Raw genomic sequence first — 115,343 nt, 5'->3', positions numbered from 1 at the left:
GAATGGGCCGTCTTCAGCGCGTGTCCACGACTCCGCCGGTCACCGCGATCACCTCGCCGACCGTGTAGCTCGAATCCGCGTCGGAGGCCAAGTACACATAGGCCGGTGCGATTTCCTCCGGCTGGGCGGAACAGCCCAGGGGGCTTCGCTGCCGAGCTGCGCGAGACCTTCGCGTGGCATGTGGGCGTCGGCGATGCTGAGGACGGACCAGGTGGGGCCGGGCGCGACGACGTTGGCGCGGACACCCCGGCCCCGCTCATCCACGACGCGCTGCGTTCCCTCGGCATCGGGCTGTTCGTAGGGCGGGTAGACGATGGCGACGTCCGCGCCCTCACGTGCGTAGAGCAGGGCGACGACGCGGCCGGTGCCGAAGTCACCACCGGGGGCACGCGGGTGCCCGGGGCAGTGAGCACAAAACACGGCCCGGTTGGCCCCTTCGGTGTCCCTCAGCACCCGGCGGACGCGGCCGTGGCCGGGACCGTGTGGCGGGCGGGGCGCCAGGTGGCGACGAGTGCGCCGGCGAGCAGCAGCTCGGCGATGTCACCGCCGTAGTACATGATTTCCGCCGCCCCCTGGACCTCGGCGGCGGGAGCGGGGATGTCGATCCCGAACCCGCCGTACATCAGCTGCGACACCCCGGCGTGGAGGGCGATGGCGCAGCCGAGCCACACCAGGCGGGCCCGCACACCGGGCCGTCTGGCGGCCGGGTCGGGACCGGCGATGACGTGGGCGAAGAGGCAGCCGGACAGCAGGAAGTGGGCGTGCAGCAGCCAGTGTCCGGGCGGCCAGGTCGTGGTGGCGCGGTAGAGCGGGGTGAAGTAGAGCGCCACCAGGCTTCCGGAGGCCAGCAGCAGCGCGGTGGCCGGGTGGGTCAGGATCCGGGCGGGGCGGCTGTGCAGGGCCGTGGTCAGCCGTCGGCCGTGGGTGGCGGGCAGGTTCCGCAGGAGCAGGGTGACGGGGGCGCCGAGGACGAGGGCGAGCGGAGCGTACATGCCGATGAGCATGTGCTGGGCCATGTGGCCGCGGAAGTCGGCGTGTGCGAACGGAGCCAGGGGCGGCAGCAGCGCCACGGCCGGCAGGGCAGCCCCGGTCGCGAAGGAGGCCGACCGCCACCGGCTCCAGCCCCGCGCCGGGTTGCGGAGCCTGGCCCGATGGGCCAGCCGAAGATAGCCGCAGACGCACAGGAGCATGACGATGGCGGGCAGCGCGGCCGCCAGGGCGCCGCTGCCCGCACCGTGGCCGGTGTGCGGGTGGCCGCCGCCCATCAGCCGGCCCGTCCGCTCCGCCGGGCGTCCCCGGCTTCGGGGTCGAAGGGGCGCCCGCTCCGCTGGAGCCCGTAGCCGCCGACGGCCAGCAGAGCCCCCAGCACGAGGAAGCCGATGTCCCACCACAGCTGCCGCGGTCCGCCGTGCACATGGTGGATGCCGAGAAGATGGTGGTCCAGCACGCCTTCGACCAGGTTGAACAGCCCCCAGCCCACCAGGATCCACCCCCACAGCACCCGGGAGGCCCACACCCGGCGGCGATGATGGGTGACGCGGGAGTACAGGACCGCGAGCCCCGTCAGGACGGCGAGCCAGCACACGGTGTGGAAGACGCCGTCCCAGACCGTGTTCATCCGCAGACCGGAGACGGAGTGCGGGCTGTAGTACTTCACCCCGATGTGGTCGTGGTCGGTGCCGCTGAGCATGTGGTGCCACTGGAGGAGCTGGTGCAGCAGGATTCCGTCGACGAACCCTCCGAGCCCGACCCCCAGGACGATCCCCGGCAGTTGCAGTCCGCGGGCCGCCTTCCCCTCGGTCAAGGCCCCGTCAGCAGTGGTCGCCATCAGCCGTCTCCGTCCTTCACATGGTGAGCGGATCATCCGTCACTGTGCGTTTCCCGCCGCGGTCGCCGGTGTCACGCCGAGACGGAAGTTCCCCCCTTCGTGTGTCCGTCTTCGCATCGGCCCTCGGCCGGAGCGCGAAGGAAACGCGGGCTCAACTCTCGCGTTGCGCTGACGAATCATCGGGCAAGGAGACGTGATGAAAGCCCTGACATGGCATGGCATGGCAAGGCGGGCGTGCGGGTGGACACCGTTCCCGATCCAGTGATCGAGAAGCCCCTTCCTCGAGGCGGGCGACATCCTGGGCCACGAACCGATGGGCGTCGTGCAGGAGGTCGGTCCCGAAGTCACCGCCGTACGGCCGGGCGACAGGGCCCGCTTGCGCCGATATTCCTCGAGGCCATCGGTCGTCGGCATGATTTCTCCTTCCGACGCGTGGGCCGTGCCCGCCCGGGCCACCGCGTTCCAGGCCGGGCAGGTACCCGGCGGCCGTCACGCTAATCGGGACGCTGCGGGATCCCGGCCAGTCTGGCGGCCTCTCCACTGGGCGTGGGGGTGGGGCTGATCCATTCGCAGAAAAGGATCGTGGCGTCGTCCTCCAGTTCCCCGCCGTGGTGGTCCAGGACGGTGTGGATCACCCTGCGCAGGGTCTCGGGTACCGGCAGGCCCGCCGCGTGGTGGCGGGTGAGCAGATCGGTGAAGCGGTCGACCCCGAATTCCCGTTCACCGGGCCGGCGCGCCTCGGTGATGCCGTCGGTGTACAGGACGATGCGGTCCCCGGGCTCCAGCCGCTCGTGGCACACGGTGGCCTCGGGTCCCAGGCCGATACCCATGGGCGGCGCGGGCGGACAGTCCAGGCAGGCCGAACCGCCTGCCTCCCGGCGGATGACGATCGGCGGTGGGTGTCCGCGGTTGATCCAGGACAGAGCGCCGCTGCGGGTGTCCAGGCAGCAGAGGACGCCGGTGACGTAACGGGCCTGCGGGGACTGGCCGAGCAGCGCGTCGTCCACGGCCCGCCCGATCTCCACCAGCCCGGCCCCCTGCCGGCGTGCGTTGCGGCAGGCGCCCATCGCCAGGGCCACGGCCAGTCCGGCGGTGGTGTCGTGCCCCATGGCGTCGAAGATCGCCAGATGTACCAACGGCCCGTCGGTGGCGTACTCATAGGCATCCCCGCTCGCCTGGTAGGCGGGTTCCAGGACGCCGGAGATCGCCACCCTGCCGTCCACGAACGTGCGCTCCGGCATCAGGTTCCACTGCATCTCGGCGGTGATCCCCATCGCCCTGGTCCGTGTCAGGCGCGCGTAGGTGTCGCTGGTGTCCGCCTTACGGACGATCAGCAGGGCCAGCAGCGCGGCCAGCGCCTCCATGTCCTCCGAGGTTCGCGCGTCGTCGGTGTCGACGGTCACCCGCATCACCCCGACCCGCTCGGTGCCGTCCAGCAGCGGCACCCAGCGCCTGAGGGCGGCGTGCGGCATGTCGTCGGCGGTGATCTGTCCCAGCTGGTACGCCCGCCCTGCCACGGTCCCTTCGATCACCAGCTCATCCGGCGCCTCCGGCGCCGCGGGCGGCGTGGTGAGCCCCGCGCCGGAGAGCCTGCGCAGCACGTGGCCCTGCAGATCGCGCAGATAGATCACCACCTCCGTGAGACCGGCGAGCGCCGCGTATTCGCGGGTCCTGGCGGGCAGCATCTCCAGCGGCATCAAGTGGCTTTCGGCCAGCAGCCCGGCCAGCATCCGCCGCCCCCTGGCGCCCCGGTCACTCAGCGACGAAGACATCGCCGTGGCGCCTCCTCGGTTCCGGTCGTGAGCACAGGACTATCAATACCGCCGCGATGCGCCACCAGGTGTCACGACACGAGAGCGCGTCGCGCTCAGGGGGCCAGTCCTTGCCGCTGGAGCGCCACCAACAGCACCGCCGCCGCGACCACCGATGTCACGGTGACGGTCAGCAGCCGCTTCTTCAGCGAGCGGTAGCGGTGGGTGTATTCGGCCTTGAGTTCCTCGCTGCGGCTGATGACGGTGCGCAGTATCTCCTTGGCGAGCGCCATGTGCCGGTCGGTGTAGAGACGCGCGACTTCCCTGTGCTGCGGAGGAGTGAGCCAGGGCATGCGGCGGGCGAACGCCTCGCCTTCCTCGCGGGCCCTGCGCCGGTGGTGGGCGGCCAGTAGCAGGCCCTCGATCTCGACCAGCCCCGCGGCCACCTCCCGGTCGTGGTCCGTCTCCGGGCTCATGGCCTCTCACCCTGGCCGCCCGGAGGGGCGGCGCCTTCCTCCGGTTCGACGATGTCACGCTGATCCGTGTGCCGGGCCTGATCGAGCACGGCGATCGCGGGGTGGTGCAAGTCGAACGCGGGCGAATCGGACCGGATCCTCGGCAGCGTGGAGAAGTTGTGGCGCGGGGGCGGGCAGGAGGTGGCCCACTCCAGGGACCGGCCGTAGCCCCAGGGGTCGTCCACCGTCACGCGCTGCCCGAAGTTGGCGGTCTTCCAGACGTTGAAGAGGAAGGGCAGCGTCGAGAGCCCGAGCAGGAAGGCGCCGATGGTGGAGACGGTGTTCAGCGCGGCGAAGCCGTCCGCGGCCAGGTAGTCGGCGTAGCGGCGGGGCATGCCTTCCGCCCCCAGCCAGTGCTGGACGAGGAATGTGGTGTGGAAACCGATGAAGAGGGTCCAGAAGTGGATCTTTCCCAGAGGTTCGTCCAGCATGGTGCCGGTCATTTTCGGCCACCAGTAGTAGAAGCCCGCGAAGGTGGCGAAGACAACGGTGCCGAAGACGACGTAATGGAAATGCGCCACCACGAAGTAGCTGTCGGTGACGTGGAAGTCCATGGGCGGGGAGGCGAGGATGATTCCCGTCAAGCCGCCGAAGAGGAAGGTGACCAGGAATCCGACGGACCACAGCATCGGGGTTTCGAAGCTGAGGGAACCTCTCCACATGGTTCCGACCCAGTTGAAGAACTTGACGCCGGTCGGCACGGCGATCAGGAAGGTCATGAGGGAGAAGAACGGCAGCAGTACGGCCCCGGTGGCGAACATGTGATGTGCCCACACCGTGATGGACAGAGCGGTGATGGCGATGGTCGCGCCGACGAGCCCGGCATATCCGAAGATCGGCTTACGGGAGAACACCGGGATGATTTCGGTGACGATGCCGAAGAAGGGCAGAGCGATGATGTAGACCTCGGGGTGCCCGAAGAACCAGAACAGGTGCTGCCACAGAAGGGGTCCCCCGTTCGCCGCCTCGAACACCACCGAGCCGAACCGCCGGTCCGCCTCCAGGACGAGGAGCGCCGCGGCCAGGATGGGGAACGCGAACAGCACGAGCACCGAGGTGAACAGGATGTTCCAGGTGAAGATGGGCAGGCGGAACATGGTCATGCCGGGGGCCCTCATGCACAGGATCGTGGTGATGAAGTTGACCGCGCCGAGGATCGTGCCGAACCCCGCCAGCGCCAGCCCCATGATCCAGAGGTCGGCGCCGACGGTCGGTGTCCGTTCCGCGCTGTTGAGGGGGGCGTAGGCGGTCCAGCCGAAGTCGGCGGTCCCCGCGGGAATGAGCAGCATGCTGCTGACCACCATCAGCCCGCCGAAGAGAAACAGCCAGAAGGACAGCATGTTGAGGCGGGGAAAGGCGACGTCCGGGGACCCGATCTGCAGGGGCATGACCGCGTTGGCGAAACCGGCGAACGTCGGCGTGGCGAACAGCAGCAGCATGACCGTGCCGTGCATGGTGAAAGCCTGATTGTATTGCTCGTTGGAGAGGATCTGAATCCCGGGGCGGGCCAGTTCGGCCCGCATGACAAGGGCGAGCAACCCCCCGAACAGAAAGAAGATGAACGAGGAAATCAGATAGAGATGTCCAATCTTCTTATGATCCGTTGTAGTCATCCAGGTGACCAGCACGGTGCCCACCGTGCGTCTCGAAACGGGCGCCGGGGCCCCGGATTCGATCGCCGTCGCCATGCAATCGCCTTGTCTGTCGGGGGCAGAGCGCGCACGCGCCTGCCTTTTCGGAGAGGTCAGGCACCTGTGTAGTCTCACCAGGGCTCGCCGCACCTCTCATAAGGCAGCGCGTACGGGTGATCCGCGGGTATCCGGTACCGGGGTGCCGCGTCATCACCATGAACGGGATCGAGGTCGAGGCGATCCTCTTCAGCCACCCGTTCGCCCGGCACTGCCCCGATCCGGAGGTCAAGCGGCAGCTGGCGCGGACCCGCTACATCGAGGCGCAGCAGCAGAAGGCGGTCAACTGGCTGCTGCCCGGCGTCTCCTCCGTCCTGGAGACGACGATCGCCTACGAGCAGGCCAGGCGTCCGTCGAGGGTCCATTCGGTGAACGCGACCTCGGCGACCAGTTGGGGACGCGCCCAGTGCGTCCCGGCGCCGGTGGGCGGTGCGGGATCAGGCGCAGCGGATCGCGCCAGGTGAGCAGGGAGCGCAGCAGAACCTTGCGGCGCCGCAGGGGCAGCCCGGTGACATCGGAACCGCCGATGGACTGGACGTCGAAGAGGTACGCACTCGGGCAGGCGCTGCCCGGCGGGGGTGTCGGCGAGTTCGGGGTAGGCGGAGACGGCGGAGCGGCCGGTGCGGCCGTCGCGGCGAGTGCCCCCGGCTTCCCCCTTGACAGCCGGGCCGGTCCGGGCCGGGCCCGGGCCCGGGCGGGGACGGAGCGGTTCGAAGCGCCGGTCCGGCGCATGATTCGATGGACTCCTGCCTTACGGGAGGTCCAGGGCGAGCCATGATCCGACGTGTACTCGCGGCCGTCGTGGGCCTGGCCGCGGTGATGACCGTCCCCTCGGCCGCGCCCACGGTCTCGCGGCCCTTGACGGTGGCCACCGACAAGGGCGTGGTCGAGGGCGCCGCGGCGGACGGGGTCGGCCGGTTCCTCGGCATCCCGTACGCCGCGCCACCGGTCGGCGGCCTGCGCTGGCGCCCGCCCGCGCCCGCGGCCGCATGGCCAGGTGTCCGGTCGGCGGACCGTCCCGGTGCGCGCTGTGAGCAAACGGCGGGCGGCGGCCCGGGCACGAGTGAGGACTGCCTGTACCTCAACGTCTACGCCCCCGAACGGCGCACGGACCATCCGCTGCCGGTGCTGTTCTGGATCCACGGCGGGGGCTTCATGAGCGGTTCGGGCGACCTCTACGACGGTTCGCTGCTCGCGCGGACCAACAACATCGTGGTCGTCACGATCAACTATCGGCTCGGCGTGTTCGGCTTCCTCGACCTGCCCGGGCTGAGCGAGCGGGGTGCGGGCAACTACGGTCTGCTCGACCAGCAGGCGGCGCTGCGCTGGACCCAGCGGAACATCGCCGCGTTCGGCGGGGATCCCGGCCGCGTGACGCTCTCGGGCGAGTCTGCCGGTGGCCAGTCCGTGTGCGCCCTCATGGCCTCGCCCCCGGCCCGCGGCCTGTTCGACCGCGCCATCATCCAGAGCGGCGGGTGCCCGAGTCTCACGGCCGCGCAGGCCAGGGCGCGGGGCACGAGCTACGCCACCGCCGCGGGCTGCCGTGACTCCGCGACCGCCGCGTCCTGTCTGCGGGCCAAGCGACCGGACGAGGTGCTGGCCGCCGGGCACGACTTCGGTGGCATCCTGAACGGTCCCCTGCCCGTGTCCGGCGTCCCGGAACTGCCGGTCGCACCGGGCGTCGCGGTGCGCACCGGAAGGTTCGCCGACGTCCCCGTCCTCATCGGCACCAACCGCGACGAGACACGCAAGTGGGCACTGCCGTTCGCGAACGCGCCCCGGGAGCGGTACGAGCGCGTGATCAGGCGGCAGTTCGGCCCCCACGCCGACGGGGTGCTCGCCCGCTATCCGTACGGCGCCGACGGCGGCCCGTACAGCGCGGCGTACGCCCTCGGCGCGGTGTGGACCGACAGCAGCGTGTTCTACGGGATGGGCGGGTGCCAATACCAGCGCCTCGCGGAGCGTTTCGCGTACCGGCAGCCCAGGACGTACTTCTACGAATTCGGCGACCGCGAGCCAGCGCCCTCGCGCGGCCCCACTCCCCCGGGCTTCGCACCGGGCGCGGCCCACGCCGCCGAGCTCCCCTACCTGTGGCCCGGCATGGCCGCGAAGCCACTGACACCGGAGCAGCGGCGGCTGTCGCGGACGATGCTGCGCTACTGGGGCGCGTTCGTACGCGACGCCGACCCCGCGACGGACGGGCAGGCGGCGTGGCCCCCGTACCGCGGCACCACGCTCATGTCCCTGCTGCCCGGCGGCCGCGGCAAGGCCGTCGATTCCGAGGCGTACGCGGCGCGGCACCGGTGCTCCTTCTGGAACGGGATCAGCTACGACTGGCTGACCACGGATCCGGCTCAGCTCGCGAGCTCACTGCGCGACCGCCGGAAGTGACCTCCTTACCCGGGAAGTAATCGCCGTGGGCGGTCGATGCCGGTCAGAATAACGATCTCCGCGTCACAACACGCGGGTTCCGAACGGAAAGGATCAGCAATGGCGGCATCCGCACCCACGACCACGCGCGATGTGGTCGAGGAATTGCTGCGCCGGATCGGCGAGGGCGACCCCGAGCACATCGCCGAGCTGTATGCCGAGCGAGGCGACTGGAAACTGGACTGGCCGGAGGACGAACACGGCCGCACCGCCACCCCGTGGATCCGCCACCGCACCACCCGCGCCGAGGCCGCCGCCCACTACCGCGAGCTTGCCGAGCACCACGTGCCCGGGGCGGCGGCCACCGAGATCGAGCGCATCCTCATAGACGGCGACGACGCGGTCGTACTCGGCGAGATCCGCCAAACCGCCCGCCCCACCGGCCGCCCCTACCGCGCACGGTTCGCTCTGCACCTCACGGTCGAAGACGGCCTTGTCACCCGGCACCACGTCTACGAGGACAGTTTCGCGGTGGCCCGGGCGTTCGAGGTCTGACGGCCTCGTCCGGCGCCGACGGCGGGCGCCGGGCGAGGGGTTGGCGTCCGCTTCACGGCTTCGCCAGGAGCGCTCGTATCTCGGCTGCCGACGCGGGACCTGCCTTCAGGGAGAGAAAGCCGGCCGGGGCGGAGCCGGGGGCCAGGGGGCCGAACGAGTCGGGGGGCAGCTCCGTGTAGGGGGCGCCGTAGGCGGGTGTGCCCGGGGCGAACAGCCTGCCCTGCGCGAGGGGGCCCGCGTCGACGGTGTCGTACCCGAGGGCGTCGAGCAGTTCGGTCGCGTGCCGCTTCGCCTCGGCGTTGTCGCCGGCGATGGGGAGAGCGGTGCGCTCCTCGGCGCCCGCTGGCCTGGTCAGTACGGCGAGGTGGGTGTGGTGGATGTTGTTGAAGGCCTTCACGACGTGTGCCGACGCGCCGAGGTGCCGCTGAAGCAGCTCGCTGCTGGTGGTCGCGTCGTCGTCCAGGGCCGCGACCCTGCCGTCGCGCTGTGGAGAGTAGTTGCCGGTGTCGATGACCGTCTTGCCCGCGAGGGGTTCGCGCGGTACGGAGTCGTACGCCCTGAACGGCACGGACACCACCACCCAGTCGCCCGCCGCCGCTGCCTCCGCCGCGGTCGCCGCCCGGGCCCGGGGGCCGAGTTCCGCGACCAGATCGGTCAGTGTCCGCGGGCCGCGGGAGTTGCTGAGCACGACGTCGAGTCCGCCGTTCACGGCCAGTCGCGCGAGAGTGCCGCCGATCTTCCCGCTGCCGATGATTCCTAAAGTAGCCACGCCGGGTCCAACCGGCGGGGATCGGTGCCTATTCCGCCCGAAAGCGGTAGTCGCACCGGGGACGGGACCCGCGGGGCGCGGTGGCTGGCGTGGGGTCCGTGGAGCTCCTACACCTGCGTTACTTCGCCGCCGTCGCCCAGGAACTGAACTTCTCCACCGCGGCCCGCAAACTGCACATGGCGGCGTCCCCGCTGAGCCGGCGGATCAAGGACCTCGAGAACGAGCTCGGACACCGGCTCTTCGACCGCGACACCCACCGTATGAGGCTCACCCCGGCCGGGAGCGCGCTGCTGCCGATCGCGCGCGGTGTGCTGGATCAGGTCGATTCCATCAAGTGGCGGCTGGACGAGACGGCCCGGCCACAGCGGACCACCGTGCTGCTCGGCGTGCCCACCGGCATCCACCCGGAGCTGCGGACACGGATCGACGCCCTGGCCGAGCGGGTCGGCGACCGGTTCGAGATCACACGCTGGCCGGGCGCCGCCGACCGCCTGGTCGACGCGGTGGGGGACGGCCGGCTGGCGCTGACGCTGGCCCGGCTCCCGGTCGGCAGCGACCCGGCGCTGGAGCAGGTGCCGGTGATGTCGGAACGGCTCGGGGCGGTCGTGCCCAGGGACAGGTTCCCCGGGCGGGAGTCGGTCGCGCTGGCGGAGCTGGCCGACCTCGCCTACGCGGGCTCCCCCGCGGCGGTGGCCCACGCGTATTTTCGCGGGCTCGACCAGCAGCTGTCCGATCTCGGCCTCAAGAAGCGCATCACACTTCCCGCAGGCCGATGGCGTTCACCGGCGCCGTACGCAGCGCCCAGCGGGTGGGCAGCAGGATCGCCGACGCGCCGATCGCGGCCGTCGCCGCGACGATCCCCAGGTACAGCAGCGGGGGGATGTACGGCACGGGCGATCCGGTCAGTCCGAGGCTGACGGTGACCAGCGGAAGCAGGGGCACCACGCTGCCGATGACCACCGCGGTGATCACCACGATGACCGTTTCCACCCTCATCATGCGCATCACCTGCCGGGCGGGGGCGCCCACGAGCCGGAGCAGGGCGAACTCCCGTACCCGGCTCAGGGTGGCCATCACCAGCGTGTTGGCCACCGAGATGGCCAGGTATCCGAAGACCAGGGCCAGCGGCAGGGCGCTGGTGAGCACGCTGGACGTCGCCTGGTCCTCCTGGGCGGCCGACAGGCCCGCGTCGTCGAGGACATCGGTTCCGGGGTAGCGCTTGCCGAGGTTCTCCAGCGCCGCCTTGACCTTGTCCTTGTCGGCGTCGGGCGCCGCCTTGACGAACACGGTGTCGTCCAGCCGCCGGTTGCTGTGGTCGAGAACGGTCCGCTGCGGAAGGGTGACGTCGCCGAACCCCAGTCCCCGCTTGTAGACCGCCACCACGACCGGTTTGGCCTCGACACCGTCGGGCAGATGCAGCCGCGCCCGCTCCCCCACGCCCACGCCCAGCGTGCTGGCGGCGCCGGTGCTGAGGGCCACGGTCCCGTCGCGCAGCCGGCTCACGCTGCCGTCGGTCACCTCCAGGTCCATGTTCTTCTCCAGCCCCCGGGGCGTGACCCCCTGGCCCTGGTACTCGAAGATTTCCGGCGAGTCCAGCACCGCACGCGAGGCGGCCAGGTCGACCCGGATGACGCCGGTGGCGGCGGCCACCCCGGGCAGCCGGGCCGCGTCCTCGACCGCGGGCATGGGGACACCGCCCGCCTGGCCGTTGAGGGTGAAGTCGGCCACGATGCCCTGCTCCGCCTGGTCCTGCGCGGCCTCGGCGGTGGTGGTGGGGATGACCAGCTGCACCATCGCGAAGCCGATCGCCAGCGTCAGCGGGCCGATCCCGGCGGCCAGCCGACGGGCGTTGGCACGGGTGTTGGCCACCGCCAGCCAGCCGTGCGGGCCGGTGCGCTTGCGGACCGGCCGGGCCAGCAGACGGGTCGACAGGCTCACCACCGGGGGGCTCAGGAGCAGCACCGCGATCACCATCACCAGGCCACCGGAGCCCGCTCCGGCCACGGCGAAGATGCTGCCGAAGAACAGCGGCAGCAGGGAGGCGGCGGCGCCGAGCAGGAACAGCATCACGCCCGAGAACACCCGCCACCGGCCCAGTTTCGGCTTGTCCACGGCCGCTTCGCCCATGGCCTCCACCGGACGGACGGCCACCGCCTTCCGGGCGACACCGAGGGCCGCCGCCTCGGCGGCGATGATTCCGGCGAACACGGCGACCAGCATGGGGAGCGGCCCGTAGGAGAACGTGAAGTCGTCGGGCACCATGCCGATGGTGGTCAGCGCCGCCCGCATCAGCTGGGCGACCAGGATTCCGGGGAAGCAGCCGAGCACCGACGCCACACCGGAGACGAGTAACGCCTCGGCGGCCATCATCTTGTAGATCTGCCGGGGAGTGGCGGCGACGGCGCGCAGCAGGGCCAGCTCGCGGCGGCGCTGGTGCACACTGAGCGCCAGGGTGCTGGACACCACGATCATCGCGATGAGGATGACCGTGGCGCCGAGCGAGCCGGCCATTTCCTGCAGGTCGCTCCGCGCGGTGGCCACATCCGGGTTCTCGATCCGGCTGCGGTCCGAGCCGGTACGGGTGGTGATCTCCTGCCCGTGCAGCTTGTCCTTGATCCGGTCCTCGAGCTCGCCGGTGTCGGTTCCCGGCGCGGCGATGACCCCGACCGCCCGCACCCGGCCGGGGTCGCCGGACAGCCGCGCCGCGTCGGACTCGGTGAAGAACAGGGGGGCGGAGCGCAGCTCCTCGTCCGTGGACTTGAGCGTGGCGAGGCCCACGACCTCGAACGAGGCGGCGGCCTCGGTGGTCGCCAGCCTCACCCGCCGGCCAGGGGTGATCTTTGCCTGTTCGGCGAGGTGGGCGTCGAGCACGACCTCACCGTCGTGCTCCGGCGCCCGTCCGCCGCTCAGCTCGAAGGGGCCCAGGGCCGCGCTGCCCCAGCCGTGTCCCGTGGACGGCCGGCCGTTGTCGGCCTCCACCAGATCGCCGGAGCCGTTCACCACCTGGGCGGGGAAGCTGACGTCGCCGACGGCCTTCCGGACGCCTGGAACCCGGGCGATCCTGGCCACCAGATCGCGGTCCAGCGCGGCCGGTTCGGCCAGCGGCTTCTCCTTGGTCTTGCCGTCATGGACCTTGAAGGACTGTTTGCCGCTGACGACGACGGCGGCGCCCGCGTAACGCTGGGTCGGGACGCCGGATCCGATGCCCGACTGCAGGAGGATGCCGAACGCGGTGACCAGGGCGGACGCACCGACCAGGGCGACGAAGGCGCCGACGAGCCCCGCCTTGCGCTCCCTGAGCGTCATGCGTACGAGTCGGAAGATCACCGGTCACCACTCCCCGAGGCGTGTCATGCGCTCCGCCACGCGCTCGGGGGTCGGGGACTCCATCACCTCGGCGAAGCGGCCGTCGGCGAGGAAGACCACCCGGTGCGCGTGGGAGGCCGCGACGGGGTCGTGGGTGACCATCACCACCGTGTGGCCGGTGGTGTCCACCACGTGGCGCAGGAGCTGGAGAACCTGCCGGCCGGTGCGGGTGTCCAGGGCTCCGGTCGGTTCGTCGGCGAAGATGACCTCCGGACGGGTGATCAGGGCCCTGGCGATGGCCACCCGCTGCTGCTGGCCGCCGGACAGCTGGGAGGGCCGGTGGCCCATGCGGTCCGCCAGCCCGACCTGGTGCACGACCTGCTCGAACCAGGCGGGCTCCGGCGACTGCCCGGCGAGCATCATGGGCAGGGTGATGTTCTCCTCCACCGTCAGCGAGGCCAGCAGGTTGTACGCCTGGAAGATGAACCCGACCCGTTCCCGGCGGAGCATCGTCAGCTCGGCCTCGGTCAGCCTCGCCAGGTCCGTGCCGCCCAGCTGCACCGAACCGGAGGTGGGCCGGTCGAGCCCCGCCGCACAGTGCAGGAAGGTGCTCTTGCCCGCGCCGGAGGGGCCCATGACAGCGGTGAAGCTGCCCCGGTCGAAATCGATGGTCAGGTCGCGCAGGGCCGAGACCTGCCCGGCGCCCCGGCCGTACGTTTTGCTCACGCCCTGCAGTTGGACAGCCCGGCGGCTTGCGGGAACCGGCATGCCGGTCTCCATGGTCGCGTGCCGAGTCCCGCCGCCGGCCGGCCGGCCATCACCCCCACGTTGAGCCACCGCCGCGTCCCCCTTGGAAAAGAGTTCCTGTGCTGTCCGCACTCACGCTAGAGGCGTGGAGCGACGGGGAACACGGCGTGCACTGGTAGATAGAAGGTGCAGCTTGCTGCCCCTTCCGGGGTCGTGCGCAAAGACCCGGCGGTGGGCGGAATTGCGGTGATAAAGTGCGCTCGACCTATGCGAGGGCCGGGCGGGAGATGACTGTGGATTCCCACAGAACGATCTACATGGGCTCCGTCCGCATGATGACCTGGCAGGCCTTCGTCTCCCGGTTCATCGCCTCCGTGCCGTACGTCCTGGTCAGCGGCGGCACCGCGCTGGTCGCCCTGTTCGCCCTCTACGCGCTGGTCTTCGTCCTGGCGCTGAGCCTGCTGGGTCCGGGGCTGCTGCTGTTACCCGCCTTCCTGATGCGATTACGCCGCAGCGCCGACGCCCATCGCCGGCGGGCGGCCACGGTGCTGGGCGCCGAGATCCGGTCGGACTACCGCACGCCCAAGGGCGGGCCGCTGATCCGCGCGCACACCATGCTGACCGACCGGGCCACCTACGCGGATCTCGCCTGGCTGCCGCTGCACGCGCTCTTCGGCCTGTTCAGCGTCGCCCTGACGCTGGGTCTGTGCATGGGCGCCGTGAGCTGGATGACCACCCCGCTGTGGTGGATCCTGGTCCCGAAGGCGGAGTTCCTCTTCTGGGAGATCAACTCCTGGGCGGATTCCCTGGGCGCGGTGATCGTCGGCCTGGCCTACGCCGCGCTGGCCGCGTTCATCGTCCCGGCGCTGGCGCGGTCCCACGCGCGGATGACCCGGTTCATGCTCAAGGCACGGCGCCGGAAGGTGACGCTCGCCCGGCGGATCGAGGAGCTGACCGCGTCACGCGCCGAAGCGCTCGACGCCCACGCGGCGGAGCTGCGCCGCATCGAGCGCGATCTGCACGACGGCGCGCAGGCCGGGCTGGTGAGCATCTCGCTGCGGCTGGGCCTGATCAAACAGGCCGTGGCCCAGCGCCCGGAACAGCTGCCGGAAATGATCGACCGCACCCATGAACTGGCCGAGCAGGCCTTGGCCCAGCTGCGTCAGGCGGTGCGCGCCATCTATCCGCCGATCCTCGTCGACCACGGTCTGGCCGAGGCGGTGCGGTCGCTCGTCGCCGCCTGCCAGGTGCCCACCGAGCTGGACGTCGACATGGCCGCCGTGGGCGGGCGCGCTCCGGTCGCCGTCGAGTCCGCCGCGTATTTCGTGATTTCCGAGGCCCTGACGAACGTCGCCAAACACAGCGGCGCCGACCAGGCCCAGGTCCGGTTGCACACCACGGGGAACAGCATTCTGATCACCGTGTGGGACAACGGCCGGGGCGGTGTGTCGGAGGACGCCGGAAGCGGGATCCGGGGCATCAGGCGCCGCGTCGCGGCGTTCGACGGGACCACCGAGCTGACCAGCCCCGACCAGGGGCCGACCACACTTCGAGTGGAGCTGCCGTGCGGATCGTGATCGCCGAGGACAACACCCTGCTGAGGGAGGGACTTTCGCTTCTGCTGACCAACGCCGGGCATGAGATCTGCGCGATGGTGGCGGACGGCGACAGCCTGCTGCCCACGCTGCTGGAACACCGCCCGGACATCGCCGTCCTGGACGTCCGGCTGCCGCCGACCTTCCAGGACGAGGGACTGCGGGCCGCGATCGCCGCCCGGGCGGAGATCCCCGGTCTGCCGGTGCTGGTGCTGTCCCAGTACGTCGAGCAGGCGTACGCGTCCAAGCTGCTCGCCCAGGGCGCCTCCGGGGTGGGGTATCTCCTGAAGGACCGGGTCGGCCGCATCGAGGAGTTCCTCCAGGCGCTGGACCGGGTCGCGGACGGCGGTGTGGCGATGGACCCCGAGGCGATCTCCCAGCTCATGGTCCGCAGGACGCGCAACGACCCGCTGGCCGCCCTCAGCGCGCGGGAGCGCGAGGTGCTGTCACTGATGGCCGAGGGGCATGGCAACACCGCCATCGGAGAGCTGCTGTTCATCGCCGAGACCTCGGTGAACAAGCACATCGGGAACATCTTCAGCAAGCTCGGCCTGCCCACCACCGACGGCGGCCACCGGCGGGTGCGCGCGGTGCTCACGTACCTCAACGCCAGCAACGCGTGATCCGAGGGGTGTGTCGGCGACCGCCGGTCAGATCGCTGACAGCAGCGCTGCCAGAGCCGTCCGCCGGAGCGCACCGCGTTGGTTCCACCATGTCTCCAGGAGGCGGCACATAGGGCAGGTTGGCCCCGGGTGGCGCGGTTTCCGCGGCAGTGCGGTCGACCCGGAAGATGCAGTTTTCTGCACCTCGGAACTGGAGATCACTCTCCTCCGCGGACCCCGAACCGTGCGTACAGTCCCAGATGTCGGCGCAACCGCGCCCGACACTCACCTCGCACCGCACGGGAATCGGCGATGACACAGACCTCGGGTTGGAAGCCAGGCAAGGAACGGCCCTTGTGGCCGTGGATACTGCTGGTCATCATCGCGGTGGGCGTCTGCATCAACGTGGCCCTCACCGTCTGAGCCTTGCCGCGACACGCCGCGCGGAGGGGGCTTCCCCTCCGCGCGGCCACGGTCCGCTCAGGAGCCGCTCGGCGGCGCGGGGACGTCCTCGTGGTCGACAACTTCCTGGCCACCCACGCCCGCGAGCCGTTCAGCGGCGACCGGTGGCGTTTGCCCCGGCATCCCGTAGGGCACCTGGGGTCGGACGATTCCGTCCGACCCCCGCGGCCCGGGAGGTGCCCCGTGAACCAGCACGAACAGCGTCATCCGGTGGAGCAGCATCCACGGCCGGAGTTCCCCCAGCAGGACCAGGCGCATCCCGGTGAGACCGAACCGATGGAGCCCAGGCCCGACCACGGCGAGGACAGCTACGAGGGCCACGGGCTGCTGAAGAACCGGCGCACGGTGATCACCGGGGGTGACTCGGGGATCGGGCGCGCGGTCGCCCTCGCGTTCGCCAGGGAGGGCGCCGATGTGCTCTTCAGCCATCTACCCGAGGAGGAGAAGGACGCCGAGGAGACGGTGCGTCTCGTGGAGTCCGCCGGGCGCCGAGCGGTGCCGGTCTCCTGTGACATCCGCGAGGAAAGCGCATGTCAAGGGCTGGTGGACCGGGCGGTCGAGACCTTCGGCGGGATCGATGTCCTGGTCAACAACGCCGCGTACCAGATGGCCCGGCCCAAGGGGCTGGAGGAGATCCCCACCGAACAGTTCGACCGGGTGATGCGCACCAATCTCTACGCCATGTTCTGGCTGTGCAAGATGGCCCTTCCGCACATCCCGGAAGGCGGCAGCATCATCAACACCACCTCGGTTCAGGCGTACAAGCCCAGCTCCCACCTGCTGGACTACGCCACCACCAAGGGCGCGATCGTCACCTTCACCCAGGGACTGGCCGGCAACCTCGCCGAGCGCGGTATCCGCGTCAACGCCGTCGCCCCGGGCCCCGTGTGGACCCCGCTGATCCCCGCCACGCTGCCGGACGCCTCGGAGTTCGGCGCCCAGAGCCCCCTGAACCGCCCGGCGCAGCCCGCCGAGATGGCCCCCGCCTATGTGTTCCTGGCATCGCAGCAGGCCGGCTACATCACGGCGGAGATCGTCAATGCCACCGGAGGCACTCCGCTGCCCTAGAGCCCGCCTTCCGCCAAACGGGCGTCCCGGCGTGGTGCGGGATGCCGGGACGATGCGCAGTGTGTAGATCTTGGTATCGGGGCCCCGCGCTCCCCCGCACGCCATGACGAGAGGAAGACTTGTGTCACTCAAAGTGTCCGACTACATCCTCCAGCGCCTGCGTGAGTGGGACGTCGAAAATGTCTTCGCCTACGCGGGCGACGGCATCAACGGCCTGCTCGCCGCCTGGGAGCGGGCCGGCAACAAGCCCCGGTTCGTTCAGGCCCGGCACGAGGAAATGGCCGCCTTCGAGGCCGTCGGCTACGCCAAGTTCTCCGGACGCGTGGGGGTGTGCGCGGCGACGTCGGGCCCCGGCGCCATCCACCTGCTCAACGGCCTGTACGACGCCAAGCTCGACCACGTGCCGGTGGTGGCGATCGTCGGCCAGACCAACCGCAGCGCCATGGGCGGCTCCTACCAGCAGGAAGTCGACCTGCTGAGCCTCTACAAGGACGTGGCCGCCGAATTCTGCGAGATGGTCACCGTCCCCGAGCAGCTCCCCAACGTCCTGGACCGCGCGATGCGCACGGCCCGCGCCAAGCGCACGGTGACCGCCGTCGTCATCCCGGCCGATGTACAGGAGCTCGACTACTCCCCGCCGACCCACGCGTTCAAGATGGTGCCCTCCAGCCTGGGCATGGCCTCCTACGCGCCCATCCCGGCCGCCGCCGACCTGGACCGCGCCGCCGAAGTGCTCAACGCCGGGGAGAAGGTGGCGATCCTCATCGGCCAGGGCGCCCGCGGAGCACGGGCCGAAGTCGAGGAGCTCGCCGATGTGCTCGGCGCCGGGGTGGCCAAGGCCCTCCTGGGCAAGGACGCCCTCCCCGACGACCTGCCGTATGTCACCGGTGCCATCGGGCTGCTGGGCACCCGGCCCTCCTATGAACTGATGCAGGAGTGCGACACCCTGCTCGTCGTCGGCTCCAGCTTCCCCTACACCCAGTTCATGCCGGATCTCGACCAGGCCCGCGCCGTGCAGATCGACATCGACCCCTTCATGGTCGGCCTGCGGTACCCCTTCGAGGTCAACCTCGTCGGGGACTCCCGGGAGACGGTCAAGGCCCTGCTTCCGAAGCTGAAGCGCAAGAAGCACGGCTCGTGGCGCAAGAAGATCGAGAAGAACACCGCCCGCTGGTGGAAGGTCATGGAACGGCGCGCCGCCGTGGACGCCGACCCCATCAACCCCGAATACGTCGTCCACGCGCTGGACGCCCTGCTCCCCCACGATGTGATCCTGGCCGCCGACTCCGGCTCGGCCGCCAACTGGTACGCACGCCACCTGCGCATCCGCGGGAACATGCGCGGCTCGCTGTCCGGCACGCTCGCCACCATGGGCCCCGGCGTCCCGTACGTCATCGGCGCCAAGTTCGCGCACCCCGACCGGCCGACCCTGGCCATCGTGGGCGACGGCGCCATGCAGATGAACGGCATGGCCGAGCTGATCACCGCGGCCAAGTACTGGCCCGAGTGGCAGGACCCCCGGCTGATCATCGCCGTGCTCAACAACCACGACCTCAACCAGGTCACCTGGGAGATGCGCGCGATGTCCGGCGCTCCGCAGTTCCTGCCCTCCCAGGCGCTGCCCGACGTGCCGTACGCGGACTTCGCCCGCTCCATCGGCCTGGAGGGGGTGCGGGTGGAGACTCCGGAAGGGGTGGAATCCGCCTGGCACAAGGCGCTCGGCGCCGACCGCCCCTTCGTCATCGACTTCCGCACCGACCCCGCCGTGCCCCCGATTCCCCCGCACGCCAGCCTCGATCAGATCGAGGCCGCGGCCTCGGCCATCGCCAAGGGCGACAGCGACCGGGCGGACATGGTCCGGCAGGGCGTCAAGGCCAAGATCCAGGAGTTCCTGCCGGGCAAGAGCCACCGTCAGGAACGGAAGGACTGACCGGGGTCCTCGTCGGCGCCGAGACGCACCGCCGCCTCCAGCAGTTGGGCGTGGACGAACGCCTGGGGCAGGTTGCCGCGGAGCTGGCGCCGACGGACGTCGTACTCCTCGGCAAACAGCCCCGGCGGGCCGCAGGCGGCCCGGGTGCGTTCGAACCAGCGGAAGGCGCTGACGCGATCGCGCTGGCGGTGGGCGGCGAGCGCCATCATGAAGCCGCACAGCAGGAAGGCTCCCTCGGCCTCCTCCAGGGGCTGGTCGCCGTGGCGGAAACGGTAGAGATAGCCGTCCCTGGCCAGCCGCTCCTCGATGAACCGGCGGGTGCGCGGCCCGCTGGGGTCGTCCGCGGGGAGGCAACCGCGGGCCAGCGGCAGCAGCAGGGCGGCTTCCGGCCCGTCGTCGTCCTCGGCCCGGGCCCAGTGACCCGCGGGGCCCAGACAGCGGCGGCGGGTCTCGCGCAGGATCGCGTCGGCCAGGCCGTCCCACTCCCGCGCGGCCCGGTCCCGCACGTCTCGCGCCACGGCGCGCAGTCCGGCCACCGCGCAGAGCCGTGAGTGGGTCCACCAGCGCTCCTCCAGCTCCCACAGACCCGCGTCGGGGCGCGGCCAGTCGCGCTCGACGGCGGCCACGGCCACGTCGAGGGCGCGGCGGGCGTCCGCATCGAGCCGGTCGAGGCGGGCCGCGGCGGCGTACAGCTGCAGCATCTCGCCGAAGGCGTCCAGCTGGAACTGCCGGCCGGCGCGGTTGCCCACCCGGTCGGTGCCGCCCGGGTAGCCGGGCAGCGGCAGGGAGCGTTCCCCGGCCACCGTGTCGCCGGTGACGGTGTACGCGGGGCGCAGATCGCCGCCGTCGGCCAGCAGCCGTTCGGTCACGAAGCCCACGGCCGCGTCCAGGAGGGGGTGCGGGCCGTGCGCCGCCACGGCCAGACCGGCGTAGCACTGGTCCCGGATCCATGCGAAGCGGTAGTCGTAGTTGCGGTCGGTGTTGACCCGCTCCGGGAGCGAGGTGGTGGCGGCGGCCACCATGGCGCCGGAGGCGCTGGTCAGCCCGTTGAGGATGGCGTAGGCGTGGCGGGCGTCGCGCGGGGCGGCCAGCGCGGAGCAGTCCGGTACGGCGCGGGCCCAGTGGCGTGCGGTGGTCTCCCACAGCCGCTCCGGATCCGGCTCCTCCGTCATCGCCCGGGTGCCGATTTCCAGGACGAGATCGCGCGTCTCGCCGGAGGCCACCGTGAAGCGTGCCTCCAGCGACCCCTGCCGGCCGGGGGTGGCATCGGCCGCTCCGGCGAGGCGCAGACGCAGTCCACCGCCGTGGGCCGACCAGATTCCGCGCTCCTGCCGCAGGCCGGTCATCGTGTGCGCGCCGAAACCGGGGCGGACATCGAGCCTCAGCCGCAGGCGGGCGTCGCCGCGCACCGCCCGCACGCGGCGCAGCAGGACCAGCCGGTCCGGGGCGGCGGGCACCGCCAGCGCCTCCCGGCATTCGAGCACGGCGTCGCCGGTGACCCAGCGGCCGACGTGGATGAGGGTGCCGTCCTCGTAGGAGCCGCCCCAGACGTTCCAGTGGTCCTCGGGGCCCAGAAGGAACTCCCCCGGGCCGCCGATCAGGGTGGAGAACACCGCGTCGCTGTTCCAGCGGGGTGCGCACAGCCACACCATCTCGCCGCGCGGCCCCACCAGGGCGCCGCGTTCGCCGTCGCCGAGGAAGACGTACGCCCGGAGGGTCCACGGCGACGAGGCGGGGGTGTCATTCATCCGCTTCCCCCGCCTTCCCGTGCGGGGCTTCCTCCCGTGCGGCGGAGGTGCCCGCCCGCCCGCCGGCCCACGCGAGCAGGGCGGCACCCGCGATCAGCAGGACCAGCCCGGTGAGCATGCCGTACAGGGGCGGTCCCGGCCGGGCGATACCGGAGGAGATCAGCAGGGCCGTGGCGGCGGCGGGCGGGTGCTGGGCCTCGATCAGTTCGAGCAGGAGGAGGGTCAGGCCCACGGCGAGGGCCTGGGCGCCGATCTGCGCCCAGGTGTCGTATTTCTGTTCGACCACCGACGGGTGCTGCCACAGCCCGAAGACGGCCAGGCACGCGAGGCCGCAGGCGATGGCCATCAGGTGTCCCAGCGAGGAGTTGCGCAGCCGGGCCGCCTCGCTCTCCGGGTGGACGAGCAGGACGTATGCCGTCGGGCCGAGCGTGGCGGTCAGCGTCACCCAGCCGGCGCCCCGGCCGATCGCGCCCACGACGGCCAGCAGGGCCGCGGAGGTCAGGAAGAGTCGTCTGCCCGCCGCCCACCGCGTCTCGATCCGGGCCGGAACCGTGAGAGTACGGGGCATGCGGGCCATCGGCGCACCTCCTGCTCATCGCCTGCCGCCCCCGGGTACCCGGCCCTGCCGCGACGACCGGTGGAAGCCGCGGCGCCTGCCCGGAGAATCCGGCACGGCCGTGCTGATTGGGCCCGCTCCTGGTGGCTACCCGGCGCTGAACGCCTCGGAAGGAGGTTCGTCATCATGACCACGCATGGTTCCCGCATCGAAGAGCATCCCGACCTGATGGAGCTCAGGGCCCGCTACGAGCGGGCGGCGACGACTCCGCAGGCCCGGGCGGTCGAGGGGCTGACCCTGCTGGCCGGGCTGTACCTGGCCGTCTCCCCGTGGGTGGTGGGCTTCTTCGACACCGGGACGGGGCTGACCGTCAACAACCTCATCACCGGGCTGGCGGTCGCGATCCTGGCGCTCGGCTTCGGCTCGGCCTACGAGCGCACCCACGGGCTGGGCTGGGTCGTGGCGGCGATCGGCGTATGGACGATCATCACGCCCTGGGTGGTCTACGGGCCATCGATCAGCACGGGCACGATGATCAGCAATGTGGTCACCGGTGCGGTGATCTTCCTCCTGGGGCTGGCCACCTCCGCTTTCGGGATGAAGGGCGACGCCCGAGCGCAGCAGCGGTGACCGACAACGCCCCGGGCGGAAGGCCGGAACCCCACGGGCACCGGATCGTCGTCATCACCGGAGCCGGCGCCGGCATCGGCCGCGCGGCGGCGCACGCCTTCGCCGGGCGGGGCGCCGCGGTCGCCCTGCTGGCGCGTGGCGCCCGTGGGCTGGAAGCCGCCGCGCGGGAGGTGTCGGCGGCCGGTGGCCATCCCCTGCCCATCAGCGTCGACGTCTCCGATGCCGCGGCCGTCGACGCGGCGGCCACGCGGGTGGAACGGGAGCTGGGGCCGATCGACGTCTGGGTGAACGCCGCCTTCACCACGGTCTTCGCGCCCGTCCAGGAGATCGAGGCGGAGGAGTTCGAGAGGGTCACGCGCGTGACCTACCTGGGGTTCGTCCACGGCACCCAGGCGGCGCTGCGCCGTATGGTGCCCAGAGACCGTGGCGCCATCGTGCAGGTCGGCTCCGCCCTCGCGCACCGCGGCATCCCCCTGCAGGCCGCCTACTGCGCGGCCAAGCACGCCATCCAGGGCTTCCACGAATCCCTGCGCTGCGAGCTGCTGCACGACCACAGCCGGGTACGGGTCACCATGGTGCACCTGCCCGGCGTGAACACGCCCCAGTTCAGCTGGGTGCTCTCCCGCCTGTCGCGGCACCCCATGCCCATGCCGCCGATCTACCAGCCGGAGGTCGCCGCGCGGGGGATCCTGTACGCCGCCGACCACCCCGAGCGACGCGAGTACTGGGTGGCCGGCTCCACCGTCGCGACACTGATCGCGAACAAGTTCGCCCCGGGGCTGCTGGACCGGTACCTCGCCCGCACCGGCTACGACTCCCAGCAGGCGGATTTCTCCCGCGCCCCGGACCAGCCGACGAACCTGTGGGCCCCGGCCGACGGCACCGACGGCCGCGACTACGGAACCCACGGGGCCTTCGACGACCGGGCGACGTCCCGCAGCCCCCAGCTGTGGGCCTCCCACCACCACGGACTGCTGGCCGCCGCCGGCACGGCCGCCGGGGCCGCCGTGTGCGCCCTGACCGTACGGCGCGCGAGACGCGCCCCGGCGTGGCCGGGACATGGGTGACGAGCCGTTTTCGCGAGGAGGTGAGGGCCGATGACCGCGCCTGGCAACAGCACGAACACGCGGGGCCGGCGGGGTGACGGCGCGACCGGCCTGCGGGTGGTCGTCGTGGGCGCCACCGGCAACGTCGGCTCCGCGGTGGTGCGGGCGCTCGGCGAGGAGGCGGCCGTGTCCTCGATCCTGGGGCTCGCGCGCCGCGTCCCCGACTGGACACCGGAGAAGACGGCGTGGCGAGCCGTGGACCTCGGCGACCCCGATGTGGAGCTGGTACCGCACTTCCGCGACGCGGATGTGGTGGTGCATCTGGCCTGGTTGTTCCAGCCCACCCATGAGCCGGTCACCACGTGGCGCGGCAATGTGCTGGGCAGTGTCCGGGTCTTCGAGGCCGTGGCCGCCGCGGGTGTCCCCGCGCTGGTCCATGCCTCGTCGGTGGGCGCGTACTCGCCGGGGCCGAAGGACCGCGGGGTCGACGAGTCCTGGCCCACCCATGGCTGGCCGGAGGCCGCGTACACCCGGGAGAAGGCGTATCTGGAGCGCTTCCTCGACGGGTTCGAGCAGCGTCACCCGGACCTTCGCGTGGTGCGGATGCGGCCCGGCTTCCTGTTCCAGCGGCAGTCCGCCTCCCAGCAGCGCCGCCTCTTCGGCGGGCCGCTGGTGCCGGGCAGCCTGGTGCGGCCGGGACTCGTGCCCGTCGTCCCGGATGTGCCCGGGCTGCGGTTCCAGGTGCTGCACACCGAGGACGCCGCGACGGCCTACCGGGCCGCGGCCGTCCGGGACGTACGCGGCGCGTTCAACATCGCGGCCGAACCGCCGGTGGACGCCGCGACCCTCGCGGAGATCCTGGGCGCGCGGGTCTTCCGCCTGCCCCGGCCCTTGCTGCGCGGCGCGGTCGCGAGCGCCTGGAAGCTGCATCTGGCACCGGCCTCCCCGGAGCTTTTGGACGCGGTGCTGCGGATCCCCTTGATGGACACCACACGCGCCCGGCGGGAGCTGGGGTGGGAGCCCCGGCACACCGCCACCGACGCCATCGAGGAGTTCCTGCGCGGGCTGCGCCGGGGAGCGGGCGGCCCCACGGCGCCACTGGCCGCCGACTCGGCAGCGGGCCGCGTCCACGAAGCGGCGACCGGGGTGGGCGAACGCCCCTAGGGCGTGTCTCGGCTTCCGGTCCTGTCCGCTTCCGCACGCGGCACCCCAAGGGTCCCCTTATGCCCGCCTCACCCGTATGGTGGATCGACGCCACCGGAAGGAGAGGAGTGGCTTCGTTGTCCGGGGATCTGTCATCCATCATCGCCGCCACGTCCCAATGGCTGGTCCGCGCCTATCCGGCGACCGGAGGAGCCATGAGCACCGTGCTCGCCGAGGCCCAGGCCCGGCAGGCCGTGACCGTGGCCGCCTGGCTCCGGTATCCGACCGTGACGGAAGCGGCACTCGTGGCGATGGCGGGGCCGGGCGGCTCCGCCCGGCTGGAATGGCTCCTGGGCACAGAGCCGCAGGAGGTGAACGCGGCGGACCTCGCCTGGCGCACCTGGGTGGACGAGGTGGTGGCGAGCTGGGCGGCGGCCCTGCTCGCCTCGCCCGCCCTGGCCGAGGCGGCCGTGGCGGCGCTCGCCGCCTGCGAGCACGCCGCCGCCTCACCGGTCGACTTCCGGCGCCTGACGGCCCCCGACGCCCACGACCGGAAGGCGGCGCCGCTGCTGCGCCACCCGGACCTGCTGGCACCGGTCGCCGACCTGCACCACGCGCAACTGCTCGCCCGCCTGCACACCGATCCGGTGGGCACCGGCTGACCTCAGCCGTCCCCGCCCATGGCCTTGCGGATGGTGTCACGGGTGCGGTCGATCACAGCCGCCATCGGCCCGAGCGCGATGTTCTTCGCGGCGGTCTCCACGCCCGGATGCGGATGGGTGGGAGCCGTCACTTCGGCGGCCTGGACCGCCTTGGCCATGGTGGCGAGCTGCCGGGGCTCGGTGTGTCGCCGCAGTTGCGCGAATTCGTACCGCTCCTCGGCGCGGGCGTGCGCCATGACCTCGGTGCGCAACTCCCTCAGCAGGGGCATGAATGCGGCGTCGGCGGTGTCCATCCCGTCGAGGCGGCTGAGCTTCTCCTTGGCCTCCTTCTCCTCCCGCAGCCGGTCATCGACCACCGCTTCCGCGCCGTCGAAGGACCGGCGTGCCACGGGGTGCACCACTTCCTCCTCCGCCGTCTCGTGGACGGCCAGCATCCGGACCAGGCGGCGGAAGGCATCCCGCCGGTCGTCCCCCGAGGCCCGCTCCACCTCGTCGAAGAGGTTGCGGATCTCGCCGTGCTGACGCGTCAGGAGCGCCACCACATCGTCCATACCGTCAGGGGCATGGCGCTGAGCGTCGTCGGTCACGATGTCCTCCTTGAGGCCGGGGTGGGTGGTCAGTCGCGGGAGCGCTGGGACGGCGCGGGGTGCTCGCCCTCGGTTTCCAGCCGGTACTCCCGGCCGAACATCTCGCGGTGCTGCTCCATCACGCGCTTGCTCGGCGGCTGATCGCCGTCGTTGAGCCGCGCCTGCATGGCCTCGAACCGCTCGTGTGCGTCCCGTACGTAACCGGTGCCGAGCGTCGTGAGGTCCATCTGGGTGGCCAGCAGCTCACGGACGTATGCCTTGTTGGGTTCGAAGGTGAGCGCGTTCGGCAGCTCGCGGGCGACGACCTCCTCGGGCTCGCGCCCGTCGTTGCGGCGCATCAGATCACCGGCGATGCGCAGATGCTCCAGCTCCATGTTCAGGTGCAGCTCCCAGACGGCCTTCACCTTGGGGTCCGGCTCCTGCTCCATGAAGGAGTGGTAGAGGTAGCACTCGTTGTACTCATGGACCACCAGCCGCTCCCACCAGCTCTCGCCCGGATCGACCAGGGACTCGTAGTGGGTGACGTGCTCCTCCTCGATCAGCCCGATCTCCTGGTAGAGCTGACGGGCGATCGGCTCCATGTAGGTCGGGCCGACGTTCATGTAGAAATTCATGGTCTGCTGCTCCGCCGCCATGATCGTCAGCGCGTGCAGCCTGGAGAGCGGATCGACCCGCGTCCGGTCATAGGGCTCGCGGACGTTGTCGACCGGGTTGCGGTGATGGTATTCCGTCGGACGGCCCGGCATGACCTCCGTCAGCCCCTGGACGATCTCCTCCGCCTTACGGTGCTCGATCATCTCGTACAGGTTCGCGTACCGGTACAGGTGATCGAAGTCCTCCAGCACCCCGAACTGGTACGCCTGCGTGAGATACGGATCGGGCTCCATGCGGGCCACCCACGCCGTCAGGTCCACCGCCACCTGCTCGTAGGCGATCGTCGTCTCCAGCACCGAGGCGACGCCCGGCAGCAGCCAGTTCACCGCCTTCTGCTGCTGCGCCTCGACATAGCGGGTCCGGGCCAGCTCCCGCTTCACATCGAGGTCCGGGCAGTGGCGCGCCATCTGGTGGCTGAACAGGATCGCCTCGATCTCGATGCCGTTCATGGCGATGACGCGGCACCGGGTGTACGGATCGCAGCGATCCGGGTCGATGGGGGAAACGTCCAGCTCACGCCAGTTGCGGATCTGACGGTCGAGGGGGATGCCCCGCTGCTCCAACGGGTTGAACGTCATACGGACTCCTCAGGCGGGCGACAAGACTGTTCCCTACCGCGCGGGTGTCACCGGTATGTCGCTCATGGGGAACGTGCACCCCATTGCCGATGGGTCGTTCACGTCCGATGTGGGTGTGGTTTCACCAGGCCGCTCTGGTACGCGACGACGACGAGTTGCGCGCGGTCGCGGGCGTGCAGCTTGGTCATGGCGCGGTGGATGTGGCTCCGTACGGTCAGCGGGCTCAGCACGAGCTGGGCGGCGATGTCGGCGTTGGACTTGCCGTGTGCGGCCAGGGCGGTGACTTCGCGTTCGCGGTCGGTGAGGGCCTTCACGGCGTCGGGGAGGGCGAGGAAGCCGTCGGTGTCCGGGGTGGCCAGGAAGCGGGTGATGAGGGCCGCGGTGGCGGCGGGCGACAGCAGGGCTTCGCCCGCCGCGACCGTGCGGATGCCCGACAGGAGGACGTCGGGGCTGACGCCCTTGCCGAGGAAGCCGCTCGCGCCCGCGCGCAGGGCCTTGGCGACGTTCTCGTCGTTCTCGAAGGTGGTGAGGACGAGGATGTGGGTGTCCGCCAGTTCCGGCCGGGCGCAGATGGCGGCGGTGGCCGTCACTCCGTCGGCGTTCGGCATGCGGATGTCCATGATGACCACGTCGGGCCGGTGCGTCGCGGTGAGGTCGACGGCTTCGTGTCCGTCGGCCGCCTCCGCGATCACCGTCATGTCCTCGGCCGAGTCGATGAGGATGCGGAAGGTGGCGCGCAGCAGGGCCTGGTCGTCGGCGAGCAGGACGCGGATGGTCATGTGGCGGGGCTTTCGTCCGGGCTGGTGACGTGGCTGTCGATGTGGCTGTCGAGCGGAAGGGTGCAGGCGACCTGGAAGCCGCCCTGCGGGCGGTGGCCGGCGTGGAGGGTGCCGCCCGCCGACGTGGCGCGCTCGCGCATGGTGAGCAGGCCGAAGCCGCCGTGGGAGCCGGGCGCCGCCACGGGGTGGTCGGTGGCGGTGTCGTTGGTGATGGTCAGGGTCAGGTAGTGGCGCGCGTACCCGAGCCGGACCTGTGCGGTGCGGGTGGCGGCGTGCTTGGTGACGTTGGTGAGCGCTTCCTGGATGATCCGGTAGGCCGTCAGGTCGAGTACCGGGGGGAGCGGTTGCTGCCGCCCCTCGACGGTGACGGTGACCTCCAGGCCCGCCGCCGAGCAGGAGTCGACCAAGTCGGGCAGTTGGCGCAGTCCCGGCGCGGGGGCCAGGTCGTCCGCCGGGTCGGTGTCCTGCCGCAGCAGTCCCACGGTGGCCTTGAGTTCGCGCAGTGCCGCGGCCGTGGTGCCGGGCAGCTTGTCGATGATCTCGAAGGCCTTGTCGGGGTGGGTCCGCGCGAGGTGCTTCGCGGCACCGGCCTGGGCGTCGGCCAGGGTCATGTGATGGGCGACCACATCGTGCAGTTCGCGGGCGATGCGCATGCGTTCCTGGATCACCCGGTGCCGTGCCTCTTCCTCCCGTCGGCGGTCGGCGTGCTCGGCACGGGCCACGGCGTACTCGCGGCGTACCCGGATGTAGCTGCCGAAGGCCGCGGACAGCAGGATCCACGCCGCGGGATTGACGACGCCGATGATCAGGGAGTGGAGGAAGGAGGGGAGGAACACGCCGGTGAGGGCCACACATGTGGTGGCCGCCAGCGCACTGTTCCAGGTGGTGCGGCGCGGGGTGCGTACGGCGGTGAGGTACTGCGCGGTCAGGAGCGGGGCCATCAGCAAGGGCGTCATGAGATAGCCCAGCGCGCCCTGGGCCGTGGTGCACAGCGCGGTCGCGACCAGGACCTGCAGGGGCCTCCCCCGTTGCCAGTGCTGCGCGGCGCAGGCGACGGCGGCGATCGCGATGCCGCGCCAGACCGGCGGCGGCTCGGGCGTCACCGCCCGGGCGAGGACGACACCGGCGACGGTGACGGCGAACAGCAGGCCGAGTGACGCGGCCTCGACGGCCTTCGGACGGGCCGCCGCCCGGCGCCGCAAGCTCGTGCTCATCACGCTCCGAGAGAAATCCAGGGACGAACATGCTCACACACCGCGGGTCGCGGCGCCGTCGTTCTCGGCACCGCGACCGGCGATACGGGCCTCGGACACGGGCCTCGGGTACAGGCCTCAGATACGGGCCGTCTCCCGCGGCACGGGCTCGTCGCCCGCCGGTGCGGCTCCCGGTCCAGGTGACGCCGCGAGCCCCGCTCCCTCGACGTCGACGCGGGGCAGCAGCCGGTCGAGCCGGCGGGGCAGCCACCACGCCTTGTCGCCCAGCAGCGCCAGCACCGCGGGCACGAGCGCCATGCGGACGATGAAGGCGTCGAACAGCACCGCGACGGCGAGGCCGAAACCGATGGTCTTGATCATCGACTCGTCGGCGCCGACGAACCCGGAGAAGACCGCGATCATGATCACGGCCGCGGCGACGACCACCCGCGCGCTGTGCCGGAAGCCGGTGACGACCGCCTGGGGAGCGCGGTCCCCGTGGACGTACGCCTCCCGCATGCGGGCCACGAGGAACACCTCGTAGTCCATCGCCAGGCCGAAGACGATGCCCACCAGGAAGATCGGCATCAGGCTCATGATGGGACCGGCCTGCTCCACGCCGAGCAGTTCCGCGCCCCAGCCCCACTGGAAGACCGCCACGACCGCGCCGAGGGCGGCCAGCACCGACAGCAGGAACCCGAAGGCCGCCTTGACGGGCACGAGCACGGAACGGAAGACCACCAGCAGCAGGATCAGTGCCAGCACCACGATGACGGCCAGATAGGGCACGAGCGCGTCCTGGAGGGCCTGCGCGACGTCGATGTCCAGCGCGGTGCTGCCGGTGACCTCGAAGGTCGCCCCGGTGTCCCGTTCGAGATCCGCGCGCTCGGCGCGAATGCTCTGGACGAGGTCCTTGGTGCGCTCGTCGTTGGGGCCGGTGGCCGGGACGGCCGAGAAGAGCGCCGCGTCCCCGGCCGGGTTGAACCGCGCGGGCGAGACGGACACGATCCCGCGGGTCGCGCGGATCTCCTCGGCGATCGCGGTCACGGCCCCCTTGGGGTCGGGGGCACCCTTGACGTCCGCCACGATCGTCAGCGGTCCGTTGAAGCCCGCGCCGAAACCGTCCGCGAGGGCGTCGTAGGCGCGCCGTTCCGTCGACGAGACCGGCTTGGACTCCGCCCCCGGCATGCCCATCTCCAACTGGGCGGCGGGCAGCGCCAGGGCGCCCAGGCCCGCGACGCACACCACCAGGACGGCCACCGGGCGGCGCAGCACGAAACGCGCCCACCGGGAGCCGCCGTTGCCGGTCGGCTGGGCCGCCGGGCCGCCCTTGCGGGTACGGCGGGACAGTACGGCGTCGGGCCACATGCCGAGCAGGGCCGGGACCAGCGTCAGGGCGATCAGGACGGCGACGACCACGGCGCCCGCCGCGCACAGGCCCATCTTGGTCAGCATCGGCACGCCGACCACCGTCAGACCGGCCAGCGCGATGACAACCGTGAGACCGGCGAAGACCACGGCGGAACCGGCCGTGCCGACCGCGAGGCCGGTCGCCTCGCGCGGGGCGTGCCCGTTCGCGCGCTCCTCCCGGTAACGGGAGACCACGAACAGGGCGTAGTCGATGCCGACCGCGAGTCCGAGCATCGTGGCGAGCGTCCCGGTGGTCATGGAGAGACCGAAGACGCTGCCCAGGGCCATGATGGCGGCCATGCTGATCCCGATGCCGACGACGGCGGTGAGCAGGGGAAGACCGGCGGCGGCGAGGGATCCGAAGGTGATCAGCAGGACGACGGCGGCCAGCACGATGCCGATGGCCTCGGACGAGCCGCCCGCCGCGGGCTGTTCGGCGAGGGCGTTGCCTCCGACCTCGACCGTGAGGCCCGCGGCGCGAGCCGTGTCGACGGCCTTCTCCAGGGCGGCCTTGTCCGCGTCCGTGAGGTCGCGGGCCTTCGCCTGGTAGTTCACCGTGGCGTAGGCGGTGGAGCCGTCCTTGCTCACCGCACCCGCCGTGAACGGGTTCACGGCCCCGGCGACCTCGGGCGCGTCGGCGGCCTGCGTCACCAGTGCCTCGATGGCCGCGCGGTTGCCGGCCGCGGTCACCTTCTCCCCGTCGGGTGCGACGAACACGATCCGCGCGTTGGCACCGTTGGCGTCCGAGCCGGGAAAACGCTCTCCGATCAGGTCGAAGGCCTTCTGGGCCTCGATGCCGGGCAGGAAGGACGTGCCGTCGTCGGAGGCGGCCGGAGCCTTGGCGGCGCCGAGACCGACGGCGCCGAGGAGCACTGCCCACAACAACGTCACGAGCCAGCGCCGCCGGAAGGCGGTCCGGCCCAACCGATAGAGCAAGGTAGCCACGGGAAACGGATCTCCAGTCCTGGGTGGGGGTAGGAGACCAGCCTGGCCGGAGAGCCGTCCCGAGGCATCGTGCCGGTGCTGGCACTGCCGCCTGGTGCCGGCACACCAGACGGACGTGGCCCTGTCCTCCCGGAGGAGGAGTGCTCGCTACCGCTCGAGTATGAGACCCGCGCGACGCCGGGGCGCCTGCCGGGCCGGTGGTGCGCACCGGGTCAGCGCGCCGGCCGCCCCAGCAGCGAGGAAGCCGCCGCGATACCGGCCGCCGCGGCCAGCACCCGGACGGTGTAGTCGAGTGCGAGGTGGTCCGGAGTGCCCAGCAGCAGTCCGCGCAACGCGTTGACCTGGTAGCTCAGCGGATTGGCGGTGCTGACGGCCTGGAGCCAGCCGGGCATGAGGGCCACCGGATACAGCGCGTTGGAGCCGAAGAACAGCGGCATGGTGATGGCCTGGCCGATGCCCATCAGCCGGTCGCCGGTCAGCACGATCCCCGCGATGGTCATCGACAGGCAGGAGAAAAAGGCCGATCCCAGGACCACCGTGAGGGCCACCCCGAGGAGCCGCAGCGGATTCCAGGTCAGCGCCACCCCGAGCGCCACCGCGATGACGATCACCACGACCGCCTGGATCAGCGCCTTCACCCCCGCGGCGAACGGCCTTGCCTGATCTGGATCCCGTAGAAGATGGCGATGAACATCGCGGACTGGGCGATGATGCCGGGTGCGAGATAGTCGATGTACGGCGTGCCGCCGGTCGGTATGGCCTTGAGCCGGGTGAACGTCTCGCCGAAGATCAGCAGCCACAGGGCGGGCTGGACGGCCCGCGTGTACAGCTCGGTGCGGTCGTGCCGCAGCTTCTGCAGCTCGACCACGCACATCGCGCCGACCCGCGCGGGCAGTATCCGCCAGCCGGCGCGGGCGCGCGGCGCGGTCACCAGGGGGTCGGGCGGACCGTCCGGCGTGAGCGCGGCGGCCTCAGCCGACCCGTGACGCGGTGCGACGGCTCGGAGCGGAGCCGGCCGGGCGTTCCGAGGGCGTGGATCCGGCCTCGGTGCATCAGAGCGACACGGTCGCAGTACTGATCGGCCTCATCCATGTAGTGCGTGGTGACCAGCACGGTCATCCCGGTGGCGGCCCGTACCGCGTTGATGTGCTCCCACACGCTGGTCCGGGCGATCGGGTCCAGGCCGATGGTCGGTTCGTCCAGCATCAGCAGCCGGGGCGCTGACCAGCGCCTGGGCCAGTTCGAGGCGGCGGATCATGCCGCCGGAGTACGTCTTGGCGAGCCGGTCGGCCGCCGGGGTGAGATCGACCGCCTCCAGCACCCGCGCCACGCGCGCGGCCCGCTCCCGGCGGGTCACGTCGAAGACGCGGGCGAACAGCTCCACGTTCTCCCGGCCGGTGAGCCCGGCGTCATCGACCGCCTTGATCTCCCCGAACGCGTACCCCAGGCCGTCGCAGACGAACGCGGCCGGAGCGGTGCTTCCCTGGGTGTCGGTCATGGCCCTTCCACCTCCTCGTGCAGGTTCTCGGCCAGTCTGCGCAGCGCCGGAACGGCCGCGGCCAGGCTCGCCCGGTCGCTCTCGGACAGCCGCGCCACCTGCTCGCGGACCAGCGCACCGCGCCGTGCCTGCCACTCCCGCAGCCGGGCCACGGCGGCGGGGGTGGCCGTCAGCAGCGCGGACCGCCGGTCCTCGACCTCGCTCCACGTGGCCGGCAGGGGCAGGCCGATCACGTCCTCGTGAAAGCGCCGGGTGGCTTCCTGATCGTCGACCGTCCAGGCGTGGTGGTGGAGGCGAAGGGACAGCTTCTGGCGCATGTCACTCAACTCCCGCCGTGAGATGGGATACGGAAGACAGCGGTCGGCCTTGCCTGATGGGCACGCACGCGTCGGGAAAGCCGCTGACGATCTCGGCGCCCATCGCGGCCACCCCGTCCAGGAACGCCGGCAGGCGGTCCATGGCTCCGGTGGCGATGTCGTGAAGGACCACGACAGCCCAGTCGGTGCGGGCCACGCCCGCGAGTGCCCGGTCCACCCAGCCCGTGGGGTCTTCCCAGTCGCGCGGCAAGGTGTTCCACAGCACGCACGTGTAGCGGTGCCGCTGGAGGTACCGTACGGCCGCCGGGCTGAACACCCGCTCGTCGAGGACGCCGCCGCCGGCGTACGGCCGGAACAGCCGTTCGCCTCGTGTCGCGCTGGTTCCGGCCAACGCGTCGATATCGGGCTCGATGGCGGTGATCTCCGCGTCCACCGCCGCCTCGGGATCCTCGGCGGCGCCGAGCTGCAGGGTGTGGGTGGCGGTGTGATGCCCGATGCGGTGGCCCTCCGCCACCGCACGTGCCGCGAGAGCCCGGCCGCCCGCCTGTCGCAGCCGGGTGCCGACTACGAAGAACGTGGCGGTGGCCCGGTGATCCGCCAGCACATCCAGTACGTCCCCGGTGACGCCCGGGGTCGGCCCGTTGTCGAAAGTCAGCGTCACCCGCCTGCGATGGGCACCGATGTCGGACATGGGCGACCTCCTACGGCGTTGGTGCGGTCCTGACGACCGTAGGCCATGCGCAACGGCGGCCCCGGTGGCGCATATGTTCTGTCGGCATGCCGCTGTGGTTCAAGTGCGCGCTGGTACAGGCCTTTTAGCCTTCGAGAGGGAGGCACACGCCGCTTCCGGTCGTCCCCGGAGTGGCCCGGTGCCCCGGTCCCCCTGAGTCCCGCAGTCCGCCGTTCGATGGAGAACCACGTGCCCGACTTTCCCCTTCCGGGCCTGCGGGCGAAGACTCCGGTGGTCGTGGGGTCCGGGCGTCTGACGGGCCAGGAGCGCACCATCCGGAGGTTGCTGGCGCAGGGAGCGGGGGCCGTTGTCACGCAGACCATCCATCCCTGTCCTCCCGAAGCCCCGGACGAACGGATCCTGCGGCTGCCCGTCGGCATGCTGGGCAGCACAGCCTGCTCCAGACGCCCGGTCGACCACTGGCTGCGGATGCTGCGCTCCTTGGCCGACGAATCCCTGCCGGTCATCGCCTCCGTGCACGCCGACTCACCGGCGGAACTGGGCATGCTCGCGCGAGCGGTCGAGATCACCGGCTGCCCGGGGGTGGAACTCGGTGTCTCGTGCGTCGATGAGGAATCGGGATTGGAGGACGACAGCCCCCAACGCGTCTACGACTACACGTCCGAGACACGCTGCTGGGTCGAACTTCCTCTCTCCGTCAGGCTGGCCGTCGGTGAGGGCCTGGAGGACCGGGTACACGCCGCGATCGCCGGTGGCGCGGACGCCGTCACCATCTCCCCGCGGACCGGCGGCCCGGAGCCGGGCGAGACGTCCGGCCACGGCTGTGCGGGGCCCGGGGCCGTACCACCGGTTCTCGCGGCCGTCCGGCGGCTGCGCAAGCGCGGTTTCGCCCTGCCGATCGCGGCGCGCGGCGGCGTGACCTCCGGCCGCGACGTGGTGGACTACCTGCGGGCCGGAGCCGATGTGGTGCAGGTCGACACGGCGCCGCACACCGACGCGTACGGCGCTCTGCGGTCCCTCGTCACCGGGACCGAACGCCTCCTGACCGGCGCCGACACCGACACCGCCCGGTCCGCAGAAACCGCTCCCTGACCCCAGCTGACGAGATCACGTGCGGCCTTCACCTGCGCGGCGATCCCGCGTCGGCCGGAAGGACGGCCGTCGGCCGGGCGTATTCGGTGGGGGTCTGGCCGTAGCGCTTCTTGAAGGCCCGGTTGAAGTGGCTGCTGTCGGCGAAGTGCCAGTGCGCTGCGAGTTCGGAGATGCTGAGGCCGGACGGCGCGGTGAGAGCGAGGCGGGCCTCTTCCAGCCGCCGGTGGCGGATGTAGGCGGTCACCGACTCCCCCGTCGCGGCGAAGGCCCGCTGGAGGGTGCGTACGGAGACGTTCAGCTCACGCGCCAGCATCGTGGGAGAGAGCTCGGGGTCGGCGAGATGGCGGTCCGCGAAGTCCTTCGCGGCCTGGGCGAGCGCGGGAGTCAACAGGGGCTCCACATCGTCGAAGCGACGCATCGCCACTGCCTTGGCCAGCTCGATCAGCGTGCCGCGGACGGCCTGCACACCGGCCGGGCTCAAGTCGGCGACGGTGGAGTGGACCATGTTCGCGTGGGCCACCAGCAGCCGCACCTCGGCCCCATCCGCCGGCCCTTTGATGGTCCGGCCCCCGAGCAGCGGTTTGAGCGCCCCGGCGGGCAGGATGATGTTCTGCGCCACGGTGTGGGGCGCCGTCTCGAAATTCGCCAGCCGCCCTCCGTGCCGGAGCAGGAACTGCCCGCCGGATACGGTGTGCGTGCCGCTGTCGGGCGAGCCGTCGATGATCCATGCGCCGCGCCGCACCAGGAACATCTGCACCCAGTCCTCATCTCCGTTCGGGCCGGGCGCGGTTCGCAGGGGCAACGCAGTGTGGAAATCGGTGAGTACCACGTCGCGCAGCTTGACGACGCGGCCCTTGACCCGGAAGTCGTCCGTGGTGGCCGGGCTGAAGGTCGTCAGCGGCAGGCCATCACCGAGCCGTGCCTGCCACTCGCGCCTGAAGGCGTCGAATCCCCCGGGTGAGGCAACCGGGCGTGTGGAGTCCCAGCGGAAGCTCACGCGCGACGCGTCAGCCACCCCTCCACCACTGTCCATCGCCGGTCGGCCCACCTCGCGTTCATTGCCCCAGCTTCACTATAGGGCACGGTTGTTCGAACCGAGGGGTCATCGCCTCAGCTCACGTCGATGCCGATGAGACACGTGTCGTCGTCGGTGTCGGAGCGCGCGTGCGTCAGCAGGACGTCGAGGTGCTCACCGAGTTCCGGGGTGGCGGCGCCGACGGTGGCCAGGAGCTGTTCGAGCGCCTTCTCCACGGAGCGGTCCCGGCGCTCGATCAGCCCGTCGGTGTACATCAGCAGCCGGTCGCCGGGCACCAGGGCGAGCCGGCGCTCCTCGTACGTCGCCTCGGCGACCGCGCCCAGCAGCATGCCGCCGGGCAGCGGCAGGGCGGCGGCGGTGCCCTCGTGGATCAGGACCGGCGGCGGGTGGCCGGCCCGCGCCCAGTCCAGCACCCGGGTCGGCTGATCGTAGATGCCGCAGACCACGGTGGCCGTGACCTGTTCGGTGAGATGGTGGGCCACGGTGTTCAGCCAGCCCAGGAGCCGGGCCGGGCCCGCCCCCGTCGCGGCGAGACCGCGCAGCGCGTTGCGCAGGACCACCATGCTCGTCGCCGCCTCGATGCCGTGGCCGGCCACGTCGCCGACCGCCAGCAGCACCTTCTTCTGGGGCAGGACGACGACGTCGTACCAGTCGCCGCCCACCAGGTGTCCCTCCTCGGCCGGGCGGTAGCGCACCGCCACGTGCAGTCCCGCGATGTCGACCGGGGCGGGGGACGAGGGCATGATGGCCCGCTGCAACTGGAGGGCCAGCCGGTTGCGTTCCGCGGCCTCCTGCTCGGTGTCGGCGAGCCGGTCCCGCGTGGCCGCGAGCGCCACCTCCGTCCAGTGCTGGCTGGAGAAGTCCTGGTAGGCCCCGCGCACCGCGAGCAGGTGCCCGGCCGGATCGGTGACCGGCTCGGCGACGACGCGGATGTGGCGGACGGCTCCGTCGGCCCGCTGCATGCGGAACGCGGTCGAGGCGGCGTGGCGGTGGTGCAGAAGGGTGCGCAGGAAGCGGCCGATGGCCACGGAGTCATCGGGATGCGCATGGCGGTGCAGCCGCTCCACCGGCACGGGGGGCGCGGTGGGCGGGAGGTCGAAGAGCGAGAACAGATGCCTGTTCCACAGGATCTCGCCGCTGACGGCGTCCTCCTGGAAACCGCCGATCCGGCCCAGCCGCTGGACGTGTTCGAGCAGGGCGGCCAGCCGCGCCGCCTCGTCCTCCAGCCGCCAGCTCAGCAGCACCGCGTCCCCGTAGCGGCCGATGCCCACGGTGATGAGCCCGGTCCGGGGCACATCGTCGACCAGGACGCGCAGGGACATCCGTTCCGCGCGGAACGGCTCGCCCGTCGCGTGGACCCGCAGCACCTGCTCGTACAGGCCGCCCTCACGAGCGGTGCGGGGGTACGCCTCCAGCAGCCGCATGCCCGTGATCGTGGCGCGTGGGCGGCCCGCCGGGTCGGCGAAGCGCTGATTGGCATAGGCGATGACGAAGTCGGCCACCTGGTCGCGGTCATCGAGCACCGGCCGCAGGACCAGCACCGGATCGAGCAGGCCCTCGGCGAGATCCATGGCGGGGCCGACCGGGAGCGCCGGGTCCGCCACGGCGTCGATCGCCGTCTCCTCGGTGCCGGGCAGCGCGTGGGCGCACAGGTCGGCCAGCGCGTTCAGCTGGCGGTTGACCGTGCCGGACAGCGGGGGCCGCGGATGGGGCCAGCACACCTCCAGCACGCCGAGGACGCGGCCGTTGGTCTCGGCCGGGAGTACGGCACGGGCGCCGTCGCCACCCTGGGGCCTGCCGATGCCCGCCGCGTCGGCGGGCATCGACGGGAACCAGTGCGCCCGCTGTTCGGTCAGGGCGCGCTGAGCGGGCACCCCGAGGCCCGGCGGTACGTACCGCCACCGCTCGCCCTCGCCGCGCGGAAAGCCCGCGTGTCCGGCGAGGACCAGCGCGCCGCCGGAGGCCACGGCCCACAGGGCCACCGCGCTCACCCCGAAAGGGGCGAGCGCCTGCTCCAGCAGCGTGTCCACCACCGTCTGGGCGTCGCCGGTGAGCGATCCGGCCTCGGCCGCCCGCAGCCGCAGAACATCGGGAGCGTCGTGGCGTGCGCCGGCGGGCCCCCGCGGCGCGCCGGGCAGGGCCCGGGCGACCGTGTCCCCGGCCGCCCCGTTGACCACGTCGGCGGCAAGTTCCGGAAGCGGTAGCCCGGCGGCCCCGGCCAGCTCCTCCAGATGGCGGGCGGCCTCCGTCGGGCCGCCGTGGCCGCGTTCGACGAGGATTCCGGTGGCGATGCCGATCAGGGCCGCCGCGTCCGCCGCCTCCCGCGCGGCGGTCAGTTCGCCGCCCAGTCGCTCGATGGCTGCCGCCAGCGCGTCCAGGCTCGGTTCGCGCCCGCTCACCGGTTCAGCCAGCGGCGCACACACGCCACGAGCTCATCGGCGTCCAGCGGCTTGGTGATGTAATCGCTGGCTCCGGCGGCCAGTGTCTGCTCCCGGTCGCCCGCCATGGCCTTGGCGGTCACCGCGATGATCGGCAGATCGGCGTACTCGGGCATGCCCCTGATCGCCGCGGTGGCGGCGTAACCGTCCATCTCGGGCATCATGATGTCCATCAGCAGCAGCTCGACCGCCTCGTGCCGGGACAGCATCTCCAGCCCCTTGCGCCCGTTCTCGGCGTGCAGGACGCACATGCCGTACAGCTCCAGGATGCCGGTGAGCGCGTACACGTTACGGGTGTCGTCGTCCACGATCAGCACCACCCGCCCGGCCAGGTCGCTGTCCGCGCCCGTACCCGCGGCGGCCGGCCGCGTGGCGGCGCCGGGCTGCACCAGGGGCAGGACGTCGGCCGGCCGGCCGGCCGGCCGTCAGATGCAGGATGATGCGCTCGCGCAACTCGTCCAGGCTCGGCAGCAGCTCCCACCGCGCGCCCTGGAAACGGTCCGTCAGCCGCCGGTTCCCGTGCGGGTCCAGCCGCCGGGTGTGGTGGGCCAGGACCGGCACGTGCCGGGCGGCCGGGACGCGGTCCAGCTCGTCGAGGAAGCGCAGGGCCGCCTCGTCGGGCATGTCGAGGCCGAGGACGACGCAGTGGCACGGCTCGTCGGTGAGCGCCGCTGCGACCTCCCCCGGATCGGCCACGGTCCGCATCCGCACCGCGCCGGTGGCTGTGCCGCCGTCCGCGAGCTCGGCCACCGCGCTCTCGGCCAGGAGCGCCAGCAGCCCGTGCGGCTGCTCCTCGACCACCAGCAGATGGCGCTGCTCCACGGCACCGGCGGCCGACTGCGCCGCAGCGGGCTTCTGCTCGTCCTTGGCCCGCGGTTCCTGGTCGGGGCTGCCGACGGGCAGATAGAAGGAGAAGGTGCTGCCCTCGCCCAGGGTGCTGGCGGCCTGTACCGCACCGCCCAGCAGATGGGCGATCTCCCGGCTGATGGAAAGGCCGAGCCCGGTGCCGCCGTACTTGCGGCTCGTGGTGCCGTCCGCCTGCTGGAACGCCCCGAAGATGGCCTCGAGGTGCGGCTCGGCGATTCCTATGCCGGTGTCCACGACCCGGAACGCCAGGACGGGCCCCTGGCCTCGGGCCTCCTGGGGCAGATCGGATTCCGCGGCGGGCGCGATGCGCAGCTCCACGCAGCCGGACTCGGTGAACTTCACCGCGTTGGACAGCAGATTGCGCAGCACCTGGCGCATCCGGGAGTCGTCCGTGAAGAGTTCGTCGGGGACGGCGGGCGAGACGCTGATGCGGAAGTCGAGGCCCTTCTGCGCCGTCATCGGGCGGAAGGTGGCTTCCACGTAGTCGAGCAGCCGCTGCAGCGGCACCCGCTCGGGCTGGATGTCCATCTTGCCGGCCTCGACCTTGGACAGATCCAGGATGTCGTCGATGAGCTGCAGCAGATCGGAGCCCGCCGAGTGGATGACGCCCGCGTACTCGACCTGCTTGGGGGTGAGGTTCCGGGACGGGTTCTGCGCCAGGAGCTGGGCGAGGATCAGCAGGCTGTTGAGCGGGGTGCGCAGCTCATGGCTCATGTTGGCCAGGAACTCCGACTTGTACTTGGAGGCCAGCGTGAGCTGCCGGGCCCGTTCCTCCAGTTCCTGGCCGGCCTGTTCGATCTCCCGGGTCTTGGTCTCGATGTCGCGGTTCTGCGCGGCCAGCAGGGCGGCCTTCTCCTCCAGTTCGGCGTTGGAGTTCTGCAGTTCGTCCTGGCGTGCCTGCAGCTCCTGGGAGCGCGCCTGGAGTTCGGCGGTCAGCCGCTGGGACTCCTCCAGCAGCTCATCGGTCCTGGCGTTGGCCACGATGGTGTTGACGTTGACCCCGATGGTCTCCATGAGCTGGTCGAGGAAGTCCCGGTGGACCTGGGTGAACCGGCCGACCGAGGCCACCTCGATGACGCCGAGGACCTGCTCCTCGACCACGATGGGCAGGACGAGGAGGCTGGACGCCTCGGCCGCGCCGAGCCCCGAGGAGACGGTGACGTACCCGGGCGGAAGCTGCTCGACGGCGATGGTGCGGCGGCTGCGGGCCGCCTGCCCGACGAGCGACTCGCCGAGCCGGAACGCCACCGGCCGGTCCCCGGCGTCCGCGGCGTTCCCGGCCGGCAGTCCGTAGGAGCCGAGCAGCCGCAGTTCCACGCCCCGCGGGGTGTCGTGGGCGAGGTAGAAGCCGCCGTACTGGGCGCCGACCAGCGGGGTGAGCCGGTCCATGACCAGTTCGGCGACGACCGCCAGATCGCGCCGGCCCTGCATCAGCCCGGAGATGAGGGCGAGGTTGGTCTTGAGCCAGTCCTGCTCCTGGTTGGTGCGGGTGGTCTCGCGCAGGGACTCCACCATGGCGTTGATGTTGTCCTTGAGCTCGGCGACCTCGCCGGAGGCGTCCACCGTGATGGAGCGCGTCAGATCCCCCTCGGCCACGGCGCTGGTGACCTCGGCGATGGCCCGGACCTGGCGGGTCAGGTTCCCGGCCAGCTCGTTGACGTTCTCGGTGAGCCGCTTCCAGGTGCCGGACACGCCCTCGACCTCGGCCTGACCGCCGAGCCGCCCTTCGCTGCCCACCTCGCGGGCCACGCGCGTGACCTCGGCGGCGAACGAGGAGAGCTGGTCCACCATCGTGTTGATGGTGGTCTTCAACTCCAGGATCTCGCCCCGCGCGTCGACGTCGATCTTGCGCGTGAGATCGCCCTGGGCCACCGCCGTGGTGACCTGCGCGATGTTACGGACCTGATTGGTCAGGTTGTTCGCCATGGAGTTGACGTTGTCCGTCAAGTCCTTCCAGGTGCCCGCGACATGGGGCACTTGCGCCTGACCGCCGAGCATGCCCTCGGTGCCGACCTCGCGGGCCACCCGCGTCACCTCGTCCGCGAACGCCGAGAGGGTGGTCACCATGGTGTTGATCACCCCGGCGAGCGCGGCCACCTCGCCCTTGGCCTCGACGGTGATCTTCTGCGACAGATCGCCGCGGGCCACCGCCGTCGCCACCTGGGCGATGGACCGCACCTGGCTGGTGAGGTTGGACGCCATCACGTTGACGTTGTCGGTCAGGTCCTTCCAGGTGCCCGAGACACCCCGGACGGTGGCCTGACCGCCGAGGTTGCCCTCGGTGCCGACCTCGCGGGCCACCCGCGTCACCTCGTCCGCGAACGAGGACAGTTCGTCCACCATCGTGTTGATGGTGTTCTTCAACTCGTGGATCTCGCCCCGGGCCACGACCGTGATCTTCTGCGAGAGATCGCCCTTGGCCACCGCCGTGGCGACCTGGGCGATGTCGCGCACCTGCGTGGTCAGGTTGCCGGCCATGGCGTTGACGGAGTCGGTGAGGTCCTTCCAGGTGCCGTCCACCCCGGGCACCGCGGCCTGGCCGCCGAGACGGCCCTCGGTGCCCACCTCCCGGGCCACCCGGGTCACTTCGGAGGTGAACAGCGACAGCTGGTCGACCATGCCGTTGAAGACCGTGGCGATCTCCCCCAGGAGGCCGTCCCGGTCGGTCGGCAGATGCGTGCCGAAGTCGCCGTCCCTGACCGCCGTGAGGCCGACCAGCAACTGCCGTAACTCCGGCTCCGCGACCGTGCCGGCACCGCGGCCCGCGGCCGTACGCGCCCCCGTGCGCTGTCCCGCGCCGGAACTCACCGCCATGGTTCTCCGCCCCTCGAGTAGCGGTCCCGCCCACCGGATGCCCCCGAATGAAGGGCCGGTGAGCCTTCGGCCCGGGACTGATCAGGCGCTCCGAGCCGCCATACTGCCATAGTTGCCGCCCGGCAACTATTGACGGACGGACCTACCCACCCGAAGGCTGACACGTTCGAGCGCCACCGCGACAGAGATGAGCGAATGCCGGACAAATGCGGTATGGCGCGGGAGCCTCCCGGCACGTCCCACCCACAGCGGGCGATCAAGAGCGTGACGAAGGGGCACCCGCTCCGCGCGACCGGAACCCCGGAGATAATTGCCGTACGACAATTGTTGTCGCCATGGTGCATAGAATGCGCTCGCGGTGATCACACACATCGCCGCGCCCCCGGCGCGTTTCGAGAAGCAGGACGATGTGGACAAAATTTCTACGGTCGAGCGGGCGCTGCGCACAGCCCCGCCTCACGCTCTGCTCGATGTCGTCACGGCCGCCCTGGCCGAGCAGTGCGGCGCCGAACAGGTGGAGCTCCTCATGGCGGACTACGCCATGCGCTCGCTCCAGGCTGTGAACCCGGGGGTCTACGGCGCCGAGCCGGTGCCCATCCAGGGCAGCCCCCAGGGCCGCGCCTTCGGGTCGCAGGAGCCGTGCGTCATCCGGAACGGCGGGCACGGCCGGGAAGGCGGGCACGACGCGGTGACCGTGCACCTGCCGATGACCATCCGCGGCGACCGGATGGGGGTGCTGTCCGTACGGCTGCCCGCCGAACAGGACGCCCGGGCCCGGATGCACTACCTCCAGGCGGTCTGCGAGGCCCTGGGCCATGAGATCCTCGTCGCCGAGCGCGATACGGACCTCTATCTCCTGGCCCGGCGCACCACCCGGCTGACCCTGGCCGCCGAGATGCAGTGGCAGTTGCTGCCCGGCCGCTCCTGCGCGCGTCCCGAGTTCTCGCTCGGGGCGCATCTGGAGCCGGCGTACGCGATCTTCGGCGACAACTTCGACTGGTCCGCCTCGGCCGACCATCTGACGCTCACCATCACCAACGGCATGGGGGAGGGCATCGAGGCGTCGCTGCTGACCAGCCTCGCCGTGAGCGCGCTGCGCAACGCGCGGCGCGCCGGTCTGAGCCTGTGCGATCAGGCGAGCCTGGCCGACCAGGCGGTCTACGCCCAGTACCGGGGGGAGGCCCATGTGTCGGCACTGCTGCTGCGGTTCGGCTTCACGACCGGGGACGTGGAGGTCGTGGACGCGGGGTCGCCGCGGATGTGGCGCCAGCGGGAGCGCTCGGTGGAGTCCGTACGGTTCGACGCGCAGTTGCCGCTCGGGATGTTCGAGGACACCGTCTACGTCGCCGAGCACTTCACCGCCCAGCCCGGCGACCGCTTCCTGTTCGGAAGCGACGGGGTGTACGAGGCGCTGTCCCCGTCGGGCGAGAGCTACGGGGAGCGGGCGCTGGCCCGCGCGCTGGGCAACACCCAGCTGCTGCCACCGGCCCAGGTACCCCAGGCGGTGCTGCGCCAGCTCGCCGATTTCCGCTTCGGCACCCCGCTGGACGACGACGCCCTGGTGGTCTGCCTCGACTGGTACGGGCGGAGGGAACGGGGAGAATCCGGCGAAGGGGCACCTGAAGCGGAATCTCCGGAAATCGTTGCCATTTGACAACCATGCTCGGATGACAAGAATCTGGTGCCCGGATACACCATTTCACGGAGGTCGCGCCGGGGTACCCGCGGCGCTCCTCCGGCACCCTCGGCGACGACAGCCGAAGACGGACCGCGGCGACGACAGACGGGGGGACGGACCGTGGCGCATGGGTCGATCCGGCATGCGGGCCCGCGCCCGGCGAAGGGTTCAGGCGAACCGCACCGCGCCGTCCTCGGCGTCCCCCCGGCGGAGGATCGGCGCCGTCTCGTCCACGGCTTCCTGAAACCCCTTCAGCCCCTCCAGCAGCGCCTTGCGGGCGGTCGGGGTCATGGCGGCGATGGCGGTCAGCAGGGCCTCCTCCCGGCGGGCCCGCAGCTCCAGCAGATACGCCTTGCCGTGGCTGGTCAGCCGCAGTTCGAGCTCCCGGCGGCTGACCGGGCTGGGCGCGCGCTCCACGAATCCGAGCGCCTGCAGCCGGTCGCACAGACGGCTCACGGACGAGGGCGCCGAGCCCAGCAGCTCCCCGAGCGTGCGGAGGTTGATCCCCTCCTCGCGGTCCAGGCTGTACAGCACGCGCAGCTGTGACGCCGACACCGGGGACGAGGAGACGGCGTCCCGCCCCCGCTCCCACAGCACCTCGAGCAGCTCGATCACCTCGCACGCCATCCGAGCGGATTCGCGGGACCGGCGGTGAGAGGGTGCCGGATTCACGCCCATAACAGTGCACTCCGAATCAGCGTCTTCGGCCCCTTGGTGCCGACCTTGCGCCTTGCTCCCGCTGCAACCTTATCCCCGGTCCGCCACCCACCCCCCTCCCGGACGTGCACACGGTCGCACCGGGCACCCCTTGGGTAGAGTGGGGCGGTCCTCAGACCACTCCCCCACCCGCTCGCCGGGGCGGCCCGGGCCGGGTCCTGTCTTTCCGCGATCGGGGTGACGCCGTGGTGAGCACCGAAGCCGTCGCCGGCCCCTTCGTCCACCCGGCCCTGTTCTACCGGGACGACGAGGACTATCTGACCGGCACCCTGCCCTTCGTGCTCGACGGCCTGCGCGCCGCCGAGCCGGTGGCGGTGGCCGTCCCCGGCGCCAACCTCCGGCTCCTGCGGAGCGCGCTCGGGCGGGATGGCGCGCATGTGCGGTTCCTCGACATGACCGAGGCCGGGCGCAACCCCGGGCGGATCATCCCCGCGGTGCTGCGGGACTTCGCCGACCGGCACCCCGGCGGCCGGGTGCGGATCATCGGCGAACCCATCTGGGCCGGCCGCACCGCGGCCGAGTACGGTCCGTGCGTCCAGCACGAGGCGCTGATCAACCTGGCCTTCCGCGGCCGCGCGGTCACCATCCTGTGTCCGTACCACAGCCGACGGCTGGACGCCGACGCGCTCGCCGACGCCTGGCTGACCCACCCGGTGATCATCGAGGACGGCCGGGAGCGCCCGAGCCACGCCTACGACCCCGAGCGCGCCACCGCGGCGCACAACGAGCCGCTGCCCCCGCCCGCCGGCATCCCCGCCTTCTCCTTCGATGCCGAACGTCTGCCCCTCGCCCGCGAGTTCGCGGTCGCGGCCGGTGAGCGGCTCGGCCTCGCCGGGCAGCGCCTGGGCGATATGGCCCTGGCGGTGTCCGAGTTGACCACCAACAGCGTGCTGCACGGCGCCGGCCGCGGCACGGTGCGGGTCTGGGAGTGGGCCGGGCAGGTGCTGTGCCAGGTCGAGGACGGCGGCCGCCTCAGCGATCCGCTCGCCGGCCGGCGGCCGGCCGCGCCCGGTCAGATCGGCGGCCGGGGCCTGCTGCTGGTGCATCGGGTCACCGACCTGGTCCGGGTGCACACCGGTCCGGACGGCACCACCATCCGGTTCCACCTCGGCCGGTAGTCCCGGTCCGGCGACGAGGCGCACCGCTCATCGGCCCCGTACGCCGCAGGGCACCGGCTCGGCCGCCACCCGGGCCCTCCCGCCCCCGCAACGCCCGGCGGCAGAGCGCCGGAGTGGGCGCGGCGGCTACCACGAAGACCACGGCGAGAACGGTCCAGCCGCCGGCCAGCGCTCCGGTGACGAGGGTGGTGATCATTGCCGGTCCCACGGTGGCCACCGCTCCTTCGGTGCTCGCCGCCAGTCCCCGGTACTCGCCCTCGGCGTCGCGGCGCATCAGACGCAGCGACAGGCCCCAGCGGGAGGCGACGTAGTGCCACAGCGAGCTGACGAGCACGGTCACCGGCACCAGCCATACCGGCGCGGCGGTCCGGTACCGCAGCCACAGGGCGCTCTCGCCCCGGCTCGGGCCCGAGGGCCGGGGCGTGGGCCTGGACGCCGAGCCCCGCATGATCGAGATGGCCCGCCGCACCGTCGGCGAACGGCACCTGCGCAACGTCTCGCTCATGGCCGCGGACGCGGCGGACACCGGCCTGCCCCGCTCCTCCTTCGACCTCGTCCACACCAGGCTGTTCCTGATGAACGTCCCTCACACCGACGACGTGCTCGACGAAATGGTCAACGGCATGGACGTCATGCCCGGCCGCCAACTGCCCGGCATGCTGCGCCGACGCGGGTGGCTGAACGTGCGGGTGCGTGCTTCGACCACCGCCTCATCACGGACGCCGAACTCGACGACCACATCGAAGCGCTGTCCCGCCACCTCGCCGACCCCGGCACGCTGGTCGTGCACGCCACCCTGTTCCAGGCCTGGGGCACACGCCCGGCCAACGCCCTGACACCGTGGCTCCGCTCATCGGCCCTGTTCGTGCCCGTTGAACGCGGTGATCAGGCCGTGGGGTGCGTCGTCGCCGAACATGAGCTCGTGGAGCTCCACGCCTTCGGCGGCGGCTGCGGCACCGCGGGGGAACATGGCCTGCTCGTACTCGGTGAGCGCGGTCTCGATGTCGCCGGGGTGCGCGGCGAGGGCCTTGCCGAGTTCGGCGCCGTCGTACATGGCCAGGTTGGCGCCTTCGCCGTTGGGGGCCGACAGGTGGGCGGCGTCGCCGAGCAGGGTCACCCCCGGCACCCGGTCCCAACTGTGCCCGACCGGCAGCGCGTTGAGGGGCCGCAGGACCGGCGCGGTGTCGCTGTCGGTGATCAGCGCGGTGAGCTCCGGCGCCCAGCCGTCGAACTCCTCCGCGATCCGCGCGGTGGCCGCGGCGGCGTCGGTGAAGTCGATGGCGGCGAACCAGTCCTGCGGCTCGGTGAGCGCCACGTAGGTGTGCAGCGTGCCGCCGCTCTCGCGGTGCGCCTGGATCCCCTTGCCCGGCGCGAGCGCGAGCAGCGACCCGCCGCCGACCGCTTTCGCGGCGGCAGGATGCCGGGAGTCGCCGTCGAACAGGTAGGTCTCGACGAACGACCGGCCGATGTACTCGGGGGCGGCGTCGGAGAGCAGCGGGCGGACCCGTGACCACGCGCCGTCCGCGCCGACCAGCAGGCTCGTGGCGGCGGTGGTGCCGTCGGCGAAGGTCACCTCGTGGCGGCCCTCGCCGAGCGTCTGGACGCCGCTGACCTTGTGGCCCCACCGGACGGTGCCGGCCGGGAGCGCGTCGAGCAGGATCCGCCGCAGCTCGCCGCGTTGGACCTCGGGGCGCCCGCCCGTGCCGTCGTCGGGCTGTTCGAACAGGGCGGTCCCGTTCCGGTCGAGGATCCGCATCGCCTGGCGGCCTTCCAGGATGAGGCCGCGGAACTCGTCCATCAGATCCGCCGCCTCGAGGGCCGGTTGGCCGTTGTAGTCGTGGATGTCGAGCATGCCGCCCTGCGCGCGGGCGGTCGGCGACGGCTCCGCCTCGTAGACCGTGGCCGGGATGCCGTGGACGTGCAGGACGCGGGCGAGCGTCAGCCCGCCGAGTCCGGCGCCGATGATCGTGACGTCAGGGGTCATGGTGATTCCTTGCGTGTCGTACGCCCACCGGGTGGGCACCCGGCGGGATCTCCGCAAAGCTCCCAGGCCCCGCCGACGAGCCGCCGACATCGGACCGACAGACCCCCGACACCCCCTAAACGGCGACCTGGCGGTACTGGAGCGCCGCCGCCTTCAGCAGGCTCACCACGGCGGCGACGTTCCGGCCGATCGTCGAGTTGATCCGCTCCAGCTCCCGCTTCTCCGGGGCCTCGCCGGAGGCCCGGCCCTCGGCCAGGATGGCGACGCGTGACAGCCCGGCGGCGGCGAATCCGCACACCCCCGCTTCTCCGGCCACGGTGGCGGAGTCGCTGCGGGGCAGCGTGACGCGGTTGACGTCCGCCTCGGCGATCAGCATGAAGGCATCGAGGGAGAAGCCCGTCAGCTCGCCGGGCGACCGCTCCCCGATCCGGCCCGCCGCGGTGTCCTTCACGCCGCGGCCGGTCTGCGCGTCGGCGTCGGCGGCGCTGGGCGGCGCCACGAGGGTGGGGTCCAGGGGCAGGCCGCCGAAGGTGACATGGGTGAAGATCTGCTGCGCCTGGACCGGGTTGGTGCCGCGGGTGATCACGATCGTGCCATGCGCCCTGAGACCCGCGAGCGTCGTGACATGGTCCTGCCTCCTGTCCTCCAGCTCCTGGGCGGTGGTCCATGTTCTGCCGGCACCACGCGCGGGCCGTCGCGGCCCTCGCGGCATAGTCCGTCGCCTGCGCGACGAAGTCGGCGTAGACCTGCTGGACGTCCTGCAGCTCGAAAGCCGCATTCTATCCAATAGCGGTCATCACACCTCATTAGCTCACCAAAGCTGACATGAACGACAGGCGTCGAGTGTTCACGCCGTCTTCGCCATCCGTGGGACGACATGGCCACCAAGGGGTTGACGCCGACACGGCATCGGGGTTGTCATTCCATATGACAGAAATAACTATCCGCATTGCGGAAGTTCTGTCTATTCCGGACCGCATCCACACCACTCACCCCACCGGCACCGTCGAAAGGTCACCATCCATGACGCAGGCCACTCATTTCTCCGGAGACGCACAGCCGTACGGTGGCGGCGACCCCTACGCCGACTACCGCAGCGCCGAGGTCCCGTTCGGCCATCTGGTCGACCTGGCCGACCGTCGGCTGGGGGGCAGTGTCATCGCCGCGAACGATGAGTTCTTCGCCGAGCGGGAGAACCTGCTGATCCCGGGCCCGGCTGTGTTCGACCCCGAGCACTTCGGCCACAAGGGCAAGATCATGGATGGCTGGGAGACCCGGCGTCGCCGTGGCACCGACGGTGACGCACCCCATCCGACGGATGACGATCACGACTGGGCGCTGGTGCGGCTGGGGGCGCCAGGGGTCGTCCACGGGCTGATCGTGGACACCGCGCACTTCCGGGGCAACTATCCGCAGGCGGTCAGCGTGCAGGCGACCTCGGCGCCACGGTCCGCCTCGCCCGCCGAGCTGCTGGCGGACGACACGGAGTGGACGGAGATCGTGCCGCGCACCCCGGTGGGTGGTCACGCGGCCAATGCCTTCGCGGTCGACGTGGAGCGGCGCTTCACCCACCTGCGCATCGCCCAGCACCCCGATGGCGGGATCGCACGTCTGCGGGTGTACGGGGAGGTCACCGCGGATCCGGAGTGGCTGGCCGCGTTGGGCACGTTCGACGTGGTGGCGCTGGAGAACGGCGGTGCGGTCGAGGACGCGTCGGACCGGTTCTACTCGCCGCCGACCAACACGATCCTGCCCGGCCGGTCGCGCAAGATGGACGACGGCTGGGAGACGCGACGCCGACGTGACCGCGGCAACGACTGGGTGCGCTACCGGCTCACCGCACAGGCGGTGATCCGGGCCGTCGAGATCGACACCGGCTATCTCAAGGGCAACTCGGCGGGCTGGGCCGCACTCTACGGACAGAACCAGGAGACGGGCTCGGACGAGTGGTTCGAGATCCTGCCGCGCACCCGGCTCCAGCCGGACACGGTGCACCGCTTCCTCGTGGACGAGCCGACGGCGACACACGTACGGATCGACGTCTTCCCCGACGGTGGCATCTCCCGTCTGCGGCTGCACGGCTCGCTGACCGACACCGGCGCCAAGAACCTCGCCGAGCGCACCGCCGAACTGTCCTGACCCCCGCGGTCACCGCCGGCGAATCCGCCACGACAGCAGAAACGGCAGGAATGAGATGACCGAACTGGATCTGGTGTTCCGCGCGCCCCGGGTGATCACAGCCGCCGGAGAGGTGTCCCGGTGCGTGGGCGTCGCCGACGGCAGGATCGTCGCCATCGAACCGCTGGACGCGGCCCTGGAAGGGGAGCGTGCCGTCGAGCTCGGAAGCGACGTGGTGCTGCTGCCGGGCCTGGTGGACACCCACGTGCACGTCAACGAGCCGGGCCGCACCGAGTGGGAGGGATTCGCCAGCGCGACCCGCTCCGCGGCCGCCGGCGGGATCACCACCATCATCGACATGCCGCTCAACAGCATCCCGCCGACGGTCGACGTCGACGCGCTGCAGGTCAAGCGCAAGGCCGCGGAAGGCAGCGCATGGGTCGACGTCGGCTTCTGGGGCGGTGCGGTGCCCGGCAACCTCGACGGGCTGCGCGCACTGCACGACGCGGGGGTGTTCGGCTTCAAGTGTTTCCTGCTCCATTCCGGCGTGGACGAATTCCCACCGCTGGCGCCGGAGCAGCTGGAGGGGGCGCTGCGTCAGCTCGCCTCCTTCGGCGCCATGATGATCGTGCACGCCGAGGACGCCCACGCCATCGACCGGGCAGCCACTCCGCACGGGGAGAGCTACGGCGATTTCCTGCGGTCACGGCCGCGCGGCGCGGAGAACCTCGCCATCGCGCAAGTGATCGAACTGGCCCGATGGACCGGTTGCCGCGTGCACATCCTCCATCTGTCGAGCTCCGACGCACTGCCGATGATCAGCTCGGCGCGCCGCGAAGGCGTGCAGCTCAGCGTGGAAACGTGTCCCCACTACCTCTCCTTCACCGCGGAGGAGATCCCCGACGGGGCGACGCAGTTCAAATGCTGTCCCCCCATACGGGAAGCCGGCAACCGCGAGCTGCTGTGGCGGGGGCTCGGCGACGGGGTGATCGACCAGGTGGTTTCCGACCACTCCCCCTGCACGGAGGAGCTGAAGCGCCTCGACATCGGTGACTTCGGCATCGCGTGGGGCGGTATCGCCTCGCTGCAGCTGGGCCTGCCCGCGGTGTGGACCGAGGCCCGTCGCCGCGGGCATGCCCTGACCGACGTCGTGCGCTGGATGGCGGAGAACCCCGCCAGGCAGGCCGGGCTGATCCACAAGGGACAGATCGCGCTGGGCAGCGCGGCGGACTTCTGCGTCTTCGCCCCGGACGAGGCGTTCGTCGTGGACGTCGCCAACCTCCACCACAAGAACCCCGTGTCCGCCTACGTCGGCCGCCCGCTGGCCGGGACGGTGCGCAGCACCTGGCTGAACGGCGAGCCGGTGGACATAGAGGAGCCGCCGCGCGGACGGCTGCTGAGGCGAGGAATGGCCTGACCGACGGCCTGATCCACGGCCTGATCAAGGCATGGAAACTCTTCCGACTTACGGAAACCGCGATGATGGGCGGCCGGTAATGAGTGCAGAAATTCCTGTGGAGCCACTGCGGGCAACACATTCCGAGCGGATCACGGGTGTGATCGACGGCGATCGGGACGATCGCGGAGCCGCACCGGCCGACCCGTCGGCATCGGCCCGCAGCACGGTTTCTCCGAGTCCCCGCCTGTACAACAAGGACTTGGCGCCCACCCAGGTGGAAGGACGCCGCTGGCGGAGCTACAACGTCTTCACCCTCTGGGCCAACGATGTCCACAGCCTCGGCAACTACACCTTCGCCATCGGCCTGTTCGCCCTGGGACTCGGCGCCTGGCAGATACTGCTCGCGCTGGCGATCGGGGCGGCGCTGCTGTTCGGGATCCTCAATCTCGCCGGCTACATGGGGCACAAGACCGGCGTTCCGTTCCCGGTTATGAGCCGGATCAGTTTCGGCGTCCGTGGCGCCCAGATTCCGGCCCTCATCCGCGGGGCCGTCGCCATCGCGTGGTTCGGCATCCAGACGTATCTGGCATCACATGTGCTGAACGTCCTGCTGATCGCCGTCTACCGTCCGTTCGCCGGGCTGACCGAGCACTCCTTCCTGGGGCTCTCCGCTCTCGGGTGGATCTCCTTCGGGCTCCTGTGGACCGTGCAGATCGTCATCGTCATGTACGGGCTGGAAATGGTCCGGAAGTACGAGGCGTTCGCCGGCCCGGTCATCCTCGTCACCCTGTGCGCCCTCGCCATCTGGATGTTCGTCAGGGCGGGAGGCTCCATCGCCCTCTCGGCGCCCAATAATCTGGAGGGCGGCCACATGTGGCGGGAGATATTCGCGGGAGCATCGCTCTGGGTGTCCATCTACGGGACCTTCGCGCTGAATTTCTGTGATTTCACCCGGTCCTGCACAAGCAAAAGGGCGATCACGGTCGGTAATTTCTGCGGAATTCCGGTCAATATCATGCTGTTCGGCATCATCAGCATCGTCATCTCCGGCGCCCAGTTCCAGATCAACGGCAAAACGATCACCAGCCCCGCGGACGTCGTACAGGACCTGCCCAATACCCTGTTCGTGGCCCTGGCCAGCCTGGCGCTGATCATCCTCACCATCGCGGTGAATCTGATGGCCAACTTCGTGGCCCCCGCCTACGCGCTGGCCAACCTTTTCCCCAAGCACCTGAATTTCAGGCGGGCGGGAGTCGTCAGCGGCGTCATCGGCATCGCGATCCTGCCGTGGAACCTCTACAACAACCCGACCGTCGTCAATTACTTCCTCGGCGGCCTGGGCGCCCTCCTCGGCCCGCTGTTCGGAGTGGTGGTAGCGGACTACTGGCTGATCCGGAAGGGGCGCGTCAACGTGCCCCAGCTCTACACCATGGACGCCTCCGGGCCGTACCACTACACCCGGGGCTTCAACCCCCGCGCGATCGCGGCCTTCGTCCCCGCGGCCGTGCTGGCGGTCCTGCTCGCCCTCGTCCCGGCCTTCGCCCCGGCCGCGCCGTTCGCGTGGTTCATCGGCGCCGGCGTCGCCGCCGTCGCATACTTCCTGGTGTCCAACCGCAAGGAAGTCCACGAGGACGTTTCCGGAGCCGAGATCGCCGTCCCGTGCGCGGACTGAGCCCGAACCACCCATGACGCGAACACCACCCGTCCGATGATCCACCCGGAGGCATTCCGCATGCGCATCCTCGTCGTGAACGTGAACACCACCGAGTCCATGACCGAGGCGATCGCCGCCCAGGCGAGAACGGTGGCTTCGGCCGGCACGGAGATCGTCGGCCTGACGCCGCGCTTCGGGGCCGAGTCCGTGGAGGGGAATTTCGAGAGCTACCTCGCGGCGATCGCCGTGATGGACCGCGTCCAGTCGTATCCGGAGCCCTTCGACGCCGTCATCCAGGCGGGGTACGGCGAACACGGCAGGGAGGGCCTGCAGGAACTCCTGGACGTACCGGTCGTCGACATCACCGAGGCCGCCGCCACCACGGCGATGTTCCTCGGACACCGCTATTCGGTCGTCACCACCCTGGACCGGACGCTCCCGCTGATCGAGGACCGGCTCACACTGGCCGGTCTGCACACCCGGTGCGCCTCGGTCCGGGCCAGCGAAATGGCCGTGCTGGACCTCGAAGAGGACCCGGAAGCCGCCGTCGAAGCGATCGTGGCACAGGCCGAGCGCGCCGTACGCGAGGACAAGGCCGAGGTGATCTGTCTGGGCTGCGGCGGCATGGCGGGCCTGGACGACCGGATCAGGGAGCGCACCGGCGTCCCCGTCGTCGACGGCGTCAGCGCCGCCGTGACCATCGCCGAGTCGCTGGTCAGGCTCGGGCTGTCCACCTCCAAGGTGCGCACCTACGCGCCGCCCCGGCCCAAGAAGGTGACCGGCTGGCCGTACGCCCCGGGGGCACACACGGGGCCGCGCTGATGATCGCGAAGGCCGCCCAACGGCTGCTCTCGGGCGTCTGTACGCCGTTGAGGAAGATCGTCGCGGCGGCCTCGGCGGCTTCCCGCAGGAAGACGGCGATGATCCGGGCGATCGCCCGGTCGGCCGGAAGCTGGTCGAGGCACGCGGCGCCGAACGCCTCCACGAGCTCGCTGATCCCGGGCATTGCCGATGGTGTGCATCTCCCCGACGGAACCGGGTCCGACATCGTCTGGTGCCTCCGCGGGGCCGGAACCGGCCGGGACCGGTTGCGATCCCGGCCGCCGACGTCATGGTGCGAGGACGGAGTACACGTGTTCCACCTGCGGCGGAGCCGCGAAGTGCGGTCCGGCCAGGGCCCTCCAGCGGGTGAAGCCCTCGGAGCCGCGGAAGGTGACGGTGTGGTGCTCGACCGTCTCCCACCGGACCATCAGCCGGTAGCGCGAGGGGTGTTCGACGCTGCGCTGCAGGTCGACTCCGTCGCAGCCGTCGGCCTCGAGGAAGAAGGGCAGCGCCTTGGTGACGGCCTCCTCGAACTCCTCTTCCTGGCCCGGGTGGATCTCGATCTGGGCGATCTCGGTGATCACGGTGGTGTCCCTGTTCTCGGGTCGCGGCGGTGGTCGGTAGCGGGTCTCGGCGGGCTTGGCGTGTCGGCGTCGACCCGCGTGGTGACACCCGTCTCGACGAGGGTACGCGTGGCGTCGACGGAAGCGTAGATCCACAGGACCCGCATGGCCATCCCACGATCACGTGACGCGCAGAGCCGTCACGGCGTGCGGAACCCCCGAAAGGTCACCTGCTTGCGGGTGGTGAAACCGAGGCGCCCATACAGGGCGATCGCGCCGGTATTCGCCTCGGCCACGTGCAGGAAGGGGCATTCGCCGCGGGCCACGATCCGCGCCACGAGCGCGTTGATCAGACGTGCCGCGTGGCCGCGACCGCGTGCCTCGGGAGCGGTGCAGACGGCGCTGATCTCGGTCCAGCCCGGGGGCCGCAACCGCTCCCCCGCCATCGCCACCAACGTGCCGTTGTCGCGGATGCCGAGATAGGCGCCGAGTTCGTGGGTGCGCGGCCAGAACGGCCCCGGCTCGGTCCGCGCGACGAGGTCGAGCATCTCGGCCACGCTGTCCGCGCCCAGGTCGACGACGCCCTCATCGGTACCGGTCTCCGCGTGGAAGTGCCGAGCACCACCGGGCCCGATCATCTGGCGGCCCTGGAGGGAGAAGACCGGTTCCCAGTCCGGCGGCGGAGTGGCGGGGCAGCTGAACATGTCGGCGAACGCGCCCGGCCCGAGCAGCCCGGCCAGATCGGCCCATTCCGCCGGGCCCGGGTCGGCGGACACCGCGGAGAAGGTCGCGACGTCCGGCAGATAGGTGGCGGCCCGGCCGAGGCGACGGGCGAGATGCGCGTGGTGACCGCCGAGTGATCGCCCCACCGGGTCGTCGAGTGCCGGGGAGTCGCGGTTCACCATGGTGCCGTACCTCTCATGTCGGACGCGGGTGCGATCATAGGCACACCCCCCGAAGGAGACGCGACGCGGCGGCGTCGGACGCCCTCGCGACCCACGGGCGGCACTGCGGCGAGCGCGGCCCACCGGGCGAGGGGCCCGGACCCGCCTCATGACGGTGCGCTGTCCCGCCAGGTGCGCCGGTACGCCGACGGGGCGACCCCCGCCTCCGCCGCCAGGTGGCGCCGCAGCGAGGTGGCGGTGGCGAAGCCGACCTCGTGGGCGATCCGTTCCACCGGCAGGTCGCTGGACTCCAGCAGCTGCCGCGCCCGCCGCAACCGCTGCTGAGTGAGCCACCGGCCGGGGCTCAGACCGGTCTCCTCCCGGAAGCGCCGGGCGAAGGTACGGGTGCTCATCGCCGCGTGCGCGGCCAACTCGTCCAGTGACAGCGGCAGTTCCAGCCGCCGCAGCGCCCAGTCACGGGTCGGCCCGGTGCCGGTTCCACCCGTCGGCGGCACCGGCCGCTCGATGTACTGCGCCTGCCCGCCGTCCCGGTACGGCGGTACGACGCAGCAACGGGCGACGTGGTTGGCCACCTCGCTGCCGTGGTCCCGGCGCACCAGGTGCAGACAGACGTCGACACCGCTCGCCGCCCCGGCGGAGGTCAGCACGTCACCGTGGTCGACGAAGAGCACACCGGCGTCGAGCTCGACCCGGGGGAACAGCTCCCGGAAGTGGTCGGTGAGCGCCCAGTGGGTGGTGGCCCGGCGCCCGTCCAGGAGACCGGCGGCGGCCAGCAGGAAGGCGCCGGTGCAGATGGACACCAGACGGGTGCCGGGGCGGACGCGGGACAGCGCGGCGAGGGCCCGCGGGTCCGGTGCGGTGGCCGAGGCCCGGGAGATCGCGTACGGAGGGATGACCACGGTGTCCGCCTCGTCCAGCACCTCGGGACCGTGCCCGGGGGTGACCGTCAGGTCCGAGTCGGTACGCACGGGCCGCCCGTCCACGCTCGCGGAGCGCACCTCGTAGCGGCCACCGGCGGAACCCAGGACCCGGTGCGGGATGCCGAGTTCGAAGGGATAGACGCCGTCGAGGGCAAGGACGACGACCTTGTGGGCGCCGGGAACGCGGCGGGCGGCAGGGACGACGGACATGGCAGGAATGTATCGGAGCCTGACCATCTTGCCATCGCCCCGGGCCGGGCCGTACGGCCAGGATCGAGGCATGACTTCGACGGACACCCCTGACCACCTCGGCTCCCCGGACCCGGCGGCCGCCACGGACTCCCCCGGCCCCGCCGCGCCGGGCGGCGCCCCCGTGATGCTCGCCCTGCACCAGACGGCCCTCGGCGGCCCCGAGGTCCTGCGGCTGACCGAGCTTCCGCGGCCCGCGCCCGGCCCCGGGGAGATCCTCGTCGCCGTGCACGCGGCCGGGCTCAACCCCACGGACTTCAAGCACCGCGCCCTGAGTATCTTCCTGCCGCCCCCGCCGCTGACCCTCGGCTGGGACGTCTCCGGCACCGTGGTGGAGACCGGCTTCGGCGTCACCCTCTTCCGGCCCGGTGACGAGGTGTTCGGCATGCTGCCCTATCCGTACGGGGCAGGCTCCCACGCCGAGTACGTGACCGGCCCCACCCGCGCCTTCGCCACCAAGCCCGCCGGGATCGACCACGTCCAGGCGGCCGCGCTGCCGCTGGCAGCGCTCACCGCCTGGCAGGCCCTCGTCGAGACCGCGGACCTCCGGGCCGGGCAGCGGGTGCTGATCCACGCCGCGGCCGGCGGCGTCGGCCATCTCGCCGTACAGATCGCCAAGGACCGCGGCGCGCACGTCACCGGGACGGCGAGCGCCCCCAAGCACGACTTCCTGCGCGAGATGGGCGCGGACGCCTGCGTCGACCACCGCTCCGAGGACTTCACCGACACCGACGAGCGCTACGACGTGGTCCTCGACGCCCTCGGCGGGGAGACCGCCACCCGCTCCGTGGGTGTGCTCCGCCCTGGCGGCATCGTCGTCTCCCTGCTGCCGGGCGCCCAGGACACCCCGGCCGCGGCGGAGAAGGCCCAGGTCCGCGCCGTCAGCCTGCTCGTCGAGCACGACCGGGCCGGGATGCGCGCCGTCGCCGAACTCGTCGACCGGGGCAGGCTCCGCGCCCACGTCTCCGGCACCTTCCCCCTCGCCGAAGGCGCCCGCGCCCACGCCCTGGGAGAGACGGGCCGCACCACGGGGAAGCTGGTGATCACCGTGCGCTGAGGCGGGACGGTTCGGGCCGTACGCCGTCCTCCGTGAGAACGTCGTTCATGCGCTCGTCGTAGCCGGTGGCGGGATCGACGACGCGCCCGGCCGCCCACCAGTTCTCGCGGGCCGTCTCGCTGATCATCATCAGGATGTCCTCTTCGGGGACCTCGGCGAACAACTGGAGGTTGGTGACGATCGCCTGGAACAGTTCGGCCTTCTGCTCGGCGGTGCGGGGGTTGAAGGACAGCTGGATGAACATGGCGCGCTCGCCGCGCCTCAGGCCGAACACCACCGGCTGCATCTGGAAGTTGTCAGGCGCGACCTCATGGAAGACGTGGAACTGGTCGTCCTGGGGGATCTTCAGCACGTCGACCATGGCCTTGTGGAGGCCGAGGGACACATTCCGGCGGTACTCGGGAGTGGTTCCCCGGCGCAGGTAGATGTTGATCAGAGGCATGTTCTCACGCTAGGAACCCGCAGGGCATTCCGCCAGCGAATGATCGGCATAATGGATATGCCGATTACTCATGGGGGCGTGGCTCATGGAGATGACACTGGCCGGGCTGCGGGTGCTGCGTGAGGTGGCGGAGCGGGGCACCTTCACCGCCGCGGCAGACGCGCTCGGGTACACACAGTCGGCCGTCTCCCGGCAGGTGGCCGCGCTGGAACAGGCGACCGGCACCCGGCTCTTCGACCGCCACCCCGGCGGTGTCCGGCTGACCGGCGCGGGCCGTGGCCTGCTGCGGCACGCCGTCGTCGCCCTGGACGCCCTGGACGCGGCCGACCGGGAGCTGCGCGGAGAGGAGGAAGCCGAGCGGGGCCGCGTCCGGCTCGGCTTCTTCCCCACCGCCGGAGCGGTGATCGTGCCCCAGGCGCTGGCGACGCTGCGCCGGGAGCACCCGCACATCCAGGTGACGACGCGTGAGGGGACCACGCCCTCACTGGTGCGCGCGCTGCGCGCCGGCACCCTGGATCTCGCCGTCCTCTCCTCCCGGCCGCCGCACCGCTCACCCGACACGGACGATCCGCCCCTGAGCGTCGAGCCGCTGCTGGAGGTGCACCTGGCCGTGGCGGTGCCGGCCGGCGGCCTTTTCGCCGAACGGGGCAGTGTCAGCGTCCACGACCTCGCGGGCGAACCGTGGATCGCCAGTCCTGGCACCGTGGACGAGCCGCTGCTCGGCGTCTGGCCCGGTCTGCCCGGGCGGCCCACGGTCCGCCACACCGCCCGCGACTGGCTGACCAAGCTCCACCTGGTCGCGGCCGGCGCGGGTATCACCACCGCCACGCCGACGCTGCTGCCCGCCGTTCCGCCCGGCGTGCGTATCGTGTCCGTCGAAGGCGTCGCGGAGGAGGTACGACGCGTCAGCCTGGTCCGCGTGCCGGGCCTCCTCACGGCACCCACGGACGCGCTGGCACGCGCCCTGCGCCGGCAAGCCGCGGACCTCGCCGACCTCGCCGACTGATCACTGAACAAAACCGGTTGTCTGTGGGCGATGGTGATGGATGCAATGTCCGGCATGATCCCCAGGCGCACCCTCCACCGCGAGATGAGGCGAGCGCACATCGGGCCTCGCCACCCGGCGACCTGGGCTCGCTGCAAGCAAATCGCCATACGGGAGCGGGAGACGTCTACGCATGCATACGCCACCATCGCCACCTGGGTCGGAGCCGGCGGACCGATCGTCCGTCCGGATCGGCGCTCTCGTTCCGCTGACCCGGCCCGGCTGGGTCGGGGCAGGGCAAAGCCTTCTCGCGGGAATGGAGTTGGCCGCTCATGACGTCAATGAGGCGGGTGGGATCGGCGGAAGACCGCTGGAGCTGGTGGCCCGAGACACCGCGGCTGATCCGCAGAGGGCCGCGGCGGCCGTAGAGGAATTCGCCGGCCTGGGCGTGGCCGCCTTGGCCGGGGAGTATCACAGCGTCGTCGCTCGCGCCGCTGCCACCAGGGCCGACGCCCTCGGCCTGCCGTTCCTCTGCTCGTCAGCGGTACTCGACGCGCTCACCGAACACCCGACGGAATGGGTCGCGCGCCTCTCCCCGCCGCAGTCCCGCGGCTGGCGGGTCTACGCGGACTTCCTCCTCGGCGCGGGCCACCGTCGCATCGCCGTGGCAACCCAGCCGAGCGTCTACTGGGCGACCGGGACCCGCATCCTGCGGGACCACCTCGCCCCTCGCGGCGGCACCGTCACCGAACTCGACGCAAGCGCGCTCACCCCCACGGCCGTGTGCGACGCGCTCGTCGACAGCCGCGCGACAGCCCTCCTTCTTCTGGTCGGCCACCCGGATCCGGCGGTGCCGATCGTCGAGTCCGTACGCGGCGGCCATCGCCTCGCCGAGATCCTGATCGGTGCTCCGGCCGGGCAACCGGAGTTCGCCGAATGGGCGACGCCGCTGGGCACCGCGATCCCGTTCTTGCGCTATCTGCCCGAGCGCCTCGGCCCACTCGGCGCACGAGTGGAGACGGACCTCCGCGAGCGGCTGGGCGAAGCGCCGTCCTTCGTCGCCTTCGAGGGCTACGACTCGGTCACCGTCCTCGCCGAGATGCTGCGTTCCCACGGCGCGGACCGGGCCCGCATCGCCGAATCCTGGCCGCGCGTCGCGGTCGAAGGCACCCGCGGGCAGATCCTGTTCTCCCGCACGCCGGGCGTCAGCGTGTGGCAATGGGCTGGGCCGCCGATCCAGGTCGTCGATCGAGACCCGGCGGAACCCGATCGCTTTCGGATCCTTCACGTCGGCTGAGTCTGTGACAGCCGGGGAAGCCTCAGCGTCCCTACGGGGGGTACCCCCCGGCACCGCCCTGAGGGCAGCGCAGCGGCACGTCAGGGGGAAAGCCGGATGGGCCGTTCCCCTCTCCGCTGGTGGGATGGTCGTCGGCCATCTGCTCCGGGGGCGATACAGCCGCGCGCCACAGCGTGAGCGGTCCCTGAACGCGCAGGCAACCTGAACGGGAAAGGGGTCACCATGCAGGTGTCAGGAAGGCGTCGGGGAGGCTCATTCGTCCTGACCAGTCTGGCCGCGGTCGTCCTCGTCGCATCGACCGGGCTGACGGCGGCGGCGAAGCCGCGGCAGGCCGATCCGCTCCAACGGCAGGTGGACGCGATCCACGACACCGGGGCCGTCGGCGTGTTCGCCGAGGTGACGTCACCGCACACACGGGACAGCGCGCGCGCCGGGACGGCCGAGAGGGGCACCGGAAGACCGATGCCGCAGAACGGCAGGTTCCGGATCGGCAGCGCCACCAAGACCTTCACCGCCACGGTCGTGCTACAGCTCGTCGGCGAGGGGCGACTGTCCCTGGAGGACACCGTAGAGCAGTGGCTGCCGGGAGTGGTCCAGGGCAACGGCCTCGACGGCAGCCGGATCACCGTGCGGCAGCTGCTGCAGCACACCAGCGGCATCCCTGACGTCGAGCCGGACATACCCGCGTTGAACAACGCGGACGGCTATCGAGCCGAGCGGTTCCGCACCTACGCCCCCGAGGAGTTGGTGGGGCTGGCGACGCAGACCCGTCCCTACTCCTCCCCGAGCGCTGACTGGTCGTACTCCAACACCAACTACGTGCTCGCCGCGATGATCATCCACGCGGTCACCGGCCAGAGTTGGGGCCAGGAGGTGAAGGACCGAATCATCCGCCCGCTGGGCCTGAGGAGCACCAGGACACCCGGCACCTTCCCCTTCATCCTGGGCCCGCACGCCCAGAGCTACGCCGCGTTCGGCACCGGCACCAGCATCGACGTCACGACGCTCAATGCGAGTATGGCCGTCGGCTCCGGCTCGATCATCAGCACCACGCACGACCTGAACCGGTTCTACACCGCACTGCTCGGCGGCCGTCTGCTGGATACGGCACAGCTCGACGAGATGACGACCACCATGCCCGCGCCCGAGCTGGGCGTGAGGTATGGACTCGGTCTGGGCGAGATCCCACTGCCCTGTGGCGGCAGCTATTTCGGCCACGTGGGCGAACTGCTCGGCTATCACGCCTTGGCCGGCGCCACCCGAGACGGGAGCAGGAGCGCCGTGGTGTATACCACCAGTGACGGCGGCCGGGACACGCAGCAGGCCATGAGAGCACTCGTGGCCCAGGAACTGTGCAGGCCCTAGCCGCTTCGAACACCTGAGGATCGGCCGCGAAACCCAGCGCCCCCATCCGGCGCCCGTTCCGGGGCGCGGGATTTCGGACAGCGCTTGAGGTGAAACGTTCTCTTAACAGGAATTTACTGGTGAGAAACGACACCCGTCGGCGTTGGCGGCAGAAGGTAGCGATCCGCCTCCGGAGAGGTAGATGGTTATCCCAGGCAACCGTTCGGCTCCCGATCGAAAGGGTTGATCACCGTGTGTGGCATCACCGGCTGGGTCTCCTACCGCCGCGACCTGACCTCTCACCGACAGCTCCTCGACACCATGACGGAGACGATGGCGTGCCGCGGCCCGGACGCGGCGGGCACCTGGGTGACCGGCAGGGCGGCGCTCGGCCATCGCAGGCTGGCCGTCATCGATCTGCCGGGCGGGGCCCAGCCCATGACCGTCGACACGGCCGACGGCCCCGTCACCATGGTGTACTCCGGCGAGGCGTACAACTTCACCGAGCTGCGCGACGAACTGCGCCGCAGGGGCCACGGCTTCACCACCGACTCCGACACCGAGGTCGTCCTGCGCGGCTATCTGGAGTGGGGCGAATCCCTCACCGAGAAGCTCAACGGCATGTACGCCTTCGCCATCTGGGACTCCCGCACCGAGAAGCTGGTGATGGTCCGGGACCGGATGGGCATCAAGCCGTTCTACTACTACGAGACCGACGACGGCGTACTCTTCGGCTCCGAGCCCAAGGCCATCCTCGCCAACCCGCTCGCCGCCCCCGTGGTCGGCATCGACGGACTGCGGGAGATCTTCTCGTTCGCCAAGACGCCGGGCGAGGCCATATGGAAGGGCATGAGGGAACTGCGCCCCGGCCATCTGGCCGTCGTCGACAGCAACGGGCTGCGCGAGCGGGCGTACTGGCGTCTTGAGGTGTCCGAACACACCGATGACCAGCAGACGACCGTCGCCCATGTGCGGGAGCTGCTCGAGGACATCATCGCCCGCCAGCTCGTCGCCGACGTGCCCCGCTGCACCCTGCTCTCCGGCGGGCTCGACTCCTCCGCCATGACCTCGCTCGCCGCCCGCCGGCTCGCCGAGGTCGGCGAGACCGTCCGCAGCTTCGCGGTCGACTTCCCCGACCAGGCGGAGAACTTCCGCGCGATCGATGTCGCGCCCAGCGTCGACACGCCGTACGTGCACGCGGTGGCCGACTATGTGAAGTGCGACCACCAGGACATCGTGCTCGACGGCTCCGCCCTGTCCGACCCGGCCGTCAGGCAGGCCGCCATCGCCGCCCGGGACCTGCCCATCGGGCTCGGCGACCGGGACAACTCGCTCTACCTCCTGTTCAAGGCCGTACGCGAGCAGTCGACGGTGGCGCTGTCCGGCGAGTCGGCCGACGAGGTCTTCGGCGGCTATCCCTGGTTCCACGACGAGCGGCGCGAGGCCGACACCTTCCCGTGGCTCGCCGGAGGGCCGATGCTCGGCGACACCAAGAGCCTGCTGCCCGACGACCTCGCCGACCGGCTCGACCTGGACACCTACCTCCGCGACCGCTACGTCACCGCGCTGAAGGAAGTCCCCCTCAAGGAGGGCGAGTCCGGTCTGGAGAAGCGCATGCGAGAGGTCTGCTATCTGCACCTCACCCGCATGGTCAACACGCTCCTCGACCGCAAGGACCGGATGAGCATGGCCGTCGGCCTCGAGGTCAGGGTGCCGTTCTGCGATCACCGGCTCGTGAGTTACGTCTTCAACACCCCCTGGTCGCTCAAGACGTTCGACGGGCGGGAGAAGAGCATCCTGCGCGAGGCCACCCGTGATGTGCTGCCCGAGTCGGTCGCGAACCGCAAGAAGAGCGGTTACCCCGGGAGCTTCGACCCCGCCTATCTCGCCGCCATCAAACGGCAGGCGAGCGACCTCGTCACCTCGGGACACCCGGCTCTCGAGCTGTGCCGCCTCGAGACGCTGAACGAGGCCATCGCCGCACCGGGCGAGCACATCACCCCGCAGCAGCGCGCCGCCATCGAACGCGCCCTGGACCTGGCCACATGGCTGGACCTGCGCAAGCCCACCATCACGCTGGACTGAGCCGCGCCGGCGCCCCGCCGCCCGGACCGGAGCGGGGGCATGCGCCCCTGCTCCGGTCCGGGCGGCCCCGCGGGTGGCATCACTCGGTGGCGGCGGTGAAACGGTCGGTGCCCAGCACGGTGAGCAGGGCGAGCTTCTCGTGGCTCTCCGTCACCAACCGCATCGACCGCTTGGAGGCCAAAGGGCTGGTCGAGCGGGTGCGCGACAGCGCCGACCGGCGCTCGGTGCGGATCCGTCTCACCAGGCACGGCAAGGACCTCTCCGACCGGGTGATGGCGGCCCACCTGAGGGGCTGCGAGGACATTCTGTCGGTCCTCACCCCGGAGGAGCGCGAGCAGTTCACCTCGGGCCTGCGCAAGGTCCTGGAGGCCCAGGGCGATACCGCCCTCAGCTGACCGGCCGAGCGCCGGCTTTCAGCGGCCTGCCCGGCCGAAGAGCGCACCCTGCCGTTTCTTGACGCACGTATCCCCGCAGGACCAGGGCCGGGAGGCCGAACACCACCGGCATGGTCCGCAGGGATGGGCCCGCGCGTCACGGGGCGGCGTCGAGATCCACTTCGAGGTTGCCGGTCTCGCTCCAGAATCCTTCGTCCGCCTCGTGCAGCCGGGACGCGGCGTGCTTCAGGTGGAGGAGCGCCGCGTCGCGTGCGGCCTCGGCGTCGCGGGCCTCGATGGCGGTCAGGATGGCGTGGTGCTCCTGCCGGACGGCTTCGAGGAAGTCACTGCTACGCGCCTCGTTCGCACGCGTGACGCGGATTCCGCCGCGCAGCACCTCGCCGAGATAGCGCACCGTCGAGACCATCACCGCGTTCCCCGTCGATTCGGCGATGGAACGGTGGAAGGCCAGATCCTCGTCCACACCGTCACCGCCGGCCGAGACCGCGGTGTCGATGGCCTCCAGGGCCTGACGCATCCGGGTGAGGTCGGCCGGGGTGGCGCGGGTGGCCGCGAGGTACGCCGCCTCGCCCTCGATGGGGCGGCGCACCTCCACGATCAGCCGCACCTTGGACTCGGTGTCGTGGGCGGTCTCGGCCTCGAGGTCGAGCGGCCGTATGCGCCGTGGCATGACGAACACGCCACGCCCCTGGCGCGGCTCGACCAGGCCCGCGTTGCGGAGCCGGGAGACGGCCTCGCGCACGACGGTGCGGCTGACGCCCAGCTGCTTGACCAGCTCCACCTCGGTCGGCAGCTTGTCGCCCTCGGCCAGCCGCCCGGACTCGATCTCCTCCGAGAGCATGGCGGCGACCCGGTCCGCGAGCCGTAGGGGACCGCTCACCTTGGAAAACATGGTCTTCAGTCTATCGGCATGGGCCGCTCCGCCCGCGCGGCTGCCGCGTCGGCCACGACCGCGTCGGCGTGGTCGGCGACGTACTGGCGCACCACCGACGCGAAATCCGGGTCGGGCTCCAGCCCGAGCGCGGTGGCGCGCGCGTTGTCGAAGTCGGCGGGCCACGAGCCCACGATGGCCTCGACACCGGGATCGGGTGCGAGCGTCACCCGGTCGGCGACGGCGTCGCCGGCCACCCGCCGCAGTGTGTCCAGCATGCCGGCGACCGAGACCGTGAGCGCCGGAAGGTTGACCGGCAGTCCGCCGTCGAGGAGGCCAGGACCGGCGCCGCGCTCGACCTCCGCGATGCGCAGGATTCCCTCGACGGCGCGCCGCGGCGAGGCCAGGGCCACCCGCAGATCGGGGCGGACCGGGCAGGTCGCCGGGAGGCCCGCGAGCGGTTCCCGGATGATGCCGGAGAGGAAGCCGGAGGCGGCCGCGTTCGGCTTGCCCGGCCGTACCGACACGGTCATCAGGCGGGCGACGCGTCCGTCGACGAAACCGCGGCGGGTGTAGTCCGCGATCAGCTGCTCGCAGACGAGCTTCTGGACCCCGTAGCTCGACCGCGGCGTGGGCAGGGTCGCCTCGCTGACCACCGGGGGCAGCGGCAGCGCGGGGTCGGAGCCGTAGACGGCGACGCTGCTGGAGAACAGCATCCGCGGCGTCGGCCCGCCCGCGGCCGACTGGGCCCGGGCGGCTTCGAGCAACGCGCGGGTCGTGTCCACGTTGGCGCTCATGCCGAGGTCGAAGTCGGCCTCGCACTCGGCCGAGACGGCGGAGGCGAGGTGGATCAGCACATCGACGGGCCGCGCGAACAGCTCATCGAGCCGGTCGACGACGTCACCCCGGACGATGTCCACGAGCGGGTCGGCCGCCGACGGACCGGACGACGGGCCGGACGGCACGACGCGGTCGGCGAGCACCAGCCGGCCGATCGGTGCGCCACGGAACGTCCGTGTCGTGAGCAGTGCGTCCGCGACCTGTCGTCCCAGAAAGCCGAAGCCGCCCGTGATGACGATCCTCATGCGTTGTCTCCTCGGTAGTCGTCGAGCCAGCCGAGCCCTTCGCTCGTGCCGGCCGCGGGGATGTACTCACAGCCGATCCACCCGTCGAAGCCGAGGTCGTCGACGACGCCGAAGAGGTGGCGGATGTCGAGTTCGCCCCGGTCGGGCTCGTGGCGGTCGGGCACGCCCGCGATCTGCAGATGGCCGATCCGGCCCGTGGTCACGTCGCGGCGCAGGGTCGTGGTGAGATCTCCTTCGACGATCTGGCAGTGGTAGAGGTCGAGCTGCACCTTGAGGTTCGCCGCCGCCACCTCCCGTACCACGGCGTGTGCTTCGGCCTGCCGATTCAGGAAGTAGCCGGGCATGTCACGGCCGTTGATCGGTTCGATCAGGATGTCGACGCCCGCCGCGGCGGCCCGTTCCGCGGCCCGGGCGAGATTGGCCAGATAGGTGTCGCGGTGGCGGGAGGACTCCGCGGGTGTCGCCTCCGGCCGTACGAGTCCGGCCATCACATGCACCTGAGAGCAGCCCAGTTCCGCGGCGTACTCCAGGGCCCGGTCGATCCCGGAGCGCGTCTCCGCCTCGCGTCCGGGCAGCGCCGCGATGCCGCGCTCCCCGGAATCCCACACACCGGGCGGTGCGTTGAAGAGCACCTGCCGCAGGCCGTGGTCGTCGAGCCGGCGGCGCAGTTCGGTGGCGTCGTACGCGTAGGGGAAGAGGTATTCGACGGCCTCGAAGCCGTCCGCCGACGCGGCGGCGAAGCGGTCGAGGAAATCGTGTTCGGTGTACATCATGGACAGGTTCGCGGCGAACCTCGGCATGCTGGCTCCTGGGTACGGGCCGGGATCGTCCCGGTCAGCGGTTGACGACCTGCCTCTTGGTGGTGAGCACCGCGGCGGCGCCCACGACGAGGCCGAGTGCCAGGACGTACATCGGGATCGACGCCGATCCGGTGGCGTCCTTGAGCGAGCCGATCATGTACGGACTGACGAATCCGGCCAGGTTGCCCACCGAGTTGATCAGTGCGAGCCCGGCAGCGGCCGCGGTGCCGCCCAGGAACGCGGTGGGAAGCGACCAGAACAGCGGAGCGCAGGTCAGCACCCCGGCCGCGGCGACGGACAGCGCGATCAGGGACAGTACGGTCGACCCGCTCCAGACGGCGGCCAGCGAGAACCCGGCCGAGCCCATGAGACTCGGGATGATCAGATGCCAGCGGCGCTCACGCCGCTTGTCCGCCGACCAGCCGAACAGGTTCATCGCGACGAGCGCGGCCAGGTACGGCACGGCACTGAGCATACCGACCGTGAGGTTGTCTTCGATGCCGGTGGACTCGACGAAGGAGGGCATCCAGAAGGTCAGCGCGTACTGGCCCATGACGAAGCAGAAGTAGATGAAGCACATCAGCCACACCTTGGGCTCGCGGAAGGCGTCCCGGACCCGGCCGTGCACGGTCCGGTGCGCGGTGTCGTCGGCGATCGCCCGCTCCACGACGGCCTTCTCCTCATCGGTGAGCCACTTCGCGCCGCGCACGTCGTCGTCGAGGTAGAACAGCGTGACCACACCGACGGCGAGTGCGGGGATCGCCTCCAGCAGGAACATCCACTGCCAGCCCTGCCAGCCGCTCACGCCCTGGAACCGGTCCATGATCCAGCCGGAGAGCGGATTGCCGAAGATGCCCGCCACCGGGATGGCCGACATGAACATCGCGATCACCCGGGCACGGCGGTGCGAGGGGAACCAGTAGGTGCAGTACAGGATCACGCCCGGGTAGAAGCCCGCCTCCGCGGCGCCGAGCAGAAACCTGAGCACATAGAACGACAGCTCGTTGGTGACGAACACGAATGCCGCCGAGACCAGCCCCCAGCTGATCATGATCCGGGCGATCCAGGTGCGGGCCCCGACGCGTTGCAGCATCAGGTTCGACGGCACCTCCAGGAGGAAGTAGCCGATGAAGAACAGCCCGGCCCCGAGGCCGTACGCCGCCTCGCTGAACCCGAGGTCGTCGGACATCTGCAGCTTCGCGAACCCGACGTTGACCCGGTCCAGATAGGAGACGACGTAACAGAGGATGAGGAAGGGGACGATGCGCCGTACGACCTTGCGGAAAACGGCGTTCTCACGGACGAGGCCGGAGGCTTCGGCCGCCACTACGGGCAGGGGCATGGCGGATCCTTCGTGCGGCTCAGGGGATTCTCTGACGGGGAGGGCGAGGTCACCACGCGGCGCCGAACGTGGCCCTCAGCTCTTCGATGGCGTCCGCGGTGAGCGGGCTGGGACGACGGTCGGTCAGGAGCCACAGCCGTGCCGTTTCCTCGAGTTCTTCGAGGACGGCGAGAGCGGTGGCCGCGTCGGGCCCCCAGACCACGGGGCCCAGCCGGTCGAGCAGCACGGCTCTGATCGGTGTGCGGCTCGCCAGGTGGCCGGTGATCCGGGCACTCACCAGGTCGGCCACCCGCGGATCGCCGGGCCGGTGGTACGGGATGAGCGGCACGTGCCCGACCTTCATCACGAAGTAGGGCGTGAGCGGCGGGAGCACATCGTCCTGGCTCCACACACCGGCCAGGGTGAGCGCGACCAGATGGGTGGAGTGGGTGTGGAGGACGAATCGGGCCGTGGGGTCGGCCTCGTAGATGCGTCGATGGAGCGTCAGGGTCTTGCTCGCGCGGTCGCCCGCGAGCTGTTCGCCCCCGGCGTCGACCAGCGCGAGGCGGTGGCGCTCCAGGAAACCCAGGGCGGCGTCGGTGGGCGTGATCAGATGGCCGTCGCCCACCCTGGCGCTGATGTTCCCGGCGCTGGCGTGGACGTAGCCCCGGTCGAACAGGCTCGTCCCCACCCGGACGATCTCGTCGCGCGCCTCGTCCACGGCGGTGCCGCGCAGCTCGGTCATCAGGCCTCCCGGTCCAGCAGGGCGAACGAGTCGGTGAAGAAGCCGGGGCCACCGAAGTTGCCGGACTTCAGCGCGATGTGGAGCGTGTCCCCGCCGGGAAGCGCCGCCGCGCACCAGGGCACTCCGGGATCGATCTGCGGTCCGATCCGCAGTCCGGTGATGCCGAGCGCCCGGACGACCGCGCCCGAGGTTTCCCCGCCGGCGACCACGATCTGGCGGACACCGCGCGCCACCAGACCCTGGGCCACACGGGCCAGGGTCCGCTCCACCAACGCGCCCGCCTCGACGGCGCCGAGCCGGCTCTGGACGGCGCGGACCGCCTCGGGGGTCTCGGTGGAGTGGAACAAGACAGGCCCGTCGGGCCCGTCGGCGAGGTGCGCCGCGCCGAACGCCAGGGCCTCCCCCGCCACGTCCTCACCGGCCGCGATGCGCAGCGGATCCACGCTGAACGCGGGTCGGCCGCTCCGCAGGAACTCCGCGACCTGCTCGTTGGTGGCCGCGGAGACCGATCCGGAGATGATGGCGCGGTGGCCACTCGGCGACGGCAGCTGTGCGGCGGCGGCCGACGGCTTGAACCCCCAGTTCGCGGGCAGCCCGATGGCCAGCCCGGAGCCGGCGGTCACCAGGGGCATCTCCCGGACCGCTACGCCGAGGCGCAGCAGGTCGTCGTTGGAGACGGCGTCGGCGATGGCGATCTCGATGCCCTGCCGGCGCAGCTCGTCGATCCGGGCCCGGATCGCCTCGGCGCCGTGGGCCACGGCCGTGTGGTCGATCAGGCCGACCGTGCGGGTGGACTGCGCGCCGAGGACCGAGACGAGGTTGGGGTCGGCCATCGGCGTGAGCGGGTGGTGGCGCATCCCGCTGTCGCTGAGCAGGACATCGCCGACGAAGAGATGCCCCTTGAACACCGTGCGCCCGTTGTCGGGGAACGCGGGTGTCGCGATGGTGAAGTCGGTGTCCAGCGCGTCCATCAGAGCCTCGGTGACCGGCCCGATGTTGCCCGCCGGTGTCGAGTCGAAGGTGGAGCAGTACTTGAAGTAGATCTGTTCGGCGCCCGCGGACCGCAGCCAGGACAAGGCCCGGAGCGATGCCTCGACGGCGTCGGTGGCCGGAACGGTCCGCGACTTGAGCGCGATGACCACGGCGTCCGCGTCCACCGCCGCCTCGCGGCCGTCCGGCGGTACGTCGATCAGCTGGACCACGCGCATCCCCGCGCGCACCAGGTTGTTGGCCAGGTCCGTGGCGCCGGTGAAGTCGTCGGCGACGCAGCCGAGTCGGATTGCCACCTCAGGCCTCCACCGGAGCGGGCAGGTCGATCCCGGGGAAGATCTTGATGACCGCGCTGTCGTCCTCGGAGCCCAGACCGGACGCCGACGCCTGGAGGAACATCTGGTGGGCGGTGGAGGCGAGCGGGAGGGGAAACCGCTCCGGCCGTGCGGAATCGAGCACCAGACCGAGGTCCTTGACGAAGATGTCGACCGCGGAGCGGGGGGTGTAGTCACCCGCGAGCACATGGGCCATGCGGTTCTCGAACATCCATGAGTTCCCGGCGCTGTGGGTGATGACCTCGTAGAGCGTCTCGGCCGGGACACCGGCCTTCAGCCCCAGCGCCATCGCCTCGGCGGCCGCGGCGATGTGCACCCCCGCGAGCAGCTGGTTGATGACCTTGACCTTGGAGCCGAGACCGGCCCGCTCGCCCAGGCGGTAGACCGTGCCGCTCATGGCCTCCAGCACGGGGTCGGCGACCGCGTAGGCGTCGGCGGAGCCCGACGTCATCATGGTCAGCTCACCGGTCGCCGCCCGCGCGGCACCGCCGGAGAGAGGGGCGTCCAGGTAGAGCACACCCCGCTCGGCCAGGCGTCCCTCCAGTTCGGCGGACCAGCCGGGGTCGACCGTGGAGCACATCATGAAGACGGCCCCCGGGCGAAGCCGGTCGGCGGCCCCGCCGGCACCGAACAGCACCGACTCGACCTGCGCCGCGTTGACCACCACGCAGACCACGACGTCCACGGTGGCCGCCAGATCGCCGGGGGAAGCGAACGCGGTCCCGCCGTCGCGGGCGAAGTCCGCGGCCACCTCCGGCCGCAGATCATGGACCGCCACCTCGTAGCCCGCCCTCCGCAGGCTGCGGGCCATTCCGAGCCCCATGGCCCCGAGGCCCACCACGCCCACGCGCGGTCGTGCGCGCCTGTCCTGGTCGTTCATACCCCTCCTCATGTGTGCTGTGGCGCGCCCGTTCGGCAGCACGAGCGCGCCCCCGATACCGCGACGGTCAGGTCATATGATGACCTGATGACATGACTCTCGCTACCGTGATGCGCGTCACATATGAATGAGGGGATCCGGGCGGGTCCGGCGGCCGAGGTCAGCGTTCGAGCATGCCCATACCGGCCTCGCCGTGGGTGTCACCGGCAGCCGGGGGCAGGCCGGACAGCTTCGCCAGGACCTCTTCGGTCAGCCGCAGACTCCCGGCGGCGTTCTCCTCCACCCTGGCCACCCGCTTGGTGCCGGGGATGGGGGCGATGTCGTCGCCCTGGGCGAGCAGCCAGGCGAGGGCGGCCTGGGCGGGTGTGGCGCCCACCGTGGCGGCGTTGGCCTGGACCTCGTCGGCGATGCGCAGGTTCCCCGCATGCATGGCGCGATCCGGTGACATACGGCCCAGGGCCCGGGCGCCGGTTCGCCGGTCAAGCCACTCCCCCGACGTGTGCCTCGCCGCCGCGGCGAACGCCACGTTCGTGTCACGGCACCACCAGCGCTGCTCGGCCCCGGCCCCCGGCCCGTGGCGGCGGCAGCGTCACGGCGTTTCGTCCGGGCCTCGATCCGCGGATTCTTCGACGAGGCCCTCCTCGTCCACGACGTGAACAGCCGCTTCTTCGGCGCCGGCGGCACCGGCGTCGATGCCGACGTCGGAGGCCCACAGTTCCTTATCCGTGTCCGAGCTGACTCCCTCGTCCGGAGCCACCAGTCGCCCTGCCCGCTCCTCGCCGGCCTCGGGGTCCATCGGCTCTCCCTCGCCGCCGGGCAGGTCGCCGACACCGTCGCCCTCCTCCGTTCCGACGTCCGGGTTCTCCTGGCCGAGCCTTTGGCCGAGGGATTCCCCCTCGTGCTGTTCCGCGGCCGTGGTGCCCACCTTGCCCACGCCCAGGGGCTTTTCCGGTGGCGAGTACCCCTCCTCCAGGATGTCGTCGTAGCCGCGTTCGTCCAGCGCGTCCTCGAGGTCCAAGGGCGCCGCGTCCTCCTGCTCCTCGTTGCTGCCGACGGGCTGATATGCGTCGTCCGCCATGCTGTCGTCGCTCATGATCGCCTCCATGCTTATGAGTCCTTGGGCTTGATCGGCCGAGTACCCACTCGCGGCCTGGTCAGCCTGCCCCCTGATCGCGCCATGTCGTGGCCGTCGGCTGATCGAGGGCGGGGCTCGCCTCTGACCTCGTGCCATTGCCATCGGGCCGCGCTTGGCACACTTTTCTCCACAACCGGGCCCACCTGCGCGGACGCGAGGCCAAAGTGACCACCGGTCCCTGCCGACAGGGCCGTCAGGCAGACGGCCGGCTCCGCAGGGCCATGTCGGCCACCTGCTGCAGGTCCTCACGCGTAGCGCCGCTGGCTGCTTGGACGGCGATGCCGTTCGCCACGGCCATGACGTAGCGGGCGAGCAGTCCGGGATCCGTGCCGGGAGACAGGTCGCCTTCGTCGACGGCTTGCTGGAACCGGTCGCGGAGAAGGGAAGTGGCCTCGTTGCGCCAGGCGATGAGGGCGTCGCGGGCGCTGCGTCCCGGGTCGCCGGCGGCGAGGGAACCTTGGACGCCCAGGCACCCGGCGGGGCAGCCGGGGCGCGTGGTGGCGCGAACGGAGCCGTGCAGGAACGCGGTGGCCACCTGCCGGGCGGTCGGTTCCTGCAGGGCCCGGGCCCCGTACGAGGCGGGGCCTTCCGTATAACGCTCCAGGGCCTTGCGGAACAGGTCCTCCGGATCGGCCTGGCAACCGCCATCCGGCTGGCAGCCGAGGGCGCGCAGTGTTCATCACCGGCCGGCGCAAGGCCGCACTGGACGCGGCCGTGGAGACCATCGGCCCGGCGGCGGCCACCGCGGTGGTGGGCGACATCTCCGACCTGGATCGCCTGTACGACGCGGTCCGCGCCCGGGGCCGGCCTGGACGTGGTCTTCGCGAACGCGGCGAGCTCGTCGTTCGCGACACTGGAGCAGATCACCGAGCAGCACTTCGACCAGACCTTCGGCGGCGTTCGGCACCTACGCGGCCTCCAGGGCGGCAATCCGGTCCTACGCCCGGACCTGGGCCAACGGGCTGAAGGACCGGAACATCCGGGTCAACGCGATCTCCCCGGGCACCATCGACACTCCTGGACTCGATGCTGTCGCCGGTACGGGGGACGCGTCTCCAGGTCACAGTTCACCGCAGGCATCCCCCTCGGCCGGATAGGGCACCCGGACGAGGTCGCCGACGTGGTGGCTTTTCCTCGCCTCCGAGCAAAGCAGCTTCATCCTCGGAGCCAACCTGTACATCGCCCGCGGCGAGACCCAGATCTGACCCGCGGGAGACAAGACCCGTATCTCCCGCAAGCCGGACACCTGGCGCTACGAGTGGGACGCCGAGGATCACCCGACCCAGGACACCACGCCCGACGGAACGGTGTGGCGCTGCACATACGACCCGAAGGGCCGGCGCACGGCGAAACTCCGCATGGCGGCGAACGGCACGACCGTCGCCGAGCGCACCGCGCCGCGTGGGGCCGGGATTCACCGGCCCCATGGACGGGTCCGTCAAGATCGGCGGCCGTGGCATCGGCTACCGCGTCTCCCGGACACCCGACCCTGTGTACCGTGTGGCCACCTACTGGCTCACCCCATGAATGACATCGGATCATGCCTGACCTGACTCAGCTGACCCAAGAATTGATCGGGTCGACTTACGAGGAGGGTGCGCCGCGCCTCCCCGACCCCGTCCGGGATTTCATCGAGAGCATCACGTTCGCCACGCCCGAGGAAATCCTCCCGGCGCTGCGCGGCGCGCTGGCCGAGGACTGGATGGCCATGCCGGTCTGGGCCCGGAATCTCGCGTACCGCCTGGCCTGTCTACAGCGCCCGGACGACCCCGAACTCCTGCGCGAAGCGGCGGCCGACCTTCTCTCTTTCGGACCCGACTGGGATGGTTTCGCGGAAGAGCTGAAGGCCCGAGCCGCCCGCCTGGACAGCTGAGTCCCCGGCCGGCACCGAAAGGGCCGCCCCTCAGCGGCCCGGTGTGACCAGCCCCGTCTCGTAGGCGATCACCACGGCCTGGGCCCGGCTGTCCAGACTCAGCTTGCTCATGGTGCGGTTGAAGTGTGTCTTGACGGTCGCCTCGCTGATGAAGAGGTGGTCGGCGATCTCCAGGTTGGTGAGCCCCCGCCCGATCAGCTCCAGCACCTCCACCTCACGCGAGGTCAACGTGGCAAGGTCCGGCGGGCGTTCGCCACCGCCACCGACACCGGCGCCGCCGGTCTGCCGTGCGAAGGCTTCCACCAGCCTGCGTGTGACGCTCGGCGCGAACAGCGCGTCGCCGCCGCTGACCGCCGCCACCGCGGCGAGCAGCCGCTCGGGCCCGGAGTCCTTCAGCAGGAATCCCGAGGCCCCCGCGCGCAGCGCCCCGTACACGTACTCGTCGAGGTCGAAGGTGGTCAGCACCAGCACCTTCGGCGCGGGGTCGGACGCCTGGGCGAGGATCTTCTCGGTGGCCTCGATGCCGTTCATACCGGGCATGCGGATGTCCATCAGCACGACATCGGGGGAGGTGCGGGCGGCCAGAGCCACGGCCTCCTCGCCGTCCCCCGCCTCGCCGACGATCTCGGTGCCGGGCGCGGCGTTGAGCACCCCCACCAGCCCGGCACGGATGAGGAACTGGTCGTCGACGACGAGCACTCTGGTCATCCTGGAGCGTCGTCTCCCTGCGCGTCGTCCCGGTGGCGTACGGCCTGCGGCGAGGTCGGCAGGGTCAGCCGCACGGCGAAACCGCCCTCGCTCCGCGGGCCGACGCGGACCGTCCCGCCATAGAGCTTGGCCCGCTCCCGCATGCCAATCAAGCCGTGTCCGGGGCCCGTCGGCAGTCTGTCCTGAATCACCTCCTCTCCGTCGTCGATGACCGAAACCATGACCTCGTGGCGCCCGTAGCGCAGCTCGACCGTGGTCCGAGCCCGCCCCGCGTGCTTGATCACGTTGGTCAGGGCCTCCTGTACGACGCGGTACGCGCACAGCTCGACGCCGGGCGCGAGCGGCCGCGACGTGCCCTCGACGCGCAGCTCGACCGACAGGCCGCCGGCCCTGACCCGTTCGACCAGCTCGCCGAGGCGCGCGAGCCCCGGCATCGGGCCGGGCGGAGCCCCGTCGCCCTCCTCCTGGCGCAACACCTGGAGCATCCGCCGCAGCTCTTCGAGGGCCTCGGCACTGGTGTCGGCGATGGTGCCGAGCGCGGTCCGCGCGGTCGGCGGGTCGGAGTCGAAGACGAACCGCCCGAGGCCCGCCTGCACGGAGATCACCGACATGTGGTGCGCCACCACGTCGTGCAACTCCCGCGCGATCCGGCCACGCTCCTCCATGACGGCGCGCCGGGCCCGCTCCGCCTGCTCCCGCCGCAGCCGCCGGGTGAGCTCGGCGGACCTGCGCGCCAGGGTGCCGAACCACCACAGGATCAGCGGGAACCCCACGGCCTGCCCCACCACGGAGGGCATCGAGGCCCGGGGCGCCAGCACACCGGCGTAGATCCACACCGCCGCGAGCAGCACCGCGCAGCCCGCCGAGACACGCGCCGTACGCAGGGACGTGACGGTGTAGAACGCGAGCATCGGCCCGTAGGAGTTCACCACGGGCCAGTAGCCCGCCGTGATGTAGCCGGTCCACATCAGGACGGCGGCCAGGAACACGGCGACAGGAGCGCGGTTGCGGGCGATGAGCGGCAGGTTGACCGCGCCCAACAGCGCATAGCCCGCTGCGTCGAGCGCGGGCCAGCCCTCCGCGGTCGCCTCCTGCGCCACCAGTACGGCCACGGTGGTCGGCGCGGCCGCGATGAGTGCGTCGACAGCCAAGGGGCGGATCCGCATCGCCGCAGCGTAGCGCCGAAGCGGAAGGCAGGACATCAAACCACCGTGGTATCGGCCCTACCGCAGGAGTTGACCCGTACCGCGAGAGTTCACGCGCATCTTCCCCCACGGGTTGACGTCGGTCGTATCCGGCTTGCGTAGCTTCTTCCCCGTGCCGGTCACCCAGGCCGGCGCCCACGGCTCACCGCCGCGGCACACATCGCAGAACACGGGGAAACCACCATGCTCACACGCTCACGCCTCGTTCCGCTGGCCCTCGCCACCCTGCTGGTGGGAGGCGGCACGGCCGCCGCGACGACGGCCTCGGCCGCCACGCAGGGATCGCAGGTGATCCAGTCCTGCTACGGCAACGCGGAGAACTACACGGCCACCGGCAATGGTGTCGATGCCGCTTATTGGCCGGGAACCGGGTTCAAGTACACCACCGGCAACTGCGCCGACATCAACGTCAAGGTCAACTACTCCCGCAAGGTCCGGGTCTGCTGGAAGTACATCGAGTGCGACTCCTGGGTGCAGGCCTACAAGGGCCAGTGGAAGGTGGTCAACAAGGAGCACGCCGACGTCCCGGACGGGTGGGGCTTCTACCTGGAGTTCAGCGGAGGCAACAACGGGACGGGACAGGCCGCCTACTGACCCCGGCCGACCGCACGACCGGATGACCACGGGGGGCGCTGAGCGCCGTACGGACCGAAGCCTTCGGCCCGTACGGCGCTCGTGCGTCGCCGCGGGGCTACGACAGCAGGTGGTCGAGGCAGAGGTTCAGCCCGGCCTCCAGATGTTCCGCGGAGCCGGTGGAGAGCAGGACGGTGACACCGCCTTGGAACGAGGAGGTCGCGGACTTCCTGCCCGGAGTCGCTTGACGCTCAGGGCGCCCTGGAGGGCGACGATCGACGCGGCCGAGGGCCGGCTCGGAAGGGCGCCGGAGGAGAGTGCCGGGGTCGTCGTGCGTTGAGCGACTCTCGATGCGGACGGCCCGAAAGGAACCTTCCAGGACGACAACGGAGACGTGCCCTGGTAGACGTCCAGGCACGATCGGGGGGGCAGGCCGGCCGCCTGGGCTGCCCCCCGGATCGTGACCATCAGGCCCCACGAGGCGCCAGTTCGAAAGTCAGTAGGTGTCCGGCAGCAGCCGGAAGTCGTCGAAATCAAATCCGGGCGAGACCACACAACTCACCAGCACCTCTTCATCGCCGGCCGGGATAGCGGCCTGCCAGTGCCCAGCGGGCACGAGAGCCTGCGGCCGCTGGCCGCTCGCGAGCTCGGGGCCAAGCATGACCTTTTCTGGGTCCTTTTCTGGCCTCTCCCCGGAACCGCCCAGCAAGAGCAGCAAGGGACCGCCACGGTGCCACAGCCATAGTTCCGGCGAACGAACCATGTGCCAGCGGGACTCCTCGTTGGGAGGCAAGAGAAAATAGATGGCTGAGCAGATGGACCTCCGCCCAGGGTAGCCCTGCGGCTGCGTCTCAGTGGCACTGCGCCACGTTTCCTTGTACCAACCTCCTTCGGGGTGTGCACTCATCTCGAGCAGGCGGGCCGTCTCGGGCATTTTCTCGATCACGTGAGCTTCCCTTCCTCTCAGCAGGTCTACCCGATCGCCGGCCAAACCTTCCGTTGGCCGGCCCTGTTCGCTCGTTCTGAGCCGTAGCCCCGACCGACACCGCGCCGCCGGACATGAAGCCGTCGCTCCGGGGAGCACGAGCACGCCACCGGATTGATGCACATGACGCATCAACAGATCCCGGTCGCGATGCTGGACGCCATTTGGGCACGGCTTGGAGACTCACCCATGGCAAGGCGACGCCCGCCACCTGCCCCGCCCCGGCACGACGCCGCGTCTCGCCCGCTCGTCAGCGCGCTCGCCACACCGTACGGCTCGTTTCACGGTTCACCGCACCAGGCAATCGGCCCCACGTCCGGCCTTCGCGGGCCGCCCGACACCTTACGGATGACCCATGGGAGACATCACCAGACGTACGGCGCTCACGATGGCCGCGGGTACCGTCACCGCCTCGACGGTGACCAACGCGACCACCGCCGCGGCCGACGCCCCGGCACCGGGACGACCGGCGGCGTCCGGGGCAGGCCCCGCTCTGCGGACCGCCCTCATCACACGGGTGACGCCCAGGAACAACTGGCGGGTGACCGCCGTCGCCATCCGCTACGCGCACCCGCTCCACCTGCGCGGCGGCGTCATCCCACCCTCCGCGTTCCAGGTCACCGCCGACCTCGGCAGGCAGAGCGCGGCCCGAACGGTCACCCGGGCCTACCCGAACACCGTGGCCAGGACGGACGACCGCCCCGAGGCGGGGCGGCCGGGCAGATACCTCATCATCGAGCTCGACCCGGACGACACCAATGCGCAGGCCGCCGGCACCGACCCTCTCCCACTCCACCGCGCCTACGCCATCCGACAGGTGGCGGACGTGAGGACCCCCGGCGGCGACCTGGTGCTCCCGGCCGGTCCGCTGGCAATCCGGAACGACGACGTCATCACCCCGGTGGTCGACGACTTCACCGCGGGATCGTACCCTGCACGGCGGCGGCGAAGTCGCCGACAACAACATGACCCAGCTCACCGCCCATCGCGTCGCCGTCACCTTCGCCAAGCCGGAACGCCAGCGTCGAAACCCGGCGTTCGTACTCGCCTCCCAGATCCCACTGCCCCGCCCCACGGACGGACCCGACAACACGGACTGGACCGACGCCAAGGTCCGTGCGGCGCTGGTCGAACTCATCGACACCTTCACGACGCAGCGCCCCGTCGACACGGACCGGCTCTATCTCGTCGGCCTGTCATCGGGTGCGCGAGGCATCTTCAACCTGCTCCCGAGGCTTCCCCACACCTTCGCCGCGGCCCTGGCCACCGCCGGCTGGGGTGAGGCATCGGCCATGGACAGCATCACGCACATCCCGATCTGGGCCGATCACTCCATCGACGACCCGGTGGTCCCCCACCGCGAGGGACGGTTCGGCAAGCCCGGCACCTGGACGCTGATGAACGCGCTGGAGAGTGCCGGTGCACGGATCACCCGCGGGGAATGGGCCAACGACCTGCCCAAGGCGGAGTTCGAAGCCCGGTCCAGGGCCCTGCTGAACCCGGCACGGCGAGCCGGCAGCCATGTGCTGTTCACCAGCTACACGCCCGGCACGACGCCGGTGAGCCCGCACTTCGCGTGGGCACAGACATATCAGAACGACGTCGTCATCGACTGGCTCCACGACCAGTCCCGTTAGGCCCTGCCATGGCCGACGCGGCGACCCGCGAGCGCCACAGAACACCACCGGGATGTTCTGTGGCCACATCACGAACGAACGCTACGAGCCCGCGGGTCCGGTCCAGTCGGCTGCCACATGACCGATGCGCACCCGCTGCGGGTGATCGCCGACCGCCACGGACGCGGTCTTCTCGCCCGTCGCGAAGTCGATCGCGGTGACCCGGTCGGCACCGCTCTCGGAGACGACGCAGGAGGTGCCGTCGCCACTCACCGTCGCCCAGTACGGCTTCGAGGTCGGCACCAGGGGGCCTTCCTGAAGCGATTCCCGGTCGACGACGGTCGCGTAGTCGTCCATCGTCCCGGCCACGCACAGCTTCTTGCCGTCGGGGCTCATCGACAGCCCGTGGTGGCGGGAGTCGTTGACCCAGGTGGTGCGGTCCTCGCTGGTGGCCGGATTCTTCGGGAGGGTCTTCGCGCGGGTGATCTTGTCCTTGGCCACGTCGTACTCCAGGAACCCGTTGAAGAAGGAGACCTGGAAGTAGAGCTTGGACTCGTCGGGGGTGAAGGCGACGGGCCGGACCGCATCGGACAGGTCCTTGCGACCGAAGGCGTCGAGCCGTTCGCGCATGTCGATGACCTTGACCTGCTTGAACGTGTTCGCGTCGACCACGGTGATGCGCCGGTCGCCCTTCGTCCAGTCCATCGACGGATCGTCCAGTGCGGTGTTGACCTCGCCGATCGACATGTTCCAGAGGTACTTGCCGCCATCGGTGAAGACGTTCTCATGGGGCTTGTCACCGGTGGAGAACGAACCGAGTTGCTTACCCGTCTCGATGTCGAGGACGTGCACCGTATTCGACGTCGAAGCCGACACCGCCACGCGTTTGCCGTCGGGCGACACGGCCATGTGGTCCGCGCGGAATCCCGACACGGGGAAGCGCCAGTTGATTTTGCCCGTCGCGACGTCGATCGAGACCACGTCGGCGAAGCTCGGCCGGGAGACGACGATGGCCGAGCCGTCCGGGGTCGAGTACATGTCGTCCACGAACTGGTCGTGCCCCTCCCCCGGCCCCAGCCGGACCCCCAGGAAGAAGGCGAGCTTGATGGGGTTGAGGTAGATCTCGGCGAGCCGCTGATCCTTGTCCGGTATGACGTTGATCCGGCCGATCCTGGCCAGGTCACCACTGGACTTGATGACGTCGGCGGTGCCGTCCCAGTTGTTGCCCACGAACATCACCTCTCGCAGGCCGGTTGCTTTGGCCTGCGCGGAGGCACTCACCGCCGTGGGACCGGTCACGGCCAGGGCCACGGCAGCGGCGAGAGAGAGAACCATCCGGGTGGAGCCACGGTGCTCTGAAGGCATGGCCACTCCATTCGAAGCGGGGGTCTGTCATCGTCGGGGCGCCACCTACTGGAAAGTAATGAAGACGGATGCCTGCCACAAGTGGTCTGACGACAAAAAATGACAGCCGCTCAACTTTGCTGGACGCCACGACGCCCACCGCCGTCGGCTCGGAACCCACTTCGATCGGCTGGGCGGCCTCCATCCACGAGCACACGCGGGGCAGGAAGCTCGCCAGGGCCGTGGGCGACGCGTGTTCAGCGTGCGCAATCCGCGGCGTCACCAGTTGGCGGGTTCCGCCAGGCTGTACGAGTTCGCGATGCGTGCCTGGTCGTGGAAGACGGAGAGCTCCCGGGGCCCGGCGGGGAGATTCTCTCGCCAGCCGGTGCAGTAGATGCCAGAGGACCAGCGGATCGTGTTGGACGTCTTGGGCAGTACGGGGACTCCGGTCTTGCTATACGCCTTGGCACCGTTGACCCAGATCTCGATGGCGCCGTTGGTGGCGTCGAACTTCAGGCGCGTGACGATCCGGATCCAGGTGCCGCGCAGATTCGTGACCTTGGCGACGTTCGCGCTGAAACCGCCGGAGCCGCCGATGCGCAGGTCGTCATTCTGGATGAACATCAGCTCCCAGGGGCCCTCCGGATCCTCGGGCGACCATTGCTGGAACGTCACGTTCTGGTTGTGGAACTGCCAGGTGGGGGCAACGTAGACGGCCTGGCCGTAATAACGGTCCTGGCCGACGGCCTGGGTGGAGCCCTGGATGGTCTCGGAGTGGTAGCCACCACCCTCGTCGATGTAGGTCTGCTTGGCCTCGATGGCGTTGCCGCCCTTGTAGGCGGGGGTGGAGACGTTGCGTATGACGCCTTGCTTCTGCGGCTTCTGCGGGTAGTTGGACCAGCCCTGGACAGTGCCTTCGTCCTGGAAGTAGACCCCTGCGGGCAACGCCTGGCCGCTCATGTCGACGCGGGTGCCTGCTTCAGCGGACCCCCCGGTCAGGGCGAGGCCGGCGACCAGGGCTACAGCGCACACAGCTTGGACCCACTTCTGGCTCGACTTCCTTAACATCCGATCAATCCCCTCAGGATCTCAACATGCCTGATTTTCACGCCGAGAAAGTAAGGGAGGCAGCGCAAGTTGTCCAGAGCGTCAGAGCAGAGAGATCCGATGTATTGCTGCGCCGCCGCGTGAACGAGTCCGAACCCTGATCCATCCGCGACGGGGCCACAGAGGCGCGCGCTCCCCAGCGCGAACTGTCCGAGGGATATCGCCGAGGTGGGCCCTCGATCCGGAAGGAGGCCGCAGCGAAGAACCGCCCGGCGGACCTGATCAACATTGCGCTGGAGAAGGTGGTGGAGCCGGTCCGCCTCGGGCTGCGGCGTTCATCCGGCGGGGTCGGATGCCGGTGTCGGCTGGGGCTGGGGCTGGGGCTGGGGGAGGTTATCCATGATCAGGCCGAGGGTGAACTCGAACCGGTCGTGCCCGGTGCCGGAGGTCAGCTCAGCGGCATAGCGGCGGGTCTGCGGAAACATGTCGGCCGGCAGCGCGGTGAACCGGCGGATCAGCTCCTCGCGGCCGAGGACCCATTCCTGGTCCGGGTGTCTGCGCCGCTGCTGGACCAGCGACTGCTCCAAGGCGTAGGCGCTGACGTAGAGGGACAGGGCATCGAGCACCCAGGCGGCGCTCTGCGGTTCGATTCCGCCAGCGAGCAGGATCGCCAAAAGCCCTTCCCTGACCCGCAACGTGGAGAGGTTGGTCGGGACTACGCCCAGCGCGGCACGGGAGACTCCGGGGTATTTCAGGTACTGGTCGCGGATCTGCGTGTACACGTCGATGATTTGCTTGCGCCACGTGACCGGGTCCGGTTCGGGCAGCACGACCTCGGAGCAGAGCCGACCGACGAGCAGATCGTCGATGTCCTCTTTGCTGACGATGTGCGCGTACAGCGACGACGGCCCGGTACCGAGCACCGCGGCGACCCGCCGGATGGTCAGTGCGTCGTAGCCCTCGGCGGCCACGACCTGCAGGGCGGCGTCGGTGATCCGGTCGACCGTGATGGGCTTCTTGCGTGGGGACGCCGCCGAGGGCTCCCCAGCGGGCTGGGCGTGACGAGCTGCTCGGCGTTGCCGGGGATCGGAGGGCATACCGATGACTATAGCTTGACACGATCTAAGTTCGCCTCGTAGAACTTAGATCGTACATGCCGAACTAAGTTCGTATCTGCGTGGTTGGCGTACTTACCCCCTGCTCAGGTCCTGAGCAGGGTTCGGACAGTCTGTTCAGGAGGTGGTGTGATGCGAGTTTCCGTGGCCGGAGCCGGCCTGGGGGGCCTGTGCTTGGCGCAGGGTCTGCGTGGTGCCGGGATCGAGGTCGACGTGTACGAGCGGGACCCAGCGATCACCGCACGATTTCAGGGGTACCGGCTCGTACTGGATCCGGTCGGATTCGAGGCGCTGCGCAACTGTCTCCCACAGCGTTGGCACCCACTGCTGGACGCGGTCGTCAGTGACGCCTACGTTGAGCGACTGGCCCTGGACGCCCAGCTGAACAAGATCGGCGAACTCGGCCCTGCCAGGAGTGGGGTCGTGGTTGACCGGCAAGTACTCCGGCACCTGCTGCTGACCACACTCACTGTGCACACCGGGGCCGCGCTGACCGGTTACGACGTCTTGGACGACGGCAGGGTCGAAGCCCGGTTCGCGCAACGCGATCCGGCAACCGCTGATCTGCTCGTCGGGGCGGACGGGGTCGGCTCCGCGATCCGCCAGGTGCTGACGCCGCGGACCACCCCGACTGACACCGGCGTTCGGTTCGTCATCGGCCGCACGCCGCTGACGGAGCAGTTCGCCGGCCTGTCCCGGGCCTACGGCGGGAAGATCGTCGGGGGCGGAGTGAGTCTGTTGCTCGGGGCAATGCGGTTCCCCATTCCGCCAAAGGAAGCGGCGGAGAAACTGGCACCCGAAGTAACGCTCCCTGACATCCATGACTACGTGCGCTGGGCCATGATCCTCCCGCCGAACGGCTCTCTCGGCACCTTGACGGCACAGGAGGCCGCGCTGTCCAGAATGAAAGGTTGGCACCCGGACCTGCAGGCGCTCATCGAGCAGGCCGACCCGGACAACAGCACCCTGCTGCCCATCGGGGTGGTCGAGCCAGGTGAGCGCTGGGCACCCGGTCCGGTCACGCTGCTCGGTGACGCTATCCACGCCACCTCTCCGACCGGCGGCAACGGCGCGAACACCGCCCTGCGCGATGCCGACCTGCTGGGCCGTTGCCTGGTTGAGGCCGCCGAGGGCCGTCAAGACCTTCTCTCCGCGGTCGACAGCTACGAGCGGCAAATGTTCGAGTACGGGAGCGAGGCCGTGCGCCACAGCCTCGCCGCGCTACCCGCCTTCGTCCCGAACCCGGACCGACCCGAGCCGGCCTAGGTTCAGAACCTCCCAGCCACGCCCTCAAAGTCGAGCGGCACGTTTCCGGCGCGTTCCGGCTCGCTGGTTGCCGGTCCTGGTGCGGATTCACCGATGAGCGGCCAGCACTGCCGCGAGGCCCTCTTGCAGATCTTTGACGAAATACTCGGGAACCTCCAGCGACGGGAAATGTCCCCCGCTTTCGGGCGCCCTCCATCGGACGATTTGCCGGTACCGCTCCTGTGCCCAGGGGCGCGGGCACTTCTCGATGTCGCGGGGATACATACTGATTGCCGACGGGACGTCGACCCGGAGTTCGGGGTCGAGCGAGTTGTGGCTTTCGTAGTAAATGCGGGCCGACGATGCGCCGGTCCGCGTCAGCCAATACAGAGTGACGTTGTCAAGAACGCGGTCCATGGAAATCGTCTCGAACGGGCTGTCTTCGGTGTCCGTCCACTCAGCGAACTTGTCAAGGATCCAGGCGAGAAGCCCGACCGGTGAGTCGACGAGCGAGTAGCCGATGGTCTGCGGTCGGGTCGCCTGCTGCTTCGCATACGCCGCGCGGTGGCTCCAGAAATCGCGGGTGTCCTCGGTCCACTTGCGCTCGGCCGCCGTCAGCCCATCCGTTGTCAACCCGGGCGGCGCCTCCGCGAACGTTGTGTGGATGCCGAGAACGTGCGCCGGGAACCTGCCGCCGAGAACCGTGGTGATATTACCTCCCCAGTCCCCGCCCTGGGCTGCGAACTTGCCATAGCCGAGCCTTCCCATCAGTTCCACCCATGCGGCCGCGATCTTTTCGGTTCCCCACCCGGTGGTGGCCGGCTTGTCGCTGTAACCAAAGCCGGGTAGCGACGGGACCACGACGTGGAACGCCGGCGCGTCTGCATCTTTCGGATCTGCCAGCTCGTCCACTACATCGATGAACTCAGCAATGCTGCCCGGCCAGCCGTGCGTCAAGATCAGAGGAGTGGCATCTGCGCGCGCGGATCGTCGGTGCAGGAAGTGGATTCCCAGATCATCAATGGTCGTGCGGAACTGGCCGATGCGGTTCAGGCGCTCTTCGAACGACCGCCAGTTGTATCCGGTGCGCCAGTAGTCCACGACATCGACGAGGTCGGCGAGAGGAACGCCCTGTTCCCATCGGCGAGGGTCGGGCGCGGCGCGATAGACCGTCTCGGCCTCCGGTAGTCGCGCCGCGGCCAGTCGCGCGCGCAGATCGTCGAGGTCGGCGTCAGTTGCGTGGGCTTCAAATGATTGCACGTCGCTGGTTGGACGGGACATGAGACCTCCTGGCCATCGCGGAACCGGCTGCGACCCATCGCGAACCAGCTAAGAAGGTTCTAGCAGCTCTCCGAGCCACACCGCAACCTGCTAAGGTGGTTCCATGCGTGCTGGGTTCCCTGACTTCCGCCTCGGTAGCGTGCTGGCGACCAGCTTCACGGGGACTCTGTCGGAGCGGCGTGGCAACGCCGTGGAGCGCATTCCCACGCCGCAGCGACTCGTCGACTGGCTGGCAGTGAACGGCCTCGCCGTGGACTCGTGCACCACTGCCCAGCTCGACCTCGCCCGGGAACTGAGGGAGTCGATTCATGCCGCCGCGACAGCGGCCGCACTCCAGGACGCTCTCCCTGCGTCTGCTGTCCAGGTCATCAATGACCGCAGCGCTCAGGGTCGGGCCGCGGCGATCCTGACGCCCGAGGGTAAGCGGCGATGGCAGCTCAGCTCGGCTTCCTGCGTGGAAGATGCCCTCAGCGTGATCGCCGCCGACGCGGTCAGCATCATCGCGGGCGAACGAGACGGAAAATTGGCCTTGTGCGCATCACCGACCTGCCAAGCCGCCTTCTTCGACACCAGCCAAAGCCGCACTCGCAAGTGGTGCGACATGAACACGTGCGGGAATCGTCAGAAGAAGGCGCGCTTCAATGCCAACCAGCGCAAAAGCCCCAGATCAGCGGAGTGATCGATCCCCTGGGCGGGATCAGGCGGTGATCGAGTGCCGGGTCGCCGAGCCGGATCCGTGCGGTGCGACTCGTCGAGCATGCCGCGGAGGCACACCGGGTTCGGCGACAAGTACGTCACCGCGATGGGGCGAAGCGTTCATCGCCGAGCAGCGGCAGCGAGTCGGCCACCACGGCATTGTTCTCCACCGCCGGGATTGACCGACTACCGGTAGGATCAGAAGGAGAGCTGATCCTGATCCCCTGGGCCAAGGCGATGGCCAGGCCGGCGAGTTCGGGGCTGCGCTGGAGGGTGGTCGGACACGACGGGGGGCTCGCGTTGGATCGGCTGGCCGGAGCTGACCTGGATGTCGGCCCAACTCAGTTCGTGGCTGACGATCCCGGACATGTCGGCGGATGGCAGGGGGCGGTTCTTGCGGGGCTCGACCGCCACCGCGTAAGGGGTTGCGGCGCGGTCGAGTTCGGAGAGGGCGCTACCGCCGGTCGACCGGACGCGGTGGGCCTGTGACCGGCCGGCCGGCGCCCGCGGTGCTGCCCCGGTCGCTGCGCGCGTGGCTCGGGTGGATCGCGGTCCTTGCCGTGCTGGTGGTCGGCGTGCTCGGCGTCCTGTACGCCGGCCACGGCGAGCCCGGCAGGGTGGACAGGTGGATCATCGAGCCGACGGCGGACAGTGTGGGGCCGCCCTGGAGGCGCGTCGCTCTGGCCCTGGACTTCTTGGGGGAGCCCGCCGGAGCGGCGGTGCTGATCGTGGCCGCTGTGGCGGGCTGCCTGCTGCTACGGCGTCCTCGCGCGGCGGTGCTCGTCGTTGCCGGCGCGGCCACGGCCGTGGGGACGGCGACGCTGCTCAAGCATCTGGTGGGACGCACCATCCACGGCGACGGCAACCTGTCCTATCCGAGCGGGCACACCGCCTTCTTCACCGCACTCGCCCTCATCGCGGCGCTGCTCGCTGCCGGCCGGTTCGGTCTCGGCAGGGCGGCCGGCACGTCACTCGCGCTCGCCGCGGCGCTCGTGGCCGGGGCCGCGATGGGATGGGCTCAGGTCGCCTTGGGCGCGCACTATCCGACCGACGTGCTCGGCGGCTGGTGCACCGCACTGGCGGTGGTTCCGGCGACCGCGTGGCTGGTCGATCGGATGGCCGACGCCCGTCGGCGGGAGCGGCGCTGACGTCACATCACTCCAAGCGGCGGAAGACGGGCTTCACCGGTCGTCCACCCAGCCAGGGGGTGGGGTCGGCGGCATCGAGGGCCTTCCGGTACACCGCACATGCCCGGGCCACCACGTCGACCGTGTGATCGATGTCGGCGTCGCTGAGCGCACTGCTCACCACGAACGACGGGGCGAGCACCCCGCCCTCGAGGAGCCGGCGCAGGAACAGGGTGCGGTACTGCTGCGACGGCTGCCCGTTCTCGTCGAGGGTGGCGAAGACCAGGTTGCTGGCCCGGCCCCGGACGACGATGTGTTCGCCGACGCCCATGTCGGCCGCGGCGGCGCGGACATCGGCGGCCAGCTTCTCGCCGAGGGTGTGCAGCCGCGCGGTGACGCCCTCTTCGGCGTAGATGGTTTGCACCGCCATCGCGGCGGCCAGCGAGTGCGTTTCCGCACCGTGCGTGGTGGACAGCAGGAACACCCGGTCGCCGGAGTGACGCAACCCCCCCAGCTCCATCAGTTCGCGGCGCCCGGCCAGCGCGGAGACGGCGAATCCGTTGCCCAGCGCCTTGCCGAAGGTGGAGAGGTCGGGGACGACTCCGTACAGGCCCTGGGCGCCCGCCTCGGACCAGCGGAAGCCGGTGATCATCTCGTCGAAGATCAGTACGCAGCCATGCCGGTCGGCCAGCTCGCGCAGGCCGGCGAGGTAGCCGGGCGGAGGCTCGGTGTGGGTGGCGGGTTCGAGGATCAGACAGGCGACCTCGTCCGGGTACCGGGCGAGCAGCTCCTCCGTGGCGGCCAGGTCCCCGTAGGGGAACGCCACGGTGAGTTCGTTGGTCGCCGCCGGAATGCCGGCGGACATCGGCGTGGTGCCGATGAACCAGTCGTCGACGGAGAAGAACGGATGGTCGGCGCAGATGGCCACCCGCGGGCGTCCGGTGGCGGCGCGGGCGAGGCGCACCGCGGCGGTGGTGGCGTCGGAGCCGTTCTTCGCGAACTTCACCATCTCGGCGGTCGGCACCGTGGCCAGGAAGCGTTCCGCGGCTTCGACCTCCACGATGGACGGCCGGACGAAGTTGCTGCCGCGGTCGATTTCCCGCCGCACCGCCTCGGTCACACGTGGGTGGGCGTGGCCGAGGCTGACCGACCGCAGGCCGGAGCCGTACTCGACGTAGCGGTTGCCGTCGATGTCCCACACGTGGGCGCCGCGGCCGTGGCTGATGACCGGGGTCAGGTTCTCGGGGTACTGGTCGTCGCCCTTGGCGTAGGTGTGCGCGCCCCCGGGGATCATGGCGTGCAGCCGCTCGTTCGCCGTCCGCGACCGGGGCAGGAGGAACTCCGTGGTCTGCTCGGTGTGTTCGGTGTCCAAGCCGGCTTCACCCTTCCTTGTGCTTCAGGACCTCGGCGAGGCTCGGCGCCTCCCGGTCCCGCTGGGACATCGATGTGACCGGCAGTGGCCAGGGAACGGCGAGCTCCGGGTCGTCGAAGGCGATCGTCACGTCCTCGGACGGATCGTGCGGGCGGTCGATCCGGTACGAGGTGTCGGCGGTTTCGCTCAGCGCCTGGAAGCCGTGCGCGCACCCCGCCGGGATGTACAGGGTCGCCTGCGTCTCGCCGGACAGTTCGAAGAAGGCCCGCCCCAGGTAGGTCGGCGAGTCCGGGCGCAGGTCCACGACGACGTCGAAGATCTGCCCGTACGAGCACCGCACCAGCTTGGCCTCGCCGGCGCCGGAGCGCAGGTGGAGGCCGCGCAGCACACCCCGGACCGAGCGGGAGACGCTGTCCTGGATGAAGGCGTGCGGGTCGAGACCCACCGAGCGGATCACATCGGCGTCGAAGGTGCGGCAGAAGAAGCCGCGTTCGTCGGCGTACGGCGTCGGCTCGAACAGGTACGCGCCGGCGATTTCCGGGACTTCGGTCGCTTTCATGGAGCCTTCCGTGGGACGTGGGCGTGGTCGTTCGCCGGGAACAGGGTCGTGGTCAAGGCGGTGAATTGGGAAGCGAGTTGCTGTGCGGCGACCCGGTTTCGCTCGGTGAGGGTCTGTCGTAGCTCCGCCGATCGCTTCTCCAGCGCCCGGAACTGCTCGATCAGCCGGTCGGCGTCGACCTCGCGTGCCGGGTGGCAGTACGCGCCGAGGCCCATCCGGTCCATGAGCGCGTCGCTCTTCGCCGCATAGCAGAGGGCGAGCACGGGCGTTCCGGTCTTCAGCGCGCAGATCAGGTTGTGGTAGCGGACGGCCACCACGGTGTCGGCGGCCGCCATCTCGTTCATCAGGTCGGCCAGTGAGGCCGGTTCGGCCGCGGTGACCAGTGGTGAGTCGACCGCGTCGAGGATCGCGGCGACCACCGCCACATCGCACTGGTCGCCGGTGAGGAGCCGGACCGGTCGGCCCTCCTCGACCAGCGCGCGGACGAACCGGATCGTCCCGTCGAGGTAGCGCCGGTGGATCTCCTCGGCCCGGGCGCGGTCGTCGTTGCCGCCGTGGAAGTCCATGACACCGAGGCAGACCAGGCCCGGCGGGCCCGAGGGCGCGCTCGTCGGCGGTGTCGGCAGGGAGAAGGCGAGGTCGGGGTAGACCTCGTCGCGCGTGGTGTCCACGCCCATGGCCCGCATCGCGTCGCGGGACGGGGCGTCCCGGTACGACCGGTACGCGGCCAGCCGCGCCGACCAGCGCACCAGGGCCCGGGTCGGCCGGTTGCCGATCTCGGCGGCGCCGACGCTGACCAGCGCGACCCGGGTGCGCAGCAGCCGGCCACTCGCGCAGAGCAGGAACAGCGAGTACGGGAAGCCCCACGGCCGCAGCGGCAGCGTGGCCTCCAGGACGCCCATGCCGGGCACGATCACGACGTCGTGCCGGCGCACCCAGGCGGCGGTGCGGAAGACGTCGACGAGTTTGCCCAGACCCTTGCCCGCGATCGCGCCCGCTCGCGACGCGGTCCGGTACTCCCCGCGGTACCAGTGCAGCCGCGTCGCGGGTATCCCGAACCGGGCCGTCACCGCCTCGGGTCCGCCGCACAGCGCGTCCACGACCGCGTCCGGGTGCTCGGCGCGGAGGTATCCGAGGACGGCTTCGAGTGATCCGTCGTTGCCGAGGTTGCCGGAGCCGAGCAGGCCGAACACCCCCACACGTGTCGCCGTCCTCATGCCCGCCTCCCTTCACGGCCGGCGACGAGGGCGTCGACGGAGACGGTCAGCTTGGCCGGGTCGACCGGGGCGCGGTCCTCGACCCGCTCGCCGGCGCCCGGCCGGGCCCGGCTGGCCATCCATGCGGCCAGGTGGCGGAAGCAGGCGCGGCGGTCGGCCGGGGACAGCGGGGCCCGCCGGATCGCCGAGGCGAAGCCCCAGACGTACTCGGCGAGCAGCCGGGGCGTCGGGTGCAGCGGGCCCGCCCGGCGCGGGTCCAGGTTGACGCATCGGGAGCGCTTGGAGGGGTTCGCCCGCTCGGCGCGAGTGGGGTGGTCGCGGCGGAAATACAGGAGTTCGGGCACCTGGTGGAAGCGCCCGTGCAGGGCGATCTCGGCGACGAACGTGCGGTCCGCGTGGTGGTAGCTGTCCATCGGCTTCACCCGGCGCAGCGCGTCGGCCCGGATCACCCCGTAGAAGTCGTCACCGCCGGGCTCGAACAGCATGCTGCGGAAGCGCTCCGGCGGGTGCGGTGAGTCGGTGGCGAGCGTGTACTCGTACGGGACCTTCACCTGGCCGTCGCCGTCGATGACCGCCTGGTCGGCGTGCGCGAGGATCACGTCCGGCCGCTCGTCCAGCGCCTCGGCGCAACGCCGCAGCAGATCGCGGGCGTACAGGTCGTCGTGCGAGGCCCACTTGAACAGCTCGCCGCGGCACTGGGTGAACACGTAGTTGTGGTTCGGCGTGGCGCCGACGTTCCGGAGCAGCCGGATGTACCGGATGCGCGCGTCCTGCGCCGCGTACTTGCGGCAGATGTCCTCGGTCCCGTCGGTCGAGGCGTTGTCGGAGATGACCAGCTCGAAGTCCTCGTAGGTCTGGCCGAGCAGCGCGTCGAGCGACTCGGCCAGGTACTCCTCGCCGTTGTACACGGGCAGGCCGATGCTCAGCCTGGGGTGGGCGGTCATGGCGTCCTCACTTCGCGGATGGAGTCTTGGTGGTGCTCGCGCAGGGCGGACCGCAGGTGCAGCCACCACACGGCCGAGCCGCTGACGGTCGCGGCGGCGACGCCCCAGGCCGAGCCGACCGTGCCGGCGACGGCCGCCCCGCCGAGCCCGCCGCCGACGTAGCAGGCGGAGGCGAACAGCTGGGAGCGCAGGCTGCGCCGGGCCGCGCCGAGCGCGCGCAGCCCGGCCGCCGCGCCGGTGCCGAGGCCGGCGCCCGCGACGCCGAGGGTGACCGGCACGATGAGCTGTGCGGCGGAGTGCCAGACATCGCCGAGCGCGAACGCGCCGAGCCGGTCCGGCATCAGCAGCAGCGACCCGCCCCAGAGCAGCGCGCCGGCCGCCTGTCCGCCACCCAGCAGGAGGCAGAACGCGCCGAGGCGGTGCGGGGCCCGCCGCAGTACCCGTGCCGCCTCCGGGACGGTGACCAGCGAAAGGCCCATCAGCACGGCGAGGAACGGGCCGAGCAGGAGCTCGGCGCCCCGCACCGCGCCCACCGCGCCGACCCCGGCGATCGCGCCGAGCCCGTACGCCCGCAGCTGGCTCGCGCCGCTGAGGCAGGTGTTCTCGACCAGGTAGCGGTAGCCGAGATCGCGCTGCTCGCGAAGCCACCCGCGCGCGCCGGCCACCCGGGGCCGGATGCCGGACTGGAGGTAGCCGTACCCCGCCGCGACCGTGGCGGACGCTCCCCAGGCGAGCAGATACGCGGCCACACTGCCCACGCGGGCCGCCACGATCATGGCCGGGACGAGCGCGACGCCCCACACGACGTCGTTGACGAACGCCTTCCGCCCGGCGCCGGCGGCGAAGAACGAGAACCGCCAGGCGTCTTGCAGCAGCAGCCCCGGCAGCATGACGCCGAGGCAGACGAACGCGGGCCCCACGCGGCCGCCGAGGGCCGGCCCGGCCACCAGACACGCCGCGCCGATGGCCGTGCCCACGCCGAGTGCGGTGCCCGTCGACCGGGCCACCGCCCCTCGCCAGGATGCGTCCGGCACGCCACTGAAGCGCACCACGAGCGGATCGGTGGCCAGCCCGCGGGAGATGTTGAGCACCACGCCGTAGGTCACCCAGGCCAGGCTGAACACGCCGAACGCGGTCACCCCCAGCGAGCGGGCCACGTAGATGCCCACCGCGAAGTTGGACATGCTGGAGGCCGCCTGGTCAGCCAGTCCCCAGGACAGCCGGCCGACGAGCGCCCGCTTGGCGGACCCGGCCGGTGGCGCCGTCGTCCCCGGATTCTCCCCCTCGGTGGTCATGGGCGTCATGCCTTGATCAGCCCGGCGCCGTGCAGGGCGCCGGCCGCGGTGGCGACGGTGTCGAACGGCAGCCCGGACCGCTCGGCGACGTCCAGCAGACTGTGCTCGCCATCGGAGAGGTTGAGCACCCAGAGCATGGCCATCTGGGCCTGCTTGGTGTCGCTGCGGCCGCCGAGCGCGTCGTACAACCCGCGCCGTCCCAGCTGTGGTTCACCGTAGGGACTGAGGTTGAGGTACCGCCGGTTGCGGTCGAGGACGGCGAACGCCTCGCGGCAGACCGCGAGGGTGTCCGCCATCGCCTCCGGGGAGACGAAGTCCAGGTTGTCCGCCGACGTGTGGTACTCGGGGTAGCCCGCGTACGGGGTCCGGGTGAGCGAGCCGACGCCCAGATTGAACCCGGGCGAGCAGTACTGCCGCTCGTCGTAGCCGTACGGGGTGAACTCGGCCACGTGGTGCGGGCGTTCGGAGGCGGCCAGCACGTGCCGCATCACCCGGTCGATCTCCGCGTCGCCGCGCCTGCTCTGCTTGTACGTCAACGAGCCCGGGTCGCCGGCGCAGGCCAGCACCAGCCCGTGCTTGACCAGTTCCACCCGCTCGGCGTTGCGGGCCAGCCAGGTGATCGCCCCGATGGTGCCGGGCGCGAAGATGAACCGGTAGGTGTAGTACGGCGACCGCTGTGCCAGCGCGCGGGCCAGGAACGCCGCCACCGCGATGCCGGCCAGGTTGTCGTTGGCCAGCGACGGGTGGCAGACGTGGCAGGAGACGATCACCTCGTCGGCGACCTGCCCGGGGACCACGTGCTCGGCGTAGGTGAGGTGGCCGTCGGCGAGGGTGGAGTCGATACGCACCTCGTACTCGCCGTCCGGCAGCGCGTCCAGGGTCTCCTGGGCCAGGCAGAACCCCCATTCCGGCTTGTAGTAGCTGGTGCGGTACGGCACCCAGGACGGGTGGTCGGGCAGGGTGTGCAGGTGCGCGCGCAGCTCGGACAGCGGCATGGTCGCCGACACCGGCACGCTGTAGCCGAGCACGTGCAGGCTGGACGCCCGGAAGTCGACGACCCGGTGGCCGGCGGGGTCGGCGATGTACGCGTCCCGGATGTTCCACTCCTGCGGCACCGTCCAGTCGAGTACCTGCGTCCCGGTCGGCACCTCGTGCACCTGCAGCGGGATGTACTCGCCGACGATGTCCAGGGTGGCGCGCACACCGTCACCGGTGATGCTCCGGCAGAGCGGGTACAGCCGCTCCACCAGGGCGTACATCTCCTCGCCGGCACCTTCTCCTCCATGCGCGGTCACCGGCGCCACCGCAGCGTGTCGTCGACGGTGCCGGCGTCGGACGCCGCGCGCAGCACGGCGAGGCGGGTGAAGCGCTGCTCGAAGTCCTCCCGGGTCAGCCCGTGTTTCCGGTAGGCGTCGGCGAGTTCGAGCGCGCCCTGTTTCACCGTCCACTCGCAGTCGAAGCCGGGTATCGCGGCGCGGAACCGGGAGAAGTCCACCCGGTACGACCGCGGATCGGCGCCGGTCTCCCCGGTGATCACCACCTCGGCACCGGGCACCGCCTCGGCGACCTGCCCGGCGATCTCGGCGACCGTGACGTTGTTGGTCTCGCTGCCGATGTTGAACGCCCGGTCGTGCACCGCTTCCCTCGGCGCGGCCAGCGCGGCCGTGAAGGCCCGTGCGATGTCGGCGGCGTGCACCAGCGGGCGCCAGGGGGTGCCGTCGGAGAGCACCAGCACCTCGCCGGACAACAGGGCGTGGCCCACCAGGTTGTTCAGCACGATGTCGGCACGCAGCCGGGGCGAGTAGCCGAAGGCGGTGGCGTTGCGCATGAACACCGGGCTGAAGTCGCCGTCGGCCAGGTCGTGCAGGTCGTCCTCCACCCGCACCTTGGACTCCGCGTACGGCGTCACCGGGCGCAGCGGGGCGTCCTCGGCCACCAGGTCCTCGCCGCCGGCGGCGCCGTAGACCGAGCAGGTCGACGCGTACAGGAAGCGCCGCACCCCGGCGTCGCGGGCCAGCCGGGCCAGCCGCACGGACGCGTGGTGGTTGATGTCGTGGGTGAGCTCCGGCGCCAGCGATCCCAGCGGGTCGTTGGAGAGCGCGGCCAGGTGGATCACGGCGTCGACCCCGGCCACGTGTTCGGCCGTGACGTCGCGCAGGTCCACCCGCCGCCCCGGCGGGTCCGTGGGCGTCGGGCCCAGGACACAGTCGGCGAACAGGCCGGCGTCGAGGCCGACGACCTCGTGTCCGGCGGCGGCGAGGACCGGGGCCATGACGGTCCCCAGGTAGCCCTGGTGTCCGGTCAGCAGTACGCGCATGGTTCAACCCCCCAGGTTGAGCGTGAGTTTGGTGACGGCGAACGCTTCGGCGTATCGCTCGTGGCATTCGATGCCGCGGATCCGCGCGAGGCCGAGGAAGGCCTCCCGGTCGTACCAGGGCCGGTGCCGCTGCGAGGGGTAGTGCTCCTGCAGCAGCCGCACCTTCTGTTCGGCGATCTCCGTTGACAGTGGCTGGTACGCCGCGAGGCGGCCGAGGTCGCCGTCCCACTTGACGATCTCGTAGCCGAGGACGAGGTGGTCGCGGAAGGCGGTGGGTATCAGCTGCGCCAGGCCGCGGTGGTCCTGGTGCGCGTCATCGGTGCGCGGGGCCAGGATCAGATCCGGGTCGGTCTGCGCGCGCAGTTCCTCGAGGGCGGCCTTGGCCTCCTCCCAGTGCGCGGGCAGATGGCCGTCCGGCAGCTTGTGCACGGTCAGCCGCAGGTCGGCGCCCGGGCAGAAGGCGGCGAGCGCGGCCCGCTCCTCCCGCTCGCGTTCGCTGCCGCCGCCGGAGAGCACCAGCGCGTCGACCCGGAGACCGGGCCGCGCGAGGCACATGGCGAGCAGCGTGCCGCCGGCGCCGATGGCGATGTCGTCGCAGTGCGCGCCCACGGCGACGATCCGGTCCAGGGGTCCGGCCCCGAGCCGGATCACGCGCCCACCCCGGCGTTGTCCCGTTCCCACACGGCCCACGGGCGGTCGCCCCGGGCGTAGGCGGCGTCGAGCGCGGCCCGCTCCTTCACGGTGTCGGTCGGCTTCCAGAAGCCGCGGTGCTGGTGCGCCACCAGCCGGCCCCGCTTGGCCAGTTGGGCGCATCCGTCGGCGACCAGGTCGCCGTTCTCCGGGATGTGGTCGAAGACCTCCTGGCGGAGCACGAAGTAGCCGCCGTTCTCCCACAGCGGCAGTTCGCTCACCGCGGTGATGCCGCCCACCAGGCCGTCCTCGCCCAACTCCACGCAGTGGAAGGAGGACTGCGGCGGCACCACCATCATCGACGCACCGGCGTCGCGCGCGGCGAACCGGTCGATCATCTCCGGCAGCGGGGCGTCGGTGAGCACGTCGGCGTAGTTGGCGAGGAACATCTCGTCGCCGTCCAGGTGGTGGCGCACGCGGCGCAGCCGCTCCCCGATCGGCGACTCGACACCGGTCTGCGCGAACGTGATCGTCCAATCCGAGATGTCGGTGGACAGCAGCTCGGTCCGTCCGCCTCGCAGCACGAAGTCGTTGGACGTCGTCTCCTCGTAGTTGAGGAAGAAGTCCTTGATGTGGTGGGCCCCGTACCCGAGGCACAGGATGAACTCCGTGTGCCCGAAGTGCGCGTAGTAGCGCATGACGTGCCAGATCAGCGGCCTGGGGCCGACCATCGCCATCGGCTTGGGCACATCGTCCGCGGCACCGCTGCGCATCCGCATCCCGTAACCGCCGCAGAACAGAACGACCTTCATGCTGTGCCCTTTCAAGACGCGACCTCGGCAATGCTCAGTTCCGGGATGGGAAAGACCAGCCGGCCGCCCCAGTCGTGTACGAAGGACAGCTGCTCGACCAGTTCGGCCCGCAGGTTCCACGGGAGGACGAGCACGTAGTCCGGCTTGTCTTCGGCTATCTGCTCGGGCGGCAGGATCGGGATGCGGGTGCCCGGGGTGAACCTGCCGTGCTTGTAGGGGTTGCGGTCGACCGTGTACGGGAGCAGGTCGGGCCGGATGCCGCAGTGGTTGAGCAGGGTGTTGCCCTTGCCCGGGGCGCCGTAGCCGACGACCTTCTCGCCGCGCTCGGCCGCCTCGATGAGGAACCGCAGCAGATCCCGGCGCACCTTGGCCACCCTGGCGGAGAACTCGGTGTACCCGGACAGCTCCTGCAGCCCGGCGGCCTTCTCCCGGGCCAGTACGTCGGCCACTTGCTGCGTCGGCTCGCCGGCCACCTCGGTGGGCCGGGCCCACAGCCGGATGGAGCCGCCGTGGGTGGGCAGCAGCTCGACGTCCACGAGGGTGAGTCCGCCGCTCGCCAGGGCCCGGATCGCGGACGCGACCGTGTAGTACTGGAAGTGCTCGTGGTAGATCGTGTCGTACTGGTTCTCCTCGATCAGGGTCAGCAGGTGCTGCACCTCGATGGAGACCCAGCCGTCGTCGGCGACCAGGGCGCGCAGCCCTTGGGTGAACCCGACCACGTCGGGGATGTGCGCGTACACGTTGTTGGCCACGACCAGGTTCGCCGGGCCGTGCTCGGCGCGGACGGCCGCGCCGGTGTCCGGGCTCAGGAACTCCGTGAGCGTGGGCACCCCGGCGTCCCGCGCCGCGCCGCCGACGTTCTCCGACGGCTCTATGCCGAGGCAGCGGATCCCCCGGTCCACCACGTGTCGCAGCAGGTACCCGTCGTTGCTCGCCACCTCGACCACGAAGGCGTCGGTGCCGAGACCGAGGCGCGCTGCGGCGTGGGTGACGAACGTGCGCGCGTGCTCCACCCAGGAGGTCGAGTACGAGGAGAAGTACGCGTACTCCTTGAACGTCTCCTCCGGCGTGATCAACGGCGGGATCTGCGCCAGCCAGCAGTCGGTGCAGACCCGCAGGTGCAGCGGGTACGCGGGCTCCGGCTGGTCCAGTTGGTCCGCGGCGAGAAAGCTCTCACATGGTGGCGTCGCCCCGAGGTCGACGACGCTCGCCATCGCTTCCGAGCCGCAGAGTCGGCATCGTGTCATCTACTGTCCCCATCCCCCCTGCTCGCGCGGGAGTCCCCGCCGCGAGTCAGTGCTGACCGACCCGCGATCGCGGTGCGGTACTCCTCCACCAGGCGCTCCAGCCCGACGGCCGGGCTGAAGCCCTGTTCGTAACGGCGCCGGGCCGCCCTGCCCATCTCCCGGCCCAGGGACGGCTCGGCCGCGATCCGGCGTATGCCGGACGCGAGCGAGGCGGCCTCGCCCGGCCGGTGCAGCAGCCCGGTCACGCCGTCCTCGACGAGTTCGACGAAGGCGCCGTGGCCGGCGGCGACGACCGGGACCCCGGCCGCCATCGCCTCCACGACCACCAGGCCGAACGCCTCCAGCCACGTCGAGGGAGCCACCACGGCGACCGATCGCGCGATGGCCTTGGCGCACTCCGCCGGGTCCAGCAGGCCGACGAAAGCCACGTCGTCCCGGCCCGCCGCCCATGCGGTCACCGCTGCCTCCAGTGGCCCCGCGCCGGCGATCACGAGCGGTACTCCCACACCACCGCTCGCCGCGATCTCGTCCCACGCGGCCATGAGCAGCGTCACGCCCTTGGCCTCCGCGAGCCGGCCGAGATAGAGCAGATGCTCTCCCCCGCCTTCTCGGCGGGCGCCCGGGTCGGGCACGAAGTTGTGCTTCACCGCCAGCCGCTCGGCGGGCATGCCGGCCCGCACCAGGACGTCGCGCTGCGCCGCGGAGATGCAGAAGAACCGCTCCACGCCGGACCACCATCGCCGCCGGTTGACCGACAGGCTGACCGCGAGCGGCACCGTCGCAAGGCGGGAGCTGCGGTAGCAGCCGTGCCGGACGGCGGGCAGCGGAGCCGCCGCCCCGACGCACTCGGTGCACGGCCGGCCGTCCCGCTGCAGCGTGCCGGGCGGGCACACCTGGGTGTAGTTGTGCAGCGTGGCGACGGCGGGCACGTCGGCGTCGGCGCAGGCGGCGAGCACCGCGGGCGACAGGAGCGGGAAGACGTTGTGGACGTGGACCACGTCCGGCCGCCCGGTGCGCAGCCGGGCGGCGAGCTCCGCGCGGACCGCCGGGTTCCACGGCACCCGCAGTGGCACCGCGGCCTTGGCGAGGAGGGACATGGCGGCGATGTCGTCGCTGCGCCGCTCGAACACCTCGACCCGGTGGCCGGCCGCGCGCAGCAGCTCCACCTCCTGGTCGACGACCTTGTTCTCCCCGCTCGGCTGCGCCGAGGCGTAGCGGTTGTGCACCACGAGGACGTGCATGCTCAAGGAACCTCCGTTCGAGCCCGGGCCCAGCGCGGGATGTGTCGTCGAGGGACGTCGGGTGTCGCGAGAGGTGTGGCCGCGGCAGGCGTCGCCAGCAGCGAGGCGGCCAGGGCCAGATGCAGCAGATACGGCGAGGCGTCGCCGAGGCCGGCCTCGGTGTACGACGCGATCGCGCAGTAGCTGATCAGAAAGATCGCGCAGGCCCTCTGCAGCGACGGTGGCCGCAGCAGCGCGACGCCGCCGAGCACGATGATGATCGCCGCGACCAGGACGACGCCGACCAGACCCTGCTCGTTGTAGACGGCCAGCCAGCTGTTGTCGATCGGCAGCCCGCCGAACGACTTGTCGCCCAGGCCCACGCCGAACAGCTTCTCCCCCGTCGTCCGGGGCGCGGCCAGCAGGGCGTCCCAGACCTTGGCCCGGCCGGTGAGGCTGGAGAAGTTCTCCTTGGTCTGTCCGCGCAGGAACCACGCCTGGAGCACGGAGGCGAACCCCACAGCGGCCACCGTGGCGCACAGCACCGCCCAGGTGAAGAACCGACGGGCCGCGCCGCTGGTGAGGAGGAGCGAGCCGATCGCCAACGCCAGGCCGACGAACAGGCCGAGCGTGGCCGTCCGGGTATGGGTCAGCGCGAGCAGGACGAGTGACGGCACGATGACCAGCGCCGCGCTCGCCCTGTCGGTCCGGCGGCCCAGGACGAGCAGCACGGTGAGTCCGATGATCACCGCGGCGTACTGTCCGATCTGCGGCGGAGTGAGCGGCCACAGCGCGCCGACCAGCCGCCCGCCGTAGAGGTCGGGCAGGGCCGCGCCCGGTGAGATGACCAGGCCGGCGGCCACCGACCCGAGCACCGCGAAGTACATCCGGATGTGGTGCCGGATGAACGTCGGACTGCCGTCCCACCAACGGCTGAGCAGCCACAGCGTGCCGACGAAGAGGGCCAGCCGGGCGCAGCGGAACAGCGCGCCGAACCCGGACTCCAGGTGTGCGCTGGAGATCACGCTCGTCACCAGGAGCAGGGTGAGCAGGAACACGTACGCGCCGGCTCGGATGCGCAGCCGGGGATTGATCGCGAGCGCCAGCGCGAACGCGGCGACCAGCGCGCCCATGGTGGCCATCTGGATGAGGGAGCGGGGCAGCGGGACGATGGTCTTCGCCCCGGCGGAGCCGAGGGTGTTGAGGACCAGCAGCCCCCAGACCGTCCCAACGATCTTCGGTGTGTGACCCCCGCCCATCTCAACCGCCGTCCCGTGCGCGGAGGGTGCTGCCCGCGTCCTGCTGGTACGGCGTGACCTGCCACTGCCCGAAGTCGAGCACCCGGCTCGGGTCGTGGGCGACGAATTTCCATGGTCCGATGTAGACGTTGTCGTGCCAGCGGTTGTGCTGCTTGGTGGTGATCGCCTCGGCCACCCCTTCGCCCTGGTACGGCGACCAGTCCGGATAGGTGCCGTAGTTGGCCAGCATCGCCATGCGGTCGCACTTCACCACGCACGTGACGACGGACGTGTCCAGCACGAAGCGGTTGTCGTGGATGTCCACCCGCTGGGTCTTCCAGCGGCAGTCGGCGAAGAGCGGTGCGGTGGCGATCGCCGGTTTCGCGCAGCGGTCGGTGTCCCGGACCAGCAAGGTGCAGTCGCCGGATGAGGTGTTGGCCGGGCTGTTGCAGAACCGGTCGGCGTTTTCCCACAGGGTGATCCCGGACCAGTTGTTCTCCAGCGCGTTCCGGTAGATCTCGATCTTGTCGGTGCGGGCTTTGATCCGTGGTTCGCCACCGGATTCGGACAGGTAGATGGTCGCGAGCGGGAAGCTGTCGCCGCGGTCGGCCGCCTTGCGGCCCTCGACCCAGTTGTTCCGCCGGATCGTGTTCTTCCGGATGACCGCGTTGTAGCTGGTCTCGTAGATCAGCGCGGCACCGTCGTTGGCCTCGAGCACGTTGTCCTCGATGCGGAAGTCGTTGTTGTTGGTGTCCGCCCACAACCCGGTGCCGCGGTTGTCGTGCACCCAGTTGCCGCGTACGTCGGCGCCGTTGACGGCCCAGAACTTGATGCCTCCGGTGCAGCCGCAGCCCTTCCGCCGCCGCTCCCAGTCGTCGGTGTTGTTGCCCACGATCTCGTTGCCCTCGACCACCAGGCCGCTGATACGGCCGGTTGCCTTGTACGCGTTCATGCCGTACTGGCCGTTGCCGCGCAGGCAGCTGGCGCGGACCCGCTGGCGGGCACCGGCCATCAGCCCGGCGCCGGAGTTGTCCTGGATCGTCGTGTGCTCGATGACCCACCCGTCGGCCGAGTCATGGTTGACCACGCCCTCGTTGTGCGGCGCGACGAAACCCCGCACGGTCAGGTAGCGGATGGTGACGTCGCGGGCGGTGCCGCCGAACGCGTACTGGTTCTTCTTCCGGCCGTCGAGCACCGCGCCCGGCGCGCCGAGGTAGGTGTCCCCCTTCTTGGGGATGACCTGGGCGTAGCGGTTGGGGTCGAGCCTGTGCTTGCCCGGCCGGAGCCAGAACGTGGTGTGCGGGGGGCTGCTCTTGGTCTTCGCGGCCAGGTCACCGGCCACCGCGGGGTCGACCGTCACCGCGCCCGCCGGCGCCTTCGCCGGCCCGGGCGTGGGCTTGGCGCACACCCGGGCCAGGGACGTGGACCGCGCCCCGGACGTGGTGGGCACGGCGGTCGGGTTCGCACCGGCGCCCGACGTGTTCACACAGCCGGTCGCCGCCAGCAGAGCCAGCGGTGCCACCGCACACGCCCACTTCCGCCTCTTGATCACCACGCCTGCCCCCTCTAGCCGCGGAACCTGAGTACGGTGGTGAACTCCCGCACGCCGTCGGCGAAGCCGGTGCCGACCAGCGTGGTGGTGGGTTCCTTGCGCCCGAAGCCGGCGGAGTACCAGCCCAGCGGCGGAGCGGTCTCGCCGCGATGTGCCCGCCAGGTCAGCTGCCCGGGCAGGTCGAGCACCGCGGAGCGGTCCTCGCCGTCCCGGGTCCAGGTGAGCTGTGCCCGGTGGTCCACCAGGTCCGCGGCGATCGCCGGGCCGAGGTGGAACGCCAGGCGTACGGCCCGGCGCGGGCCGCGCACCTCGTCCACCACCCTCAGCTCCCGGCTCGCGGCCGTCAGCTCCACCCGGCGGCGGTGCACGGCGTCCTGGTAGCCGTCGTGCTCGGCACACCAGCGGGCCACGCCCTCGCCGGATGGGTCGGCGACCAGGACGCGACTCTTGGCATGCCGGGTCCACAGGAACGGGCCGCCGGAGACGGACTGGTCACCGCCGTCCAGCTGCAGCGTGTTGTGGCCGAGGGTCGACCGGAAGTACCGCCGCCACTCGGGCTGTCCGTGGTAGCAGTACGTCCCCGGGTCGGCGAGCACATCGATCCCGTCGTGCCGGACCTCCACGGACAGCGCGTCGGCGTGAGCATGCGCGGCGATGGACAGGAAGCCGTGCGGACCACCGTCGCAGCGGCACCAGATCTCTTCCGGACCGCGCAGGATGGTGAGCCCCGCGTCGGCGAAGTGTCCCGGTCGGCTTGGAGGGCGGGCCACAGACGGTTCCGTGGGTTTGATGAACGCGGCCAGCAGCGGGGTGCGCACATCGGTGCCGGTCACCGCCGGCCACCAGGCGAGCCGGCCGAACACGGCGTCCCCGGTGGCCAGCAGCGAGGCCCAGCGGTCGGTGCCCGCGCCGTCCACGACCAGGCCGTGCCCGTCGTCGGCGTCCCCCTGGCGCGGCGGCCGTAGCCGGCCGTCCACGATGGCCGCGAGCGCGTCGGTCATCCGCAGCAGCACCAGCCGGACCGTCGCGGGGACCGGCACTCCGGCGGCATCCGCCTCGGCCACCGCGGCGAGACCCAGCTCCAGCACCAGTCCGTGATACTCGGTGGCCAGCTCGCGGTTGAGGCCGGAGCCGAAGGTGTTGCCGCGCAGATGCCGCTCCAGCGACCGCAGCGCGTCGGCCCGCCAGCGCGCCGAGGAGGGGAACCACCCGAACGCGCAGGCCGCGGCGAACTGCCCGGCGGCCTCGGCGATGACGTGGTTGTTCGCCGAAGACCCCCGGCTCGGGAAGGCGGCCAGCCAGCGCTGGTGGTGCCAGATCTGGTTCCGCGCCACCGGGTTGTCCTCGAACAGCCCGGCCGCGCCCGGCCAGCCGTCGAGGAGCCGGCGGATCCACACCCAGGACAGCAGCCGGATCCCCAGCTCGATGCCGCTGGTCCAGTGCACTCCGCGCAGCGGCGCGTTGGCCGTCCACCACGACCGCAGGTGTTCGGCCACCCGCTCGGCGTACCGCTCGTTCCCGGTGATCGCGTAGGCGGCGGCGAGCTGGGTGAGGTACTGGTGCCGGGAGGGCTCCCAGATCTGCTTGATGTCCCCGACCGCGTCCTCGTCGCGGTACGGCACGTCGAAGGCGTAGCCCGACGGGGCCCGGCGCCCGGTCTTCGGGTCGTACCACCAGTCCGGGTCGGCCAGGTCGTCGCGGTCCACCCCGAAGTACTCGGCGTGCCCGGCCATCAGCCGGTCCGCCTCGGCGATGAGGCGTTTCGCGGCGTCCGGTGGCACCTCGGCGATCGCCCCCGCGGGCAGTACGGCGGTGAACCGGGCGCCGGTCACGCCCGGGCAGTCCGGCCGCGCCGACCGCCACCGCCGTCTGCGCACCGCGTCGCCCACCCGGCCGCCGACCTCCCGCGGTCCCATCCGGGAGAGCCGCCGCAGGTACCAGCCCGCGCTCATGGTCACAGGGCCCTCGCCAACGTCACCGGCGCACCGCCGGCCAGGCCGGCCTGTACGGCGAGGGTGGCCGCCGTGGTGGCGGCCAGCGACTCCAGCGGCACCGGCATCGGCCCGCCGGTCCGCACGGCCTTGATGAACGCGGCCAGTTCGGCGTTCTGGCCCTTGTCCCGGGCCTTGGGCAGCCGCGAACTGACCCACCGGCTGCGGCGGCCGTCGTACACGGTGGCACGGACGAAGTCGTCGAGCCGCAGCACCTTGCCGTCCGCGATCAGGTCCAGCGTCTCTTTCGGGAAGCCGGGCGCGCCGGTGGTGACGTAAGCGATGGTGGCGGTGGACCCGTCCGGGTAGCGCAGCACGACCTGCAGGTCCTCGTTGCCGGGCGTGGCGACCGCGTACACCGAGACCGGGTCGGCCCCGAGCAGCCAGCTCGCGGTGTCGATGAAGTGTCCGCCCTCGCCGGCGAACCGCGTGCCCTCGGTGCCCTGTTGGAGGTACCAGCTGCCGTGGTCGAGGCGGCCCGCGTTGACCAGGTAGCGGAGGCTCGCCGGTCCGGTGCGGGAGCCGAATCGCTTCCTGGCCTCCTGCAGCAGCGGCGCGAACCGGCGGTTGAATCCCACTTGCAGCCGGTCGTTGCCGGACTCCTCCACCGCCGCGAGGACGCCGGCCAGCTCGTCCTCGGTGAGGGCCAGGGGCTTCTCCACGAACACCGCCTTGCCGGCCCGCAGCGCCCTCATGGTCAGTTCGGCGTGGGAGCTGTGGCGGGTGGCCACGAACACCGCGTCGATGGACGGGTCGCCGAGCACGGCGTCGAGGTCGGTGGTCGCCTCGGCGAAGCCGAACTTGCGCTTCGCGTTGGCCGCGGACAGCGCGGTGGTGGTGACGACGGTGGACAGTTCGACGCCGTCGCGCCGTTCCAGGTGCGGCAGCAGCATCGACGTCGCATAGTTTCCCGCGCCGACGAACGCCAGCCGCACCGACGCGTTGGCGAGCCGGGCCGGGGTGGACGCTTTGCCGCCGCGTCGCACCGCGGGCACGGCCACCGCCGGGGTCCCCGTTTCCACGGCCCGGCCGGGGTGGCCGGGGTACCGGAACAGCACGGCCACGGCCTTCAGGTCGCCGTCCTTCAGGCGCTGGTACGTCTCGACGGCGTCATCGAAGTCGGCCATGTGGGAGACCAGGGGCTCCACGTCGACGCTGCCGCGGGCGAGGAGATCGAGGAAGCACGCCAGGTTGCGGCGCTCGGTCCAGCGCACGTAGCCGATGGGGTAGTCCCGCCCCTCCAGCTCGTACTCCGGGTCGTAGCGCCCGGGGCCGTAACTGCGGGAGAACCGGACGTCCAGCTCCTTCTCGTAGTACGCGTTCCACGGCAGGTCCAGGCGGCACTTGCCGATGTCGACGACGCGGCCGCGGTCCCGGCTCAGTCTGGCGGCCAGCTCGACGGGCTGGTTGCTGCCGCCGCCGGCGGCCAGATACACCTGGTCCACGCCGTGCCCGCCGGTGAGTTCGGCGACGGCGGTTTCCACGGCCGTGGAGGCGGGATCGCCGCAGGCCGCCGCGCCCAGGCGCTCGGCGAGCTCGCAGCGCGAAGGGTCGGGGTCGGCGCCGACGACGCGGACTCCCGAGGCGGCGAGGAGCTGCACCACCAGCTGCCCGATCAGCCCGAGGCCGATGACCAGCGCCACGTCGCCGAGCTGTGGCTCACCGCGGCGGACGCCCTGCAACGCGATCGACCCGACGGTGCCGAAGGCCGCGTGCCGCGGCGCGAGGCCGTCCGGCAGCCGGGCGTAGAGGTTCTTCGGCACCCAGTTCAGCTCGGCGTGCAACGCGTGCTCGTTGCCGGCGCAGGCCACGAGGTCGCCGACCTTCACCTCGTCGATCCCGGCGCCGACCTGCTCGACCACCCCGCACAGCGAGTAGCCGAGCGGCGTGTAGGAGTCCAGCTTGCCCATCACCTTGCGGTAGGTGGCGGGCAGCCCGTTGGTGGCCACGCTCTGGACCACCTTGGCCACCTGGTCCGGCCGGGAGCGGGCCTTGCCCACCATCGACATGCCGGCCTCGGACACCTTCATCAGCTCGGTCCCGGTGGATATCAGCGAGTAGGCGCTGCGGACCAGCACACCACCCGGCTTGCACCCCGGCACCGGCACGTCGAGCAGCGCCAGCTCGCCGCTCTTGTAGTTCTGCACAACCTGCTTCACCCGAACTCCTCTGATTCCTAAGCCGTCAACCGAGTGCTCTGGCCGGACCCAGAGGTCGCGTCGCGATACCAGTACTCGAGGGTCAGCACATGCCACAGATGCTTGGAGAAGTCCCGCTGCCCGGCGGCGTCCTCGGCGACCATCCGCGCCAGCGCGTCGCGGCGCAGGAGCCCGGAGCGGACGAGCACACCGTCGTTGACCACCTCGCGCACCAGCGGTGCCAGGTCCCGGCTCATCCAGGCCCGCAGCGGGGCGCTGAACAGGCCCTTGGGCCGGTACACGATCTCCCGGGGCAGGATGGAGGTGGCCGCCTCCTTGAGGACGGCCTTCCCCTGCCGTCCGACGATCTTGCGGTCGCCGGGCACGGCGAACGCCGCCTTGACCACCTCGACGTCCACGTACGGCACCCGCACCTCGGTCGACGCGGCCATGCTGGAGCGGTCCGTGTACGTGAGGTTCAGGCCCGGCAGGAACATCCGGGCGTCGCCCAGGCACATGCGGTTGACGAAGTCGTCGAGGTCGTTGTCCTGGTAGACATCGGCGTGCTCGGTCAGCACGTCCTGAACCGTCCCGGCCAGGTCCGGATCGACCAGGGCGAGCAGCTCGTCCTGGTCGTACATGGTGTAGCTGCGCCGGAACGCGGTCTCCTCCGGCAGATCGGCGAAGGAGAGGAACCGCTTCGCGAAGCGCACCGACCGGTAGCCCCGGCGGGCCGTTGCGACCGGCAGCCGGTCCACGGCCCTGGACACCCCGCGCCGCAGGGGCCGCGGGACGCGCTGGTAGCGCAGCGCGATCAGGTTGGCCAGGTGCTTGCGGTAACCGGCGAACAGCTCGTCGGCGCCCATCCCCGAGAGCATCACCTTGACCCCGGCCTCCCGGGCGGCCGAGCAGATCAGGAACGTATTGATCGCGGCGGGGTCGCCGATCGGCTCGTCCAGGTGGTACGTCATCCGCGGCAGCAGGTCGAGCACGTTCGGAGCGATCTCGATCTCGTGCAGGTCGACGCCGAACCGCTCGGCCACCCGCCGGGCGTAGCGCAGGTCGTCCGGCATCGCCTCGAACCTGGCGTCCTCGGCGCGGAACCCGATCGTGTAAGCGGAGATCCCGGGTTGGTGGCGGGCCGCCAGCGCGGTCAGGTAGCTGGAGTCGAGACCGCCGGAGAGGAAGGTCGCCACGGGCACGTCGGAGAGCAGGTGGCGCCGGGTCGACTCCTCGACGATGGCGGCGAGGTCCGGCTGCTCGCCGCTCCGGGCCCGCTCCCGGCCCTCGGCGGCGACGTCCTTCAGGTGCCAGAACCGGCCGCGCTCCACCCGGCCGTCGGGCCGGCACCTCAGCCAGCTCCCCGGCGGCAGCTTCTCCGCTTCGCGGAACGCGCAGCGCGAGTCCGGCACCCAGTAGTACAGCAGCGAGGCCACCAGCGCCGCATGGTCCACCTCCAGCGGCACGCCGGTCGCGGTGGCGAGCGCCTTGAGTTCGGAGGCGAACACCAGGCCCTCGCCGCGCCGGAGCAGGAACAGTGGCTTGATGCCCAACTGGTCGCGTGCCAGCACCAGTTCGCCGGTCCGTTCGTCGAAGATCCCGAACGCGAACATGCCGCGCAGCCGGGGCAGGCAGTCGGTGCCCCAGCGCCGCCAGGCCTCCAGCAGCACCTCGGTGTCGGAGGTGCCGCGGAAGCGCACCCCGGCGGCCGCCAGTTCGGCACGCAGCTCGGGAGCGTTGTACAGCTCGCCGTTGTACGTCAGGACGAGGCCGCCCGAGACCATCGGCTGGGCGCCGGTCCCGGACAGGTCGATGATGGCCAGCCGGCGGTGCCCGAGGTGCACTTCGCCGTCACCGGCGGGGTGGCTGTACCGTCCCGTCCCGTCCGGACCGCGGTGGGCGAGGGTATCGGTGAGCCGGTCGGTCACGACCTTCCCGTCCGGCCATCGGTAGGTGCCTGCGATACCACACATGTCCTACCGTGCCTCCTGGTCGCTGTCCGGGACGCGTGCGGCCCACATCGGCGGCCGCTCCGTCCGTAGTTGGCCCATCCCCTGGCGCAGGGCCGGCCGCTCGCCATGGCCCCGCAGCGCGATGTGCAGCCCGTCCCACAGCGTGCCGTCGGTCCGGTCACCCGGATCGGGGTCGATCAGCACCACACCGATCACCGGAATGCGCTGGTCGGCGAGCTGCCGCGCCACGGTGTGCAGCCATGCGGCGCTGCCGTGTCCGGCACGTACGACAAGCACGGTCCGGGTACCGAGGTACTGGAGGTCGGTCCACGCGGTGCCGGGCGCCACCGAACCGACGCCGACCCGGCGCTCCTGATGCGACACGGCAGCGGCCTGCTCGCCGCTGACCACGGTGGGGTCTCCTGGCTTCGGGCGGCGGCCCGCGAGCTGCGGGCCGGGCAGACCATCGATGATGGCCACCGGCCCATCCGCCGCCAGTTCCCTGGCGAGGTCCAGGGCGATCTCGCTCGTGCTGCGCGCACAGCCCAGTTCCAGCAGCGACACCGGTTCCGCGGAGCCGCGTACGGTGCGGGCCAGGGACGCGGTGAGCCGTGTCCGTACCGCCCGGACCCGTCGGCGCCGCCACAGCCTGCCCGACCGGCGGGGCAGCTCCGCGATGACCGAGGCGCCCAGGTTCGCCGCGATCGCCCGGCGCAGCACGGGGCGGTCCGCCACCACCGCGCCGACCGCGGCCACCGCGAGCCCGAGGACGAGCCCGAGGACGAGCCCGATCGCGGCGTTGGTGGCAGCGGCCTTGAGCGGGGAGTGCGGCAGCGCGCGCGGGGCGTCCACGATCTGTGTCCCGGCGACGACCCGGGGCGTGCCGGTGCGGGCCTCCGCGGCGCGCTGGTCGAAGTCGGCGATCCGCGAGTTGAGCTCGGCCCGGCGGGCGAAGAGCGACTCGATGCCCGCCGACGCTTGCGGGTCGCTGCCCGGCGATCGGCCTCCGATCGCCTTGTTGACCTCGGCGAGTTCGCGCCGCACGCGGTCACGCTGGTCCAGCAGGGCCTTGGACTCGGCTTTCGCGGCCTCCCGCATCCGCCGCACATGGTCCGCGACGAACGCGTCGGCCAGCGCCTTGGCCCGGGCCACCGCTTCCGCGTCGCTGTCACCTGTCACATCGATCTGCAGCAGGTTGTTGGTCAGGCCGGTACCCCGGTAGTCCCGCATGAAGTCTTCCGGTTTTTCCGGGGACTTGAGCGACTGCAGGGCCTTGCCCGCGATCCGCGTGGTCCCCAGCAGCGCGACGTCGGTGCGGATCAGCGTTCCGGTGTCGTTCGGCTGGTCCTCCTGATGCGCGACCAGCACTTTGGTCACCGCGGTCGGCGGTGGCGGCAGCAGGACCGCCATCGCCGCACCGGCCAGCAGCCCCAGCACGGCCATGGAGCACCGGAGCCGGCGGCGCCTGCGCACCGCCACCACCAGCGCCTGCAGGTCGAACAGCGGAGTGGCCGCCGGCCACTCCGGTGTCGTGCTCGCCGTCACACGGCACCTCCCGTCGCGTGGCCGCGAACGGCGAGCGCCGGAGTGGCGTCATCGGGAGGCGTGCCGGCAGACCGCTTCGGACGGGCCCGGACCGTACCGGCGACGACGATGCCGACGACCTCGTGCTTGCCGTCCGCACACGCCTCGGCGATGCCGGCCAGCTCCGCCGCGGTCCAGCTGCCCGCGCTGAGCACGACCAGGGCGCCGGACTCGGTGCCGCGGTCCGGCACCAGCGGCTGGGACACCGAAACTCCCACCACCCGCAGCACGGGGTATCCCCTGCTCGAGGAGGACGGGGAAGGATCGCCCTCGGACACGGCGGCGAGCTGCTCGGCGGCCCGGCGGGCGATCTCGTCGCCTTCGGGTACGACCACCAGCAGCCGCCGGGGGGCCGGCACCCGGTCCCGGAGGCGGGCGCACACCCGCCGGTAGCGTATGTGCCTGCTGGCCTCGTCGCCGGACGCCTGGGGCGTCGGCAGGTCCCACCGGGTGTCGACGCCGAGCAGCCGGCGGATCCGGGCCCGCGGGCCACCGCCTTCCGGCCGGTGCGCGCGCCGTTCACCAGGCACGTCGACAGGTACGTCGACGGTACCGAGCGGCGCCGAGCCCAGCGCCGCGGCGATCTCCGGTTCGGTGCGCAGCCGGCGGCTCATCCGTGCGGCGGTGAGATGGCCGATGACCGCGAGCAGGAAGAACAGCAGCGCTCCGGCGACGATGAGCTGCGTCCCCGTCGGCGGTGCCGCACCGGCCGGCCGGGCCGCCGGCCCCATGACGACCATGTTGGACTTGTTGGTCACCGGGTCGGCCTCGTCCAGCTTTTTCATGGCCTCCTGCAGCGCGATGCGCAGCTTCTCGAGCTCGGTGCGGCCCTGCACGCTCTCCACGGTCCGCCCCGGATCGGCCGCGTCGGCCAGCTGGGTGATGCGGCGGCTGGTCTGCACCACCATCTTCCGCAAGTCCCCGGGCCCGGCCGACGCTTCGGAGTCGGTGTCGTCGCCTGCGAGCCGCGCGGCGAAGGTGACGAATTGCTGGGCCACTTGGTCGGAGAGCCGCTGCGCGCGCTCCGGCGTCTCGGCCGTACCCGAGATCTTGATGATGTTCCCGTCGGCGGCCCCGGCGCTCACCCGGTCCCGCAGCTCGCTGCCGCTGACCCCGGCCCAGCCGAGCGTGGCAGCCGCGCGGTCGACCACCACCGAACTGGTCGCGATCTCCGCCTGGGTCAGCAATTCGCGCTCCTCCCACGCCCCCGGCAGCAGTACCGATGCCGACGTCGTGTAGCGCGGCGGAAACAGCAAAGAGGTGCCGTAGCCGAAGAGCGCCCCCACCACGGCGAGGACGGTGAGAAGCCGCCAGCGCCGACGGATAATCCGCCCGATCGTGACCAGGCGTATCGTGTCATCGCTCAACGGCGCGGCCTCTTCCTTGCCCGGCCCGGGTCCCCCGCCGACGCGTAGGCGGCGAGCAGCGACGTTTGCGAGTTCCGCCAGGAGAGCGGCCCGCTGATCCGCTCCTGGCCGATCTTGCCCATCCGGGCGCGCTTCTCCGGATCGTCGAGGAGCAGCGCGATGAGCCCCGCGAACTCGGCCTCGTCGTCGGCGGGGGCGTAGACGGCGGCCTCACCGGCGGAGACCCGCGCCTCCTTCAGGTCGAACGAGACGATCGGCCGGCCCATCGCCATGTACTCCAGAACCTTGTTCATGGTCGACACGTCGTTGAGCGGATTGCGCGGGTCCGGGGAAAGGCACACGTCCGCGGTGGACAGGTAGCGCACCAGGTCGGCGTCCGGAACGCGCCCGGTGAACTGCACCTGCTCGGTGAGCCCGAGCCGCCGGGACAGCCCCACCATCGCGTCGAAGGCGTCGCCGGAGCCCACGAACACCGCGTGCCAGTCGGTCCGCCCGAGTTCGTCGCGCAGCTTCGCGAGGGACCGCAAGGCGTAGTCGACGCCGTCCTGCGGGCCCATGACGCCGAGGTAGCACAGCAGATGTGGCTTGCCGCGCTTCAACTCCGGTTCGGGCGGCACCGGTTGGAACCGGTCGACGGCGGGCGCGCTGCGCACCACGAAGACGTCCTCCGGCCGCTTGCCGCCTCGGCGCAGCGCGACGTCCCGGTAGCTCTCGTTCGTGGCGAGCACGACGTCCGCGGTTCGGTAGGTCCGCCGTTCCAGCGCGCACACGGCGCGGTAGAGCAGATCCTCGCCGCGGCCGAACCGGGAGAGGTACAGCTCGGGCACCAGGTCGTGCTGGTCGAAGACGAACCGCGCACCGCGCCGCTTCAGCCACAGTGCGGGCAGGAACAGCAGGTCGGGCGGGTTGCACGCGTGGACCACGTCGACGGGGCCGACCTTGCGGATCAGCCGGACCGTATGCCACAACGCCGATCCGTACTCCCGCAGATAGCCGGCCGGTCCTCCGGTGGCCGCGCGCAACGGGTAGCGGTGGATCCGCACCCCGTCGATCACGGCCTCCGGCTCCGTGTCCCGCTTGCTCCCCCGGGGGCAGATGACGTGCACCGTCCAGCCCGCGTCGCGCAGTGTCGTGCACTCCTGCCACACCCGCCGGTCGAACGGCACCGACAGGTTCTCCACCAGGATCAGCGCACGCCGGCCCGACCCCTCACCGCTGATTGCGTTACCAGGCAAGGCCCACGTACCCCGGTTCGGTCCGGCGCGCCTCGGCGTCGGGAAGGCGGATGAGATCGACGATCACCGGGCCGTCGCCGCCATGGGGCAGCGCCGACAGTACGGCCGGGTCCCTGGTCCCCACCAGGCACACCTCGGCGTGTTCGAGCACCTCGCCGACGGAATCCGCGAGCAGCTGCGCGAGGTGCGGCAGCCGGTTCTCGATGTACTCGCGGTTCGCGCCGAGCAGCCGGGAGAGGCTCACGTTGGCGTCGTGGATCCGCAGGTCGTATCCCTTGCCGAAGAGCCTCTCCGCCAGTTCGACGAGCGGGCTCTCGCGGAGGTCGTCGGTGCCGGGTTTGAAGGACAGCCCGAACAGGCCCACCCGGCGCTTGCCGGTGCGCTCGACCAGCTCCACCGCGCGCTGCAGATGGTCGGAGTTGGAGGGCAGCACGTGGGCGAGGATGGGCACCGAGACGTCGGCCCGCTGCGCCGCGTACACCAAGCTGCGCAGGTCCTTGGGCAGGCAGGAGCCGCCGAAGGCGAAGCCGGGCCGCAGGTAGGCGGGGCTGATGTTCAGCTTGCGGTCGGCCAGGAACACGTCCATCACCTGGTGCGAGTCCACCCCGAGCGCCTGGCACACCGCGCCCAGCTCGTTCGCGAAGCCGATCTTGAGGCCGTGGAACGCGTTGTCCGCGTACTTGATCGCCTCGGCCGTCGGGACCGGCACCCGGAACACCTCGCCGGGCAGGCCGTCGTACAGCGCCGCCACCGCGTCGCCGCTCGCCTGGTCGAGCTCGCCGATGACGGTCTTGGGCGGGTCGAAGAAGTCCCGCACGCTCGTGCCCTCGCGCAGGAACTCCGGGTTGACCGCGACCCCGATGTCCACCCCGGCCGTGCCACCGACGTACTTCTCCAGGATCGGCACCAGCAGGTTCAGGCAGGTGCCCGGGAGCATGGTGCTGCGGAACACGACGGTGTGCCGACCGCCGCGCTCGGCGAGCGCCGCGCCGATCTGCTCGGTGACCCGCTCCAAGTACGTGGTGCACAGGCTGCCGTTGGGCTCCGACGGCGTGCCCACGCAGACCAGCGACACCTCGCTGCCCATGATCGCCTCGCGGACGTCGCCGGTGGCGCGCAACGCCCCGGTCCGCACGACCTCGGCGATGAGCTCGCCGATCCGCTCCTCGACCACCGGGGCCTTGCCGTCGTCGACCAGGTCGACCTTCACCTGGTTCACGTCCACCCCGATGACCTCGTGACCCATGCCGGCCAGGCACGCGGCCGACACGCAGCCCACGTAGCCGAGCCCGAAAACGCTGACTCTCATGACTGTTCCCCCCTCAGGCACGCCCTTCCGGCCTGCCTTCCGTGCGCCGACCGGACGACGCCCCCGCCCATCAGTAGGCCCCCTGTCCCTGGAGCACCGCGCGCAGCGTCTTCCACAAGATCACTGTGTCCAGGGCGAGCGACCAGTCCTCCACGTACCGCAGGTCCAGCCGGACCGCCTCCTCCCACGGCAGGTCGCTGCGTCCGCTGATCTGCCACAGGCCGGTGAGGCCGGGCTTGACCAGCAGCCGCCGCCGGATGTCCGGGCCGTACGCAGCGGACTCCTCCGGCAGCGGAGGCCGCGGGCCGACGAGCGACATCGACCCGGTGAGTACGTTGAAAAGCTGCGGGAGTTCGTCGATCGAGTACCGGCGCAGCACCGCTCCCACCCGGGTCACCCGCGGATCCCGGCGGAGCTTGAACAGCAGGCCGGCGCCCTCGTTGCGGTGGGCCAGCTCGGCTCGTGCCCGGTCAGCCCCGGCGACCATGGTGCGGAACTTGAGAATGGTGAACTCGCGGCCGTCCTTGCCGACCCTGCGCTGGCGGTAGAACACGCCACCCCGGCTGTCCACCATCACGAGCAGCCCGACGAACACCATCAGCGGCGCGAACAGCACCAGCAGGATCGCCGCGCCCATCCGGTCGACGATCCCTTTGACCGCCCGGCGGCCCCCGGTGAAGGTCGGCATGCTGACCCGCAGCAGCGGGATCCCGAGCACCGCGTCGATGTGCAGCCGCGGGCCGGCCACCTCCATCAGCACGGGGGCCACGACCATCTCGGCGTCGCTGCCTTCGAGGTTCCACGCCAGCCGCTGCAGCCGGTCCGGTGACCAGTGCGGGTCCGGTGTGACCGCGACGACACGGTAGCCGTCGCGGCGGACGTGGCCCGCGACGTCCGCCAAGTGGCCGACGACCGGCACTCCGTCCAGTTGGTCACCGTCGGGGCCGAGACCGTCCGTCGTGCACACCGCCTCCACCCGCCAGCCGAGGTGCGGGAACTTGCGGGTCCGGGTGATCAGGTCGCGTACGGTGGCCAGGCTCCCGGCAGCGAGCACCGGTCGCAGGCACCGTCCTTCCTTCCGCTGTTTGTGCAGCCAGAGGCGCAGCAGATACCGCGCGGTCATGGTGATGAGCGCGATCGCGGGGATCGCGACGAAGATCCAGAGCTTGATGTTGCGCGAGGTGAGGGCGATCCCGCCGAGCGCCAGTACGACGGTCGCCGTGAACAGTGAGCGTCCGAGCCGGCGGAATTCCTCGGCGCCCTGGCCGAGCACGGCCGGAGCCCACGACCGGCTCACCGCAAGCGCCCCCAGCACCAGCAGCTCGGTGCCGAATGCGAGAATTCCCCACTTCTCATGCCAGTTGGCCGCGTCCCGGGCCCCGAAGAAGTTGCCGATCGCCGCCACCACGACGGCCGTGGCCACCGTGTCGCTGGTGATCACGGTACGGCGGTACCGCTGCTCCCAGTCGGTCGCGGGCTGACTGATTGCCCCGTCCGCCACACGCCCGCGCGCCGGCGAAAACGGGTTGACTAATCCCCCTTGCCGCACAGAACCCCCCAGGTCCCCAGTGGTTCGACGTATTCGCCTAGCACTGTTCCTCCCCCTCGGGAGGCCCCCGCCTCCCGTACTGTTCCTCCCCTCGGGAGGCCCCCCGCCCCCCGCGCCGCGCTGTTCCTCCCCGTGGGAGGCCCCCGCCTCCCACGCATGACATGCCGGCTGTTTCAGAGGTACGTGAACGGCCCACCCTGGCGGCAGCGGACCCGCATGTACTGCCAACTCTCAAGGTGCGCGAAAGCCCGTCGAAACCTCGGGTGCTCCCCACACCCAAGGGGCCCCCTCTCGGGCTCCAAGAATTGATCACCCCCACGTCTGGCGCCGACGACGCGACTGCTGGCTTTCCGTAGAGCCGGACCCATAGATCATCGTTTGTCGCCTGGTGTCCAAACATGTGAAGCACGGGTCAATCTAGACCATCGCGGCCCCGCTGAAGAGGGGATGTGTGGAATTTGTGCCCAAACCTTGAAGCCGGAGCCACCGATCGATGGCCGCCCGCGGGTGCCTCGACGACAAAGACGCGCCCCGTGACCTGCGATGACGGGAGTTCTCCGGGCCGTCGGCACCGGCAATCCCAAGACGCGCCGGCACTGCCGACTGAGCCGCGCTCAGGGCCTGTCCGGTGGCGCCGCACGCCGAGTGTGCGTGCCGGGCGGCGCGGGACCCGGCAAGATCCGCTGGACAGCACACGACGACGCCGGCAACTCAGCGGTGTGACTGAGCGCTCCCGTTGGCCGCAGCGCTTCAATTGGCCCCGGCGGCACGAGAGTTGGCCCGGCCGATCCCTGACACTTCTGATTCGATCAGCTGTCGGCCGGGCACAGCGAACTCATCAGGCCACGCGGCCGTCGCCTTCGGCCGGCTCGTCCTGAGCCATCAGACCGGCCAGCCACAAGGGCATCAGCCAGTGCGCAACAAGGACCGCGATGAGCACCGGCGCCGCATACGCCGTGGGGACATTGCCTTCGGCCGCACCCTTGACCAACAAGCCGGCGGCGGTTGCGGCAAGGAGCAGGGTCATCGCCCGGTGGGCGCGGGCTTGCACCCGGGCGCGTTCGGCGGATTGCCGCTCGTCCAGCGCTCGTTCGCGCAGTTCGAGCAGGCCACGGGTGGCCGCATTGATCGCCCCGGTCGCCACCATCCACGGCAGAAACAGCACCGCCACGACGACGAAGGCCCAGATCGGTTCCCCCTCCGCGAGGCAGGCGTAGGCCATCAGCCCGCCGATGG

94 protein-coding genes and 11 pseudogenes (1 of these 105 only partly in view) are annotated in these 115,343 nt (G+C 71.0%); 36 read left to right on the top strand and 69 right to left on the bottom strand.

Features of this window, described 5'->3' with window-relative positions:
• Window positions 1-13: 13 nt before the first annotated feature.
• The 3 genes from ACFZCY_RS19590 to ACFZCY_RS19580 all read right to left on the bottom strand — a co-directional run bounded on the left by ACFZCY_RS19590 (window position 14) and on the right by ACFZCY_RS19580 (window position 1,828).
• Complete coding sequence (locus ACFZCY_RS19590) at window positions 14-139, bottom strand: hypothetical protein (protein WP_391174443.1); 126 nt, start codon at window positions 137-139, stop codon at window positions 14-16.
• A gap of 307 nt (window positions 140-446) precedes the next feature.
• Window positions 447-1,265: a cytochrome c oxidase assembly protein gene (locus tag ACFZCY_RS19585; protein WP_391173810.1), complete on the bottom strand. Its 819-nt coding sequence runs from the start codon at window positions 1,263-1,265 to the stop codon at window positions 447-449.
• On the bottom strand, window positions 1,265-1,828 hold the full coding sequence (locus ACFZCY_RS19580) for a DUF2243 domain-containing protein (RefSeq protein WP_391173813.1): 564 nt from the start codon (window positions 1,826-1,828) through the stop codon (window positions 1,265-1,267). The genes ACFZCY_RS19585 and ACFZCY_RS19580 overlap by 1 nt, the downstream gene beginning before the upstream one ends.
• Window positions 1,829-2,038: 210 nt before the next feature.
• Between ACFZCY_RS19580 and ACFZCY_RS19575 the strand changes: the two are divergent.
• Window positions 2,039-2,198, top strand: a pseudogene (locus tag ACFZCY_RS19575) (alcohol dehydrogenase catalytic domain-containing protein); the annotation flags it as partial.
• A gap of 124 nt (window positions 2,199-2,322) precedes the next feature.
• On the opposite strand, the gene ACFZCY_RS19570 reads toward ACFZCY_RS19575, so the two are convergent.
• From ACFZCY_RS19570 to ctaD, 3 genes are all read right to left on the bottom strand, one after another.
• Window positions 2,323-3,600, bottom strand: coding sequence for a SpoIIE family protein phosphatase (locus ACFZCY_RS19570; RefSeq protein ID WP_391173815.1), 1,278 nt, complete (start codon window positions 3,598-3,600; stop codon window positions 2,323-2,325).
• Window positions 3,601-3,695: 95 nt separating this feature from the next.
• Window positions 3,696-4,055, bottom strand: coding sequence for a hypothetical protein (locus ACFZCY_RS19565; RefSeq protein WP_391173818.1), 360 nt, complete (start codon window positions 4,053-4,055; stop codon window positions 3,696-3,698).
• Window positions 4,052-5,782, bottom strand: coding sequence for a cytochrome c oxidase subunit I (gene ctaD / locus ACFZCY_RS19560; protein ID WP_391173821.1), 1,731 nt, complete (start codon window positions 5,780-5,782; stop codon window positions 4,052-4,054). The genes ACFZCY_RS19565 and ctaD overlap by 4 nt, the downstream gene beginning before the upstream one ends.
• Before the next feature lie 131 nt (window positions 5,783-5,913).
• On the opposite strand from ctaD, the pseudogene ACFZCY_RS19555 reads away from it, so the two are divergent.
• The 3 genes and pseudogenes from ACFZCY_RS19555 to ACFZCY_RS19545 form a co-directional block, all read left to right on the top strand.
• Window positions 5,914-6,123: pseudogene (locus tag ACFZCY_RS19555) on the top strand (hypothetical protein); the annotation flags it as partial.
• A gap of 433 nt (window positions 6,124-6,556) precedes the next feature.
• Window positions 6,557-8,173, top strand: a complete 1,617-nt coding sequence (locus ACFZCY_RS19550; RefSeq protein WP_391173824.1) for a carboxylesterase family protein — start codon at window positions 6,557-6,559, stop codon at window positions 8,171-8,173.
• 99 nt (window positions 8,174-8,272) lie between these two features.
• Entirely contained in the window at window positions 8,273-8,707 is a 435-nt protein-coding gene (locus ACFZCY_RS19545; RefSeq protein ID WP_391173827.1) for a nuclear transport factor 2 family protein, read from the top strand.
• Window positions 8,708-8,759: 52 nt separating this feature from the next.
• Here ACFZCY_RS19545 and ACFZCY_RS19540 read toward each other — a convergent pair whose 3' ends face one another.
• Window positions 8,760-9,476, bottom strand: coding sequence for an NAD(P)-binding domain-containing protein (locus ACFZCY_RS19540; protein WP_391173830.1), 717 nt, complete (start codon window positions 9,474-9,476; stop codon window positions 8,760-8,762).
• Window positions 9,477-9,574: 98 nt separating this feature from the next.
• Here ACFZCY_RS19540 and ACFZCY_RS19535 point away from each other — a divergent pair, with 98 nt between their 5' ends.
• On the top strand, window positions 9,575-10,393 hold the full coding sequence (locus ACFZCY_RS19535; protein WP_391173833.1) for a LysR family transcriptional regulator: 819 nt from the start codon (window positions 9,575-9,577) through the stop codon (window positions 10,391-10,393).
• Here the strand turns inward: ACFZCY_RS19535 and ACFZCY_RS19530 are convergent.
• Window positions 10,326-12,782, bottom strand: a pseudogene (locus tag ACFZCY_RS19530) (FtsX-like permease family protein); the annotation flags it as partial. The gene ACFZCY_RS19535 and the pseudogene ACFZCY_RS19530 sit on opposite strands and share 68 nt — an antisense overlap.
• 24 nt (window positions 12,783-12,806) lie before the next feature.
• Window positions 12,807-13,562 (bottom strand): ATP-binding cassette domain-containing protein, encoded by a 756-nt coding sequence (locus tag ACFZCY_RS19525; RefSeq protein ID WP_391173836.1) that lies wholly within the window; start codon window positions 13,560-13,562, stop codon window positions 12,807-12,809.
• A gap of 260 nt (window positions 13,563-13,822) precedes the next feature.
• Here ACFZCY_RS19525 and ACFZCY_RS19520 point away from each other — a divergent pair, with 260 nt between their 5' ends.
• From ACFZCY_RS19520 to ACFZCY_RS19505, 4 genes are all read left to right on the top strand, one after another.
• Window positions 13,823-15,106: a sensor domain-containing protein gene (locus ACFZCY_RS19520; RefSeq protein WP_391173839.1), complete on the top strand. Its 1,284-nt coding sequence runs from the start codon at window positions 13,823-13,825 to the stop codon at window positions 15,104-15,106.
• Window positions 15,094-15,747 carry a LuxR C-terminal-related transcriptional regulator gene (locus ACFZCY_RS19515; protein ID WP_391173842.1) on the top strand — a complete coding sequence of 218 codons (654 nt, stop codon included), beginning with the start codon at window positions 15,094-15,096 and terminating at the stop codon, window positions 15,745-15,747. The genes ACFZCY_RS19520 and ACFZCY_RS19515 overlap by 13 nt, the downstream gene beginning before the upstream one ends.
• A 624-nt stretch (window positions 15,748-16,371) precedes the next feature.
• Window positions 16,372-17,256 carry an SDR family oxidoreductase gene (locus ACFZCY_RS19510; protein ID WP_391173845.1) on the top strand — a complete coding sequence of 295 codons (885 nt, stop codon included), beginning with the start codon at window positions 16,372-16,374 and terminating at the stop codon, window positions 17,254-17,256.
• A 103-nt stretch (window positions 17,257-17,359) separates the two neighbouring features.
• Window positions 17,360-19,186 (top strand): thiamine pyrophosphate-requiring protein, encoded by a 1,827-nt coding sequence (locus ACFZCY_RS19505; RefSeq protein ID WP_391173848.1) that lies wholly within the window; start codon window positions 17,360-17,362, stop codon window positions 19,184-19,186.
• Here ACFZCY_RS19505 and ACFZCY_RS19500 read toward each other — a convergent pair.
• On the bottom strand, window positions 19,168-20,934 hold the full coding sequence (locus ACFZCY_RS19500; RefSeq protein WP_391173851.1) for a glycoside hydrolase family 15 protein: 1,767 nt from the start codon (window positions 20,932-20,934) through the stop codon (window positions 19,168-19,170). The genes ACFZCY_RS19505 and ACFZCY_RS19500 overlap by 19 nt on opposite strands.
• Window positions 20,927-21,502 carry an HPP family protein gene (locus ACFZCY_RS19495; protein ID WP_391173854.1) on the bottom strand — a complete coding sequence of 192 codons (576 nt, stop codon included), beginning with the start codon at window positions 21,500-21,502 and terminating at the stop codon, window positions 20,927-20,929. Before ACFZCY_RS19495 ends, ACFZCY_RS19500 begins: the two co-directional genes overlap by 8 nt.
• A gap of 174 nt (window positions 21,503-21,676) precedes the next feature.
• Here ACFZCY_RS19495 and ACFZCY_RS19490 point away from each other — a divergent pair, with 174 nt between their 5' ends.
• From ACFZCY_RS19490 to ACFZCY_RS19475, 4 genes are all read left to right on the top strand, one after another.
• Window positions 21,677-22,120, top strand: a complete 444-nt coding sequence (locus ACFZCY_RS19490) for an SPW repeat protein (protein WP_391173857.1) — start codon at window positions 21,677-21,679, stop codon at window positions 22,118-22,120.
• Window positions 22,117-23,187, top strand: coding sequence for an SDR family oxidoreductase (locus tag ACFZCY_RS19485; RefSeq protein ID WP_391173860.1), 1,071 nt, complete (start codon window positions 22,117-22,119; stop codon window positions 23,185-23,187). Before ACFZCY_RS19490 ends, ACFZCY_RS19485 begins: the two co-directional genes overlap by 4 nt.
• Window positions 23,188-23,217: 30 nt before the next feature.
• A complete protein-coding gene (locus ACFZCY_RS19480; protein WP_391173862.1) occupies window positions 23,218-24,330 on the top strand; it encodes an NAD-dependent epimerase/dehydratase family protein in 1,113 nt (370 codons plus the stop codon).
• Between the two features lie 116 nt (window positions 24,331-24,446).
• Window positions 24,447-24,971 (top strand): hypothetical protein, encoded by a 525-nt coding sequence (locus ACFZCY_RS19475; protein ID WP_391173865.1) that lies wholly within the window; start codon window positions 24,447-24,449, stop codon window positions 24,969-24,971.
• 2 nt (window positions 24,972-24,973) lie between these two features.
• Here ACFZCY_RS19475 and ACFZCY_RS19470 read toward each other — a convergent pair whose 3' ends face one another.
• The 9 genes and pseudogenes from ACFZCY_RS19470 to ACFZCY_RS19430 form a co-directional block, all read right to left on the bottom strand.
• Entirely contained in the window at window positions 24,974-25,522 is a 549-nt protein-coding gene (locus ACFZCY_RS19470; protein WP_391174400.1) for a hemerythrin domain-containing protein, read from the bottom strand.
• Window positions 25,523-25,587: 65 nt separating this feature from the next.
• Window positions 25,588-26,790 carry a hypothetical protein gene (locus ACFZCY_RS19465; RefSeq protein WP_391173868.1) on the bottom strand — a complete coding sequence of 401 codons (1,203 nt, stop codon included), beginning with the start codon at window positions 26,788-26,790 and terminating at the stop codon, window positions 25,588-25,590.
• A 98-nt stretch (window positions 26,791-26,888) separates the two neighbouring features.
• Window positions 26,889-27,569 carry a response regulator gene (locus tag ACFZCY_RS19460; protein WP_391173871.1) on the bottom strand — a complete coding sequence of 227 codons (681 nt, stop codon included), beginning with the start codon at window positions 27,567-27,569 and terminating at the stop codon, window positions 26,889-26,891.
• A complete protein-coding gene (locus tag ACFZCY_RS19455) occupies window positions 27,566-28,783 on the bottom strand; it encodes a histidine kinase (protein ID WP_391173874.1) in 1,218 nt (405 codons plus the stop codon). The genes ACFZCY_RS19460 and ACFZCY_RS19455 overlap by 4 nt, the downstream gene beginning before the upstream one ends.
• 117 nt (window positions 28,784-28,900) lie before the next feature.
• Complete coding sequence (locus tag ACFZCY_RS19450) at window positions 28,901-31,117, bottom strand: MMPL family transporter (RefSeq protein ID WP_391173879.1); 2,217 nt, start codon at window positions 31,115-31,117, stop codon at window positions 28,901-28,903.
• A gap of 212 nt (window positions 31,118-31,329) precedes the next feature.
• A pseudogene (locus ACFZCY_RS19445) lies at window positions 31,330-32,051 on the bottom strand (ABC transporter permease).
• A gap of 71 nt (window positions 32,052-32,122) precedes the next feature.
• A pseudogene (locus ACFZCY_RS19440) lies at window positions 32,123-32,528 on the bottom strand (ATP-binding cassette domain-containing protein); the annotation flags it as partial.
• Window positions 32,529-32,611: 83 nt separating this feature from the next.
• The gene (locus ACFZCY_RS19435; protein WP_391173881.1) at window positions 32,612-32,932 is read right to left on the bottom strand and encodes a hypothetical protein; all 321 of its coding nucleotides are present in this window, start codon (window positions 32,930-32,932) and stop codon (window positions 32,612-32,614) included.
• Between the two features lies 1 nt (window position 32,933).
• A complete protein-coding gene (locus ACFZCY_RS19430) occupies window positions 32,934-33,623 on the bottom strand; it encodes a polysaccharide deacetylase family protein (protein ID WP_391173884.1) in 690 nt (229 codons plus the stop codon).
• A gap of 228 nt (window positions 33,624-33,851) precedes the next feature.
• On the opposite strand from ACFZCY_RS19430, the gene ACFZCY_RS19425 reads away from it, so the two are divergent.
• Complete coding sequence (locus ACFZCY_RS19425; protein ID WP_391173886.1) at window positions 33,852-34,715, top strand: glutamate synthase-related protein; 864 nt, start codon at window positions 33,852-33,854, stop codon at window positions 34,713-34,715.
• A gap of 28 nt (window positions 34,716-34,743) precedes the next feature.
• Here ACFZCY_RS19425 and ACFZCY_RS19420 read toward each other — a convergent pair whose 3' ends face one another.
• The 3 genes and pseudogenes from ACFZCY_RS19420 to ACFZCY_RS19410 all read right to left on the bottom strand — a co-directional run bounded on the left by ACFZCY_RS19420 (window position 34,744) and on the right by ACFZCY_RS19410 (window position 41,870).
• Entirely contained in the window at window positions 34,744-35,730 is a 987-nt protein-coding gene (locus ACFZCY_RS19420) for a helix-turn-helix domain-containing protein (protein WP_391173889.1), read from the bottom strand.
• A 95-nt stretch (window positions 35,731-35,825) separates the two neighbouring features.
• A complete protein-coding gene (locus tag ACFZCY_RS19415) occupies window positions 35,826-38,150 on the bottom strand; it encodes a SpoIIE family protein phosphatase (RefSeq protein WP_391173892.1) in 2,325 nt (774 codons plus the stop codon).
• Window positions 38,147-41,870, bottom strand: a pseudogene (locus tag ACFZCY_RS19410) (HAMP domain-containing protein). The gene ACFZCY_RS19415 and the pseudogene ACFZCY_RS19410 overlap by 4 nt, the downstream one beginning before the upstream one ends.
• A gap of 409 nt (window positions 41,871-42,279) precedes the next feature.
• On the opposite strand from ACFZCY_RS19410, the gene ACFZCY_RS19405 reads away from it, so the two are divergent.
• Entirely contained in the window at window positions 42,280-43,524 is a 1,245-nt protein-coding gene (locus ACFZCY_RS19405; protein WP_391174403.1) for a SpoIIE family protein phosphatase, read from the top strand.
• Window positions 43,525-43,716: 192 nt separating this feature from the next.
• On the opposite strand, the gene ACFZCY_RS19400 is transcribed toward ACFZCY_RS19405, so the two are convergent.
• Window positions 43,717-44,226: a MarR family transcriptional regulator gene (locus ACFZCY_RS19400; RefSeq protein ID WP_361472109.1), complete on the bottom strand. Its 510-nt coding sequence runs from the start codon at window positions 44,224-44,226 to the stop codon at window positions 43,717-43,719.
• Between the two features lie 227 nt (window positions 44,227-44,453).
• On the opposite strand from ACFZCY_RS19400, the gene ACFZCY_RS19395 reads away from it, so the two are divergent.
• Together ACFZCY_RS19395 and ACFZCY_RS19390 are read left to right on the top strand one after the other, a co-directional pair.
• Entirely contained in the window at window positions 44,454-45,383 is a 930-nt protein-coding gene (locus ACFZCY_RS19395; protein ID WP_391173896.1) for an anti-sigma factor RsbA family regulatory protein, read from the top strand.
• A gap of 323 nt (window positions 45,384-45,706) precedes the next feature.
• Window positions 45,707-46,219, top strand: coding sequence for a methyltransferase domain-containing protein (locus ACFZCY_RS19390; RefSeq protein ID WP_391174406.1), 513 nt, complete (start codon window positions 45,707-45,709; stop codon window positions 46,217-46,219).
• A 14-nt stretch (window positions 46,220-46,233) separates the two neighbouring features.
• On the opposite strand, the gene ACFZCY_RS19385 is transcribed toward ACFZCY_RS19390, so the two are convergent.
• The gene (locus ACFZCY_RS19385) at window positions 46,234-47,367 is read right to left on the bottom strand and encodes an FAD-dependent monooxygenase (RefSeq protein WP_391173899.1); all 1,134 of its coding nucleotides are present in this window, start codon (window positions 47,365-47,367) and stop codon (window positions 46,234-46,236) included.
• A gap of 115 nt (window positions 47,368-47,482) precedes the next feature.
• Entirely contained in the window at window positions 47,483-47,953 is a 471-nt protein-coding gene (locus tag ACFZCY_RS19380) for a hypothetical protein (RefSeq protein ID WP_391173902.1), read from the bottom strand.
• A gap of 437 nt (window positions 47,954-48,390) precedes the next feature.
• Between ACFZCY_RS19380 and alc the strand changes: the two genes are divergently transcribed.
• From alc to ACFZCY_RS19360, 4 genes are all read left to right on the top strand, one after another.
• A complete protein-coding gene (gene alc, locus ACFZCY_RS19375) occupies window positions 48,391-49,506 on the top strand; it encodes an allantoicase (protein WP_391173905.1) in 1,116 nt (371 codons plus the stop codon).
• Window positions 49,507-49,561: 55 nt separating this feature from the next.
• Window positions 49,562-50,902, top strand: a complete 1,341-nt coding sequence (gene allB, locus ACFZCY_RS19370; RefSeq protein WP_391173909.1) for an allantoinase AllB — start codon at window positions 49,562-49,564, stop codon at window positions 50,900-50,902.
• A gap of 139 nt (window positions 50,903-51,041) precedes the next feature.
• The gene (locus tag ACFZCY_RS19365; RefSeq protein WP_391173912.1) at window positions 51,042-52,556 is read left to right on the top strand and encodes a cytosine permease; all 1,515 of its coding nucleotides are present in this window, start codon (window positions 51,042-51,044) and stop codon (window positions 52,554-52,556) included.
• 60 nt (window positions 52,557-52,616) lie between these two features.
• Window positions 52,617-53,360 carry an aspartate/glutamate racemase family protein gene (locus tag ACFZCY_RS19360; RefSeq protein ID WP_391173915.1) on the top strand — a complete coding sequence of 248 codons (744 nt, stop codon included), beginning with the start codon at window positions 52,617-52,619 and terminating at the stop codon, window positions 53,358-53,360.
• Window positions 53,361-53,647: 287 nt separating this feature from the next.
• On the opposite strand, the gene ACFZCY_RS19355 is transcribed toward ACFZCY_RS19360, so the two are convergent.
• From ACFZCY_RS19355 to ACFZCY_RS19345, 3 genes are all read right to left on the bottom strand, one after another.
• A complete protein-coding gene (locus ACFZCY_RS19355) occupies window positions 53,648-53,944 on the bottom strand; it encodes an antibiotic biosynthesis monooxygenase (RefSeq protein ID WP_391173918.1) in 297 nt (98 codons plus the stop codon).
• Between the two features lie 179 nt (window positions 53,945-54,123).
• On the bottom strand, window positions 54,124-54,828 hold the full coding sequence (locus ACFZCY_RS19350; protein WP_391173920.1) for a GNAT family N-acetyltransferase: 705 nt from the start codon (window positions 54,826-54,828) through the stop codon (window positions 54,124-54,126).
• 146 nt (window positions 54,829-54,974) lie between these two features.
• The gene (locus ACFZCY_RS19345; RefSeq protein ID WP_391173924.1) at window positions 54,975-55,958 is read right to left on the bottom strand and encodes a helix-turn-helix domain-containing protein; all 984 of its coding nucleotides are present in this window, start codon (window positions 55,956-55,958) and stop codon (window positions 54,975-54,977) included.
• Window positions 55,959-56,028: 70 nt separating this feature from the next.
• On the opposite strand from ACFZCY_RS19345, the gene ACFZCY_RS19340 reads away from it, so the two are divergent.
• Window positions 56,029-57,054, top strand: a complete 1,026-nt coding sequence (locus tag ACFZCY_RS19340; RefSeq protein WP_391173927.1) for a zinc-binding dehydrogenase — start codon at window positions 56,029-56,031, stop codon at window positions 57,052-57,054.
• Here the strand turns inward: ACFZCY_RS19340 and ACFZCY_RS19335 are convergent.
• Window positions 57,041-57,496 carry a tautomerase family protein gene (locus ACFZCY_RS19335; RefSeq protein WP_391173929.1) on the bottom strand — a complete coding sequence of 152 codons (456 nt, stop codon included), beginning with the start codon at window positions 57,494-57,496 and terminating at the stop codon, window positions 57,041-57,043. The two genes, ACFZCY_RS19340 and ACFZCY_RS19335, sit on opposite strands and share 14 nt — an antisense overlap.
• A gap of 85 nt (window positions 57,497-57,581) precedes the next feature.
• Between ACFZCY_RS19335 and ACFZCY_RS19330 the strand changes: the two genes are divergently transcribed.
• The 5 genes from ACFZCY_RS19330 (at window position 57,582) to ACFZCY_RS19310 (ending at window position 63,602) form a co-directional block, all read left to right on the top strand.
• Window positions 57,582-58,502, top strand: a complete 921-nt coding sequence (locus ACFZCY_RS19330; RefSeq protein ID WP_391173933.1) for a LysR substrate-binding domain-containing protein — start codon at window positions 57,582-57,584, stop codon at window positions 58,500-58,502.
• 172 nt (window positions 58,503-58,674) lie between these two features.
• The gene (locus ACFZCY_RS19325) at window positions 58,675-59,778 is read left to right on the top strand and encodes an ABC transporter substrate-binding protein (protein ID WP_391173935.1); all 1,104 of its coding nucleotides are present in this window, start codon (window positions 58,675-58,677) and stop codon (window positions 59,776-59,778) included.
• Between the two features lie 222 nt (window positions 59,779-60,000).
• Entirely contained in the window at window positions 60,001-61,143 is a 1,143-nt protein-coding gene (locus tag ACFZCY_RS19320; protein WP_391173938.1) for a serine hydrolase, read from the top strand.
• Window positions 61,144-61,374: 231 nt separating this feature from the next.
• A complete protein-coding gene (gene asnB, locus ACFZCY_RS19315; protein WP_391173941.1) occupies window positions 61,375-63,207 on the top strand; it encodes an asparagine synthase (glutamine-hydrolyzing) in 1,833 nt (610 codons plus the stop codon).
• A 107-nt stretch (window positions 63,208-63,314) separates the two neighbouring features.
• The gene (locus tag ACFZCY_RS19310) at window positions 63,315-63,602 is read left to right on the top strand and encodes a MarR family transcriptional regulator (protein WP_391173943.1); all 288 of its coding nucleotides are present in this window, start codon (window positions 63,315-63,317) and stop codon (window positions 63,600-63,602) included.
• 136 nt (window positions 63,603-63,738) lie between these two features.
• Here the strand turns inward: ACFZCY_RS19310 and ACFZCY_RS19305 are convergent, their stop codons facing one another.
• The 10 genes and pseudogenes from ACFZCY_RS19305 to ACFZCY_RS19260 form a co-directional block, all read right to left on the bottom strand.
• On the bottom strand, window positions 63,739-64,494 hold the full coding sequence (locus ACFZCY_RS19305; RefSeq protein ID WP_391173946.1) for an FCD domain-containing protein: 756 nt from the start codon (window positions 64,492-64,494) through the stop codon (window positions 63,739-63,741).
• Between the two features lie 5 nt (window positions 64,495-64,499).
• A complete protein-coding gene (gene denD / locus ACFZCY_RS19300) occupies window positions 64,500-65,558 on the bottom strand; it encodes a D-erythronate dehydrogenase (RefSeq protein WP_391173949.1) in 1,059 nt (352 codons plus the stop codon).
• Window positions 65,555-66,358, bottom strand: a complete 804-nt coding sequence (gene otnI, locus ACFZCY_RS19295; RefSeq protein WP_391173953.1) for a 2-oxo-tetronate isomerase — start codon at window positions 66,356-66,358, stop codon at window positions 65,555-65,557. The genes denD and otnI overlap by 4 nt, the downstream gene beginning before the upstream one ends.
• Before the next feature lie 34 nt (window positions 66,359-66,392).
• The gene (locus tag ACFZCY_RS19290) at window positions 66,393-67,700 is read right to left on the bottom strand and encodes an MFS transporter (RefSeq protein WP_391173956.1); all 1,308 of its coding nucleotides are present in this window, start codon (window positions 67,698-67,700) and stop codon (window positions 66,393-66,395) included.
• 49 nt (window positions 67,701-67,749) lie between these two features.
• On the bottom strand, window positions 67,750-68,424 hold the full coding sequence (locus tag ACFZCY_RS19285) for an aldolase (protein ID WP_391173958.1): 675 nt from the start codon (window positions 68,422-68,424) through the stop codon (window positions 67,750-67,752).
• Window positions 68,424-69,710, bottom strand: coding sequence for a 3-oxo-tetronate kinase (gene otnK / locus ACFZCY_RS19280; RefSeq protein WP_391173961.1), 1,287 nt, complete (start codon window positions 69,708-69,710; stop codon window positions 68,424-68,426). The genes ACFZCY_RS19285 and otnK overlap by 1 nt, the downstream gene beginning before the upstream one ends.
• A gap of 1 nt (window position 69,711) precedes the next feature.
• Window positions 69,712-70,629 (bottom strand): L-threonate dehydrogenase, encoded by a 918-nt coding sequence (gene ltnD / locus ACFZCY_RS19275; RefSeq protein ID WP_391173963.1) that lies wholly within the window; start codon window positions 70,627-70,629, stop codon window positions 69,712-69,714.
• A gap of 160 nt (window positions 70,630-70,789) precedes the next feature.
• Window positions 70,790-71,158: pseudogene (locus ACFZCY_RS19270) on the bottom strand (aldo/keto reductase); the annotation flags it as partial.
• 60 nt (window positions 71,159-71,218) lie between these two features.
• Window positions 71,219-71,722: a DUF5709 domain-containing protein gene (locus tag ACFZCY_RS19265; RefSeq protein WP_391173966.1), complete on the bottom strand. Its 504-nt coding sequence runs from the start codon at window positions 71,720-71,722 to the stop codon at window positions 71,219-71,221.
• Between the two features lie 235 nt (window positions 71,723-71,957).
• A pseudogene (locus ACFZCY_RS19260) lies at window positions 71,958-72,389 on the bottom strand (TetR family transcriptional regulator C-terminal domain-containing protein); the annotation flags it as partial.
• On the opposite strand from ACFZCY_RS19260, the pseudogene ACFZCY_RS19255 reads away from it, so the two are divergent.
• The 3 genes and pseudogenes from ACFZCY_RS19255 to ACFZCY_RS19245 all read left to right on the top strand — a co-directional run bounded on the left by ACFZCY_RS19255 (window position 72,357) and on the right by ACFZCY_RS19245 (window position 73,637).
• Window positions 72,357-72,969: pseudogene (locus tag ACFZCY_RS19255) on the top strand (SDR family NAD(P)-dependent oxidoreductase). The pseudogenes ACFZCY_RS19260 and ACFZCY_RS19255 sit on opposite strands and share 33 nt — an antisense overlap.
• A gap of 12 nt (window positions 72,970-72,981) precedes the next feature.
• Window positions 72,982-73,158, top strand: a pseudogene (locus ACFZCY_RS19250) (hypothetical protein); the annotation flags it as partial.
• A gap of 146 nt (window positions 73,159-73,304) precedes the next feature.
• Complete coding sequence (locus ACFZCY_RS19245) at window positions 73,305-73,637, top strand: hypothetical protein (RefSeq protein WP_391173969.1); 333 nt, start codon at window positions 73,305-73,307, stop codon at window positions 73,635-73,637.
• Between the two features lie 30 nt (window positions 73,638-73,667).
• Here the strand turns inward: ACFZCY_RS19245 and ACFZCY_RS19240 are convergent, their stop codons facing one another.
• Window positions 73,668-74,345, bottom strand: a complete 678-nt coding sequence (locus tag ACFZCY_RS19240) for a response regulator (RefSeq protein ID WP_391173972.1) — start codon at window positions 74,343-74,345, stop codon at window positions 73,668-73,670.
• Window positions 74,342-75,511 carry a histidine kinase gene (locus ACFZCY_RS19235; protein ID WP_391173974.1) on the bottom strand — a complete coding sequence of 390 codons (1,170 nt, stop codon included), beginning with the start codon at window positions 75,509-75,511 and terminating at the stop codon, window positions 74,342-74,344. The genes ACFZCY_RS19240 and ACFZCY_RS19235 overlap by 4 nt, the downstream gene beginning before the upstream one ends.
• A 222-nt stretch (window positions 75,512-75,733) precedes the next feature.
• Here ACFZCY_RS19235 and ACFZCY_RS19230 point away from each other — a divergent pair, with 222 nt between their 5' ends.
• A complete protein-coding gene (locus ACFZCY_RS19230; RefSeq protein WP_391173977.1) occupies window positions 75,734-76,144 on the top strand; it encodes a hypothetical protein in 411 nt (136 codons plus the stop codon).
• A 475-nt stretch (window positions 76,145-76,619) separates the two neighbouring features.
• On the opposite strand, the gene ACFZCY_RS19225 is transcribed toward ACFZCY_RS19230, so the two are convergent.
• A complete protein-coding gene (locus ACFZCY_RS19225; protein ID WP_391173979.1) occupies window positions 76,620-77,069 on the bottom strand; it encodes a cupin domain-containing protein in 450 nt (149 codons plus the stop codon).
• 394 nt (window positions 77,070-77,463) lie between these two features.
• Here ACFZCY_RS19225 and ACFZCY_RS19220 point away from each other — a divergent pair.
• Window positions 77,464-77,898, top strand: a pseudogene (locus ACFZCY_RS19220) (phospholipase); the annotation flags it as partial.
• 175 nt (window positions 77,899-78,073) lie between these two features.
• Window positions 78,074-78,745, top strand: a complete 672-nt coding sequence (locus ACFZCY_RS19215; protein WP_391174446.1) for a hypothetical protein — start codon at window positions 78,074-78,076, stop codon at window positions 78,743-78,745.
• Between the two features lie 81 nt (window positions 78,746-78,826).
• Here the strand turns inward: ACFZCY_RS19215 and ACFZCY_RS19210 are convergent, their stop codons facing one another.
• The 3 genes from ACFZCY_RS19210 to ACFZCY_RS19200 form a co-directional block, all read right to left on the bottom strand.
• A complete protein-coding gene (locus ACFZCY_RS19210) occupies window positions 78,827-80,089 on the bottom strand; it encodes a PQQ-binding-like beta-propeller repeat protein (RefSeq protein ID WP_391173982.1) in 1,263 nt (420 codons plus the stop codon).
• A 258-nt stretch (window positions 80,090-80,347) separates the two neighbouring features.
• Window positions 80,348-81,028, bottom strand: coding sequence for a heparin lyase I family protein (locus ACFZCY_RS19205; protein WP_391173985.1), 681 nt, complete (start codon window positions 81,026-81,028; stop codon window positions 80,348-80,350).
• Window positions 81,029-81,450: 422 nt separating this feature from the next.
• Window positions 81,451-82,212, bottom strand: coding sequence for a TetR/AcrR family transcriptional regulator C-terminal domain-containing protein (locus tag ACFZCY_RS19200; RefSeq protein ID WP_391173988.1), 762 nt, complete (start codon window positions 82,210-82,212; stop codon window positions 81,451-81,453).
• A gap of 150 nt (window positions 82,213-82,362) precedes the next feature.
• Here ACFZCY_RS19200 and ACFZCY_RS19195 point away from each other — a divergent pair, with 150 nt between their 5' ends.
• Complete coding sequence (locus ACFZCY_RS19195) at window positions 82,363-83,496, top strand: FAD-dependent monooxygenase (RefSeq protein ID WP_391173990.1); 1,134 nt, start codon at window positions 82,363-82,365, stop codon at window positions 83,494-83,496.
• Between the two features lie 87 nt (window positions 83,497-83,583).
• Here ACFZCY_RS19195 and ACFZCY_RS19190 read toward each other — a convergent pair whose 3' ends face one another.
• Window positions 83,584-84,756: an alpha/beta fold hydrolase gene (locus ACFZCY_RS19190; RefSeq protein ID WP_391173993.1), complete on the bottom strand. Its 1,173-nt coding sequence runs from the start codon at window positions 84,754-84,756 to the stop codon at window positions 83,584-83,586.
• Window positions 84,757-84,859: 103 nt separating this feature from the next.
• On the opposite strand from ACFZCY_RS19190, the gene ACFZCY_RS19185 reads away from it, so the two are divergent.
• Together ACFZCY_RS19185 and ACFZCY_RS19180 are read left to right on the top strand one after the other, a co-directional pair.
• The gene (locus ACFZCY_RS19185; RefSeq protein WP_391173996.1) at window positions 84,860-85,435 is read left to right on the top strand and encodes an ABATE domain-containing protein; all 576 of its coding nucleotides are present in this window, start codon (window positions 84,860-84,862) and stop codon (window positions 85,433-85,435) included.
• A gap of 502 nt (window positions 85,436-85,937) precedes the next feature.
• Window positions 85,938-86,600 carry a phosphatase PAP2 family protein gene (locus ACFZCY_RS19180; protein ID WP_391174000.1) on the top strand — a complete coding sequence of 221 codons (663 nt, stop codon included), beginning with the start codon at window positions 85,938-85,940 and terminating at the stop codon, window positions 86,598-86,600.
• 7 nt (window positions 86,601-86,607) lie between these two features.
• Here the strand turns inward: ACFZCY_RS19180 and ACFZCY_RS19175 are convergent, their stop codons facing one another.
• The 22 genes from ACFZCY_RS19175 to ACFZCY_RS19070 form a co-directional block, all read right to left on the bottom strand.
• Entirely contained in the window at window positions 86,608-87,951 is a 1,344-nt protein-coding gene (locus tag ACFZCY_RS19175) for a glutamate-1-semialdehyde 2,1-aminomutase (RefSeq protein WP_391174003.1), read from the bottom strand.
• A gap of 7 nt (window positions 87,952-87,958) precedes the next feature.
• A complete protein-coding gene (rfbC, locus tag ACFZCY_RS19170) occupies window positions 87,959-88,510 on the bottom strand; it encodes a dTDP-4-dehydrorhamnose 3,5-epimerase (protein ID WP_391174006.1) in 552 nt (183 codons plus the stop codon).
• Window positions 88,507-89,727: a polysaccharide pyruvyl transferase family protein gene (locus ACFZCY_RS19165; protein WP_391174009.1), complete on the bottom strand. Its 1,221-nt coding sequence runs from the start codon at window positions 89,725-89,727 to the stop codon at window positions 88,507-88,509. The genes rfbC and ACFZCY_RS19165 overlap by 4 nt, the downstream gene beginning before the upstream one ends.
• Entirely contained in the window at window positions 89,724-90,671 is a 948-nt protein-coding gene (locus ACFZCY_RS19160; protein ID WP_391174012.1) for a glycosyltransferase, read from the bottom strand. The genes ACFZCY_RS19165 and ACFZCY_RS19160 overlap by 4 nt, the downstream gene beginning before the upstream one ends.
• On the bottom strand, window positions 90,668-91,975 hold the full coding sequence (locus ACFZCY_RS19155; protein ID WP_391174015.1) for a hypothetical protein: 1,308 nt from the start codon (window positions 91,973-91,975) through the stop codon (window positions 90,668-90,670). Before ACFZCY_RS19155 ends, ACFZCY_RS19160 begins: the two co-directional genes overlap by 4 nt.
• Window positions 91,972-93,270: a DUF4910 domain-containing protein gene (locus ACFZCY_RS19150; protein WP_391174018.1), complete on the bottom strand. Its 1,299-nt coding sequence runs from the start codon at window positions 93,268-93,270 to the stop codon at window positions 91,972-91,974. The genes ACFZCY_RS19155 and ACFZCY_RS19150 overlap by 4 nt, the downstream gene beginning before the upstream one ends.
• Window positions 93,258-94,283 carry an NAD-dependent epimerase/dehydratase family protein gene (locus ACFZCY_RS19145; protein WP_391174020.1) on the bottom strand — a complete coding sequence of 342 codons (1,026 nt, stop codon included), beginning with the start codon at window positions 94,281-94,283 and terminating at the stop codon, window positions 93,258-93,260. Before ACFZCY_RS19145 ends, ACFZCY_RS19150 begins: the two co-directional genes overlap by 13 nt.
• Window positions 94,284-94,286: 3 nt before the next feature.
• Window positions 94,287-94,934: a PIG-L family deacetylase gene (locus tag ACFZCY_RS19140; RefSeq protein ID WP_391174023.1), complete on the bottom strand. Its 648-nt coding sequence runs from the start codon at window positions 94,932-94,934 to the stop codon at window positions 94,287-94,289.
• Window positions 94,931-95,725, bottom strand: coding sequence for a glucose-1-phosphate cytidylyltransferase (locus ACFZCY_RS19135; RefSeq protein ID WP_391174026.1), 795 nt, complete (start codon window positions 95,723-95,725; stop codon window positions 94,931-94,933). Before ACFZCY_RS19135 ends, ACFZCY_RS19140 begins: the two co-directional genes overlap by 4 nt.
• A gap of 11 nt (window positions 95,726-95,736) precedes the next feature.
• Entirely contained in the window at window positions 95,737-96,972 is a 1,236-nt protein-coding gene (locus ACFZCY_RS19130) for a methyltransferase domain-containing protein (protein ID WP_391174030.1), read from the bottom strand.
• Window positions 96,969-98,213 (bottom strand): glycosyltransferase, encoded by a 1,245-nt coding sequence (locus tag ACFZCY_RS19125; protein WP_391174409.1) that lies wholly within the window; start codon window positions 98,211-98,213, stop codon window positions 96,969-96,971. Before ACFZCY_RS19125 ends, ACFZCY_RS19130 begins: the two co-directional genes overlap by 4 nt.
• Window positions 98,214-98,215: 2 nt before the next feature.
• The gene (locus tag ACFZCY_RS19120) at window positions 98,216-99,451 is read right to left on the bottom strand and encodes an O-antigen ligase family protein (protein ID WP_391174033.1); all 1,236 of its coding nucleotides are present in this window, start codon (window positions 99,449-99,451) and stop codon (window positions 98,216-98,218) included.
• A gap of 1 nt (window position 99,452) precedes the next feature.
• Complete coding sequence (locus tag ACFZCY_RS19115; RefSeq protein WP_391174035.1) at window positions 99,453-100,985, bottom strand: right-handed parallel beta-helix repeat-containing protein; 1,533 nt, start codon at window positions 100,983-100,985, stop codon at window positions 99,453-99,455.
• Between the two features lie 11 nt (window positions 100,986-100,996).
• A complete protein-coding gene (locus tag ACFZCY_RS19110; RefSeq protein WP_391174038.1) occupies window positions 100,997-102,934 on the bottom strand; it encodes a heparinase II/III family protein in 1,938 nt (645 codons plus the stop codon).
• A 2-nt stretch (window positions 102,935-102,936) separates the two neighbouring features.
• Window positions 102,937-105,132 carry a Gfo/Idh/MocA family oxidoreductase gene (locus ACFZCY_RS19105; RefSeq protein WP_391174041.1) on the bottom strand — a complete coding sequence of 732 codons (2,196 nt, stop codon included), beginning with the start codon at window positions 105,130-105,132 and terminating at the stop codon, window positions 102,937-102,939.
• Window positions 105,133-105,149: 17 nt separating this feature from the next.
• On the bottom strand, window positions 105,150-107,084 hold the full coding sequence (asnB, locus tag ACFZCY_RS19100; protein WP_391174044.1) for an asparagine synthase (glutamine-hydrolyzing): 1,935 nt from the start codon (window positions 107,082-107,084) through the stop codon (window positions 105,150-105,152).
• A 3-nt stretch (window positions 107,085-107,087) separates the two neighbouring features.
• Window positions 107,088-108,608 carry a Wzz/FepE/Etk N-terminal domain-containing protein gene (locus ACFZCY_RS19095; RefSeq protein WP_391174047.1) on the bottom strand — a complete coding sequence of 507 codons (1,521 nt, stop codon included), beginning with the start codon at window positions 108,606-108,608 and terminating at the stop codon, window positions 107,088-107,090.
• Entirely contained in the window at window positions 108,605-110,014 is a 1,410-nt protein-coding gene (locus ACFZCY_RS19090; protein ID WP_391174049.1) for a Wzz/FepE/Etk N-terminal domain-containing protein, read from the bottom strand. Before ACFZCY_RS19090 ends, ACFZCY_RS19095 begins: the two co-directional genes overlap by 4 nt.
• On the bottom strand, window positions 110,011-111,249 hold the full coding sequence (locus ACFZCY_RS19085) for a glycosyltransferase (RefSeq protein WP_391174051.1): 1,239 nt from the start codon (window positions 111,247-111,249) through the stop codon (window positions 110,011-110,013). Before ACFZCY_RS19085 ends, ACFZCY_RS19090 begins: the two co-directional genes overlap by 4 nt.
• Window positions 111,239-112,558, bottom strand: coding sequence for a nucleotide sugar dehydrogenase (locus ACFZCY_RS19080; RefSeq protein ID WP_391174054.1), 1,320 nt, complete (start codon window positions 112,556-112,558; stop codon window positions 111,239-111,241). The genes ACFZCY_RS19085 and ACFZCY_RS19080 overlap by 11 nt, the downstream gene beginning before the upstream one ends.
• A gap of 70 nt (window positions 112,559-112,628) precedes the next feature.
• Window positions 112,629-114,107 (bottom strand): exopolysaccharide biosynthesis polyprenyl glycosylphosphotransferase, encoded by a 1,479-nt coding sequence (locus ACFZCY_RS19075; protein WP_391174058.1) that lies wholly within the window; start codon window positions 114,105-114,107, stop codon window positions 112,629-112,631.
• An 838-nt stretch (window positions 114,108-114,945) separates the two neighbouring features.
• On the bottom strand, window positions 114,946-115,343 hold the 3' portion of the coding sequence (locus ACFZCY_RS19070) for a hypothetical protein (RefSeq protein WP_391174061.1). 133 nt of this gene lie beyond the right edge of the window; only the last 398 of its 531 coding nucleotides appear in the window; its start codon lies beyond the right edge, outside the window; its stop codon occupies window positions 114,946-114,948.

Source organism: Streptomyces sp. NPDC007983 (assembly GCF_042958345.1).
Lineage (GTDB): Bacteria > Actinomycetota > Actinomycetes > Streptomycetales > Streptomycetaceae > Streptomyces.
Note: the sequence above shows the minus strand (reverse complement) of the source record. Positions and strands in the feature narration are given on the sequence as shown.

Bases quoted from the DNA above. Each gene is read 5' to 3' on its own strand.
- ACFZCY_RS19525 (WP_391173836.1), bottom strand. From the start codon at position 13,562: ATGGAGACCGGCATGCCGGTTCCCGCAAGCCGCCGGGCTGTCCAACTG.
- ACFZCY_RS19110 (WP_391174038.1), bottom strand. From the start codon at position 102,934: ATGAGCGCGGGCTGGTACCTGCGGCGGCTCTCCCGGATGGGACCGCGG.
- ACFZCY_RS19545 (WP_391173827.1), top strand. From the start codon at position 8,273: ATGGCGGCATCCGCACCCACGACCACGCGCGATGTGGTCGAGGAATTG.
- ACFZCY_RS19130 (WP_391174030.1), bottom strand. From the start codon at position 96,972: ATGACACGATGCCGACTCTGCGGCTCGGAAGCGATGGCGAGCGTCGTC.
- alc (WP_391173905.1), top strand. From the start codon at position 48,391: ATGACGCAGGCCACTCATTTCTCCGGAGACGCACAGCCGTACGGTGGC.
- ACFZCY_RS19495 (WP_391173854.1), bottom strand. From the start codon at position 21,502: ATGCCCCGTACTCTCACGGTTCCGGCCCGGATCGAGACGCGGTGGGCG.
- rfbC (WP_391174006.1), bottom strand. From the start codon at position 88,510: ATGAAAGCGACCGAAGTCCCGGAAATCGCCGGCGCGTACCTGTTCGAG.
- ACFZCY_RS19320 (WP_391173938.1), top strand. From the start codon at position 60,001: ATGCAGGTGTCAGGAAGGCGTCGGGGAGGCTCATTCGTCCTGACCAGT.
- ACFZCY_RS19195 (WP_391173990.1), top strand. From the start codon at position 82,363: ATGCGAGTTTCCGTGGCCGGAGCCGGCCTGGGGGGCCTGTGCTTGGCG.
- ACFZCY_RS19165 (WP_391174009.1), bottom strand. From the start codon at position 89,727: ATGAGGACGGCGACACGTGTGGGGGTGTTCGGCCTGCTCGGCTCCGGC.
- ACFZCY_RS19330 (WP_391173933.1), top strand. From the start codon at position 57,582: ATGGAGATGACACTGGCCGGGCTGCGGGTGCTGCGTGAGGTGGCGGAG.
- ACFZCY_RS19290 (WP_391173956.1), bottom strand. From the start codon at position 67,700: ATGCCCCTGCCCGTAGTGGCGGCCGAAGCCTCCGGCCTCGTCCGTGAG.
- ACFZCY_RS19135 (WP_391174026.1), bottom strand. From the start codon at position 95,725: ATGAAGGTCGTTCTGTTCTGCGGCGGTTACGGGATGCGGATGCGCAGC.
- ACFZCY_RS19335 (WP_391173929.1), bottom strand. From the start codon at position 57,496: ATGCCTCTGATCAACATCTACCTGCGCCGGGGAACCACTCCCGAGTAC.
- ACFZCY_RS19230 (WP_391173977.1), top strand. From the start codon at position 75,734: ATGCTCACACGCTCACGCCTCGTTCCGCTGGCCCTCGCCACCCTGCTG.
- ACFZCY_RS19400 (WP_361472109.1), bottom strand. From the start codon at position 44,226: ATGGGCGTGAATCCGGCACCCTCTCACCGCCGGTCCCGCGAATCCGCT.
- ACFZCY_RS19245 (WP_391173969.1), top strand. From the start codon at position 73,305: ATGCCTGACCTGACTCAGCTGACCCAAGAATTGATCGGGTCGACTTAC.
- ACFZCY_RS19145 (WP_391174020.1), bottom strand. From the start codon at position 94,283: ATGCGCGTACTGCTGACCGGACACCAGGGCTACCTGGGGACCGTCATG.
- ACFZCY_RS19285 (WP_391173958.1), bottom strand. From the start codon at position 68,424: ATGACCGAGCTGCGCGGCACCGCCGTGGACGAGGCGCGCGACGAGATC.
- ACFZCY_RS19585 (WP_391173810.1), bottom strand. From the start codon at position 1,265: ATGGGCGGCGGCCACCCGCACACCGGCCACGGTGCGGGCAGCGGCGCC.
- otnI (WP_391173953.1), bottom strand. From the start codon at position 66,358: ATGCCGAGGTTCGCCGCGAACCTGTCCATGATGTACACCGAACACGAT.
- ACFZCY_RS19210 (WP_391173982.1), bottom strand. From the start codon at position 80,089: ATGCCTTCAGAGCACCGTGGCTCCACCCGGATGGTTCTCTCTCTCGCC.
- ACFZCY_RS19480 (WP_391173862.1), top strand. From the start codon at position 23,218: ATGACCGCGCCTGGCAACAGCACGAACACGCGGGGCCGGCGGGGTGAC.
- ACFZCY_RS19185 (WP_391173996.1), top strand. From the start codon at position 84,860: ATGCGTGCTGGGTTCCCTGACTTCCGCCTCGGTAGCGTGCTGGCGACC.
- denD (WP_391173949.1), bottom strand. From the start codon at position 65,558: ATGAGGATCGTCATCACGGGCGGCTTCGGCTTTCTGGGACGACAGGTC.
- ACFZCY_RS19505 (WP_391173848.1), top strand. From the start codon at position 17,360: ATGACGAGAGGAAGACTTGTGTCACTCAAAGTGTCCGACTACATCCTC.
- ACFZCY_RS19490 (WP_391173857.1), top strand. From the start codon at position 21,677: ATGACCACGCATGGTTCCCGCATCGAAGAGCATCCCGACCTGATGGAG.
- ACFZCY_RS19125 (WP_391174409.1), bottom strand. From the start codon at position 98,213: ATGCACGTCCTCGTGGTGCACAACCGCTACGCCTCGGCGCAGCCGAGC.
- ACFZCY_RS19580 (WP_391173813.1), bottom strand. From the start codon at position 1,828: ATGGCGACCACTGCTGACGGGGCCTTGACCGAGGGGAAGGCGGCCCGC.
- ACFZCY_RS19570 (WP_391173815.1), bottom strand. From the start codon at position 3,600: ATGTCTTCGTCGCTGAGTGACCGGGGCGCCAGGGGGCGGCGGATGCTG.
- ACFZCY_RS19235 (WP_391173974.1), bottom strand. From the start codon at position 75,511: ATGCGGATCCGCCCCTTGGCTGTCGACGCACTCATCGCGGCCGCGCCG.
- ACFZCY_RS19325 (WP_391173935.1), top strand. From the start codon at position 58,675: ATGCATACGCCACCATCGCCACCTGGGTCGGAGCCGGCGGACCGATCG.
- ACFZCY_RS19435 (WP_391173881.1), bottom strand. From the start codon at position 32,932: ATGCGCCAGAAGCTGTCCCTTCGCCTCCACCACCACGCCTGGACGGTC.
- ctaD (WP_391173821.1), bottom strand. From the start codon at position 5,782: ATGGCGACGGCGATCGAATCCGGGGCCCCGGCGCCCGTTTCGAGACGC.
- asnB (WP_391174044.1), bottom strand. From the start codon at position 107,084: ATGTGTGGTATCGCAGGCACCTACCGATGGCCGGACGGGAAGGTCGTG.
- ACFZCY_RS19430 (WP_391173884.1), bottom strand. From the start codon at position 33,623: ATGTCCGACATCGGTGCCCATCGCAGGCGGGTGACGCTGACTTTCGAC.
- allB (WP_391173909.1), top strand. From the start codon at position 49,562: ATGACCGAACTGGATCTGGTGTTCCGCGCGCCCCGGGTGATCACAGCC.
- ACFZCY_RS19550 (WP_391173824.1), top strand. From the start codon at position 6,557: ATGATCCGACGTGTACTCGCGGCCGTCGTGGGCCTGGCCGCGGTGATG.
- ACFZCY_RS19465 (WP_391173868.1), bottom strand. From the start codon at position 26,790: ATGACGTTCAACCCGTTGGAGCAGCGGGGCATCCCCCTCGACCGTCAG.
- ACFZCY_RS19205 (WP_391173985.1), bottom strand. From the start codon at position 81,028: ATGAGCGGCCAGGCGTTGCCCGCAGGGGTCTACTTCCAGGACGAAGGC.
- ACFZCY_RS19455 (WP_391173874.1), bottom strand. From the start codon at position 28,783: ATGAGCACGAGCTTGCGGCGCCGGGCGGCGGCCCGTCCGAAGGCCGTC.
- ACFZCY_RS19470 (WP_391174400.1), bottom strand. From the start codon at position 25,522: ATGGACGATGTGGTGGCGCTCCTGACGCGTCAGCACGGCGAGATCCGC.
- ACFZCY_RS19385 (WP_391173899.1), bottom strand. From the start codon at position 47,367: ATGACCCCTGACGTCACGATCATCGGCGCCGGACTCGGCGGGCTGACG.
- ACFZCY_RS19460 (WP_391173871.1), bottom strand. From the start codon at position 27,569: ATGACCATCCGCGTCCTGCTCGCCGACGACCAGGCCCTGCTGCGCGCC.
- ACFZCY_RS19265 (WP_391173966.1), bottom strand. From the start codon at position 71,722: ATGAGCGACGACAGCATGGCGGACGACGCATATCAGCCCGTCGGCAGC.
- ACFZCY_RS19190 (WP_391173993.1), bottom strand. From the start codon at position 84,756: ATGTCCCGTCCAACCAGCGACGTGCAATCATTTGAAGCCCACGCAACT.
- ltnD (WP_391173963.1), bottom strand. From the start codon at position 70,629: ATGAACGACCAGGACAGGCGCGCACGACCGCGCGTGGGCGTGGTGGGC.
- ACFZCY_RS19120 (WP_391174033.1), bottom strand. From the start codon at position 99,451: ATGGGCGGGGGTCACACACCGAAGATCGTTGGGACGGTCTGGGGGCTG.
- ACFZCY_RS19350 (WP_391173920.1), bottom strand. From the start codon at position 54,828: ATGGTGAACCGCGACTCCCCGGCACTCGACGACCCGGTGGGGCGATCA.
- ACFZCY_RS19305 (WP_391173946.1), bottom strand. From the start codon at position 64,494: ATGTTTTCCAAGGTGAGCGGTCCCCTACGGCTCGCGGACCGGGTCGCC.
- ACFZCY_RS19155 (WP_391174015.1), bottom strand. From the start codon at position 91,975: ATGACGCCCATGACCACCGAGGGGGAGAATCCGGGGACGACGGCGCCA.
- ACFZCY_RS19345 (WP_391173924.1), bottom strand. From the start codon at position 55,958: ATGTCCGTCGTCCCTGCCGCCCGCCGCGTTCCCGGCGCCCACAAGGTC.
- ACFZCY_RS19200 (WP_391173988.1), bottom strand. From the start codon at position 82,212: ATGCCCTCCGATCCCCGGCAACGCCGAGCAGCTCGTCACGCCCAGCCC.
- ACFZCY_RS19080 (WP_391174054.1), bottom strand. From the start codon at position 112,558: ATGAGAGTCAGCGTTTTCGGGCTCGGCTACGTGGGCTGCGTGTCGGCC.
- ACFZCY_RS19215 (WP_391174446.1), top strand. From the start codon at position 78,074: ATGACCCAGCTCACCGCCCATCGCGTCGCCGTCACCTTCGCCAAGCCG.
- ACFZCY_RS19240 (WP_391173972.1), bottom strand. From the start codon at position 74,345: ATGACCAGAGTGCTCGTCGTCGACGACCAGTTCCTCATCCGTGCCGGG.
- ACFZCY_RS19160 (WP_391174012.1), bottom strand. From the start codon at position 90,671: ATGACCGCCCACCCCAGGCTGAGCATCGGCCTGCCCGTGTACAACGGC.
- ACFZCY_RS19340 (WP_391173927.1), top strand. From the start codon at position 56,029: ATGACTTCGACGGACACCCCTGACCACCTCGGCTCCCCGGACCCGGCG.
- ACFZCY_RS19565 (WP_391173818.1), bottom strand. From the start codon at position 4,055: ATGAGCCCGGAGACGGACCACGACCGGGAGGTGGCCGCGGGGCTGGTC.
- ACFZCY_RS19360 (WP_391173915.1), top strand. From the start codon at position 52,617: ATGCGCATCCTCGTCGTGAACGTGAACACCACCGAGTCCATGACCGAG.
- ACFZCY_RS19500 (WP_391173851.1), bottom strand. From the start codon at position 20,934: ATGAATGACACCCCCGCCTCGTCGCCGTGGACCCTCCGGGCGTACGTC.